Raw genomic sequence first — 102,990 nt, forward strand, 5'->3', positions numbered from 1 at the left:
CCATGTATGCACAGGGAAATAGCAATATTCCTGACCACCCGATGAATACGAAGCGATCTCTCTTTAACCAGTCGTCTACGACGTCAAACCATCCTCGACTCGCTGGTTGTCCTACTGCTATTGTCATTGAACTAAAATCCTCGCGGTTTACTAAAATTGCAACTCTTTTGAGGAATTAAATTTTTGACACTCTCTACTGCAACAGACAGCGGAGATTTATGAGAAAATACTGGCAAACAGATGTTCGCTGCTTCCTCAAAGGGTTTGCCAAATAGCCCATACCACTTTCTAGTACCCCAGTCTATGGTTTCTTAATCTTTCTTAACTTATCACATTATTCACGCTCTGTAACCACTCCAGCTATATGGAATTATGGTTTTAGCACTAGCTTCTTAATATAATAGATATCAGAATTTTTACATTTTGACACAAGTTTTCTCAGCCATTCAAACAATTTGGCAAAATCAGATAGCTTAACATTTTTTTACTTTTTAGAAACCTACGCAGGGTAATTCAATGACTGTATCAACAACAAAGAATACGGGTGACTTTGCAAATCAAGGTAGCTCTGCTTCTCAGGTTCTTCATCAGAAAATTTTAGGTTCGAGACGTTTTAGTAACTACTGGTGGGCAACTGTTGTTTCGCTGGGTGCTACTGGCTTTTTGCTTGCTGGGCTGTCGAGCTATCTCAACGTCAATTTACTTCCCTTTGCCACACCTAATGAAATTACATTTGTGCCCCAGGGTTTGGCAATGACTTTCTATGGTGTTGTAGGCTTGTTATTAGCGTTATACCTGTGGGTTGTAGTGATCTTAGACGTTGGCGGTGGTTATAACGAGTTCAATAAAGAAGCTAAAAAAGTTCATATTTTTCGCTGGGGATTTTTAGGAAAAAACCGCAGAATTGAAATTGAATTTCCAACTCAAGATGTACAAGCTGTGCGGGTGGATGTTAAAGAAGGTCTGAATCCGCGTCGGGCTTTGTATTTGCGAGTCAAAGGACGGAGAAATGTACCCCTGACACGTGTAGGACAACCGCTATCACTGCAAAAGTTGGAAACAGAAGGTGCCCAATTAGCTCAGTTTTTGGGTGTGCCGCTTGAAGGTTTATAATCAGGAATTGCAATGAGATGATGAAACACTCTGGGTGAGTGATTAGCATAATGCATCGAAAAATTCAAATCTTGTTGATTGCTGGGTTGTTTCTTGGTGGGTTGATGTTAGGAGGATGCACACCAGATCAGGCTTCTGTATCTTCACCAACTTCCCCAGCTCAAACAACATCTCCTACTACGCCTACTGCTCAAACGAGTAGTCCACGAATGAAATCACCTGTATTAGAAGGAACTGCCACTGTCGTTATGACAGTTAATGGTTCACCAATTACGATTGAAGTTGATGGCACAAATGCCCCAGTAACTGCAGGCAACTTTGTCGATCTTGTACAAAGGGGTGTTTATGATGGGCTTGTTTTCCATCGCGTCGTTCGCCAACCAGAACCTTTTGTCGTTCAAGGCGGCGATCCGCAAAGTAAAAATCCTAATTTTCCTCCACAACGACTAGGTACTGGTGGTTTTATCGATCCCAACACAGGTAGCGAACGCTTTATTCCTTTAGAAATCAAACCTGAAGGCGCAGCTGAGCCAATTTATGGTCAAACTCTTGAGAGTACTCGGCTCTCGTCGGCAGCACCACAGTTACGACATACACGTGGTGCCGTAGCCATGGCGCGATCGCAGCAGCCAGATTCAGCCTCTTCGCAGTTCTACTTTGCTTTAGCTGATCTGTCATTTTTAGACGGTAGCTATGCTGTTTTTGGTTATGTCACCGATGGCATGGATGTTGTCGATCAAATTCAGCAAGGCGATCGCATCGAATCTGCCCAAGTCACACAAGGCGCAGAAAATCTACGAGGAGGTCAATAATTGTAAAGGGGTCAGGAATCGGAGGTCAGAGGTCAGAATAAATTCAGGGGATAAAGAAAGAACATCTTCGCTTGGATTAGTAGCAGTGTGTGTTTCAAGCTATTGCTCCCATACTAACCTCATGAGTCAATACAGTTAAGGGCTAGAGTGGTAATTAGAAATCTTGCCTTGTGATGTTCTAGTATTAAATCCCTGACCTCTGACCCCTCAATAAATGGAGTTCTGATAGTGGGCTTATTTGACGATTTCAACCGCTTTTTAGAAAACCGCTTAGAAGAATTTTTGCGCAACAACCCGCACTTAGAGCTAGAAGCGCTCTTAGAACAATTGCGCGAACAAGAAGAAGACACTTTGAAGTTAATCGCGGATTTGCAGTTGCAAGAAAAACGAGCGCAAGATGAAATTTTAGCAACTGCTCAAGAAATCCAACGGTGGCACGTTCGTGTAGAAAAAGCTAAGGCTGCCAATAGACTCGATCTCGCTCAACCAGCACAAGAACGCGAAGCTGCTTTGTTACGAGAAGGTAATCAGCGTTGGGGGCATATGCAGGGTTTAAAAGAACGCATTACCCAAGCAAAAGAATTGCTGCGGCAAATTCAACAAAGACGGCAAGAAGTTCAAAGTAAAGCAACAGAAGCACAAACAAATCGTGCTAATTATCAAGCACAGCAACTTTGGGAAACTGATGGTTGGAATCGTCGGGCGCGATCGCAAGGAGCAGATGATCTTGAAGCGACTTTTCAACGTTGGGAAACTCAAGAGGAGTTAGACCAGTTAAAACGAAACATGGGAAGATAGTACTTTCGTTAAAAAACAAACTATCGGTGAGTTGGTAAAAGGTAATTGCTTTGCCTTATTAGACTACAAGCTACATTGCAGTTGATGAATTGGGCTTAAGATTAAGTAAATTTTTATTGTTCGCTGCTGAGTTAGTTTGAGATTTCGCACAGCGATCGCAATCCTTCCTAATTTCTTGGACTCGCAATTACACGCCTAATAATTACTGGTTGCTATTAGCTATTACCTTTTACCGTTTTTTACTAGTTACATAGTTGAAATTAAGCCTGACTGCTTTTCTAAAGTTTCAGGAACATTACTGTGTCCTGAGAGACAAAAGCTATAGCTTGTACAAAATAAGGGCGAACGATGGGACTCGAACCCACGAATGGAGGAACCACAATCCTCTGCCTTAACCACTTGGCTACGCTCGCCATCGCATTATTGATTATACCACTTTTTATTTGTAGCTTGATTGATCAAACAGAAAATATGAAAAATTCGCATATTATTACTTATGTTGGAGTTGCAGCCCTTGCAGGTATAGGAATCACAATGGCTGTTACTAACCCCAGCTTGCCTGCTTACGAAGTATATGCAGTACAAAGGTTGACAGAATACTTAAAAAGTGACGTATGTCCTCAAGTGCCAGAGGTTTTCGGGAATATTTTACAACGCAACTGCGCTAAGATTGTCGATTCGAGTCAAGCTCAAATGCGGTTAATTATTACACAAGCAACACAGCAGCAAAATTTTGTCTTTTTTAGTATTTACCGCACAGATTTATCATTAAATCCATTACTTCCGTCTTACCAATTTGAAACTGTGGGAGTTTTCAATAATTTTTATACTTATCGCGCCCAACAACAGTAAGCTTATTCATAAACTCGGATGAATTCTAAAGGAAGTCCATCTGCATCAGCGATAAAGGCAACTTCGTAACAGCGATCGCCAATTTGCTGTTGAGTTGGTTCTAAAAGGACTTTTAAAGCTTGATATTGTTCTGGTTGTGATTGCTGGGCTTCGGTAAAACGATGTTTCAAAGCTGTTAACCACTCAGGTAAATCGTTCGTTACAGTACCCAGATCAAACGATAAGTGGTAATACCCAACATAATGCTCATCATTGAAAGCATCAGGTGCAGGGCGTGGTTCGGGAATCTGAATGAGTTCAATTCTGCCGCCGAGTCCTTCCATCCAGCAAGCCAAGGTGTAGCCTGTTGTAAAGCGATCGCATACCGTGAATCCCAAGAGTTCGTAGAAAGCGATCGCGCGATGAATATCAGCAGTCCGAATTGAAGCGTGATGCATTGGAGGAGTGAGGAGCGAGGGGCGAGGCAAAAATAAGTTTAAAGTTCTAACGTGACAACATTCAAACTTTCAAACTTTGTATTTATTCAAATAATCGAAAATAAGGATATCGTACAGGGACACCAGGTTCTTTTTCTAAGTCAAAATTAATCACTTCCCAGCACGGTTCTTCTTTTGGATCAGGACTAAATTCTACAGGCAAACCATAAAGTCTTGGTTTAGCAGTTTCTGATTGTCCTCGCCAGGGCGTACTTCGTTCTAAGTAGCCACTAATCAATTCTTGATAGCGGCGGGCAATAATCACGCGAGTTGCTCGATATCCTTGAGTATAGAGACGATCGAGTGCTTCATGAATTTCAAACCGAATGCCATCAGGATGTGTATGTTGCCGATACCACTCACTATTCCAACGTCGCCAGTGACGCCCTGATTGAAGATGAACAAGTTCGCCTGTTTTTGGTTCTGCTTCAAAAGCGCCGTGACGCGGACACAGATATGTATCGGTCAAAGTCAGTGCCGGAATCGTCTGGCGACAATGAGGACACTGAATTTCGGGACCAAAAATTGGGTACTGTAAGCCTGGGTTGATCATTTAGAGCGAAGCAGCATTGTTCTCTGTACACCAGCGCCGGTAGTTTTATTGTGACATTTTTGCTTCAAAAAGCAGTCATACTTTTTTGCTTGCACTGTCTTTCTATCGGTTTTTACACCATGATATGCTCATAAGACAACCAAATTTTTATTCTTTTGTCACAAATGTGGCTAAATCTTGGTTGAATCTAAGAACAATATCTATTCTACTGTGTCTGTTATATCCTATTGGAGCAATCCTGACCTTTCTGCTGCTGCTTTTGTTGCTGCTAATGCTACAGTTATCGGCAAAGTCACAATTGCAGCCGGAGTAAACGTTTGGTATGGTGCTGTAATTCGTGGTGATATTGAACGAATAGAGATTGGCGAATACACAAATATTCAAGATGGGGCAATTCTGCATGGCGATCCTGGTAAGCCCACAATCTTGGAGGATCATGTCACCGTGGGGCACCGAGCAGTTATACATTCAGCATATATTGAACGAGGCAGTTTAATTGGAATCGGTGCAGTAATCTTGGATGGAGTCAGGATAGGAACTGGAAGCATTATCGGTGCTGGTGCAGTTGTTAACAAAGATGTTCCACCGCGATCGCTTGTTGTCGGAGTTCCTGGCAAATGCATTCGTGAAGTTTCACAGACAGAAGCTGCTGAATTAATTACTCACGCTCGCCGCTACGAGAAGTTAGCCCTAGTTCATGCAGGTAAAGGTACTGATTTAGGATTTACGCCATAGCGCTGAGTGCAACAATACCCTCAAATTACAACAGCAATTCCTTAAATAAACTTCATAATTTCTGAGTTACAGCTTTCTAAGATTAAAAGTTAGAGAGATCTAGAAATTTTGCCAGTTTCGGCTAACAATAAAAGATGAGAACAATTCAAAAATCTTTAATTTCTACTTTCAAGGGGTAAAGATATGGACATTGATATGCGTGTTGCTTTCGTGTTGCTTCCTGTCATTGCTGCAGCAAGTTGGGCACTTTTTAATATTGCTCCTGCAGCAATTAGACAAATTCAGGCTTTTCTAAACAAGGAAGCTTAGGTAACTGGGAGAAGCTGGGGGAGTTGGGGAGACTAGGAGTTGTGAAGTGTTGAGTTCAAGAAAATTTAATTCAAAACTCAACACTCAAAATTCAAAACTAATTACTAGCCACTCACCCCTCACCTCTCACCCCTCTCGTTACGAAGTTACTAATCTTCTACGCAGCTTTTCAGATCTGCGCTTAGCAGTGGAATTATTGGGTTCAAGTTCTAGTGCTTGCTCGTAGGTTTGTAGAGCTTGAGCTGTCAAACTCTTGCGTTCGTAAGCATGACCTAAATTATTCAGTGCAGTGATGTACTGAGGTTGATATTTTAAGGCTTCTTTGTAATTGCGAATTGCCAAGTCGTACTGTTCTTGGGCAAAGTAAGCATAACCTAACCCATTGTATATGGGAGCAACATTTTCCTCAGCTTCTAATTCCGCCGTTTTTAGGGCTTTTTGAAACAGTGAGATGGCTTGAGCATGCACTTTCTTATCTAGATAAATGCTTGCCAACTCATAATACTCTTGAGTTGTTCCTTTTTCTTTGTTGAGCTTTTTTTGAAGCCGCGAGAGTACATTTTCTGTTTTGCGGGTTTTAAAGATCTGACGGAAGATTGTCAAACCAGCTGCTGATAGTAGTACCAGCAAGATAGCAAGATAAACAATAGCTAAAGAGTTATCCATTGTCTGTAGATACAGAAATTAAGTGTTTTTGTTCTATTTTTATTATCAAAGAGATAGGAGACTAGGGCTAGAGGTAAGTCAAGATAAGCAAGACAACTGTTGAGTATAAGCAAGTTGTCTACCTCACTTCTAATATGTTTAACTTGGTTAATATGGTTAGCTGAATAATAAAGGTGAAACAGTAATAGTTTTTAACTATTTAATTTTCGGATCGAGTTTGAACTGGTAAGCCCCAATAGCGGGCACGTTGTTGTAACCATCCTTCAGATAAGTAACGGGCGATCGCAGCGTTTACTTGTTGTCGCAAAGCATTATATTGCAATCCTTTTGGCATGACGACTGCTAGTGGTTCTGCAGATAGCAACGTTGGTAAAAGCCGATATTGTGGATATTCTTGTACCCACCCACTTAGGACACTTGCATCGGCAGCAAAAGCATCGGCCGCATTTGCTTCTAAAAGAGAGTATGCTTGCATGTAAGAATTAACCCCGATTAACTGCGCTGACGGGATGAGATAACGAACTGTGGAAATGGTACTCGAACCTTGCAAAACGGCTATTCTTCTAGCAGCAAAATTGCTGAGGCTCTGTGCTGAAGAATCTTTGGTGATCATTGCAGTGCCGTCAAAGTAGTAAGGAAGACTAAAACTGATTAATCGAGCGCGAGACTCTGTCACCGTAACGTTAGCTATGGTGAAATCGACTTGATTATTTAGAACGACTGCTAGGCGATCGCGGTTGGCAACAGCTTGAAAGCGAATAGCATTATCACTACCTAGCAAGTCTTGAGCTAGACGTCTTGCTAGTTCAATCTCTAGCCCTTGCAGATTTCCTTGGGCGTCACGATAGCCAAGTGGACGTAAATTGTCTTTAACAGCAACTAGCAGATAGCCGCGTTGTTTAATTTCTGGTAAATCAGCAGCATGAGCGGCGATCGCCTGAGGCACTGCGCTACGCGCAATCACAAATGGAAAATTGCCCCAGCGATCGCTGACTATACCTGTGATATTCATGCTAGCTAGAAAAAAGGAACAAATAATCAGCAGAAGCTGACGTTTTACCTTCATCCCCGTGCTTGGTTTGCCATTTCTGCGACTTTACCAAAGCTTGCTGGATCGAGAACTGCCATTTGTGCCAACATTTTGCGATTGAGTTGAATGTTAGCTTTTTTCAAGTTTCCGATCAGTTGGCTATAGCTCATATCATGCTGTCTTGCCGCAGCATTGATGCGGGTAATCCACAACCGCCGAAAATCACGCTTACGTTTTTTGCGATCGCGATAAGCACTGCGTAATGCTTTCATCACTTGCTGATTTGCAGTGCGAAATAAAGTTGAGTGCGAACCGCGAAAACCTTTGGCTAGTTTGAGAATTTTTTTACGACGCTTGCGCGCCACATTACCGCGTTTGACTCGTGTCATCGTTTTTTCCTAGCAAATTACAAATAGGGCAACATAAAGCGAACGTTTTGTTCGTCACGTTCGTCAACAACTTCCATTTGGGACAAGCGACGCTTGCGCGCAGAAGATTTATGCTGTAAGAGGTGGTTTTTGAACGCTTTACGGCGGACTATTTTGCCACTTCCGGTAGCGCGGAATCTTTTTGCCGCTGCTTTTCGGGTTTTGAGTTTTGGCATGAGTTTTTTGTTAATTCGACACAATCTATCATCATACCATCGAGTCGCCTATCTTGCATAATGTAGACGTTCGTCATTAAGAGTTAGGGTATAAATAAAGAATTTTCAGAGAAGGCGAAACAGAGATGGACGTTAAAGCAGCAGTTGCTTGGGACGCAGGACAACCATTGACAATTGAGACTGTGCAACTAGAAGGACCACAAACAGGAGAAGTCTTAGTCGAAATCAAGGCAACTGGAGTCTGCCACACTGATGCTTTCACCCTTTCTGGTGCAGATCCCGAAGGTTTGTTTCCGGCAATTTTAGGGCATGAAGGTGCAGGTGTTGTTGTTGAAGTGGGTTCTGGAGTCAAAAGTCTCAAAGTTGGCGATCGCGTTATTCCGCTTTACACTCCAGAATGCCGCCAGTGTGAATATTGTCTTAGTCGTAAAACAAATCTTTGTCAAGCTATTCGCTCAACTCAAGGGCGTGGTGTAATGCCAGATGGTACAAGTCGTTTTTCACTTGATGGCACGATGCTCCACCACTACATGGGAACATCCACTTTCGCTAATTATACAGTATTACCTGAGATTGCTGTAGCTAAGATTCGTGAAGATGCGCCCTTCGATAAAGTGTGTTACATCGGCTGCGGGGTAACAACAGGTATTGGAGCAGTGATTTACACTGCCAAAGTTGAACCAGGGGCAAAAGTCATCGTTTTCGGATTAGGTGGTATTGGTTTAAATGTGATTCAAGGCGCTCGCATGGTAGGAGCCGAAATGATTGTCGGGGTGGATATTAATCCTAGCAAGCGAGCATTAGCTGAAAAATTTGGCATGACGCACTTTGTCAACCCTAAAGAAGTTGAAGGCGAGCTAGTGCCTCATTTAGTTGATTTAACAAAAGGTGGTGCTGATTATACCTTTGAGTGTATTGGCAACGTGAATGTGATGCGTCAGGCACTAGAATGTTGTCACAAAGGATGGGGTGTCAGTGTCATTATTGGTGTTGCTGCTGCTGGTCAAGAAATTTGCACCCGCCCCTTTCAACTCGTAACCGGACGGGTTTGGAAAGGTTCTGCGTTTGGTGGTGCTAGAGGACGCACTGATGTACCCAGAATTGTCGATTGGTATATGGAAGGCAAAATCAATATTGATGATTTGATCACTCACACTATGCCGTTAGAGCGCATTAATGATGCCTTTGATTTAATGCATAAAGGTGAATCAATACGTAGTGTCGTCACTTTTTAGCAACTATTGTGCCAAATCTAAAGAGTTAGGAGGAGTGTTTGTGATTCATCCTAACTTTATAGATAATTACTGCACTTCATTTAGTTTTTTGAGCCTGGCAAGCTAACAAATGACGCTGAATGCTAAGCACAACACCTTTAGTACTATTCTTCACTGCCTGGTTAGAGTAGCGAATGACTTGATAGCCAAGTTGATTGAGGCGAGCATCTCGCTGTTGATCGTCGGCTTTCTGCTCAGCTTTTTTGTACAAATTGCCACTGTACTTATTACTATCAACTTCAACGATCAACTTATGACCAGGAAAGGCAAAGTTAAAGTGATAACCATCAAGACAATGGTTCTGTATATGTTCTATGCCAGCGGACGTTAGTGCATCACTAAGGATGTGCTGAATATTGGTCGAGTAAGTGTCACTCAATGCTGGCATCCTTTTAATTAATTGTTTACTATTTTACATCAAAGACACTTATGGTAAACTAGGTTTTAGAGGCTGCTTAGATTTCTAAAACCGGAATCTAGTAGTAGTGTCTCTTATCAAGCTAAAACTAGCATCAACTAGAGCTTATTGGCAACCACGCCAAAAGTTTTAGTACCTGTCACTCTGCAAAGATGCTTGAATACATAGCCTGAGAAAAGCAAACTTTAATTAAATCTGTCATTTGCTCATCTTGAGTAACACAACTGCCTGACTTGTGTTAAAGTGTCAATTACAGATTACATTCGGTTGTGCAGTTTTTTGTTTTCATACTACAGAACTCTCTCCGAATCTAACTTCTACACCTACGATTCTGGAGACTTTTATGTCAATTTACGTCGGTAATTTATCCTATGAGGTAGAGCAAGATGACCTCAAACAAGTTTTCCTAGAGTATGGAGACGTTAAGAGCGTACAACTACCTACAGACCGAGAAACAGGGCGAGTAAGAGGATTCGCTTTTGTAGAAATGGGAACAGAAGCCGAAGAAACTGCGGCGATTGAAGCCCTTGATGGTGCTGAGTGGATGGGACGTAACTTAAAAGTAAATAAAGCTAAACCTAGAGAAGATAGATCTTCTGGCGGTGGAAGACGAGGAAACGGTGGTGGCGGATACTCTCGCCGCTACTAAGCTTCGCGACAAAGAACTTAACTCTAAAGTCTTAGGGGCAGATAAAGAGTCTGCCTTTTTTAATTTTTGTTATTCAACAGTCACTTCACTGTCAATTAAATTCGGAGAGAGAATGACCCAAATAATTCTGGGCGAAAATGAAGGAATTGAGTCAGCCTTGCGCCGCTTTAAACGACAAGTCTCCAAAGCTGGGATTTTTCCAGATATGCGGAAACACCGCCACTTTGAAACACCGATTGAAAAACGCAAGCGCAAAGAACTTGCCAAGCACAAACAGCGCAAGCGGGGAGGACGTCGCTATTAAAATTACTAAAAAGAAGGAATTTTAATAGAACGAGATTTTGCTAGATAAAAGAGGAAGGCGATCGTTCTCAGTCTAAAATCAGAACGGCTGCGATATAAAGACTATTCGACTTCCTTGGCTCACGATAACATCTGCCGCTACTTAACAACTGAATATGCCTCAACCTTCACAAGCTGGTTATTAAATATTAATACACCTAGTATTTCACTTCTACCAACGGAACTAAAACTCGATTCTATCCGTTCAGACGCTTTACATTTCTTGCTAGATTACCAACGAATTCTCCATCTAGAGTTGCAAACCATACCTCTGCGAATGCTCGATTATTAGGTAAGACTATACCGTCAGTACGAGTATCCCATAGAACAAGTTGTTATCTTGTTGAAACAGACAAACTCTGATCCTGATTTATATTAGAGCAATTTGTAGCCGATAATACAGTTCATCGCTACCGAGTTATCAGCATTTGGGAGCAAGACCCACTTTTTTACTAGCAACTCCAGGATTACTTCCTCTAGCAGCTTTAGCACAGACAAATACTCCTGAGGCTTTATTACAGCAAATTGCTGCTCAGGTCGATATGATTGAAGAAATAGAAGAACAGCGTAATATTTCAGTTTGTGTTGAGGTTTTAGCAAGCTTGAAGTTTGATCGAAACTTGCTTAAACAGTATTTGAGAGAGGATCTGATGCGAGAGTCTCCAATATATCAGGAAATTCTTCAAGAAGGAGTACACAGAGGGTTGCAACAAGGGTTACAACAAGGAAAGTGTGAAACTGTTATCCGCCTACTCACTCGTCGGATTGGGATAGTCAAACCTGAGTTACGAAGTGAGATTCAACTCAGTTAGATGAATTAAATGAAGCGCTGCTAGATTTCTCTAGCGAAGCCGACTTAGTATCTTGGTTGCAGTCTCATCAGTAGAATCTCTGCTGTAATGAGTTAAGCCGTTAGTTGCATCGTACCAATTTTATTTATGCCTGCATTGCTCAAATCAACTGAATATCGCTGTTTTGATGGAACTGTTGGTTTTTATAGCCATCAATCAGAAACTTGTCACATTGAAATGCGTTTTGCTGTGTACCAACCGCCGCAAGTAAAATCACAGCGAGTTCCAGTGTTGTATTTTCTTTCAGGTTTAACTTGTAGTGAAGAAAATTTTATCACAAAAGCAGGGGCACAGCGCTATGCAGCTGAGTATGGATTAATGTTAGTTGTGCCAGATACTAGCCCCAGAAATACAGGAATTGCAGAAGAAGATGAAGACTGGGACTTGGGTACGGGTGCAGGTTTTTATGTGGATGCGACAGAAGTACCGTGGCGATCGCATTATCAAATGTACAGTTACGTAGTGCGCGAGTTACCTGCAATCATTGCCGAGAACTTCTCAATCCAATCAGAAAAACAAGGAATTTTTGGTCACTCAATGGGTGGACATGGGGCGCTAGTGTGTGCGTTACGCAACCCGAATCAATACAAATCTGTTTCTGCGTTTGCGCCAATTGTTGCACCGATGCGTTGTCCGTGGGGTGAAAAAGCTTTTTCGCATTATTTGGGTACAGATCGAGAAAGCTGGCGGAGTTATGATGCTAGTGAATTAGTACTGAATGCAAACTATCAACATCCAATACTGATCGATCAAGGAACTGCTGATAAATTTTTAGTCGAGCAACTCAAACCGGAGTTATTTGAGCAAGCGTGTACCAAGGCTAATCAACCGCTAAACTTAAGGATGCAAGCTGGTTACGACCATAGTTACTACTTTATTGCTACTTTTATAGAAGACCATATCCGTCATCACGCTGCTGCACTGTTAGATTAATTCTTCCTACATTAGTGGAAGTGAGTGTTATGTCACAGCCTACCATGTCCTCTACAGAAGATGAAATTAAAAAGGCGATTGTCACAAAGCGGGGTAAACTACCATCAAAGTGGATCGTTTGGTTAGGAAAATTTGTTTGGACAAGTCTTTGGCAGATCATGATGTCAAAGCTAGCACCACGCAATCAATCAGGTGCATACATTCGTCCTAGCAGTGAGTTTCGCAACGTTGTCAGTACTACAGAAGGAAATTTTTATCAACCTTTCTCAGGGCGCTATCAACTCTATGTTGGGCTAAGTTGTCCTTGGGCACATCGAACGCTTGTTGTACGGGCGTTGAAAGGACTTGAAGAGACCATATCAGTATCTACTGTGTCTCCTTCGCCACTTGAAGGTGGTTGGGTTCTAGACCAAGAAGAAAATGGCTGTCGAACACTTGCACAAGTATATCAGCTAGCAAAACCTGGATACAGTGGGCGTTCTACTGTACCTGTGTTATGGGATAAACAGACAAATACGATAGTTAATAATGAGAGTTCTGAGATTATTGTGATGCTGAACTCAGAATTTAATCAGTTTGCGAAACACTCTACTCTCGATCTTTACCCCGAAAAACTCCGCGAGAAAATCGATTGGTGGAATGAGAAGATTTATCACACGGTCAATAACGGTGTCTATCGTTGTGGTTTTGCACAGACGCAAAAAGCATACGAACAAGCTTGTAATGAGTTGTTTGTCACCCTAGATGAGATTGATACCGTATTAAGCTCAAGTCGATATCTTTGTGGTAGCATGACACTTGCAGATATACGCTTATTTACAACCTTGTTTCGCTTTGATGTCGTTTACTACGGTTTATTTAAGTGTAACCGTCGCCAAATTCAAGATTATCAAAATTTAGGAGCTTACTTGCGCGACTTGTATCAGCTACCAGGTGTTGCTGAAACTTGTAATTTAGATGCAGTTAAACACGACTACTATGGTAATTTATTTCCCCTTAATCCAGGTGGGATTATTCCCTGCGGTCCTGATATCAATCTTCTAGAACCACACAAGCGCGAACAAGTTGGTCAAGGAGTGATGATGTAGTCAAGGAGAAGCGATCGCCTTGTCTCATTAATAGATAATTAGTATTGTCTCGTTTACCAGCTAATCACTACTGACAATCAGATGAGTAAGTAGCCGATGATATAACATTTTGCTTCCTGCTCGGCTTAGACTTTTATTTATCGCTTAAATTAATTGCAGTATAGCGTGATACCAAATAATGACTTCAACCATTTCAATCAATGATAAGCAGCGCCTGCAACTCACACCATTAGAAATACCCAATCGCTTGCTGCTAGGACCAGGACCATCAAACGCGCATCCTGATGTATTACAAGCGATGAATAGACTGCCAGTAGGACATCTCGATCCCACTTTTCTGACACTGATGGATGAAATTCAGTCGCTACTGCGCTATGTGTGGCAAACAGAAAACTCAATGACAATTGCAGTTAGTGGAACAGGAACTGCTGCAATGGAGGCGACAATTGCAAATTCAGTAGAACCTGGTGATGTCGTTTTAGTGGGTGTCAGTGGTTATTTCGGCAATCGTTTGGTAGATATGGCTGGGCGCTATGGTGCAGAAGTTCGCACTATAACCAAACCTTGGGGGCAAGTTTTCTCTCTAGAAGAATTGCAAATTGCACTAGAAACCCATCGTCCAGCGATTCTAGCACTGGTTCATGCAGAAACGTCTACTGGCGCGAGGCAACCTCTAGAAGAAGTAGGCGAGTTGTGTCGAGAGTTTGACTGTTTATTGCTTGTAGATACAGTAACTAGCCTTGGTGGTGTTCCTATATTCTTAGACGCTTGGGGCGTTGACCTTGCCTATAGCTGTAGTCAGAAAGGTTTAGGATGTCCGCCAGGGGCGTCACCTTTTACAATGAGTGCTAGGGCAATGGAGAAGTTACAGCAGCGCCAGAGTAAGGTAGCAAACTGGTATCTAGATATGACCTTGTTGGGTAAATATTGGGGTCAAGAACGCGTTTATCATCATACAGCACCGATTAATTTGTACTATGCGCTGCGAGAAGCTTTGCGTTTAGTTGCAGAAGAAGGATTAGCAAACTGTTGGCAGCGTCATCAAAAAAATGTTGAGTACCTCTGGGAAGGATTAGAAGATCTGGGACTGAAACTACACGTTGAACGCGAGTTTCGGCTACCAACTCTGACGACTGTGTGTATTCCTGAAGGTGTTGACGGTAAGGCAGTTGCTCGACAGTTACTCAATGACTACAATATCGAAATTGGCGGTGGTTTGGGCGAATTAGCTGGTAAAGTCTGGCGCGTGGGGCTGATGGGCTTTAATAGCCGCAAAGAGAGTGTCGATCCACTTTTAAGTGCTTTACGGCAAGTTCTACCGAACTAAGATTGCTAGGTTAAATACAGGCGTAAAACACTCGTCGCCTGTATCTCATTTGTCGGTTTCAAATTTCTACAAGGTTATTGGGAGAAAAAACCAACAAGCAAAAGGGGCACAAAAATTAATGCACACACAACAACCAGGAGAGTTCCCGCGTCAACATCAACTTCATTAATTTCATCATCATTTCTCTTTGGTATCGGCATCACGCACCTCCTAAGAGTGAGTATATTAACTTAAGGTAAAGGATGCGTGCTTGTTTCTTAAACCCTAAATAGGTAGAGAATTGTGAAGGTAAAGTGCGATTGGGCGATCGCGCAGCGTCTCGTAGAGAAGCCCAGCGCCAAAGGCGATCGCTACAGATTAGCTTAATGTAAAACTTTCAAGACTTTACCTGTGATGTCTCCTGATCTTGCCCTCGAACATGAGCTTCTACAAATCAATATTGATGATATGTTATCTCAGCGAATAGGGTAGGTCTATCTACCCTATTCGTAATTGTAAAAGCGAGAAGTCTTAAACTCTAAATTTCTCAGTAATTCGCTTCATTGCTACTTCAACATTTTCGCGACTATTAAAGGCAGAAATGCGAAAATAGCCTTCGCCTGCTGCACCGAAACCCGAACCAGGAGTTCCGACAACATGGCAAGTATGCAGCAATTTATCGAAGAAATCCCAACTTGAAAGATTATTCGGCGTTTGTACCCAAACATACGGTGCATTTATACCACCATATACAGCAATTCCAGCGGCGGTGAGTTGTTCGCGGATGATTTTGGCATTTTCGAGATAAAAGCTCACCAAGGCTTTAATTTGGGCTTGCCCTTCATCAGAATAGACAGCTTCCGCACCGCGTTGCACGATATAAGAAACACCGTTAAATTTTGTCGATTGGCGGCGGTTCCACAACTTCCACAATTCCACATCGGACCCATCCGCAGCTTTGGCGGTGAGAGATTTAGGTACGACAGTTAATGCACAACGAGTTCCGGTAAAACCCGCATTTTTAGAGAAAGAACGAAATTCGATCGCACAATCTCGCGCCCCTTCAATTTCGTAAATTGAATGCGGTAGTTCGGGATCGGTAATATAAGCTTCGTAAGCAGCATCAAAGAAGATAATTGAGTTATGCGCTTTGGCGTAGTCTACCCATGCTTTGAGGTGTTCTTTGGTAGCTGTTGCACCTGTCGGGTTGTTGGGAAAGCACAAATAAATTAAATCAACTTTCTTTGCGGGAATCTCGGCGGTGAAGTTATTTTTTGCGGTGATTGGGAGATAAACTAAACCTGCATATTCGCCTTTGTCGTTAATTTCACCTGTATGTCCTGCCATGACATTGGTGTCTACATACACAGGATAAACGGGGTCGGTAACGGCGATCGCATTATTATTACCAAAAATATCAAGAATATTACCTGTATCGCACTTAGAACCATCAGAGATAAAGATTTCTGAAGCATCAATATCGCATCCGCGTGCTTGAAAATCATGAGTGGCGATTTTTTCTCTTAACCAAGCATAACCTTGTTCAGGACCATAGCCTTTAAATGTTGCGCGATCGCCCATTTCTTCAACGGCTTTAATCATTGCAGTGCGACACGCTTGTGGTAATGGTTCGGTGACATCCCCAATCCCCAGGCGAATAATATTTGCCTCTGGGTTCGCGTCAGCAAAGTTATTGACTCGTCGGGCAATTTCTGGAAATAAGTATCCTGCTTTGAGTTTGAGATAGTTATCGTTAATCGTTGCCATGTAGAATCGCCTTGAATACCGTAGAATAGCTTACTGCCAATTATCTCTAATTGAGGGGTGTTAGCGCAGCGGGACGAAGTCCGGAGTGAGGGGCGAGGGAAAGATATGAGACTTTATTTTTTGGTTCCAGGAACGAGTGGTACATTTGCTTGTGGTGGACTTTGGGCAGAATTAAAAACCTTGGATCTGGCAAAGCAGATCTGTCATGCAGAAGTTGTCACCTATCGCCAGAAAGAAAAAAATACGCTGTTTTTAGATAATCTACTACACGACAAGAACTTAGATGATGTGATTTTTGTGATTAGTTGGGGGTTTGATGTTCCACAACTTGCACGTAAATTAGCGTCTTATAACGTTGTTTATCATGCTCATAGTACGGGTTACGGGTTCAAGTTACCTGCAAACATTCCGATTATTACTGTAAGCCGTAACACGATGGGATATTGGGGACAATATGCACCAAATTCCTTAATTTACTATTTACCCAATCAAATATCTGATGAATTTCAAAATTTACACCTCGAACGCGATATTGATGTTTTAGTTCAAGCACGAAAATCTTCTCATTATTTACTTCAAGAATTGATTCCAGCTTTAAAGCAGCAATGTAATGTTGTTGTTGTTGATTCTTATGTTGAAGATTTGGCAAGACTGTTTAATCGAGCTAAAGTTTATCTTTATGACTCAGCTGAGTATTGGGCAACACAAGGAGTTAGCGAAGGTTTTGGGTTACAACCACTCGAAGCAATGGCGTGTGGCTGTCAAGTTTTTTCTAGTATCAATGGCGGGCTTTCCGATTATTTAGATCCAGGATTTAATTGCTATAAAATTGCTGGGTATGCGCGAGATTATGATGTTAAACGAATTTTAAGAATAATAGAAAAACCAGAAGCAATTATACTACCCGAATCACTCTTTACAGAGTATCGAACTCAAAATATTCTTGACCGCTTGCAGGTCATCTTATCCGAGATTAACGACTTCTTTAATTGCAAGAATTTACCTGGTAATATTCAAGACTTAACAAGTAGCCGCGTAGCACAACTAAGAATACAGCGAGTATTAAATAAGCTGAAGCATAAGTTTTGATTTTTGAGTTAAATTTATACTCCCGATTACCTATTACCCATTACCCATTACCTAGTCCATTTAAATCTTTGCGCACAACTCCATCAAAATTTAAAATGAAATCTGCACCGTAAACTAACGATGGTGTTTGAAATCCAGGATGAAATTGTCCTGCAAGTACTCTCGAAACAATTTCTACGGCTGTCATTGCTGTTAATGTATAACCCTCAGGACATTGTAGGCGCGATACTGCTGTTTTGCCTGAGTCGTCTACAACTTCTCCCCAGAGGAGACTTTTGCCTTGAGTGCGTTCTATCTCTGTTGGTCCTGGTAACTGATTTTGAATCAAACGCTTTTGCAAATTTTGTACTGGGGGTAAGCTCAATAATCCACCAATATAACGCGTTGCAACCATTCCTATACGTATTGATGCGGGAAAGGCGGCGTAAACTTCAATATTAGGAATACCTGTACTGTAAAAAGCAGTAGATACATCTCCCCAGGGAATCGTTACGGCGATCGCTGAACCCTGTCCAAAATCAATTGTGCGCGTTTTCCAAGCTGCAGGAACTGAAGTGAGAACTCCGCTACGGCGTACTAAGCCGCCTTTACCTTGGGCTTCAACCATTGTAGTCGCTGTCCCGCGTGAAATTTTACCTAATGCTTGAAAGGCAAGAGTTAACTGTGTTGCGGTGGGAAGGCGGGCTTTGAGATGCGCAGCAAGACAATCGGAAGGAACAACATCAAAACCTACACCAGGAAGTAGCATGACACCTGAGGCTTGGGCAGAGGAATTTTGCGCGGCGATCGCCTCAAAGACTGCAACTTCTCCGGTAATATCTAAATAATGCGTCTTTGTGCGCAAGCATCCGGCAACTAGTAACTTTGCTGTTTGTGAAAAAGGACCTGCACAGTTTAAGACAACTGGTACGTCAGCTAATGCTTCATCAACAGCAGCGGTATTATCTAAAGTGAATATACGATACTCTAGTCCTAGTTCTGTCGCTAATGATGCTATTTTTTGGAGATTTCGTCCTACAAGGACGGGAGTTAGCCCTTTTTGTACTGCTAAGCGTGCAATGAGTTCTCCGGTGTAACCATTAGCGCCATATAGCAAGAATGATGACATTTTTAAAAAGGAGACTAGAAGGTACTGTTATTGTGAAATTGTTTGATGCTAATAAGAATCAACCATTAGCGTGATTTTTACTGTTCGTGCTCAATTTACTGAATTTATAATAAAAAATAAATTAACTTAAAATTGCATTTTGAGAGAAAGTGTTATTTCAAAACGAATTTTGGAGAAAGCTTGATGCTTACAACGACTGTGTTAGGTATGAATAATAAGGTGAATTGAGTGTCAACGCGAAAGTACAAAAATAAATATCGTCGTAAACAATACCCTCTCAACCGCTTACTTCAGTATAGTCGTCAATATCGCGGTCAAATTTGGTTGGCATCGCTGTATTCAGTGTTGAATAAAGTATTTGATTTAGCACCGCCTGCTTTAATTGGTGTTGCAGTTGATGTCGTTGTAAACCAACAAGATTCAGTTATTGCGCGTTGGGGCGTACAAGATATTTATACACAGTTTGTTATTCTTTCTATTTTAACTGTTATTGTTTGGATCTTCGAGTCAATTTTTGAATACGCTCACTCCCGACAATGGCGGAATTTAGCTCAAACAATTCAACATGATTTACGTTTAGATGCTTATCAACATTTACAAGAATTAGAATTAGCTTATTTTGAAGAACGCAGTACAGGTGGTTTGATGTCAATCTTAAGTGATGATATCAACCAGTTAGAACGATTTTTAGATATTGGTGCAAATGACTTAATTCAAGTAACAACGACGGTTGTTGTGATTGCAGGTGCTTTTTTTATTATGGCTCCGAGTGTGGCTTGGATGGCAATGCTTCCGATGCCATTTATTCTTTGGGGTTCGGTGGCGTTTCAACGATTGTTAGCACCACGTTATGCTGATGTGCGTGAAAAGGTGGGTTTTCTGAATTCGCGTTTGGCAAATAATTTGTCAGGAATGTTGACAATTAAAAGTTTTGTAGCAGAAGACTACGAAGCCCAACGGGTGCGTGAGGAAAGTGCAGCTTATCGTCAAAGTAATCGGAAGGCGATCGCACTTTCTGCGGCGTTTGTTCCACTCATTCGGATGATTATTCTTGCTGGCTTTACCGCGTTATTACTCTATGGTGGTTTAGCAGCAGTGGAAGGTAGAATTACTGTAGGAACTTACAGCGTGTTGGTGTTCCTAATTCAGCGGTTATTATGGCCTTTAACTCGATTAGGCGAAACGTTCGATCAGTATCAACGCGCTATGGCTTCAACCAGTCGCGTGATGAATTTACTTGATACTCCAGTTGCTATTCATACTGGAAACGTGGCGCTTCCTGTGGAGAAGGTACGCGGCGAAATTGAATTGCACAATGTCACTTTTGCTTACAATGGGCGCGATCCTGTCATTGAAAATTTATCGTTGTATGTTCCTGCAGGAAAAACAATCGCGATTGTCGGTTCTACAGGTTCGGGTAAGAGTACTTTAGTAAAACTGTTGTTGCGGTTGTATGAAGTGCAATCAGGTAGCATTATACTTGATGGCATTGAGTTACGCAATTTAAGATTTAACGATTTGCGTCGCGCGATTGGTTTAGTTAGCCAAGATGTCTTTTTGTTTCACGGAACAGTTGCAGAAAATATCGCCTACGGAAGTTTTGAGGCAACACCAGCAGACATTATCCATGCTGCTACTATTGCCGAAGCGCACGAGTTTATTATGCAACTTCCCCAAGACTACGATACGATAGTTGGCGAACGCGGGCAAAAGTTATCTGGGGGACAAAGACAAAGAATTGCGATCGCCCGTGCGGTATTAAAAAATCCTCCGATTTTGATTTTAGATGAAGCCACTTCTGCGGTAGATAATGAAACTGAAGCTGCAATTCAGCGATCGCTAGAGAAAATTACACTAAATCGTACAACGATTGCGATCGCGCATCGGCTATCTACTGTGCGTAATGCCGATTGTATCTATGTTATGGAATACGGCAAACTAGTCGAGAAAGGAACCCACGAACAACTTATCGCCCAACAAGGAATCTATACGAGTCTTTGGCGGGTACAATCAGGTTTAAACGTTGCTAGTGATTAGTTGCTAGTCACTAGTCACTAGTATCATCAGTAGTTGCTAGTCACTAGCCACTAGTCACTAGTCACTAGTATCATTAGTAGTTGCTAATCACTAGTCACTAGTATCATCAGTAACTAACCAGATTTGCTCTTATTACCAGTCTTTAAATTTTGCATTGCTTATGTTTTTTGGTAGCCCTCAACCTCATTCTCAAGAAAATACTTGGCAACGTCAGTTAGATCAATTTGCCAAAGTAAATCAGCAAGAACTCGCCGCCTTGTCTTGGGGATTATGGCTAGAAAATGGCGATCGTCAAGGAACTTTAGGAATTAATTTGAAGCCTCAACCGCATTTTGTGTATTGTCCAAAATCGGCAATCGAAGCTTTCAATGATAATGTGGAAAATCAAATTCAAGAGATTTTAGGTATTGTTGATAACCATCAACCCGAAAAAGAGGTTTTAATTATTGGTATTGGTAGCGAACAAATCAAAATAGTTCATTATGAACCTGACCCTACACCACCTATTTGTTATGCACAATTAGCAACTGATGTTAATACTTTATTAGAACAATTAGAACAGCATTTATCTGAACAAATATCCTAAAAAATGAGTAGCTTAAATATGAAAATCCTCAATAGCTATCATGAATGACACAGATAAAAGAAAACTCCTGTCTGGATTAAGCCACGGTTCTTTAATTCTTAATATTGTTGTATTTCCAGTTCTCGTACCAATTATTATCTTGTTGGTTACGGATGATGCAATTGTACGTAGTAATGCCAAAGAAGCAATTTTTGCAATTAATGTCATTATTTGTGCTGTTATTAGTTCGCTACTTATTTTGGTAGAAGGTCTTGGTATTTTTCTACTTTACCTACTTGCTATTATCAGCTTTATCATGCCACTTATTGCTACTATTTATGCCGTGAAAAACATACATAAGCCGTATCATTATCCTTTAATTTGGCATTTTTTATAGCGGTATATAAGTGAAGCTAATAGAACAATGTATCGCTAACTGATTTAAATTGTGAAGTTTTTAGGAACAAACTATAAAATACCTAAAAAAGAGATAATGATTTAAGATCGCTATACTATGTACCGTTTTAATCAAAAGGACAATTTGGCAGAATGCAGCCTGTCCAATCAACACAGCAAAATCAAGAAATTCAACAGGATAGTTCTGTAGCTGTAGATACAGCCATTTTCTTTGAACTTTCTACAGATTTACTGTGTGTCATTAGCTGGGATGGTACGTTGAAGAAGGTAAATTCAGCTTTTGGTAAGACATTAGGATATTTAGCTGCCCAATTACAGCAGCAGAAGTTTATAGACTTGGTTCATCCTGAAGATCAAGATAAGACACTTGCAGCGATCGCTCAAAGTCAAATAAGTGATGGCACAGCATCTTGTGAGAATCGCTACCGCTGTGATGATGGTTCGTATAAACTCTTAGAGTGGAATGTCCGTTTTGAAGTAAAGACAGGATTGATTTACGCAATCGCCCGCGAAGGTGCAAATAATTCCACTATAGATACGGCACTCTATCGCACCTTAGCACGCAATCTTCCCAAAGCTGCTGTCTTCTTATTTAACCATGATTTGCGTTACGAGCTATGCGAGGGTCAAGAAATAGCCAGCATGGGCTTTACTCAAGCTACATTGACAGGAAAAACCATTTGGGAAGCATTACCACCAGAATGTTGTGCAGAAGTTGAGTCATTGTATCGCGCAACACTCACAGGACAAGAAATTGTGACTGAAATGATTTGTTGCGGTCATGCTTACGCCGTACATACTGTACCTGTGTGTAACGAACAGCAGGAAATTGTTGCAGGGATGGCGATCCTCCAAAATATTGATGAACGCAAGCAAAATGAGGAAACGGTACGACGACAAATCGGAGAAATTGAAGCAATTTATACCTCCGCACCAATTGGATTATGTTTCTTAGATACTGACTTGCGTTATGTGCGCGTCAACGATCGCTTAGCCGAAATTAATGGTATCCCAGCAGCAGAACACATCGGTAAATCTATTGAGGAACTCTTACCTGAACTAGGCGAATTGCAAGCACAATTGTTTGCACAAGTGATTCAAACTGGAGTACCTATTTTAGATGTGGAATTACATGGTACTACTCCAGCGCAACCAGGAATTGAGCGTGATTGGTTAGTGAGTTACTACCCACTACGCGATCGCGATAACTATATTCTTGGTATCAATATTGTTGTTCAAGAAATTACACAGCCCAAGCAACAAGCTGCTGAACTCAAAGAACGAGAACGACAGCTAACAACAATTTTATCAAATACTCCCGATGTGATTTGCCGTTACAGTAAGGACTTTCGCTATCTTTATATTAGTCCTGCTGCTGAACGAATTGTCGGGATTTCAACAAACCAATTTATTGGTAAAACAAATGCAGAAATAGGGATGCCAGAAACATACACTAAGACTTGGGAGAATCTGATTAGAGAAGTTTTGACAACAGGTCATCAACAAACCTTAGAGTTTAACTTCTCCTATGCATCTAAAACGTGGCATTTCTACTCAATATTTATTCCAGAATTTGCATCTGACGGTTCAGCTGAATCAGTACTCGTTGTCAGTCGTGATGTCACCGAACGTCGTCAAGCTGAAGAATCCTTAGCGAAAAGTCAAGATTGGTTGCAACTTTCCCAACAAGCAGGACATATTGGTGCTTTTGTTTGGGACATGACGACAGGAGATATTGTTTGGACGCAACAGCTAGAAATTCTGTATGGGTTAACTCCTGGTAGCTTTGGCGGTACTTACGAACACTGGCGACAACAAGTTCACCCAGAGGACTTAGCGCAAATTGAGCAAAGTTTGCAAGAGAAAATGCAGACTCGCAGTGAAGAGTGGCAAGGAGATTTTCGGATTTTTCACGCTCAAACTGGGGAAATGCGCTGGATTGCTGCTAAAAGTCGCTTTTTCTATGATTCTGGGCAGCCAATACGGATGATTGGTGTCAATCTTGATATTAGCGATCGCAAACATACAGAAGTTGCGTTACGTGAAAGCGAACTGAATTACCGGATGTTGGCAGATACAATGCCACAGTTGTTTTGGACAACGCTACCCGATGGCTACCACGAATACTACAATCAACGCTGGTACGATTATACCGGATTGACGTTAGAGGAAACCAAAGGGACTGGCTGGAATCACGTGTTGCATCCTGAGGATCAACAACGCAGTTGGGAAGTCTGGAGTGAGTCGCTGCGTACAGGGAAGAATTATGAAATTGAATATCGCTTTCGCCGCTATGATGGGGAATACCGTTGGTTTTTAGGAAGAGCATTTCCTTTACGCGATTGCAATGGACACATTATGCGCTGGTTTGGTTCGTGTACTGATATTCACGATCAAAAAATTGCCTTAGAAGAACGCGATCGCGCCGTAGAACGCGAACGAACCGCAAGATCGCAAGCTGAAGCAGCGAACCGAATTAAAGATGAGTTTCTAGCAGTACTATCACACGAGTTGCGATCGCCACTCAATCCAATTTTAGGTTGGGCAAAACTTCTTCTCAGTCGAAAATTTGATGAAGAGACAACGCGCAAAGCTTTACAAACAATCGAGCGCAATGCACAATTACAAACACGCCTGATTGAAGACTTACTAGATATCTCGCGAATCTTACGCGGTAAGCTGAGCTTAAACATCACGCAAGTTAACTTAGTCACAATTGTAGAAGCCGCACTCGAAACTGTACGACTCGCGGCAGAAGCGAAAGCGATTAACTTACACTTCATCATTGCATCGGCACGCGATCGAGAGTTCCAGATGACTGGAGATGCAGCGCGGTTGCAGCAAATTATTTGGAATCTCCTCACGAATGCAGTCAAGTTCACCCCCAATGGTGGGCGCGTTGAAGTCAAGCTGGATTATGTGTTCTCAGGTTTGAATTATGAATTGGGGAATTCTACAACTCAAAACTCACAAAGATGTGTGCAAATTCAAATCAGCGATACTGGTAAAGGAATTGCACCTGAATTTCTCGCCCATGTATTTGATTATTTCCGTCAAGCTGATAGCAGCATTACGCGAAAATTTGGTGGACTAGGGTTAGGACTTGCTATTGTACGTCATTTAGCTGAACTGCATGGTGGTTCAGTCAAAGCTGATAGTCAAGGCGAAGGTAAAGGCGCAACATTTAGCGTCACGCTACCGCTACCAGAAACAGATATAGGAAATGCAAGCTTAAGTAATAACACGCATGACAATGACTCTGATCTCCCACTATTGGGAATACGAGCATTAATTGTAGATGACGAAGCGGATATGCGCGAATTACTTGTTGTAACTTTAGAACAATATGGCGCGCAAGTTACTGCTGCTGCATCAGCAAGTGAAGTCTTAGAACAGTTACCACAAGCCTATCAGATTCTCATTAGTGATATCGGAATGCCCAACATAGATGGCTACACACTAATGCGGCAAATTAGAACCTTACCAATTGAACAAGGAGGATCAATACTTGCGATCGCCTTAACTGCTTATGCTGGCGAAACCGATCAACAAGCAGCGATCGCCGCTGGATTTAATCGACATTTAGCAAAACCCGTTGAACCTGCTAAGTTGTTAGCAACTATTATCAATCTATTAAGCAAATCATAAATCTTGAGCTAAGATGAGTGTCATTGCTTGCTGTAGAATCTCTTCTCGATTAACTATTTTTGCTAATTCATCCGGTTGATAACGTCCTTCTTCAACTTCTAAAGCAGCGCAATCTATTGCTGCTGGATAAGCTTCTTCTAAAGCAATACGTACATTTTCTGGTGGTAAGTAATAACCACCTGCTTGGCGACGTTTATTCTTTTTCTCGATCATCCAAATTGAATTACGAATTGAAACTTCCCACGAGCGCGTAGAACGCTTTTCGGCATGTTGTTTGATAAGATGAAGCAAAAGAATGACTGCATAACTACTGATTGCACTAATTTTGTCATCGCGACTCATTTCTTCAAGTTCTTCAACAATTGCTAATGCTCCTTTAACATCACCTTGTAATAGCAATTCTTTGAGTGTAAATAATTCTTCCATAGCATTATTTCAATTCCTTTGCTCAGTTATAAAGTTTAGAATGTGTTCAGCAGTAATCTGGGGTTGTTCAAGATGCGGTACATGACCGCAGTCTTTAATCCAAATAAGTTTACTATGTGCGATCGCTTGTTGAAACTGATTAGCATCTTTGATGCCTAAAATGCGATCGTCTTCTCCCCACAAAATCAGCGTTGGTTGCTGAATTTGCGTCAATTTGTCTTTAAAAGACGTGTAACCACCACTTTTTGTAAAAGCAATTAAAGCTTGATTCCATCCAGGCACATTTAAATGCAATGCAGCACATAATTGAGCATCAACTGAAGCTAAGCTTTTATTTTTATACGCAGCACGACTAATACTATTGCGTACTCGCGGGTTGCGTAAAAACTCTGTCGCCAATCGATCCAATGGTGGAAACATGAGTTTTCCCATTGCAGAACCGGCACTAAACCCTGCACTATCTATTAATACTAATTTTTGCACAACCTCTGGATAAGTTAGTGTAAAGTCAATTGCTGCTGCACCTCCCATTGATGCACCAACTAAGATAACAGGTCGATCAATTAAAGCTTTCCAGAAACAATATAAATGATTTTTAATAGCACTTGGACTGAAAGTAAGATTGGCGCGTTCAGTAAAGCCAAAACCTAATAAATCGACCGCCCAAGTGTTATTTTTAGCTGCTAATAACGGTAGTAAACGACGAAATTCTAATACAGAACTATCAAAGCCATGCAAAAGTAAAATTGGTTGATCGCTGTTACCTTGATGAACATAAGCTGTAGTAATTGCTTGTGCAGTTAAGGGAGTGGCGATCGCCTGAAATTTAATATTTTTTGCTAGCTCAATTGATGTTGATTCAGTAAGTTGATTAATTAGCTGATTTAAATTAATTTTCATAACAATTTAGCCACCCGTTAACAACATAGCAGCAATAAATAACTACTGATAAACTTCTCTTTACCAACTCTACACGAACACTACTAAAAAATAAGGTAGTAGCTCTGAATTAATTCAGCTTACTACTACCAAGATAAAATATATAAAAACCTACAATTTAACCACAAATAGCTTGATTAATCTCCGGTGACAGCTTCTTTAATTTGCTCAGCAGCTTGTTTTGTACCAGGATCGATCGGCTCATCAAGGTTAAGTTTATCCTTGATATTTTCAAAAACTCCTTTATTCGTATCTTGTGCTTTTTCGGCTGCTGTTTTGGTTGCTGGTTTGTAGCCTTCTTTTTCTAAAAGCCTTTCTGCTTTTTCAGTTTCTTCTCTAAGTTTTTCGGCTTTAGGACGTCCCTGACTATCTACTCGGTCAACTTGGTACGCAGTAGCCTCTGGTGTAACTGGTTCAGCTTGTACTTGCACGGCTGTACTCACCATAAAAGCCAATGCTACGAGAAAAACAGTAACAATCTGCCGTAGTTTAATTCTTTGCAACCACGATCGCTTCATTTAGACCCTCCACTGTAGTTCTTGAAGTCGAAATTAAGCTTACACGGTTTAGCAGTACTCTGTTAAGAGTAGCGAGATAGAGATTTAGGCAAAAACGTAGATTGATGCTAACCATAAAGATTTGTAAAAGAAATGTCAAGTATTATTACACAGTTATTCGTTCATCCTGTTAAAGGACTAACACCGCAAGCCGAAACTCAAGTTACCTTGCAAGCAGGACATGGAGTATTAGGCGATCGCGCTTTTGCTTTGATGTACGATACTTCTGCATCATCCAACTCTCATGTTGTCCCGTGGATGCAAAAGCGCAACTTTGCAATGCAATGCGATCTACCTGGATTAGCAGCTTTGGATTGTTACTACGATTTTAAAACTGAATTATTAACGATTAAACACAAAGGTAAAGAGTTACTTATCGCCAAAACAAATTCTGAGGAACGTAACTTAATTAGTGTATTTTTTACGGGTTATCTTGCAACCGAGTTAAAATTGCCGTTACGGCTAGTTGGTGAAAACGATGGAAAAACTCGTTACCCCGATCGCCACACAGCACACGTATCACTAATTAATCAAGCAACGTTAGATCAATTAAGCGATATTGCTAGACAGCCAGTTGATATACAACGCTTTCGTCCTAATATTGTCTTTAAGGGTATACCAGCATGGGCAGAGTTTGATTGGATAGGACAAGTGTTTCAATTAGGTTCTGTACAAATCGAAATTACTGCCCCTATAAATCGCTGTTTAAATATTGATGTAAATCCTAAAACAGGAGAGCAAGATTTACCGTTACTTTCGCTATTACAACAACACTTTCATCACAGGCAGACAGGAGTTCTTGCCAAAGTCATTACAAGCGGTATAGTAACCGTTGGCGATCGCTTGCAGCCTTTAAATCTTAATTAAAAAAAACAAAACCAGCAAACAAACGCTTGCTGGATGGCATTTTTTCTTGTAGAACTTATACTTTGTCAATTGTATCCTTCATTGCATCTTTGGCATCTTCAATCGCGTGGATAGTTGCAGCTTCCTCTTGCTTTGCTTGACCTTCTGCTTTATCTTTAGTATTACCTGTAATTTCACTCACAGCTTCTTGAAGCTTTCCTTCTACATTCTTAGCAACTGCTTCTGCCCGATTTTCAATACTCATTTGCTTCTCCTTGACATTACCTCATTTTATTAGAAAAATATACTAAAGTAAATTTTAAAACTTTACATCCCTCATTAGTTAGATTTTTAACACTTCAGTAAAAAATATCTATGATCTGATACAGATTTTTCTATTTTTACGTATACGTATATAAGTAAGATAGATGTGTTCCGTAAAAGCTGAGTCAACTAACCGTTAACCAATAAGAAATAGCAAACACTATCGACTGTGCTTTTTTTATAACAAATACTTATTATTAGCTTGCGTCAGTCATTCTACGGGAACAATAAAAACAACAAATCTTTATCTTGCGAACTCATAGAATGGAAAGATTGAGGTTAGAATATGTCCTCAAGCCGCTGGCGTTCTCAGACAACAAAGGTGATCTCACCTCAACAGAACAATCGTCACAATGAAACAGAAACGCCGCGAAAAAATATCAAAAAAAGTTGGTTTGCCTCGGCTACAAGTAAATCTTGTGGCTTGCGGTGGAAAACAAGACTGTTATTTGGTGGTGCAATTACTTCTCTAGTAGCCATTTTATATACTACTGCTTCCACTGTGTTGCTCAGCAGTCTGGAAAAAGTTGAAATCGAAGAAACATACCGAAACGTTGAGGGATTTTTAGATGCTTTTGCCCAAACACAAGAAGAGTTTAGTTTACGCTTGGCAGATTGGGCAATATGGGACGATACTTATCGATTTGTACAAGATAGAAATCAAGATTACATCAATCTTAATATAACTTTAGATTCACTGCAGTATTTACAAATTAATGCAGCAGTCTTTCTAAATAACAAAAATCAAATTATTTATAGTGTGGGGTTCGATGTAGAGAAAAATCAAAAAACATCTATTCCTATATCATTAGAACATTATATCATTAACAATAAAAATTTAGTACAACACTCTAAAGCTAACAGTAGTTTAATAGGAGTCATTGCTTTACCTCAAGGTCCTATGCTCATAGCCTCGCGCCCTATTGTCAATAGTAGAGGTGAAAAACCAATTCGAGGAACATTAGTCTTTGGGCGCTATCTTGACAAAACAAAAGTTGCAACGTTAGCGACAAAAAGCCGCTTGAATATCACAATACGAAGTCTTAATCAAACATTACCACCAGATTTTCAAACAGCACTATCTGAATCTTTTAAAAATCATAGAATTTTTGTGCGTCCAATTTGCGATCGCGTCGTTGCAGGCTATGCTCTCTTAACAGATGTAGAAGCTAAACCTGTTGCACTTTTAAAAGTAGAAACTCCCAGAATTATCTACCAACAAGGCATCACTAGCCTATCTTATCTTTTGCTTTTATTAGTATCAATTGGATTAGTTTTTACTGGGGTGACGTTACCGTTACTAGAACGACTAATCTTTTTACGATTTGAGCGACAAGAACAAGAGGAACGTTATCGCGCTGTTGTTGCTCAAGCTTCTGAGGGAATATTTCTAATTGATGCGGAAACTAAAGTTTTGCTGGAGGCAAATATTGCCTTACAAAACTTACTTGGTTATTCTGATACAGAAATTTTACAACTGACACTTTATGATATTGTTGTTGGCGATCGCGACCTAATTAATGCTGATCTAGAGCACATTTCAGCAAAAGACTATAACTTCACGCGAGAATACAAATATCTATGTGAAGATACTTCTTTAATTGATGTTGAAGCAAGTGCAACTCAAATTTTATACAATGAAAAAGATACTTATTGTATTGTGGTGCGAAATATCACTGAACGCAAGAAAGTTGAGAACGCACTACGAGAAAGCGAAAAACGCTTGTCTTGGCAAGCCAGTCACGATTCTTTAACCGAACTTGTCAATCGCCGAGAATTTGAGCAACGCTTGGCACATGTATTAGAAAGTGCAAAAACTGAAGGTACGCAGCATGCATTATGCTACTTAGATTTAGATCAGTTCAAAATTATTAATGATACCTGCGGTCATTTTGCTGGCGATCGCCTATTATGCCAAGTCAGTGTTTTATTTCAAAACAGATTACGCAAAACTGATGTGTTGGCGCGTTTAGGAGGTGACGAATTTGGCATTATCTTTTATCAATGTTCTTTAGAACAAGCTACAAGAATTGCGGAAGCACTACGACAGCAAATTAGCGAATTTCCTTTTATATGGAAAGAAAGAATTTTTTCAGTTACTACAAGTATCGGAATCGTTGCCATTAATGCAGATACTCCCAATCTAGCTAGCGTGTTGAGTGCTGCAGACGCAGCTTGTTATGCTGCTAAGAATAAAGGGCGTAATCGAATCAACATCTATCAACCTAACGATCTTGAAATAGCCCAGCAACGAGGTGAAATGCAATGGGTTTCACAAATTCCCAAAGCACTAGAAGACAACCGCTTTTGTTTATACTATCAAGAGATTGCCTCCTTAACAGATACAAGTAATCAACAACACGGTGAAATTTTATTGCGCCTAAAAGATGAGAACGATCAAATTGTACTGCCAATGGCATTCATTCCAGCGGCTGAGCGCTATAACTTAATGCATCTGATTGATCGCTGGGTAATTTCTACGCTGTTTGCTTATTTGGCTCAGTTACAAGCTGACAGCGATCGCACAATTTATGCAGTCAATCTTTCAGGAGCAAGTATTAACGACGAAAGTTTTATTGATTTTGTTCAAACACAATTTACATATTATCAAATTCTCCCATCAAGGATTTGCTTTGAAATTACTGAAACACTAGCGATCGCAAATCTAAATAAAGCTGCGTCATTCATTCGCAAACTAAAAAAAACTGGCTGCTACTTTGCTTTAGATGATTTTGGTAGTGGGATGTCTTCGTTTGCATATTTGAAAAACTTACCAGTAGATTATCTCAAAATCGACGGCTCTTTGATTAAAGATATAGTCGAAGATGCGATCGCTTACAGTATGGTAGAAGCTATTAGCCGTATTGCTACTGTGATGAAACTCAAAACGATTGCTGAGTTTGTTGAAAATGAAGCAATTCAAGCAAAGTTGAGAGTACTTGCAGTTGATTATGCCCAAGGTTACGGAGTCGCTAAACCAAAACCACTAGATCTCGTACATGGCTTACAAATCTCCTCTGACTAATGTCAGGGTTACTCCACTAAAATGTAGCTGCATGCACTAAGACAATACTTTTAGTCACTATTCCACAGCGAATTTTGCTAAGCTTAAGAATTAAAAATAAACTTTTTGAGATTATTGTATAACTTACTTAACAATTCATTGATTAATTGAATACAATCTTCAATTATTTTCAAAATACATTGATAATTATTTACCGCCATCAGTTCATTTGCAGACGATAATTTAAAGAATATAGGCGTTATTGCAAATGGAGTAAGTAACGATGCCTAATCACTTTTCGATATTAGATGATGAAAACAGAGTCTATGGAGAATGGCATGGTCATCTGCATTATACGTTAATGTATCAAAGCAGAGATAGAGCCGAACAAGTCGCCAGAGACCATCATATGTTAGGGTACAAAATCGTGCCATCAGAAGCAGCAGTAAGATACTCGCAAAGTAGATACTCAGAACACAAGTAAAGATAAAAAAGAGGGGTCTTGAACCCCTTCTTTTTAATAAAGGCTACTATTTTGACTGAAAATTTTACCTTGCAGTTCAGAAATTAGCTTTCCATATCTTATAAATGCGATCGCGTCCCTAACCTCCGCCGCACGCAACGACAAATGCTGCCCCAACTAGGTTTTACTCCTGAACCCTGAGTGCTATAATCTTGCCTACCCACATTCAATGCGTTCGATTTCATAGTCTCTCTGGTTGCATTCACTATAAAATTATTCAGAAGCACTCCCTCGGGTAATGAGGACTTGCATAGATTGCTCGGTCAAGTTGAGAATAAGTTAAAGTAACGCACACCAGTACAGGAGACCTGCGGTGAGTCAGGAGTTTGATTACGATTTAGTCATTATTGGCGCTGGAGTTGGCGGACATGGTGCTGCTTTACACGCGGTTAGTTGTGGATTGAAAACCGCGATTGTGGAAGCAGCAGATATGGGTGGAACTTGTGTCAATCGGGGTTGTATTCCTTCCAAAGCACTACTTGCTGCTGCCGGTCGCGTGCGAGAATTACGCAATGCTCATCATCTGAAAGCCTTGGGAATTCAGGTTGGAAATGTTGAGTTTGACCGTGCTGCGATCGCCAATCATGCAAACAACTTAGTCAGCAAAATTCAAGGCGACTTGACAAACAGCCTCAAACGTCTAGGCGTTGATATCATTCGAGGCTGGGGTAAAGTAGCTGGACAACAGAAAGTCACGATCGCCACTGACAATGGTGAAAAAATTGTTACAGCTAAAGATATTATCCTTTCTCCTGGTTCTGTCCCTTTTGTTCCTCCAGGAATTGAAGTAGACGGCAAAACGGTCTTTACAAGCGATCAAGGTGTCAAGCTAGAATCACTTCCCGACTGGGTGGCAATTATTGGTAGCGGCTACATTGGGCTAGAGTTTTCTGATGTTTATTCTGCGCTAGGTTGTGAAATCACGATGATTGAAGCCCTAGACCAACTCATGCCAGGATTTGACCGCGATATTGCTAAACTAGCTGAACGCATCTTAATTACACCGCGCGATATTGAAACCCATGTAGGAATCTACGCGAAGCGGGTGATTCCTGGATCTCCTGTAGTAATTGAACTAGCAAACTTCAAAACAAAAGAAGATGTTGATGTCATTGAAGTAGACGCTTGCTTAGTTGCTACCGGACGCATCCCTGTTACGCAAAACCTCGGCTTAGAATCTATTGGTGTCGAACTCGATCGGCGTAACTTTATTCCTGTAGACGATCGCATGGCAGTATTATCTGCGGGTGAACCTGTACCGCATTTATGGGCGATTGGTGATGCTAACGGCAAAATGATGTTAGCTCATGCAGCTTCTGCCCAAGGTATCACAGCAGTCGAAAATATTTGCGGGCGACACCAAGAAATTGATTATCGCAGTATCCCTGCTGCCGCATTTACGCACCCTGAAATTAGCTATGTAGGAATGACAGAAACTGCAGCAAAAGATCTGGGTAAAGAACAAGGATTTGAAGTGGGTGCAGTACGAACTTATTTCAAAGGTAATTCTAAAGCCTTGGCTGAAGGTGAAGCCGACGGTATCGCCAAAGTTGTCTATCGCAAAGACACTGGTGAAGTTCTCGGAGTCCACATCATGGGAATGCACGCTTCGGACTTAATTCATGAAGCTTCTGCGGCGATCGCCAACCGTCAATCTGTCCGCTCCTTAGCCCATCTCGTCCACGCCCACCCCACACTATCTGAAGTACTGGACGAAGCCTACAAACGCGCCATTGCTTGAGTAAAATGCGAATCGGTAATGGGTAATAAGTAATGGGTGATTCTTAATTAAGTATTGTTCTAATGACCAGTTATCCCAATGACCAGTTACCAATTACCAATTACCAATTACCAATGACCTGTTACCCATTACCCAATATGCAAATTCGCCGTCGATCGCCCAATACATCGGTTGATATAAGAAGCTTACGCTATCAGGTTGCTATTCCTAATGCTGAACCACAAAATATTTTAGAAAAGATTGTCTGGCATAAAGAAACTGAAGTTGCGCAACTACGAGAAAAACTTCCTTTAGTCGAACTTCAACGCAAAGCACTTGCAGCATCACCAACTCGTGATTTTATTGGTGCATTACGTCAAGGAAAGACAACACCTGCACTCATTGCTGAAGTCAAAAAAGCTTCACCAAGTAAAGGTGTTTTTCGCGAAGATTTTGATCCTGTCGCGATTGCGCAATCTTATACTCAAGGAGGCGCAAGTTGTCTTTCGGTATTAACGGATGAAAAGTTCTTTCAAGGCAGTTTTAACAATCTTGCCTTAATTCGTAGTGCCGTAGATTTACCACTTTTGTGCAAAGATTTTATTATCTATCCGTACCAAATGTACATGGCGCGGATTCGCGGTGCAGATGCAGTACTGTTAATTGCCGCAATTCTGAGCGATCAAGATTTACAATACTTTGTCAAAATTGCAACTGCGCTTCATATGATAGCCTTAGTCGAAGTTCATACATTAGAAGAACTAGACCGCGTTTTAGCTGTTGATGGAGTACAATTAATTGGTATAAATAATCGCAATCTTGCAGATTTTTCCGTAGATTTACAAACAACTTGTACTTTACTAGAAGCACGAAAAGAGGAATTGCGATCGCGCAATATCTTAGCTGTCAGCGAGTCAGGACTGCATACGCCAGCAGACCTCAAAGTAGTATCCTCCGCAGGTGCAGCAGCAGTACTAATTGGGGAATCCCTTGTCAAACAGCCCGATCCGCAAGCAGCAATCGCCGCTTTGTTTACCACCTTGTAATTAACGGTTGCGCTCTCGACTATGAAAGTACACCTGTATACATAAAAAAGAGCGCTTCAAAATCCAAAATTAATTTTTATGCAGACAATTCCCCTTCCTTCCCCAATTCACTATGAACTTCTATTGCAGTTATTAGAGCAACAAACCATGTCCGCAGTGAGTCAAAATCCAACTTTGCGCGAACAGGTGAATCAGCTAATTATTACCCTGCGTAAAGCCGCTGCGCAACAAAAACATCTAGAAGAAAGTTGTCAACAGTCACAGATTACGATTGAATCGCGGTGGTCACTTAATCATCAGTAGCATGCCTGGTGAGCATAAAAAGCAGGCAATGATAAAGTGAGCAGTTGTATAATTTATCACTAATTAAAACAAACTAGCCAATTTCTGCGCGTGCTTTGAGTGTTTGATTCATTTTTTCAAAACCAATTTTAGTTTTGGTATCCAAACTTTTTGCTAAAAAAGGAACGAGTATTCCAGAAAATATTTCACCGTGAATAAATCGAATGCGATCGCTTCCCAATGGCTCAATTTGAAAATAATGCTCTCCGTTAAAGATTCCTGGTAAAAATAACTGTCCTAACCAACGAAATTCTCGTTCTGGTTCAGCAACCAAAACTGTAGGTCGAAACGTGATTATGTTTCCTCCTGGTGGTTGCAGTTGCACTTCTAGGCGCACCCCTTTTTTCACCTCACCACTCGCAGAACGAATAAACGGGTTCCATTGGGGATACTCATCAAAGTCAGTTAAGATATTCCACACAGTGCTAGCAGAAGCATTAATCTCAATGTTTGTAGTTAGCTGCTTCACGATCAATCTCCTCAAAACTAGGAAAAAGTTGATAGTATCTGATCGCGCGATCGCACGAGTTCTGCTAACCCAGATACACGAGAGACAATCGGTGTATAACCTAGTTCGCTACGTGCTTTGCGATCGCTCAATATTAATTCTTGACCGATCAGCCGCACCATTGTTCGCGTTAATGGTGGCGTATCCTGACGGCGAGTGACTTGCCAAAAAGTTTCCGCAATTCTAGCAAGTTTCCAAGCTAAGCGATAAGGAATACTGCGATTTCCTGGTGTTACGCCTTCAATTTGTAGCAGTGTTGTGACCCACTCGCGAAACTGCACTAGATCGTCATCTGCTAAAAAATATGCCTGTCCGCCGGAACTGCGCTCAGCTGCCAAAATTGCACCATGACATACGTTTGCTACATGAGTTGTTGTGTATGTATAATTGCCCCGATCAATCCACATAAATTGACCTGCCCGTACTGCTTGAGCCAATTGAGGGATAGCACGATCTCCAGTTCCCCAAATCCAAGCAGGGCGAACAACTGCTGTCATAAAACCTGGTTGATTAGCAGCAGTGACTTGTTGCTCTGCCAAGCTCTTGGTGGCAATATACGGAGAGAAAGTAGGCTGTTGTAGTGGAAAATCTTCATCTGCATGACCAAGAGGTTTATGGTTCATCACACTTGCACTTGCGCCTACTTGGACAAATTTCTCAACTTTGGCAGTTTTAGCAGCAGCTATCCGCTGTGTACCGACAACATTAGCTTGATAAAACGTTGCATAGCTTCCCCAAGTACTCAGCAAGCCAGCAACATGAACGACAATCTCGCAATCGCGCATTCCATCAGTCATAACTGCTTGATCGAGTAGATCGCCACGCACCACATCTGCGCCCAAATGACTTACCCGTTTTGCTGCTTGTTCTGAACGAGCTAGCGCCTTAACTTGATATCCACGTTCTCGCAACATCTGAATCATACAGTGACCGACAAACCCTGAACCACCAGTCACAAATACTTTCATTGTGGCTCCTTGTAACGTATGACAAAAATTGAAATCTGTCACTAATTAAATGAACGATAACATGATGCTATAGCTATGACAAGTGACAAAAGTTGAAATGTGTCACAAGCACCTAAATACAACCTATTTTCAAGGCAACAATGAGTAAGTCAAGAATTGTCTGAGCTTGTTCTTCGCTAGGTTCATCGATAGTATCTACGACAAGCAGCGGATGGTGAAATTTCAATGTTGCATCCCAAACTGCATTGGTGGCGCGTTCGAGATCAATAATCTGCAATTCTCCTGTCTGTACTCCGCTACGGAGAATCTCTTTGAGAATAGCGCGGATAGCTTGAATGTGTTGTGCAACAACGGTGCGATGCTCTTGAAGGATGGTAGTGAATGTTTCAAAAAGTTCTTGTTCGGTAGCACATTCTTGGCGTTTGATCCGATACAACTCCAAAACATAAGCTTTAAGCTTGGCAACAGCTGGTATTTGCTGAGTGGCGATCGCTTGTAGTGCAATTTCTGTTTGACGCAACCATTGCTCAATCACAGCATCAATAATATCGGCTTTAGCCTTAAAAAAACGGTAAACATTCGCATGAGACATTCCACAAGCACGCGCAATCTCACTAACTGTTGTCCGTGCATAGCCATAGCGTCGGAGATGAGCTTCTGCGGTTGTCAAAATTAGAGCACGGGTTTCTTGCACAGTGCGATCGTCTTGCATTTATCAGTGTTAGACCTAACACACCACAACTAACACATTTTATCTTTGTGCTGAGTACTCAAGGTCAGACTAATTTTTTTACTCAAATGTATAATCTGCACATTTCTCAAAGCGAGTACATTGACTAAAATCAAATCACCTCGCTCAATCTGCATCGATTAGCAGCCGTTAAGTCCAGCTACCTGTACAGATGCTCAATTCTAGGAACAATCCGTGTTGCAGCAAAATACTACCAGCAATTTAGAACATCAGCGCGATCGCAACTTACATGCGATCGCAACAAAAAAGACAAAATTTAGACAAAGTAATGCTGACGATCAAACTGAGCAAAAGCAACTAGAGCGCATTAGTCAACTCGAACGCGCCCTCGAACAGTCGTTAACGTACTTAGCAGAATTGAGAAGAAAGCTGAAAACGCAGGATTTACTAGAAGCGCAGCTAGCAGCCGTCGAGGAGATAGCAAATGTACAACAACAAGCAATCCTCAAATTACAACAACAACTGGTACAACAGCAGCAATCTCAAGTGCAATTACAACAAGCGCGATCGCATCAAATCATGCAACAAACAGTAGCACTTCAAGAACAAATTATCCAGCAATCGCAACAAGTTGGTGAATATGTAGCTGCTGTTCAGTATTGGAAAGAGCAATACTTAGCAAGTGTGACTCTTTCGCTCGAACTTAAAGAAGTGCTGGAAAGACTTGTCCCAGAAAGATTATTTGAACTTACTCATTTGCTAACAACAGTGCAATTAATGACACAACAAACACGAGAAGTTGTGTCAACGTTACCTGCAGCTGCAAAGCATTCATCTAAAGTAGATTTACCACCTTTTCTAAAATAGCCTTATTCTCATACAATCGCACCTCAGCACCCTTGCACCTCTGCTCTCTACAGATGTATCAGCGATCGCACTTTCCAGGTATAATCAAAAAATTTCCTAAAAATTGTACAAGCTTTTCAACTTGTGCAATCTGAGATCAACCCCTAACTCTTCACACAACAGTAGGACAACAATGCAAGACAAGCTGATGCTGATGATTCCTGGTCCCACACCGGTACCAGAGGCAGCGCTACTCGCTTTAGCCAAGCACCCAATTGGTCATCGTACCAGTGAATTTAGCAATATGCTGGCGGAAGTGACAGAAAACCTCAAGTGGCTGCACCAAACCCAAAGCGACGTAATGATGCTGACTACCAGCGGTACAGGTGCACTAGAAGCTGGAATGATTAATTTTTTAAGTCCAGGCGATCGCATTTTGGTTGGTTGTAACGGCAAGTTTGGCGAACGCTGGGCGGAAGTTGGTGAAGCTTACAACTTAAATGTTGAAAGAATTACTGCTGAGTGGGGACAACCCCTCGATCCCCAAGCATTTGCAGAAAAACTCGCAGCAGATAAAGAAAAACAAATCAAAGCTGTCGTTGTTACCCACAGCGAAACATCAACTGGCGTACTCAATGATTTAGAAACAATTAACCGTCACGTTAAAAACCACGGTGAAGCATTAATTATCGTTGATGCAGTGACAAGCCTGGGTGCAGTTAATGTACCAATGGATGCTTGGGGTTTAGATGTTGTTGGTTCTGGTTCGCAAAAAGGTTATATGATTCCTCCAGGACTAGGAATCGTTGCTGTTAGCCCTAAAGCATGGGAGGCTTATAAAACGGCGAAGTTACCCCGCTACTACCTCGATTTAGGTAAATATCGCAAAGCAACTGCAAAAAAAACAACTCCTTTTACACCGCCAGTTAATTTAATTGTGGCTTTACACGCTACACTGCGGATGATGAAACAAGAAGGATTAGAAGCCATCTTTGCGCGTCATCAAAGGCTCATGAGTGCAACCCGTGCTGGTATAAAAGGCTTGAACTTGCCTTTATTTGTGAGTGATGATTGTGGCAGTCCGGCAATTACTGCAGTCGCACCTCAAGGAATTGAAGCAGATCAGGTGCGAGCAATTATGAAAAAACGTTTTGATATTGCTTTAGCTGGTGGGCAAGATCACTTAAGTAATAAAATCTTCCGGATTGGGCATTTGGGCTTTGTGAGCGATCGCGATATTCTCAGTGCTATTTCATCGCTAGAAGTTGCTTTGCACGAACTTGGTTATGAAAACTTTACTCCTGGGGCTGGTGTTGCAGCAGCTGCGAAGATTTTTGCTCATTCGTAGAGTTAGGAGCCAGGAGCGAGGGATTGGTTTTGAATGCGCGTTAGCGTAGCGGTGCCTTAGCACGTTTTGAATTAAATTTTCCTAAACTCAACACTCAAAACTGAGAACTCATAACTCTCTTGAACTCAACACTTCATGACTCATCCAGCTTTTACCAATTCGCGTACGCAGTCTTAATAGTGTAAGTTATGAAATCAAAAGAGCGGGTTATTACCCGCTCCATTTTTGTTGCCAATACATTGTTGATCTCCTTTGACTATTGCCTACACACAATTTATGTGTCTTGACATAGACGAGCTAACTTTTGGCATGTCATCTATCTGTAGGCTTATACTATTGCACTTTCCAACCAGTCGTAGATTTGATTGAGTTGATCTAATGTCACTAAGCCATATTGCCAAAGAATCATCGGCAGTGGACCTGGGTTTTGTTCGCGATGGCGCAAAGCTACATCAATAGAAGCAGCAGATATCGATAAATCCTTTTGGAGAAAGTCAATAAATTTAGAGTAGTTTGTGGGTGACATCGGTTTTTCACTTTCTATTGTCAATAAATTTAAGTTTGAGCTATTTGACATATGAGGAACTAGTATTTGCTAGCCAGTTTTTTCGCTGTCCCAAAGTCATTATTGGATTGCTGACTCTAGTTGAGTGTGAAACTGAATTTTGCGAGTTTCCTTCACTTGTTATGAGTGCAACACTATGCGGACTAGAATTTTAGCGCAACTTGCCAATATACATCAGTTTGTTGCCAAAAAAGTAAAATTTATTAAAACTATTTTTACTCTAGTGCAGTAATATTATTCACCTACAACAAGGAAGAGTTATTGGTTGAATTTTGCTCTTCCAAAAGACTGATCCCAGCTTTGAGTCATACAAATTTATTTTTTTTAAGCTGTAACCTTTTACTATAGAAAAGCGATCGCGCAAATAATTCTGTTTTTCTATCAAATTTATCAAATGTTACCCTAACCAAGATAAAAACACCACAACTTTTATAGGGAATTTTCCCCGTTGTTGCCAACGATGTGCTAAAGAAAATTCCTAAAGTAGGTTTTATGAGTCTAAAAATTGAATATCTAGGCGATCGCCTACGCGAATTCCTAGTTCAGCAGCGCGTCCCCCTCGCAGTTCAATGACTTGATTAACGGGTGTTTCAGGACCATAAGTCGGACATGGTTCTGATTGACAAGGAGGAACAGCAGGTGCGATCGCTTTAACTTGTCCATTTTCCAGGAAAATCATATCCAGCGGAAACCGGACATTTTTCATCCAAAAGCCTACAGGTCGGGCAGGTTCAAAAACAAATAGCATTCCGCGATCGTCGGCTATTGTATCACGGTGCATTAATCCTGTTGCTTGTTCTGTTGGTGTCCGCGCTACTTCCAGACTAATTTTACGCCCAGCGATTGTCGTTACAGCAGCAATGGGCAGGTTTTGAGCAGCATTCACTGATTGTTGTGCCACAGGTGTAACTGTTGGCGATACAGCTGGTGTTGGTGTTGAACATCCCAGCATGAAAGTTCCTAAAACAATTCCGATAACAGCAGAACCACAACTCACTATTTATCGACTCCAATCTTTACTTTTATAGCTTTTGAGTGGCTCTGTCTGCTCAGAGTTCCCTAACACAGCTAGCCTTTCACATTTTACTAGCAACTCACTACTTTCTATGATTCTCGCAAAACGTAGCCTACACCCCGCACAGTTTGAATCAAGCGTTTTTGACTTTCGTCTTCTATCTTGAGGCGTAAATAACGAATATAAACTTCAATGACATTTGATTCGCCCATGAAATCATAACCCCAAACATTTTCGAGAATTTGTTCGCGGGTTAAGACCTCACGCGGATGTTCCATCAGGAACTTGAGCAGTTCAAACTCCTTCATTGTCAAATCAAGCGCTTTGCCGTGGCGAATTGCTCGGCGCGTTGCTAAATCCAAAACGAGATCGCCAAAACGTAATTGTTCAGCTACTCCTGTTTCGGGTTGTAAATACAGACGCACTCTTTGGAGAAATTCTTCGGAACGGTAGGGCTTGAGAAAATAATCATCAGCTCCTGCTTCTAAACAAGCTATGCGATCGTCAACTGTATCTCTTGCCATTAAGACTAAAACTGGTACCCGCGCTCCAGCTTTACGCAAATGAATGCATAACTCTAGCCCCGACTCTCCGGCAAGCATGCGATCAACAACAATCAAAGCAGGCTGTATTTCCTGCGAGTATTGCATACCGCTGTAAACGTCAGGCGCGATCACTGCTTCATAGCCTGATTCTTGTAAGTCAAGGCTCACTTGTCCTGCTAAAGTCTCGTCAGTTTCGACAACTAAAACACAAGGGTTGCGTTCAGCCTCTGCTATACTCATAAGCCGCTATCCGCTAATGAAGGATTGCATTTACTCATAACTTGGTTATCACATAGTGATAAGCATGAATACTTAATTATATTCATAACCTGATGAGGATTGCCTACTCCTAGGGCAATTCTACCGAAGTCGGTTTAGCAATATGAGGCAGTCCCCAACCCAGCTTTTCACGTAAAATGCGGAAGAACTCTGGTGATTGCAGCCTGATAAATCGTGCTGAGTATTGCGATCGCACTAAATGCACCTGATCTTCTGGGAAAACGTAGCATCCAGCGTTACCATCTACCACCATGACTAACCGATCTGTACTGGCACTCGAAATTGTGACCATTTCAGTGTCGGCAAAGACAAGCGCCCGCGAAGCTAGCGAATGTGGACAAATTGGGACAAGCTGTAACACAGGAACTCCTGGCGTGACCACAGGTCCTCCTGCACTCAATGAGTACGCAGTTGAGCCTGTCGGAGTTGAAACAATGACGCCATCCGCTGCAATGTCTACTGGAGCGTGACGTCCTACAGCAATTTCAAAATGACACATACACGTCAATGGTTCGCGGTGCAAAACCATCTCATTCAAACATAAAGCTTCCCACAAAACTGAATCTCCACGACGCAAAACCTTAACGGCTAACATCGCTCGTTCTTCAATCTCATATTTACCTGCCATGACTTGTTCCATGACTAACGGTAATTGATTGACATAGGCTTCAGTTAAAAATCCCATATGTCCTGTATTTACCGTCAATAAGGGAATGCCACAAGGTGCTGCTTGGCGGGAAGCCGCTAAGACTGTGCCATCGCCTCCTAAGACTATGGCAAACTTCATGTCCCTATCAAAACCAGGTGGTGTGAGACCATCGATCGGTGTATGACACACCGGACTTTCTGGGTTCGAGTAACCCAAAATTCCTCCGATACCAGTTGTGACACAAACTTCCCAACCCGCTGCCATCAGCTTGTCTTTGAGTTCGTTAGCAACACGACTGGCGATCGGCTTAACGTCATTGTAAATAATGCCTGCTTTCGGCACGCTACAAGTCCAGATTTCCGCAATGCTTACTATTAGCTAGATCGTTGCACATTTTTGCTCAACAGGCGAGTGTTTTTTGGAGAGAGTTTTGAGTTTTGTTAGCGTAGCGGTGCGTTAGCACGTTTTGAGTTTTGAGTTTAAGAGAGTTATGAATGTTAACTAGTGAAGTGTTGAGCTAAGAAAATACTTCAATTCAAAATTCACGCACTAGCTACTATTCACTCGCCCCACGCCCCACGCTCCTCGCCCCTCTCTAACTCCTAACTCTTGAACGGAGTTTTTTTGGGAGTTTGCTTCTTTTTTGTTTTTGTTTTTTCGTAATCGAGTTCCCGTAACTTCTTCAAAATTCTCCCGAAATACTCTTGCATATAGCTTTCTAAGGTTGTGGTTTCAGTCGGGTCTAATCCAAAAACTTGATAAACTTCATCCATTGGAGCGTCCAAAGGTTTACCATTTGCCAAAACTTCGGTAAAAGCTAGGCGATCGGCAACATTCCAACCCCATTGAAAAAAGCGGAGAACGCGGCGCATAGTTCTCAACAGGTTGATTGGCATGCGCGTAATGCGAGCTTCTTTGTCAGACAATCGTTCACACAAACTAATAATTTCTTCTGCACTCCAAGCACGAGTACCGACTACAGGAAAAATTTGTTTTTCTGTTTCTGGAACTGATAAGGCACGAACTGCAAATTTGGCAATATCTTGTGTATCCATGTAAGCAACAGGAGAAGATTCACCTGTAATCCACACGGCTTGTCCCTCAAGAATGGGAATTGCGTATTGCCCGATCAACCCTTGCATAAAGCCGCAAAGTTGCAAAATGGTGTAATTTAAATCAGCTTCTGCTAAAAATAGCTCAGTGCATCGCTTGATTTCCATCAGTGGGACATCAGGATGTTTGTCAGCGTCTAGCAGTGAGAAGAATACATAGCGGTCTACACCAGCTGCTTTTGCTGCTTGAATGAGTGCTACTTTGCCTTCCCAGTCAACTTGTTTAATACTAAGAGAATCTGTAGGACGAGCTGTGGCTGCGTCTACGATCGCTGTTACACCTTCGAGCGCCGGAGGTAATGTTTCTGGATAACACAGATTACCAGCTACAAGTTCAGCGCCCCATTCTTTTAAAAAAGTGGCTTTCTTAGGATTTCTTACAAGACAGCGTACCTTATACCCCTCATCGAGAGCACGGCGAACTACTTGTCTTCCCAAGGTGCCAGTAGCACCGACAACTAATATAGTCATGAGGGATTAGTAATGAATCTTAAACTTTTATTAATAAAATCCTATCAGAGTTCATTATATTAACAAAACTTCACAGGAGATTGAGGATGTTTAGGCTAGGGAAGAACTAGTTACTAGTTGTTAGCCACTCTTGACACTAACCACTAGCCACTAGCCACTAACCACTAACCACTCATAACTCGCTTTCTTCGCCCCCCTGAATTTTAAGCAAGAGAAAGCCCATAGCAATCCCGATGGGGATTAATGTGAGGCATAAAATAGCTGCTGTAAACATCTCGCCGCCCATGATGACAATCCTCCCTTTGCTAAATCAAGGTTCAGTAAACTAGTATAAGGATGCTGACACTCAGCGATCGCTGAGTGCCTCCCTGAGAAAAATTCAGCCTAGTGTAAAGTATTTTAAACCAGTTCGGTAATATAACTCTGCTTATTCATTAACTAGTGGTTAAACATCCAGAAGCTTTTTTCCTAAAATTTTTATATGACTTTGTTACAGCCAAATTCGCTTTGTATAGAAAAACAGCGTCCGCGTTTAGCTTTGACTTTGGGCGATCCAGCAGGGGTAGGACCTGAGGTTATTTTAAAGGCTTTAGGACAAATAGAATTTGCTCAAAACTATGACGTCACAGTAGTCGGAAGTAAAACTCAACTGATGACAACCTACGAAAAGTTATCTCAGCACTGTAGTGAGAACTTCGCCAATCCAGAAGAGTTAAAAATTTTAGACATTGAGATTAAAGACACAATTACTATAGGTATTGGTGATGCAGCAAGCGGTGCAGCGAGTTTTGCGTACATGCAAGCCGCGATCGCCCGCACGAAAATGGGCGAATTTGATGCTATTGTTACAGGTCCTATTGCTAAGTCTGCCTGGAAAGCCGCAGGCTATAATTACCCTGGGCAAACTGAGTTACTCGCTAAGCTTGCTGGTGTTACTCGATATGGAATGTTATTTGTTGCGCGATCGCCTCATACAAATTGGACACTACGAACATTATTAGCCACCACACACATTCCCTTACGTCAAGTTGCATATGCACTAACACCCGAACTTCTTGCAAGTAAATTAGACTTGCTTGTGGAATGTTTACAGCAAGATTTTGGGTTAGAAAGACCAAGAATTGCGATCGCCGGACTAAATCCGCACAGTGGAGAATCAGGACAACTCGGACGCGAAGAACAAGACTGGCTGATTCCCTGGTTGGAGAAGGAAAGATGCGATCGCCCTCATGTTCAGTTAGATGGTCCTATTCCACCAGATACAATGTGGGTGAAACCAAGTCAAGCTTGGTACGGTACAATTGACTCGAAAAGAGCTGCAGACGGCTATTTAGCGCTATATCACGACCAAGGTTTAATTCCTGTCAAACAACTTGCCTTTGATCGTGCGGTAAACACCTCAATTGGTCTTCCTTTTGTGCGAACTTCACCAGATCATGGCACAGCGTTTGACATTGCTGGTAAAGGCATTGCGGATGCTACTAGCATGATAGCCGCAATACAACTCGCTGTTGAACTTGTGTGTAAAAGAATATCGTCAGGAGTTCTCAGAGGATCTAACCCCCAATCCCTAACCTTGGATTCTTAATTAATCACCGCCCACTAGTTGCTAAAACCTGTTCTTCAAAAATGGTTAAATTTGTTGGTTGACATCGCTTAACTTGAACGCGAATCTCTTGACAGCCTTCTTGTTCTATATCTTCGATATAGCCAGGTAAAAACCATTGTGCTTCTTGTTTGCTGATAAAAGGACCAAAGTAATAAATTACATGGGGTTGAGTAGTTGTAATTTCTGCCCACCAATTTAGTTCAATCTGGTTGCTATGAGCGTCATCTGTTGATTTCATATATTCGCTCTCTAATATTCGGGCGAGCATGCGCTAAAGTTTTAGTTTGATAATACTGAGCGAGTAGCTTGCGATCGTGGAGTTAGGTACGTGAGTTTAATTTTTCGTCAATGTAAAAATCTTGAAAGAAGCAGTCTGGGTTAACCTCTAGAGGCATATAGTCGTTAACCCAGTTGCATCATAAAGAAGGGCAATGAGGAGATTTTAGCTTTGATGAACAGCCAATCACCTGACTTAAGTATCCAAGGTACAGGCTATGCGTGAAGAAAAGGTAGAAGAAATCGTGAAGAAATCGGGTAATTTAAAAAAAAGTTCCCTGATCTCAAAAAAATCAATTTAGTATAAAATTAACACTCTATAAGTTAGCTTTGTCGTTTTAATGCTCTTATGGGTTTCATTGAGCATGAACGTGAGTGCGAATGAATTCGCTGCTGCAGCAACTAAATCCACCAATTCAAAGTTCTGAGTGTTGAGTTAAAAAACTCTTTGCTTGGGTAGCCTTGAAGAGAGTCGGAGGGCACTTTTCAAGCAGCTATTGATGTAGTGAGGGTTGTCTGAGACGATAGCCTACACCATGAACGGTTTCAATAAAATCGCTCGCAGCACCTATGGATTTGAGTTTCTGGCGGAGAGTCTTGATATGAGCTTTGACAGTATCTTCTTCTGGAGGATCTTCTAAAGACCAAACATGTTCAATAATGGCACTGCGACTAATGACTCGTCTTCCGTTGCGTAATAGAACTTCTAGAAGACTATATTCTTTCGGTGTCAAGTACAAAGGCTTTTCTTCGTAAGTTACTTCATACGTACTGGGATCTAGCTGCAACCCATCCCACTCTAAAATTGGCGACGTCTGTGCACTTCCTCTTCGGAGTAAGGCGCGAATCCGCGCAAATAGTTCTTGTAAGTCTACTGGTTTAATAACATAATCATCAGCTCCCGCGTCTAGCCCTGTGACTTTATCTGCAATATTATTTAAGGCAGTTAACATCAGGACTGGTATCCCATAGCTTTGAGAACGTAGTCGCTTACATAGGTTAATACCATCAAGTTTGGGAAGCATCATATCCATGACAATAAGATCGTATGTAACAGTTTGGACTTGTTGCCAAGCGGCTTCCCCATCACTTACAGTATCTACTACATACCGCTGCTCAATCAGTGCTGTTGCTAAAATTTCGGCAAGGCTAATATCGTCTTCGACTATCAGAATCCTCATGGAGCAAGATCGTTGTTATTATCCATTGTTAACCAGCTTAAAAAGCAATTAATTTATTAAGTTACTACTGTCGAATAGTGTGCTGCAAGTCGCATTTACTTGAGCTGTAATTTGTATATGCTACAACTAGCCACAGGTTTTATTATTAATATTGCGACATATTTAACTCAATCATATTAGGGGCAATTTTCAGATCATTTATCTGAATTACTGAGAAAAACAATATAGAATCAATAAAATAATTTTTAGAAACCTGTTCTTCTCAAAAAAGATATAATCCAACTTGATTTTTGCGAATTTTTCATATTAGATATGAAGTATTAAATCAAACGACTTTGAGAAACTTAGGTTTTAACAGTCAATTAGAAAATCAAACTGGACTTTATATAAAACATAAAGACACAGTTAATCATCAGTTATTACTTGTTACTAACCTGTATGTGTATGATAGTTTTTTTAGTTGAGCCTACTTTCAGCGATCGCTTTAACTAATGACATGAGTTGAGAAAATACATTGAGTTTTATACAAACGCACCTAGATGACTACTTAGTATCATAAATTAATCACTGTCTCTTTGACAAAGCCCCATTGAGATATCGCATCCTACTAAGTAATTGAGGATGCGATCGCTTCTAGCGATATGCCATTATAGTCTCTAATTAACTATAGGTTCTGCTAGCACAGGTGCTTCAGGTTGAAGTAATCCATGTAACAATGAAGTTGGAGGTTGTTGACCATAAGGCCAAGCAAATGCGTGACGAAAAGCGGCATTTTGACAAGCCCTCAGCTGCTGAAAATCAATAATGTCTTGCGTCAGTAGATTTTCGTACTCAAAAGGTAAGCGGACATTATGTAACCCAGCATTATCAGTACAAATAGCGATATCTACTCCCGCATCAAAACATCTATCAAACACAATCTTAAGCTGCCGCAGGTCTTCTAAAGTTCCAGTTTTGAGATATGTTGTTGGGCAGACTTCCAAACACTGATTGCGTTGTGCTAATTCACGAAGTAATTCGGGATGGCGTAAGGGAATTTGAATACCGTGTCCAATACGCATTAAGTATGGCAGTAACTCAGGGTAACAACCATCAGTCGTTTCGTAAAGATGTCCAGTTGTGTTTAGATTAAGCGATCGCGCATAGTCGTATAATTCGATAAACTCATCAAGCCGTTCTTTGTAGTGACCATCACCACCAGCGACATCAATCGCACAAACATAATCTCTACTTTGAGCCGCTAAATCAACAATAGCCTTGTTTACCTCATAAGGAAGTCGCGAGTGCATACACAAAATTTGACTTGTCACAATCGGATACTCAGGCACTCGGCTTGCTTTACCAACAACTGCTACAATCTCTGTCATCTGGTCAATCCGTTCTGATTGGCTCAAATGGTCGGGCGTGCGTAAATAAGGCGTGTAGCGTAATTCTAGGTACGCAAGGTTCTCAAAGATATAAGCGCCACGCATCAAGCGATAAATAAAATATGGCAAAGTATCTGTGCTTTGAACGCTTTCTACCAGCGTGTGGAGTTCTAGGTACTCATCAAGCGTGTTCCGTGCTTTTGTATAAAACTCCTCAAACTCTTTATACTCAGGAAATTTTTGCCCCAAGTTGGATGAATGGCGTTGAAAGTATCTCCACAATACGCGCGGTACTACCGAACCACCCAAATGCCGATGCAATTCTGCATATAATGCCATAACTCACCTTTTATTAAGATTAACAATACAAGTTATTAATTAATCTTAACAATACTTTGATCGGCAATTGTAAAAATGGTTAGTTAGAGGTGAGGTTTGAAGTTGACGAAGTAGATTTTTTCTTGCCAATCCTTACTACACCGTTATTTATCCGTCTCAAAATTGCTGCAAAGCTGCGACTGCTTTTTGTGCTAATATCTGCGCAGATAAAGGACCACCAAAAACCCAAGTATCTTCCCCTAACGCATGAAGTCGCTGTTCGCGCACAAATTCTAAACTCTGCCAAACAGGGTTACGTTGTAAGCTTTGTACTGATGCTTGTGTTTCTGCAATATAGAAAAAGTGAGCGTGTTCAATAGTAGGTAAAGCCTCTAATCCTACAGTGTTAAAACCAAAGCGTTCTAACTCACCTTGCCAAATATTTCTCAATCCAATTTGTGTCAAGATTTGTACTGCCATAGAATTATTATTAAATAAACGAAACTCAGGCACAAATTGACATAAAACAAAAGAACTATCTGTTAGTTTAATCGCACCGAGTTTTTCTGCATTTGTTGCAAAAGAAGTTTGCATAGTTTGCAATACTGATTCACCTAGCAAGGTTTTATGACACACGCGGGCAATTTCTAAAAAATTTTGCTGCATCCGTGTAAGTTGATTTCCTGCGTTGAGTTCTGGGTAAGGATCAAAAAGAAGTGTTTTGGCGATAGAAGATAGAGTTGGATAAATTGCTTGGTGGCGCTGCTTCACACCTATAATTAAGTCTGGTTTAATTTTAGCGATCGCCTCCAGATTAGGTTCTTGGCGTGTCCCTACTTCAATAACTGAATCTACTAATTTTGGTGCAATATTTACATATTTGTTGTAGCCTGCAATATCGGCTACTCCTATGGGTTGAATTCCCAAAGCTAGCAAATTTTCGACATACACCCACTCCAATGCAACAACTTTCGGATTGGGAGGTATCGCAGAAGTTCTTACTAGCGTTTGCTGGTTACAAGCAACAGAAATTGCCGATATGATTGATAGATTTAGAAAACTTCTTCTTGTAATTGGCATTGCTGAGTAACACTATTTTGCACTTTAGTTTTAATTACCAATCAACAGCATACTTAATACTCAAAGTAGTTCCTCTAGCAGCTGCATAACTCGAATTAATTCCCTGCACTTGCGACACAACTGGAAAATACTGCGCATTAAATAAGTTTTCTACACCAATATTGAGCGTTCCTGTGCCAATTTGAATGCTACTGATGTAGTCTACAGTTAAGTAATTTTCTACTTCATTAAAACCAAAGCCATCGCCAGCAGGATTGCGACTTCCAGAAAAAAGCAACTGGAGTCGATTACTCCAACTCGGAGTTGTCTGGTTTTGCACGTAGGCAGATAATTTCAGTGGTGGAATACGAAAGCCATCAAGATCTGTATATTCGCCGCTATCTACTAAATCAATTTCACCTTCTACCCAACCGAGTGTTCCGCCCAAAAGCCAGTTAGTGCTAAGTTGAGTATCTACCGCTGCCTCAATACCATACACCCGTTCAGGGGCACGAATGACATTTAAATCGGCATCAAAGGTCGTACCCAGATCAGATTGATTGTAGAATGCTGAAAGTGAAGCTTGCACAGCCTCCCATTGACCGCGAATTCCAATTTCGTAGTTGTTGACTCTTTGCGGTTCTGGGCTAAGTTGTTCGACACTAAACCCTAGTGGCGCATTGCGCAGTACTCGTCCAATATCCGCTAGCGAAAAACCTTGTGAGAAGTTGGTAAATAAACTGATTTCTTGAGTAGCAAAAAAGACAGCCCCAAGATTAAATAGAGTCGCATTAAAATCAAGGTTCCCGCCAGTAATATCGTTCCCAGCTAAAGTTGTAAAGTCATCAATATCAACTCCGGCGCGTTCGTGACGAATTCCACCGTTGACTAACAACCGAGCGCTAATATCCCAATTTAACTGTGCAAATAGACCTAAACTACTCAGTTGAAGTGGTGGAGTCCACGAGCGATCGCCAACCTTAGCAAATACTAACCCACCACTCGCATCAAATGTAGCCCCGTCATAGATTGAAACAGGTTGTGCGGTGTCTTCATGAAAGTAGTCTAATCCCCACAGTAAGCGGGCTGCACCTTCATTAAACAGAGGACTTTCTACTTGTAAACGTCCGCCCAATTTTTCGGATTCTACTCGCGATTGAATAATTTCGTTGCCAAAGCTAGCAAAATCTCGTGCATCAAAAGGGAAAAACCGCGTTAGGTAGTTGCGGTAATAAAGTTGTCCGCGTAGTTGACTGCCAAGAAAGTTATCGTTGCGGTAATCTAAGTTGATTAAAGTATTTTCTGTAGCTTGGTTTTCATCAAGGACTAATCCGCCTAAAGCACGGGCTTTTTCTCTTTCAGGAAGTGTATTAACATTCGGATCGCTGGTGAAATTGGTATCTTGTCTATCGTTGAAATGATTGAATGAAAGTTGTAGGCGTTGTTCGCCAAAGTTTGTCCCAACTTTACCTAAAATATTGATTGTTTCGGTATCCGCGATTCCGCCTTGTGCATTAGGATCGGGTGGAATGCGATCGCCTTGTGCATCAAAAAATCCGCCATTTCCCCCAAAAGCCGCAGAAACGAGATAATCAAAATCACCTTCGGTTCCTGAAATCGAGTGTTGAAGATTGTACCCCACACTGTCTTCAAATCGAGTTAAAGAGTTACTGATTCCCAATTCTGAAGTGGAAACGAGTCTTTGTTCTGTAGCAGTTCTAGTAATAATATTAATAACACCACCTGAAGCTCCATCACCGTAAATTGCTGTAGGTCCGCGTAAAACTTCAATGCGCTCAATTGCTGATGGATCGATAGTTCTAAAATCACGCTGTACGTTGCGACTTGTCGATTGAGGTATTCCATCAATTAAAACCAAAACATTACGTCCGCGTAAGGATTGTCCGAAATTGCTTGCACTTTGTGTTGGCGGTGCTAACCCTGGAACCAGCTTTCCTAAAATTTCTCCTAAATCGCGTGTAACGCGGCGCTGTTGTTCAAGTTGTTCGCGGTTAATTACCGTTACCGATCGCGGTACATCTGTGACATTTTCTTCTGTGCGCGTTGCTGTTACTGTAATCTCAATTGCTGGTTCTGCTGTGGGAAGTTCTGGTGTTATTGCTTGCGTAGTAGGATCAGGCGTTACGCTGACAACTAATCCTCGCTCAATTGCATTTACTTGTGCGGTGGGAAGTGCTGTTTCTCCTACAATACTGATACGTACGCTGTTGGGTTCTAAAGAAATGATCTCAATTGTGCTAATTCCGACAATTGGGTTTTCTTGACGAAACTGATTGCCTTGAGGTAAACGAAATTGAGCGTTACTAATATCAATAAATAAAGTTTGATTGTCGCGCGAGGTAAAAGTTTGTGGGGTTGTGTTATCCGCAGTTTCTATGACAATTTCTACACCAGCATCCGTCGGATTTAGCTGTATCCCAGTCACTTGCACAATATCTGCGCGTGCGGGTTGGATGAGTGCGATCGCAACTCCAGTGGCTATCAAAATCGAATTTAAGGGGTTCATGGCGTCTCCTCACACGCAGGGTAAATTGTCAGTTTTGGCTCTTAGCTTTGATAAAAATATTTGCTACTAAGAAGTGCAAAAGACTTGCAGAATACAAAGAAGCTTGTTGCAGCTTAAAACGTCATCCTAGACACCTTTTTAAAATTGGTATCAAAGACTCTTTGAGTTTTTATAGACCTCTTGCGCGAATAGCGAAAAGCCCTCTTTCATCCTCCTATTCTGGCGAGAATATTAGGAAAAAGGTTTATTCACAGGAGTTAGGTAGGTAGCATTTGATTTATGCAGGAGGTTGAGTCAAATTAAAGTGACAAAAGGTGCTTTCAGAGCATAATTGCAAATTAGTCTCAAAAGCTTCTAAGAATTAGAAGATTAGGATATAAAGAGAATAGGTGTCAATAGGTCTAGCACTAAAAATCTTCATAACTCATCAGAGTTAAAATAATTGTGACTTTGTAGCAATACAGAGTTGACACAATGCTATTAATATGCTAAAAATTAAAGTTTGTGTGAAAACCTTAGCTGATTCAATAAACTCTTGGCTAACGTCATAGTAATCGGCGCTCAGTGGGGCGACGAAGGAAAAGGAAAAATCACGGATCTGCTCAGCAAGTCAGCTGACGTCGTTGTACGCTACCAAGGGGGTGTCAATGCTGGACACACACTTGTAGTTCAGGGTCAAACATTCAAGTTGCATCTCATCCCTTCGGGAATTTTATATCCTGATACTGAATGCATCATTGGCTGTGGAACTGTAATTGACCCACAGGTGTTGATTAGAGAACTCGACCAGCTAGAAAAGCTCAACATCTCCACTCAAAATCTGCTAATTTCGGAAACCGCCCATGTAACAATGCCGTATCATCGGTTAATTGATCAGGCATCAGAAGAACGCAGAGGCGATCATAGAATTGGTACAACTGGGCGGGGAATTGGTCCAACATATGCAGACAAATCTGAGCGTACAGGGATTCGCGTAATTGACTTGATGAACCCTACAGTCTTGGGCAAACAACTGCATTGGGCAATTAACTACAAAAACGCAATTTTAGAAAAGCTTTACAACTTACCGCCTTTGGATGCAGAGGAAGTCATCGATCAGTATCTAGAATATGCAGAGCGTTTACGTCCTCATGTAGTAGATACATCGCTTAAGATCTACGATGCGATTCAGCGACGTCGCAATATCTTATTTGAAGGCGCACAAGGCACATTGCTGGATCTCGATCATGGTACTTATCCTTACGTCACTTCCTCAAATCCTGTAGCTGGGGGCGCTTGCGTTGGGACTGGTGTGGGACCAACAATGATAGACCGCGTGATTGGGGTAGCAAAAGCTTATACAACCCGTGTTGGTGAAGGACCATTTCCCACAGAACTCAATGAGGAAATTGGTGAGTTGTTGTGCGATCGCGGTGCAGAATTTGGTACGACTACAGGGCGGCGTCGTCGTTGTGGCTGGTTTGATGCTGTTATCGGACGCTATGCAGTTCGTGTCAACGGTATGGATTGCCTAGCAATTACAAAGTTAGATGTGCTTGATGAGTTAGAAGAAATCAAAGTTTGTGTTGCCTACGAAGTTGATGGGGAAAAGTGCAATGATTTCCCTCACAATGCCCGTCGTTTTGCGCGGTGTCGTCCGATTTACAAAACAATGCCAGGCTGGAAACAGTCAACCGTAGATTGCCGCTCCTTAGAAGACTTACCACAGCAAGCGCTAGATTACTTGAAATTCTTAGCCGAGTTGATGGAAGTTCCGATTGCGATCGTTTCTCTGGGGGCTAGCCGCGAACAAACTATCATTGTGGAAGACCCAATTCACGGTCCTAAACGTGCTTTACTTCACGCTAATGGCACTCCTGTCGTTACTGAAGTGTAAGACATTCAAGCCTGAAAAGATAGAAGAAAGCTTTTAAGATTCAAAATTTACCGTTTATCGCTTGTCACTTTTAGCAGTATGGAAATCACAGTCGAAGGAAAAAAAAGAGCCGAAGGTACTAAGCCAAACGCTCTACGCCGTTCAGGGTTAATTCCCGCCAATTTGTATGGTCACAATGGTACAGAGTCAGTTCATCTTACCTTAGAAGCTAAAACAGTAGAAACCCTGTTAAAAAAAGCTTCAGTCAATAACACATTGATTCAGTTAAATATTACCGATCTTCCCTGGCGTGGAAAAGCGCTACTGCGAGAAGTTCAATTGCATCCTACCAAACGGTTCCCTTATCATCTCAGCTTTTTCTCAATTGCTGCTCAAGATACCGTAGAAGTAGAAGCACCATTACACTTTGTGGGTGAAGCACCAGGCGTGAAGATGGAAGGTGGTGCGTTAGATACAGTCTTGACTCATATTCAAGTACGTTGCGCTCCCGATCGCATTCCTGAATCAATTGAAATTGACGTTTCCAAGATGAATATGGGAGATGTTTTGTATCTTCAGGATTTAGTCTTACCTGAAGGTGTTTCTTTGGTAAGTGAAACAAACGATGCTGTTGTTTCTGTGCTAGCACCACAAATCACACCGGAAATTATTGAAGCTCAAGAAGCCGCAGCGGATGAAGAAATTGCCACTGCACAAGTATCTGAAGCAGAACAAAAAGAGCCACAAACCGATGCTGAAACGGGTGGTTAATTCTTACTAGAATTACAGTTTGCTCTTGTGTAAGACCAGAGGAATATTCTGGTCTTTTATTTATAATTAGCCAGGTAACTTTGGTCGCAGCCTGACAAATAAAGTCTGCCTTTGTGGACTAATACAAAAATAATAGTTTTATAAACCTCTGCTTCACCTATCTATCTGCGGTTTCATCTGCTAAGCTCAAACCAAAAATTAACATCTAAAATTCAAGATGGCATCAAATACTTTGCTTCCTACTTTAATTCAACAAATGATGCAACCGGAGTTTTATCCGCATCCGGTAAAAGAACCGATTGAACTGATTCAAACCCATGTTTCGTATGTGCTGCTTGCAGGTGATTATGCATATAAACTCAAAAAACCTGTGAATTTTGGTTTTTTGAACTACTCAACCTTAGAACTGCGACAGCATTTTTGTGAGGAAGAGTTGCGGCTGAATCAAAGAGGTGCAGGAGAAATTTATCTAGAGGTTTTGCCGATTACGCATGAGGAACGGTATTATCTTGGTGGTACAGGAGAACCTGTAGAGTACGTGCTAAAAATGCGGCAGTTTCCCCAAGAAGCATTGTTTCTCTCCATGTTTGAACGGGGAGAACTCGATGAAGCATATATGGAAGAATTGGGGCGTATTGTCGCTCAGTACCACGCGCAAGCGGCGACGAATGATTATATTCGTAAGTTCGGCGAAGTTGAGCAAGTACGCCAATCGATTGATGAAAATTATGACCAAACAATGAAGTATATTGGTGGTCTACAAACACAATCACAGTTTGAGGAAACAAAAAAATATACAGATAACTTTTTTGCCCAGCGTCAGCAACTATTTACTAGCAGAATTGAAAACGACTGGATTCGTGAGTGTCATGGCGATTTACACTTACGCAATATTTGTTTATGGCATGACAAGATTTTACTCTTTGACTGCATTGAGTTTAATGAGCCGTTTCGCTTTGTTGATGTCATGTTTGACATTGCCTATGCAGTCATGGAACTAGAGATGTTACAGCGTCCAGATTTAGGTAATGCATATTTAAATACTTATATTGAACAAACAGGGGATTGGGAAGGTTTGCAGGTATTACCTTTGTATCTCAGCCGTCAATCTTATGTCCGTGCTAAGGTTAATTCTTTCTTACTTGACGATCCTGGTGTACCAGAAGCAGTTAAACAAGAAGCGACAAAAACTGCTGCGGCTTACTATAAGTTGGCGTGGGAATATACAAAACCACGTCAAGGGAAATTGCTATTAATGTCGGGGTTATCGGGTTCGGGGAAAAGTACTGTAGCACGACAGTTAGCGCGAAAAATCGGAGCGATTCATGTTCGTTCTGATGCAGTACGCAAGCATTTAGCAGGAATTCCTCTGTTAGAACGAGGTGGAGATGAAATTTATACAGCCGAGATGACGCAGAAAACCTATGCGCGGTTGTTAGATTTGAGTTTAATGTTAGCGACTCAAGGTTACACAGTAATTTTAGATGCAAAGTACGATCGCACTTCACTACGACATGAGGCGATCGCGGCTGCACAATCTCAGCAATTACCTTTAGAGATTATCCATTGTACAGCTCCTACGGAAGTGTTACGCGATCGCTTGTCTTCACGCACGGGTGACATTGCAGATGCAACCGTAGAGTTACTAGAAGCGCAGCAAGCAGCATTTGAGCCTTTCACTACCGAGGAACAGGGTTTAGTGCAAGAGGTGAATACAACTCAAGAGTTAGAATCACAATTAATGCTAGGGTAAAATTTCGATTTATTTCCTTTAATTAAATAGCTGTTTGTAGCAGTTCCTGCATCAATTAGTCAAATTCTCGACCTCAATTTTCTCCTTGGCAATAACGAGAAAGTATCTTGCTAGCCTTGTGTACACGCAAGGATTTTAGTTTGTTAACTTGATGGTGGAAAAAGTGAGAAGATTTTCAACTTTCTTGGATGCATTCAACTTCAATTTAGTCCCTTCAAATCAAGGGATTTCTACGTGGAGATAGTTTTCTAAAATATCACCCATTAAAGTTTCAATTTCGTCCCTTCAATAAAAGGGATTTCTACCTTAAATCCTGCCTAAAGGTTTCCAAGCTAGCATGTTTCAATTTAGTCCCTTCAATAAAAGGGATTTCTACGCGCCAATAGAAGTCTTAAAGCAATACATCAGAGGTTTCAATTTAGTCCCTTCAATAAAAGGGATTTCTACTCTAATTCCAAGCTTGTAATGCTCAATCATTTCTAAAGAAAGTTTCAATTTAGTCCCTTCAATAAAAGGGATTTCTACGCTTGATCTCCCCAGTACGGGAGTCAGTGACAACGTTTCAATTTAGTCCCTTCAATAAAAGGGATTTCTACCTAGAACTGGCGTAACTACCACGCCATCGACAGGAATGTTTCAATTTAGTCCCTTCAATAAAAGGGATTTCTACTTAATGCTCTACTAATTTTTATCTTTTAATTCTGCGTTTCAATTTAGTCCCTTCAATAAAAGGGATTTCTACATTTCACCTTAAACTTAATATACTGTACCACGTGTTTCAATTTAGTCCCTTCAATAAAAGGGATTTCTACTTTAGCTTCAATTCTGTTTACAGTGTAATTTAAAAGTTTCAATTTAGTCCCTTCAATAAAAGGGATTTCTACTCAAGATCTCAGGGGATACTAGTACAAGCTTTAAGTTTCAATTTAGTCCCTTCAATAAAAGGGATTTCTACCTCAAGCGCGGGCTGGAAGTATGGCGAGATTACATTTAGTTTCAATTTAGTCCCTTCAATAAAAGGGATTTCTACTGCTGGGTCGCGACTATGGTGTGATTACAAATAAAATGTTTCAATTTAGTCCCTTCAATAAAAGGGATTTCTACACAAGAAGATAGCATGAACGAATCTATCCGGCGGGTTTCAATTTAGTCCCTTCAATAAAAGGGATTTCTACTCTACGTGCAAGATCGCCCTTGACGTTGTCTTGTTGTTTCAATTTAGTCCCTTCAATAAAAGGGATTTCTACGGATGTGAGCTTATGCGATCGCTGAATCCGCGATAAGTTTCAATTTAGTCCCTTCAATAAAAGGGATTTCTACGTCGATATATCCATATTATGGGATACACTCTTTATGTTTCAATTTAGTCCCTTCAATAAAAGGGATTTCTACCTTTATTATTCTCAGCAATCTTCTTGGCTTCCCCCCAAAGTTTCAATTTAGTCCCTTCAATAAAAGGGATTTCTACTCAATCAATTTCAATTGAAGATAGCTTTGATTCATTAGTGTTTCAATTTAGTCCCTTCAATAAAAGGGATTTCTACCCGATGTTGCAATATCGTTTACCCGCTTGGGACTGTTTCAATTTAGTCCCTTCAATAAAAGGGATTTCTACTCAAGAGTTTCGAGCAGTTAATTCGGTATTGCAGCCGTTTCAATTTAGTCCCTTCAATAAAAGGGATTTCTACAGTCTAAATTCAGTTCGCCACCGCTAACAAGAGTTGTTTCAATTTAGTCCCTTCAATAAAAGGGATTTCTACAATATTTTCTAAGTCAATGCTTACTGCTGCGGGAGTTTCAATTTAGTCCCTTCAATAAAAGGGATTTCTACTGCACTCACAGCAGCAGGATTAGATACAAATCCGTTTCAATTTAGTCCCTTCAATAAAAGGGATTTCTACTGCAAAATATCTCTGCGGTTGCTGATCGTGTTTGCGTTTCAATTTAGTCCCTTCAATAAAAGGGATTTCTACCCAATCCGCGATGATTCGCGTTCCCCGACCGATGCACTCGCAAGTACATGGTTTCAATTTAGTCCCTTCAATAAAAGGGATTTCTACTTGATTCAGTGGTAGTATTTAGTGCGCTATCAGCAGGTTTCAATTTAGTCCCTTCAATAAAAGGGATTTCTACACTGGATACGATCGATCAGAAAATAAATAATTTGTTTCAATTTAGTCCCTTCAATAAAAGGGATTTCTACACCGCCCTTTCTCCCTCTAGCACGCGCCGCCGTCGTTTCAATTTAGTCCCTTCAATAAAAGGGATTTCTACCCCCCGTTTTTGGGTCAACACCAGTTACCGCCGTTTCAATTTAGTCCCTTCAATAAAAGGGATTTCTACTTGAGCGTGAGTAGTCCAGTAATGTTCCTCAAAAAGTTTGATGTTTCAATTTAGTCCCTTCAATAAAAGGGATTTCTACTCAAAGTAGCATAATTATTTTGTTGATGAGTTTTAAGTTTCAATTTAGTCCCTTCAATAAAAGGGATTTCTACCACGGCAAAATCGGTACAATCACTCGATCAAAGCAAGGTTTCAATTTAGTCCCTTCAATAAAAGGGATTTCTACGTAATGGCAAGGATGCCTTGAGAGAAGCTGTTTCCCGTTTCAATTTAGTCCCTTCAATAAAAGGGATTTCTACATAGCAGAACTTTTACCACAGCACCTTGCGCTGCGTTTCAATTTAGTCCCTTCAATAAAAGGGATTTCTACGTGAGTGCAGATCTAGCAAGTAACAGAAGCGCTACAGTTTCAATTTAGTCCCTTCAATAAAAGGGATTTCTACCTGCTTCAGCTGCGCTCCCAGAAAGCAATTCAGCTTCGTTTCAATTTAGTCCCTTCAATAAAAGGGATTTCTACTCTGAAGTAGATGCCTTAGCAATTAATTGGGGAAATGTTTCAATTTAGTCCCTTCAATAAAAGGGATTTCTACGACTAGAATCATCAGAACTAGATGCGGCTAAAGAGTTTCAATTTAGTCCCTTCAATAAAAGGGATTTCTACTCACTATCAAGGTGTTGTAAATCAGTCTCTAACTGTTTCAATTTAGTCCCTTCAATAAAAGGGATTTCTACAACATTGTTCTTTACCTCCCTTTTGTCTTAGTCTGTTTCAATTTAGTCCCTTCAATAAAAGGGATTTCTACACCCGTCTTACAAAGGCGTTGTTGTAAGATTCTTTGTTTCAATTTAGTCCCTTCAATAAAAGGGATTTCTACTTTGATTACCATCGTTGAGCAGTGTTGAAATCGGGTTTCAATTTAGTCCCTTCAATAAAAGGGATTTCTACATTGGGGACTCGAAACTATACAGGAGGAACTGTTGGTTTCAATTTAGTCCCTTCAATAAAAGGGATTTCTACCCAGGCAATCTATCACTTAATTTCTCTAATCCTGTTTCAATTTAGTCCCTTCAATAAAAGGGATTTCTACTGGATTTTTGATGACGTGATTCCTTCGATCCGCAAGTTTCAATTTAGTCCCTTCAATAAAAGGGATTTCTACAAACTAAGCAAGCCTCAGCAGCACAGTTCCTAGGAAAGTTTCAATTTAGTCCCTTCAATAAAAGGGATTTCTACTTAACCTCTATAAATTCCGTTACGCTAATCTGCGTGTTTCAATTTAGTCCCTTCAATAAAAGGGATTTCTACAAGTATTAGTTCTTCTAGAGTTGTAGCGATTCAAGTTTCAATTTAGTCCCTTCAATAAAAGGGATTTCTACTAATTGGAGCCGTGTGTGTAAATGTGAAAGGAGTAGTTTCAATTTAGTCCCTTCAATAAAAGGGATTTCTACGGAGGCTCTTTCAAATTTGTTCTGTATGAGGTTTTCGAGGTTCGGGTGCGCGAGTTCTTTCGCATTTGCCAATAACATTATACTAATCATAGTTTTACAAGTACAAGAAAATACCTAAATTACTTGATATATAACCATTTCAGCAAATGCGCGAATCCAAAACAACTTAATCCGCTGAAGTCATTAGCATACCGTTATTCTGGGCAATGCCCTGATATACACCCACCCACTCGCGCATAGGAACCATTGCCCCTAAGCCATAATGAGCAGCATACCCTAGGATAATAGGTCCAGTTACCACAGTTGTAAACTTTAACTTTACTTGATAACCAACTTGCCCTACTTTCTTACCCTGTCGGCACTCAGATTCCCATTTCCAAAAGTTTGGAAATACTTGGCAAGAAGCAATAACAGCCACCTGATTATCTAGACAGAGTGCTAAACCGTCTTCATGCTCTTGGTAAGTAGGAGTTCCTTTGAGATTGAGCCAAGGAAGATATTGTAGATATTGCAGCACTTGATGTTCTGGACCATCTTTTTGATAATGCTCTGATAGCATTCGCGGTTTACCACGACGTACAGCGGGAAATCGGGAAAGAAAAAATGGTGTAGATGATATCCAATCTTCAGAAGCTGGCTCAAGACTTTCTATATCAGCGATCGCAAGCTTAAGATCGCAACTACGGGTAACTCCTGATAACTCAGAACAACTGGCGATCGCAGCTAATGCTTCTGAACTATAGCCACTATAGCTATAAAGTCTGATTTGCTCTACGTAACGCCCTGTACGATCTGAAACACATTGAATAATTGTATGGTCGTGGTTTTTGCTGGGTTCTCCCATTTCCTGTCCTGTAAAAACAGACGCAGGACAACGACTAACTAAAGCCTGATGCAACCGATGTGTTAGCTTGAGAGCCGCATTAAATGGTAGTTTAGGAGAACTTGAAACTGCTAATGTGATGCTATGTGTATGTTGCCAAGCAGAGTATTGTTTTTGGACTTGCTGTTGGTTAATACGATAAGTAGCCCAGCGGATACCAGGAAATATTGCCGAACGATTGACTCCATAATTTTCATAGGTAGACAAGTTCAAAGCATTCCATAAAGCATCTGCATCCAAATCAGAATCGGCGATCGCAACAATTCTTGTTCCTTGAATATCCGGTTCAGCATTCGGTTCTGGCGCAGTTTCTACTAATGATAGCGTTGCCACCGACTCCTTGCGACCAAAATAAGTTAACCCAGACAAACACAGACTCAACACTAATTCTTCAATCTCAGCAAGCATCACTGACCAATGAATATACAAATCGTGCTGATGACTAGACATCAACAAACCTGCGGAATAAAGTGTTTTCCCAGGACCTACCTTAGCCGTTTTTAAGTTGACCTGCGGGCGCGGACTACGATGCTGAATATAGGTTGTAGGTGGTAGAGTGTAACTTGGCTGTACCAAAGCTAACTTGTGTAGTAACGCCTTTAATGTTGGCTGGTACTTGTCTAGGAGATTAACATGATAAGCTCCGGCAACGAGCGATCGCAAAATCCGCCAGGGAGCAGGAGGCCAATCAATCACTCCTTCTGCGTGCAGATTTCCCCAAGCACAAGCTTGATATTGGTTGGTGTGGAATTGAACCTTGATGTGGATCATGCTTCAACAGCTTCCTCTTCTTCAGCAAATTGCACTTGGTCATCTGGTACAACAACTCGTACTTTTTCAAATAAATCTTGACAATTATTAATTGCAGCTTTAAGTTGTTGTTCTAATTCCTCAAAAGCAGGTAATTTCTGCATACTTGTTTCTGATTTAGGAATTAAGTAACATTCAGTGCGTAATGTCACAGGTTCAGATAGTAAGCGACGAATGAGATATTCACTGAGTACCTGAATAAGATGTTTAGCTCGACTATCTAAGTTAGATTTATCAACGAGGCGAGTATCAATCACAAATCGTCCTAAATAGCGTTGCGCCTTGAAACTTTCGCGTACATAAACAATGTTTCCCAAACCGGCTTCACTCGGTTTTTTTACCGCCTGATCTTTGTCATTCTTGACAGCAAACATATGCTTGAGGTTGACTCCTTTACCACGTGCAGAAACCGGATCGTGAACCGCCCCACCAGTCGGCATAGAAATTGCATTTTCTGCAACAAACTCACCAGATAAAACCCTGGGAATGCGGTATACTCCTGCAATGTGGGTATAAAAGCTACCTAGCACAATACTCATAGGACACAGTGCAAATGCAGCTTGATAAACTCCGCTGTGTCTAATCCGCTGGCGCAAGCCTTCACGAAACCTTTGTCCATCGAGTTGGGCGTGTTTGTTCTTGAGTAGATAGCCAGTTCCCAAACGGTGTGGTAAATCTAAAGTACTAGCGACGTACTGCCCAGATTTTGTATAAATTTCAACAAAGGGTAATCCAGCAAGTTCAGGAATGAGAGTATGATTCACACTATCCCAAATGCTATCTTCAATTAAATTAGCTGTTGCTTGTGGTGTGTGTAATAAAACATCAAGCCGTTGTTCCCAAGGGAGATAAGCTTGAGAAACACCGACATCTAAAAAAGTAGGAGGTTTAACAGTTGGCAGGGCAGAATCAAATTCTACAGTAATTACGTTAAGCATGGGTTTCTCCTAATTGATGAAAAGGTTGACAGGGAAAAACAAGCGCCAGCGCACAGCGTTTACCAGCAGCAATTGAATTTGGTAAGACTACTGGTTGGATTGCAGCAAGTTGCCGACAAAGTGGGACAGTAGAGCCAATTAATAAAGCATTTACCGATTGCATACTCAAGGAGGTATTGCAAGTCCATTGAAGTGAAGCAGCATATTTGTAAGCCTCTGGTAAAGGTTGAGTATGAGAAAAAGGGGTAAATTTTTTAGGAATTCGACAAAGTGCAAATCCTATAGCTAGCTCTAGAATGAGTTGATCGTTAGTACGCCCAGCAATGAAAGCTGCGATCGCATCTGGACTAGCGCGATATGTCCAACCGTGGGCGGGATGGTATCTATCTTTTTCCCAAAGCTCATTCCATAATTTGAGTAAAGACACACATAAAACTTCTAAAGAAGAAGTCTTCAGTTTGTGGTGATGATTATCTGACCAAAACCAAGCGTCTTTATCTTTGCTATATCTTGCTGAGGACAGCAATGGTCGAAACGAATGCGAATGTCTCGAATCTATGTGTGTTGTTGCAGTGCTAGCAAGTGCAGCGGCTAATTCAACTTCAGCAATGGGATATTCCTGATAAACTGCCTCAATCCATTTCTCCCCTAATTTGGGAACTGGAGGTAGTTTAGTTTTAATTCGACTATGCAACACCTCTAGTTGTCCTAAAAGACAAATTGCCGTAGTTGCTTCAGAATTACCTTGTTGCAGTCGATACAGCGTTTTCTGAATTGCTATTAAGAGATTGTATTGCGCTTGCGATTGTTTGTCGCTAGGACGTGCTTGCAGTCGCCATTTTCTTAATTCAGCGGCAAAATCTGTCTTTCCAGGGGTTGCAAGTCCGACATATATTAGGTATTTGCCCTGTCCTTTCCGTGTCCATAAACCAAATCGAGCAAATCGATTTAATCCTTGATATTCACTCCTTTGAGTAATGACATCGAGCATATCAATCGTATCGACAACTTGATTTTTGAGCCGAAACGCCAAGTCGGTTGTGACTAAATCTTGAAAGTCTTCCCAGTCCATTGGTTGCTCCCACAAAGGTAGCCAAACTTCATACGCTTTTCCTGTGCGATCGCTCGTATCTGCACTGCCAGAATTGACTTCTAGTAGCAGTGGGTAAGCAGCTATAGTGTATTCGGGAGCGCCTTCTGCGACTTCATTACGCGGAATTGCTTTGCCTGTAAATGTGGTGGCGCCTTCGAGATAAAGAATTAAATCAATAGGATTGGCAAGTTGCGACGATCTACCGCCATTGTCTAAATAATCGGCTTGAGACGCACTTGTAGGTGCTAAATCATCGAAATAGTCAGCAGCAGGGTAGGTATGACCTAACAAAGCTTGTGCAAGAAGTGTTTTGGGCTGCGATTCACCTAATATTGAAGCTCGAATAAAAGCTTCTGTTTCCGGCGCTGGTTCTCCCGTATCTAAATCCCAAAGTTGCTGACAAACTTGGAAGTAAGTTGTACAAAATTCCGTCTTCCCGACATTACCACCAGTTCCGAGTAAGTCGTTACAAAGAAACCTTGATCCTGTTTGCGTGTTGGTCATTAGCCCGACTGCATTAATCCATTCCAACCAGTGATGATTACTCACTCGACTAGGAAGATCAGCCATGAGCGTTAGCTTCTTTTGTGCTGCTGATTGTCCTGCGGTATCCAACGATCGCATTGCATCTTGTAGTTCTTGGTATCCCTCGCGCATTAATCTGTAGCGTTCAGATTGAGATACTAAAACTTGCTGAAATTCCTTTTTGTTAATGAGGCTGTCATTATTCCAGGGGCTAAGAAAAGGCTTAGGTTGATAGTTTTTGAGAATCTTCTCAACTAAATCTTCTGCTGATGCTTCCAAATAAAAACACTCATCCCAGTAACCTGTAGCTCCAGACAAGCGCAATAATCCGACAGCTTTTAACCACGCGATCGCAGTTGTCGGCGTTAGATGTGGAAAGGGAAATGCTTTAGTTGCTGTTACCATTTTTTGCTTTCTCCTGACGATATTGAGATGCTTTAACATCGGCGTTGCGAATCAAGGCTTCGAGGTAAATGAGTCTGAATGATCCATACTCGCGCAGCAAATTCTTGACTTGTCGATCCCAGTTACCTGCATTACCAGAAATCGTCAATTCCACCACAGGTAGCACCTCAACACCTGGAATCTCAACTTTAGGTAAATGCGTTCCTAACTCAACACCTCTTAAAACCTTGGCGTTAAATCGTTCTTTAGGGTTATTTGGTAGCAAGCTGTCGCGAACTTTGCCATGATGCGCCGCAATTAAGTATTGCGACAAAAACGCAGCACCTTGATGAGCAGCCGCGATCGCACTTGCTAACTCATGGCGATACCCTTTCATTTGCATTGGGGAACCATAAACTGTAGATTTAGCTAAGAGTTCTCTTTGAGACTGGGCGTATTTTTGCCAAACTTGATGTGCTTTACCCCAGTCGTGCCATCTAGCACAACGACAAAGTTCCTCAATTAGCCATTCGGGAATTTGTAGCCTTTGGAGATAGGGAATCACTTCTCGCAATGCTGCTTCGGTATCTTGTAAGTGAATTCCTAGCGGTAGAGCATAAGGAAAAGGCGGATCGTTGTACTCTGGTTCTATTTCTAGGCTGTAGGCTTGAGTATCTTCAGGGTTAGCTGTCCATCCTCTGGCTTGTGAATAGCCACCTGCTGTAATTGGTAGCCAGACAACATCACCGTGTTCTGGTTGCTTTTCCTCCCAAGCATCCTCACCCCAAATTAGTGGGATAACATCACAAGACTTGCAGAAATTGATTAGTTCTTTAGTCGGAACTGGACAAGTAAATTTTTGATGTGGTAGACGTTTTGGCGGTTTAATTGACCACACCACTGATACTGTAAAAGCAGTTGGATCGCGAACATACTGAGAAACTGTATATGTCGGATCGCGGTTTTTGTAGTGGGTACAGAAGAACGTTTCAACATCGCGCTTTGTGAGTTGATAACTTAGTAAATTCAACTTTGGTGAAGGAATTTGAGCAAGGTTATGAAGACTAGCATCTGGTAGTTGCACTAAGCGATCGCGAGTCGCTTCGCATTCTGTGGCATCATAAGGCAGCGGTTTCCATTGTTGATAGTCAAGCCAATGAATCTCTACTGTGTTATCTGTGCGCTTGCGCCCACACCGCCCACAGCGTTGCACAAACGAAGACCAAGGACATAATTCTGTAATTAATAGATCCGCATCTAAATCTACCCCAGCTTCCACAACTTGAGTTGCAACAATGACTCCTTGATAAGCTTTGAGTTTCTGCTGTAACTTCTCGCGGTCAATGCCTAAAAATCGACTGTGGATGATGAGTGGTGATAAATTTGGTAGTAATCTGCCGATTTCTCTAGCTCGATCTACTGTATTAACAACCACAAGAGATAAACTTTTTGGTACGTGTTTTGTTTCTACTAACGCTGCAACATCTGTCATTTCTTGCACAACAGCTCTAAAGACAGGTTTCGGGCGAGTAACTTTTGCAGCTAATATAGGATGAGCCAAATCTGCTGTATCTAACTCAAATCGCTCTACTTTTAAGTTTTCTAATGGTCTGTCATCAAAGGTTGCAGACATCAAGCATAGTTGAGTTTGCCCAAAAGTTCCCAACTTCTGCCAGTGTTTATAAAGTTGTACTAGGGTGCTATAAGCAACTCCTGTAAGTTGAATTTCATCTAAAATCCAACGACAATCGTTAGTTAAGGCTGCACAATGTAGCGGGCGTTGTCCCCACGACACGCCAAATCCTCTATTTAAACCACGTGATAATAATTGATCTTGTGTACCAATTAAAATTGCAGGCTGAGTTAAATCTTGTTCAAAACCATGTTCAACTAAACCACCTTTGAGGCAATACACTTTAATCGGTAAACAGTCAGATGCAGTGACTACCTGACAAGTATTTTCATAAACTTGTTCGACTAGCGATCGCGTCGGTAATGCATAAATCAATCGGGCTGTTATGGGAATACCTATTTTATGAGAGTACAGCCAAGGAATAATTGCCCCAAATTCTTTACCCGCCCCTGTCGGTGCAGCAACAACAGCAATTGATTGACCACTCCAACTCACAAAACGCTCTTGCCAAGGATACGGGTAAAATCCCGTACAGTGCTTGAAAAATTCGCGATAGCTCATGTCTCATTACAAGGCTGTTGTAGAGTAAAAGTTGCTACTCGTTATATTGCCCGTGGCAAGACAAAATCGCTCAATATCAGAAATCTCTATGAGGTAAACCATCCTGGAAGACAAGTAATTTTCCTGGATGAATTTGTATCCACACTTCGTTGTCAGTTAAAGGAGTTGTGGCGATGACTGCAACGCGATCGCTTGGTGTGGTTAACTTTTGAAAGTCTACTGTAATATCTTCATCGATTAAATGTGCAGCCGCAAATGGTGCTTGCCGGACGATGTAGCATAGCTTAGTTGAGCAGTATGTGAAAAAGTGTTCTCCATCAGAAAGTAAATAGTTAAATATACCTTTTGTGGCTATGGTTGCAGTCACTTCTTGCAACACAGGATATAGTTGTTCTAACGCAGGCTTACCTTGAGGAAAACTTTGGCGTAGAGTTTCCAAGATCAGGCAAAATGCTGTTTCACTATCCGTTTGACCTACAGGTTGATAAAAATTCGTCTGTGCCTGAAAATCTATAAGATTGCCATTGTGGGCAAATACCCAATATCGTCCCCACAGTTCGCGTCGAAACGGATGACAATTAACTAAAGCAATTCCACCTTGAGTTGCTTTGCGGATATGGGCAATGACATGAGTTGAGTGAATGGGGTAGCGTCGTACTAAGTCTGCAACAGGAGATGCGATCGCCGGTTTAGCATCTAAAAACATGCGACAACCTAAACCCTCAAAAAAGGCAATACCCCAACCATCTTGATGTTCATCGGTTCTTCCTCCCCGCGCCGAAAAGCCCTCAAACGAGAAACAAATATCTGTTGGAACATTACAATTCATTCCCAGCAGTTGACACATGAGAGCTTGTTTGTGTTGCAATTCAGTGCAATTTTAACCAAAATTGTGGTGCAACGGACTCGCGATCGCTTCATCGTGACGTAGCACTTGGCAAAATGAATGTATACTCAAGTTCCGTAAACTCGACAACTTAGCGACTGCAAGGCTAACGCAAACCGCCACGTGCTCAAAGCTACACTTTAGTAGAACAAGCGATCACTTTTTTACAGCATTAATCCGAGGATTTGATGTGATATGAGCATAACTTTACAACTTCCTTTGGTTCTCAGACTCACTGACGAACAGTTTGAACAACTCGCCGCTGCTAATCGCGAGTTGCAATTAGAATTAACGACCAAGGGAGATCTGATTATTATGCCGCCTACGGGAGGAGAAACAGGCGATCGCAACTTTGAGTTAGCTGGACAATTTTGGTTGTGGAATCGCCAAAATCTCTTAGGAAAAGCTTTTGACTCCTCGACAGGCTTTCGCTTACCGAATGGCGCGACTCGTTCTCCTGATGTTTCTTGGGTAAAAATGGAGCGATGGAATAGTTTGACTCAAGCGCAAAGAAAGAAGTTTCTACCTTTATGTCCAGATTTTGTGATTGAACTGCTTTCAGAAACAGATGAGTTAGCAGACACTCAAGTCAAAATGCAAGAATATCTAGATAACGGTTTGCAGCTAGGTTGGTTAATTAATCCTAGTACTCAACAAGTAGAAATTTATCGTGCTGGGCAAGAAGTTGAAGTTTTAGCTTCGCCTCCAACTTTATCCGGTGAAGATGTTCTTCCTGGGTTTGTTTTAGATTTACAGCCAATTTTTGCTTAGCTACTTACAGGTTGAGAGTTTATTGTTGTTACTGAACCTAACGCAATCAGCTAATAAGAATGTTTTTATATTTATCAAAGTTATTACCTTTATTTTTCTATCCGCTAGGATTGGCGTGTGTTTTAATCTTATTTGCATTAGTAACGTTGTGGAAAAAACCACGTCAAGCATCAACTGCATTAACAATCGCTCTCGTTGTTTTGTTATTAGCGAGTAATGGTTGGACTTCTCGTGCTTTGGTGCGATCGCTAGAATTTCAAAATATTCCCTCAACTGAATTACCCAATGCAGAAGCAATTGTCGTTTTAGGCGGTGCGACTAAACCTGCGTTTTTTCCACGCCCTGCAGTAGACTTATCTGAAGAAAGCGATCGCATGTTTTATGCTGCGCAGTTGTATCACCAAAAAAAAGCCCCTTTCGTGATTCTCAGCGGTGGGCGTATAGATTGGAGTGGTGCTGGTTCTTCTGAATCCGCAGATATGGCAATGATTATGCAGCAGTTAGGCGTACCAAATTCAGCAATTATTCAAGAACCAAACTCGCTCAATACTTACGAAAATGCAGTCAATGTCAAAAAAATTCTGCAAGCACGTCAAATCAACCAAGTGCTACTTGTCACTTCAGCAATGCATATGCCGCGATCGCTTGCCATTTTCAAAAAACTTAAAATTGCTGCAATACCTGCACCTACTGATTTTATAGCAAGTAGCGATTTTCAGTATTTAAGCAATACTCCTCAAGCCACACTGTTAAACTTGTTACCAGAAGCAGAGCGATTACATCAGTTTACTCGTGCTTTGAAAGAGTATGTCGGTTTAGTGGTTTATCGTTTACGTGGTTGGTTGTAAAACAATTAGCTACTTCTGGTTAAATTATGCATTTAGGCACAAATCTCTCTCAGTTGCGATCGCTATAATTGCAGCAAGAGACTGACTTCTTTTGCTTAACTCATGGCTAACCAGTTCCACTACATTATTCCGCTGCCGCCACCAGAAACACAAGATATTTTTGCCGCTTACCAAGCAACACGCCAATTTTATCGGGAAGTACAATCGCGCACTGATCTACAGCAACACTGTGACTGGTATTATACCATAGCAGAGCGCCATAGACAAGAATTAGAGCAAATGCGTAATGAACTGAATATTCTAAGTTGGTTTCGTCGGGCAAGGAGTTAGATCGCTAATCATCTCCATCGCCCTTAAGATGAACATCCCCGACTAAGATAGATCCTCAATTTCAGTTTCGCGCAGGTGAGCTTTAAACTTTTTACTGAACTGCACTTGAATTGGCAGATTAGCACTGATTGGTTTGCCTTGCCATTCGTTAGCAAAACTAACAATCTCGCCTTCTAAGCCTTTGATATCAAAAGGTTCACCGCGATGTTCGGGATGATGGTAAACAATGACTGATTCTTTAACGCGGATGCGATCGCCAACTTTCATAGACTTGTAATTAGAGTGTTTCCCTCTCAAGAAGCAATGCAAAATTATTATTCAATACAATTGCTTATTCCAGACAACCTCTTTATCTTTGCATAAGATTGTCCCTTGTTATACACTCTAAGCGATAAATGAGGAGCGAGGGAGTAGGAGCGCGGGGCGAGGAAACGAGTTATAAGCCTTGTAGCAGTCTTTAGTCTTTACCTCATTTAGTTTAATGCTGCGTATTGCTGAAAAAAACTTTTAAATTCAATTAAACGTAGTCCTGATTTAGGAAAGCTTAAGCTAGATTGGTAGTAATGATTATAGTTTGCTGTCACATTGTTGCTAGCTCATTAAATAACTGTAGCTCAAGCGAACTCGTAAATTACTGTGCATTTAGCTATTAAAACACCACAATGCCGATAAACGTCACGCTGTTATGGTTAATAGCAGGGGCAATTCTTTGTTTGATGGAACTAGTGCTACCAACGGCGTTTGTCGCTTTTATGATGGGACTGAGTGCTTTTGTTGTAGCAGTAATATCTCTAGTCATTCCTCAGTTAAGCATACAAGCTGTGCTCTGGCTAGGACTATCGACAGCATTTATTTTAATGTCGCGTCGCCTACTGTCACCTAAACGGAAACAACTACAAGAAGCTTTTGTGGCAGAAACATTAACTGAAATCCCCGCCGGAAGAGAAGGAAGAGTGATCTATGAAGGTAATTCATGGCGGGCGCGGTGCGAAGATCGATATTTAGAGATCGCGCCTTCTCAAAAAGTCTATGTGGTTCGCCGTGAAGGTACAACTTTAATCGTTATGCCGGAAGATTTGTTGCACTAAGAGGGGTGAGAGGTGAGTGAATGGCAGAAATTAGAGCTTTTGCTATGTTAGAACAGATTTTACACTCATTCTTCTTACTTACTGTCTCATTGCAAGCCATTTAAAAACTGCCTCAGTACTACACATTTAGTAACTTAATACTCATAAACAGGAAATCACATGAATGAACTATTTTTGCTAGTTGCACTAGCACTTGGAGGTTCAGCCTTAGCAGGTTCAGTAAAAGTCACGAATCAGGGTAATGAAGCCTTAGTAGAGAGACTGGGTAGTTATAATAAAAAGCTTGAACCAGGGTTGAGTTTTGTTTTCCCCTTTATTGATAAAGTTGTTTTCCGCGAAACTATTCGGGAAAAAGTGCTAGACATTCCGCCGCAAAAATGTATTACCCGCGATAACGTTTCGATTGAGGTAGATGCAGTTGTATACTGGCGCATTGTTGATATGGAAAAAGCCTGGTACAAGGTAGAAAATCTCCAATCAGCAATGGTAAATTTGGTTTTAACGCAAATCCGTTCGGAAATGGGCAGACTAGAGCTAGATGAAACATTTACTGCCCGCGCCCAAATCAATGAAATATTATTGCGCGATTTAGATATTGCGACAGATCCTTGGGGAGTAAAAGTCACGCGGGTAGAACTACGCGATATTATTCCTTCGCTGGCAGTTCAAGAATCAATGGAGTTGCAAATGTCTGCTGAACGGCGTAAACGAGCAGCAATTTTGACATCCGAAGGCGATCGCGAATCTGCAGTGAACAGCGCCAAAGGTAGAGCCGAAGCCCAAATTCTCGAAGCTGAAGCGCAACAAAAAGCCACTATTCTGCAAGCTGAAGCACATCAGAAAACGATTGTCTTGCACGCACAAGCCGAACGCCAGGAACAAGTTCTCAAAGCTCAAGCAACCGCAGAAGCATTGCAAATTATTACGAAAACTCTACAAACAAATCCTGAAGCCCGTGAAGCACTGCAATTTTTAATTGCACAAAACTATCTTGACATGGGAACAAAAATTGGTAGTAGCGATAGTAGTAAAGTAATGTTTATGGACCCGCGTAGTATTCCGGCAACTATCGAAGGTATGCGTTCAATTGTATCTGATGCTCAAAATATGCCACATGTCAATGGCGATCGCGCTAATTAGGAGCGAGCAATAGGAGTTGCCAGTGATTAGTTTTGGAAAGCGAAGAAAGGTGCCGAAAGCATTAGAATTTTCTCAGCTCATAACTCAACACTCTCAACGAGTAACTTTCTTAAACTCAAAACTCAAAACTCAAAACTCTCTTATCACTCCGCACCAACACCAGCAGCTTGCGCCATTTGACATTGGTTACATAATCCAAAAAATTCTAAGGTGTGATAGAAAATCTTGAAATGATGCGCTTGATGCAACTGAGTTTCTAGCTCGTGAACAGGGCATTGATTGATAGCAATTGATCTGCCACACTGTAAACAAGTCAAATGGTGTTTATCTTGCTGCACTGAACTATAAAGTGATTCGCCAGAAGCCAAAGTTCGCACTTGAACTGCACCTTCAAGTTTTAAGGCTTCCAATGCTCGATATACTGTAGCAAGTCCCACACTTTGGTTGCGGTTGCGTAACTCTACATAGATATCTTGAGCAGAAATTGCTTTATTAAGGCTTTTAAGCAATTTCAGAATGCGTTCCTGACTGCGAGTGCGTTCGGCTTTCATAGACACTTATGGCATTTTCCTACATATAAAAATCAACTAAGTTGTTCATAAGCTAGCTCAAACCGATACGCGAGTCATAACTATACTTTACTAGAAGTATAGAGGCAGTGTGGCGGCTTGGTAATGCAGTAGCGAGTAGCTAACTGTTGACACTAGAGGTATCAGGAAAAGGGTAGGATCATCTTTTGTTTCATTGATGAAATTGAAGAAAGGCGATGCGAAAATATCAAGCTCATATCTATGTTACTCTGCGACCCTCAGTTCTTGATCCTGCTGGCACAGCTGTGATGTCGGGTTTGCAGCATATGGGTTACGATACTGTTGAGCAGGTACGAATTGGCAAGTATATTGAACTGAGTTTAAGCGCTCAGAATGAGGAGATCGCACGGCAGCAGTTGGATCTCATTTGCGATCAGTTATTAGCTAACCCAGTCATTGAGAACTATCGCTTTGATTTAGTTGAACAACGAGATGGAGTGACAGCGTGAAATTTGGAATTGTCGTATTTCCAGGATCGAACTGCGATCGCGATGTTGCCTATGTCACGCGATTACTGCAGCAGCCAACGCGCATGGTATGGCATGAAGATACAGATATTAGCGATCTTGATGTCGTTATTATTCCTGGCGGCTTTAGTTATGGCGATTATCTCCGCTGTGGAGCGATCGCGCGTTTTTCTCCCGTGATGCAACAAGTTGTCACACACGCTGAGCAAGGTAAGTTTGTTCTGGGAATTTGCAACGGTTTTCAAGTCTTAACTGAAGCAGGATTATTACCTGGTGCGCTGATCCGCAATCGCGACTTGCATTTTATTTGCGATCGCGTTCCCTTAAAAGTAGGACGTACAGATCTGCCGTGGACGCAAAACTACACACAAGGAGAAATCATTACTTTACCTATCGCGCACGGAGAAGGTCAATTTTATGCTGATGAGGACACAATAAAACAAATAGAAGATAACGGTCAAGTACTATTTCGCTATCACGGTGAAAATCCCAATGGTTCTGTTAACAACATTGCAGGTATTTGCAACGTTACGGGCAACGTAATCGGCATGATGCCGCACCCTGAACGTGCCTCCGATCCAGTACTAGGTAGCACGGATGGTTTAGGACTATTTAAGGGCATAGGAGCGAGGAGTTAGTTTTGAGTTTTGAGTTTTGAATTAAAAGAATTGTCTCAACACTTCACGACTCAACGAACCACAGAGGCACAGCGAAAAGTTTGAGCGGAGGTTTCCTCCGAGCAAAGCTTTTAAAGACAGAGATCGCAGAGAGAAGAATAAAGAGAGGTTTTCATGAATGATTTAGGACTGCTATAACTTTCTTAAACTCAAAACTCAAAACTCAAAACTTTCTTAAGCAGGAGTATCTCCAACCTGAGTAAAATCAGAACTGCCGAAAACTGCTTCAGGGTAGCGGTAATATTTGTATTCCATCAAGTTGTAAAACGGATCTTCTAAAAAGAATGTGCGATGTTCTAAAGGAGAGTCGGGAAACCGATGTTTAGCTTCTTCACGGAAGACTAAATTTTTCTGTTGTGCGCGTTCTAACAAATCTTTCCAATCGTTTTCTGACGTAAAAATGATACCAAAATGCCTTGGATAAATACCTCGCTGCGGTTCCAGTTTCTCTTTAGTCAAGTGCGCAACTAACTGATGACCGTATAAATTTAGGATCAAGGCGTGCTTGTTTTCACGACCAGGGGTACACCCCAATCCATCGACGTAATATGCTTTTGCTTGCACAATATCGGTGATGGGAAAGGCAAGATGAAATAAAGTTTGGTTCATGGCTTGCATATTGGAGATTGACAAAAGTAGATGCTATATACTTATTCGCTTAATCCTTGGCTCATTGCAGTGGGTTTAAACACAGTTTTATTAGCAATTGCTTGGATTGTACCGAAAAAGCTGTTAACGCCTGCTGGTTTCTTTCACGCTTGGGGATTGGGTGTTTTAATTTGGGGAACTTTGGGATGGCAAGGCTATTTGGTTGTCATGTTCTACTTTTTAGTTGGTTCGGTGGTGACTCGAATTAAACTGAAGGAAAAGGAAACTGAGGGTATTGCCGAAAAGCGATCGGGTGCTAGAGGTCCTGAAAATGTTTGGGGTTCAGCGCTAACTGGGGCATTATGTGCGCTGGGAACATTGCTAGTCTCTGAGTGGGGAGGCAATTGGTTAATTGCATCGCTATTGTTACTCGGATATGTTGCCAGTTTCAGTACTAAACTTTCTGACACTTGTGCGAGTGAAGTTGGTAAAGCTTACGGTAAACGGACATTTTTGATTACGAATTTTCAACCCGTACCGCGTGGTACTGAAGGCGCAGTATCTTTAGAAGGAACGTTAGCTGGGGTCGTCGCTTCCGGTGCGATCGCTTTTGTTGGTTGGGGTGTTGGTTTAATCGACTTACTCGGAGTCGTATTTTGTATTATTGCCGCATTTATTGCTACAAATTTAGAAAGTGTAATTGGAGCGACATTACAAACAAAGTTTGATTGGCTCACAAATGAACTTGTCAATGTTTTGAATACTTTAATTGGTGCGATCGCAGCTATTTTATTAGCATTATTGTGGTATCAGATATAGATGGTTTCAACTAACAGCCATTTACCTGCATAATTTATTTTTCCAGAAACTCTTATTGGTGCAGCATTCGGATAATTTTCTAGCTGATGGTTAATGTGCGATCGCAATGTTACCAATATCCAATCACCGCGAAATTGCTTAGGAGTATTCATTGTAATAGTATAGTTTTGTATATCATATTTATAGAAAATGCCAGAAAATGTCGCGAGACTTGATGGCATATCTTGATGCAAAGTGCAAGCACAATTGCCATCAACTGGGTATTTCTCTGGATGATCTAAGTAGTGTGTTTGCCAAAATATCCAATCAGGATGTTGTGGTGGTAGATTGAACAAAGGTATAATCGCGACCTGATCTTGTAACAATGCTTGCTGTAAAATCTTCACAGGTAGATTGCGAGGTTGACACGTCAATTCCACACACAAAGCAGCCGCCATACCCGCTGCTTGTCCAATTCCCATGACAATGGGTTGCAAGCGAGTCGCCCCATTGGCGATATGCGATACCGAAATATTCTTTTCACACACTAGTAACCCATCAACTGTCGCTGAAATCAAACAACCGTAAGGAATTGTGAACGGTGTTCCTGTCCAGCGTCCGCCCCAGCGTAGTGATTTTGGCGCAAGCGGAAACTCAAAGCCTGGATAATGATGATCGTTAGGGTAGTTACCAAACGCAATGCTATCAGGTTGTAAAGCTGCGACTTGTCCTGTTGATACTGGTAAAATATCCTGTTCGCATACGGTATTTAACCCGACTAAACGGCGACTTTCTCGGTAGTAAGGATGCATCGCAAAACCTGTGCCAAAAACATCCGCTAAACCGTAACGGCGACCAATTTGAGATTGAATAAAGTAAGCAAAATTTTGACTATGCCAAAGACATTCTTGTAGAAACTCGTTTTGTGCTGTCTTCGAGGTAATTAAACGTTCTACTTTTACGCCATAGTCATTACCAGATATAGGCCAATTCATCATAAATCGATTATCTGGTAAGCGCCCGTAATTTAAAAATTGCTCTACACCGTAGTTTTTCCACGCCTCAGTGAACTTTGATGCATCGTAATCGGGTGCGGATGATATTTCTGGCGCAACGTCTGCACCAAAATCTTGCATGACAACAACCCATGTAGGTGCTTGTACAGCGTATTGTGCAGTTAACGTGTTATGTTCTACAGGTGCACTTGGTTCTTGCCACTCAGACTGAAATTCCCAGCCCCAGCGATAGGGAACATCTGCTAAGGCAAGAATATCTCCCAATTCGGTAGCATCAAGAGTGATTTTTGCTGTCACTGTGAAGTTGCTAAATCGAACGCCAGTGATGCAACTATCTTGACAGTAAACTTCGAGTGGTACTTCACCACTTATCCAATGCAGATTTGGTAATTCTTGCACCCATTCTGCAAATATTTGCGCTCCTACACGCGGATCGTAACTGAAAAAGCTTACCCAACTATTGTCTAATCCTCCAGCTTGTCGCTGCTGTAGTTCTTGTAAAAACTTACCCCAAAGCCCTGTTTGAAACGCTTCTAACTCATTACCATCTGGCGCAGACACCCCAGCTGATGTTAGCATTCCGCCTAACCAAGAAAATTCACTCACCAAAATAGTATTCGCACCGCGACGCGCTGAAGAAATAGCCGCAGCAGTTCCACCAGTACCACCCCCTACTACCAACACATCGGCTGTTAATGTCTGCATCACTAATTTGGAGATTGCGTGTATAGATGACGATATGCGATCGCACTCAAATTATTATGTTAAGCCACAACGCTCAAACAGATAAAAGCAATTATGGAAGTACCTGATTAACTAGTTGCAGTAATGACACATCCATACAAAGTATTGATTGATTGGTTGTACGCTGCTCAATAGTGTTAAATCTAAGATCGTTGAGTGGTAAAGTGGCATGAAAGCACAGGTATATCGCGGCGTTAAACAGCTAAGTTATGAGGAATTGCCAGTACCTACTCTAGAAGCTGATGAGGTGTTGGTACAAGTGCATGTTGTGGGCTTGTGTCAGTCGGATATCAAAAAGATTCTTTATCCTTTATATGAACCGCCACGGATTTATGGACATGAAACAGCAGGAGTGATTGCTGCAGTTGGAGAAGACGTGAAAAACTGGCAAGTGGGGACGCGCGTGGTTGTGATGCACCACATTCCTTGTATGCGCTGCGCTTACTGTCTCAACGACAATTTCTCCATGTGTGATATGTATAAAAATATTTGCACAACGGCTGGATTTGCCCCTAGTGGCGGTGGCTTCGCAGAGTATGTTAAGGTTCCTAGTCATATTGTCCGTAATGGTGGGTTAATTCCGATTCCAGACGATGTGAGTTTTGAAATTGCCAGTTTTGTTGAACCGACAAATTGTTGTCTTAAAGCCGTAAAAAAAGCTCAAATTGCACCAGGACAAACTGTCTTAGTGACAGGCGCAGGACCAATTGGGTTAATGTTTATTATGTTGGTGAAGTATTTCGGTGCTAGAGCGATCGCTACTGATTTACTTCCTTCTAGAATTGCGAAAGCTTTGAGTGTTGGTGCAGAAGCTGCGTTTGATGCGCGCGATGCAGAATTAGTAGCAAAAATTCACGCCCTTACAAATGGCATGGGTGTTGATACGACACTACTTGCAGTTCCTAGCGATAAAGCCTTTTTTCAAGCTTTAGACTGTACGCGCAAAGGTGGTAAAATTTTGTTTTTTGCAGAATTTCCCGATGAAGTCGAAATCCCACTTAATCCTAATATTCTTTACCGTCGCGAAATTGACTTGATTGGTAGCTACAGTTCTTCGTTTCGGTTGCAAAGTCTCGCTGTGGATATTGTATTTAACTCTCGGATCGACGTTGCTGCATTGATTAGCGATCGCTACCCTCTACATGAATTATCTCTAGCAGTGGAACGCGCGATCGCTCCTACTCAAGAAACTTACAAGATCTTGATTTATCCCTCACCTGAATGCTGAATGCCACACTGATTTTTCACCCAAAGCTCTTCTATTAGGAGTATAGTTGAATTTGTGTGATTATCTCGTTAGGTAATTCAACCCCCTGAAGGTAGATTTTTTCATCTAATTAACTTACTTATCTTCATCTAATAATTATGGATTCTTCTATTCCTACGCGTGGGCAAATTGAACGTACTTTATCCCAGCGAATTCAAGCTTTATACCGTCATCAATTAGAACATCAACCAAGCCGCATCACTTGTCAGATTTTTGATGAAAAAGTCGCGATTATTTTGGAAGACTCAATTACGCAACCTGAGCAACTTCTAGTAAGTAGTGGTCAAGAAGAGTTAGCCCAAGAAGTCCGTTCTGAGATTGATGAGGCATTAAAACCGCAAATCAAGTCAATTATAGAGGAGATTGTTGGAGTTAGTGTGATAGATTTGTTGAGTAATGCAAAACTTGATACAGGTCGTACTGCAACTGTAGCTATTTTGGCTGAAACACCCAAGCTCCGAAACATGGTTTGAATAGCTTATCTCTACGCTCTTGCTTTTGTTTTTAAATCAGTTATTGTGAATTTATTATTTAACATTAAAACTTTAACTTTCGTATGATTGAATTGTTTGTGACTAGCCAATAATTACTAGGTATTATAATTGCCAATCATTAATAGACTCTTGATCTTAATAAAGATTACCTAAGCAAGACAACGACGAATTGTTGCTTCTAACTCTTCAATAATGTATGGTTTTTTGATATATTCCTTGCATCCTGCTAGCAAAAATCGTTGCTGATCCTCTACTCTTGCCATTGCAGTGACAGCAACAATAGGAATATCCATCGTTTCTGGATCTTGTTTTAAGCGATAGACAACCTCAATTCCATCTAAATCTGGCAGCATCATATCCAGTAAAATTAAATTTGGTTGATAATTTTGCGCCATAAGTACCGCTGTGTGACCATCGGTTGCAGTGATGTGAGAACATTCAATCAACATCAATAGTTGAGTCAATAGCTGCAAGTTGTCTTCATTATCGTCCACAGCTAAGACTAAAGGTTGTCTAAGCTTATCTTGCTGAGGACTACTAGAATGCAAATTCATATTCATAGCTTAGAAAAAGTCGCAAAAGCGTATAACCAATTTATGTGACCGCTTGAATGAGGCTTTCCCCAAGTGGTGTAGACGACAGCACTTGTAGTGGACTGGCTCGTAAATCCACCAATTTATTAATTTGTGTTCATCGTTGGCGGAGAACATGCAATCTAGCAAAGAAACGCTAACTTTCTCAATCTTACAATACTCTTGTCAATAAATACATCTTTAGATATAAAAAAACACTACTACGGTAGGATTGACATTAATTGATAGTTTTATTTCAGTCTTTTGCTAGAAATAGGAGCGGAGTTTCTCAACCTACAGAGAAATTCTGAAATTAACTATCTGTCTTTAGGGTGTTTGAAGAGGATAAAAGAATCTGATAGTTTATTTACGCATTGTGCATATAAACACCCCTTAATCTACTGATAAGTTTATGGAGGAAAAAATACTGGCTAGTTTTACTTCTTTAGAGGAGACTTTGTCACAACAAATTCATGCACTATATATTAGTCAGTTGGGTCACTCTCCACAAAAAGTTATTTGCAATTTGTTAGACAAGAGTTTAACAATTGTAGTTGAACATCCAACTACTCCACCTGAACGACTTTTGATTGAAAGTCATAAAAATGATCTAGCAGAAGAAGTCAGCTGGAACTTGTACAAAGCTATTGAGCCATACATGAAAGCAATCATTGAGGCTGTAGTGAGAGTTCCTGTGGTAGATTTAATCGGAACCTCAAGTATTGACTCAGACCGCACTAGCATAGTTGCAGTCTTAGCTGATAAACCCCAGTAATTTTAGTAATAGCAGAAATAGATAGTCTTATGCCAAGCTACGCTGTAGCTACTGTGTGGTACAAATGACTAAACATGATGTCTTCTAGATCGTCCAACATATAAGGTTTTGTGATGTAACCGTCACATCCAGCCCCCACAATCCGACGGTAATCTTCTTCTTTCGCTAATGCTGTTACTGCGACAATAGAAATTAACTGCGTTTGAGGACTTTTTCTCAAGTGATGTACAACTTCTATGCCATTTAAATCAGGTAACAGTATATCCAGTAAAATTAAATCTGGCTGATACCGTTGCGCTAAGGATAAAGCGTCTTTACCGTTTTTCGCTGTGATACATGCGAAATTGTTTCCTCTAACTACTTCTGTCAGCAAAAATAAGCTATCTTCATCATCATCTACTGCGAGGATAAGCGGCTGATTAATTGCCTGCTTGTTACTTGCTAAGAGTGCTTCCAACTTTCTACTCCATCCAGGAAGGTCTTCAATCTGTGAGAGAATCCTCACAGGAAATTAAGATCGAGGCACTCCCCAAGCGGCGATTAACAGCGCTTACAGCGGACTGGCTCGTAGATAACTAATCTCATTAGGTTATTTTCTGCGCTATGAGTTGAGGAAAAGCGGGATAAGTCAATACGACTTTGGAATTTTGTCTTCTTAAGCTCAGTTTAAATCAAATTGGTGGCTAGAATGAGAACATTGTAAACTAACTCAACACATCCTACTGAGACATCAAAACTTGTGTAAATCGTATACTCGAACACTTTTTACTAAATTATATAAGTTTTTTTCTTTACATCTTGTTACTGTATTTAATAATTATTTAATATCTTACATTCTACCTAGTCTTTTTGCAACCGCACAAGCACATATAAAAAATATGTTATGCGTCAGCCGCGATCGCCAAAGCATCAAAGTTGTACTCAATTTCGTAAGCAAAATTACTTATAAGTGCTCAGTAGTCCTTTACAAAATCTTTTTATAATTCAAACTGTAAAAAGAAGCGATAATTGAAGTAAGAAAAGTAATAATTTCGGGAGCAAAATTTAAAAAACATCCCGCGATTGAATTGATTAAAGAGGTCAGGTAATGGGTATCGCTACAATTAATCCCGCAACAGGGGAAACGCTCGAAACGTTTCAGCCGCTGACCGATGCCGAAATTGCAGCTAAACTGGAACAAGCACAAACAACATTTGAAAAATATCGTTGGTTGTCAATTGCAGAACGATCGCATTTTATGCAAACTGCAGCAGATATTTTAGAAAAACAAAAAGCAAAATATGCTGAATTGATGACCCTAGAAATGGGGAAACCATTACAAAGCGCGATCGCTGAAGTTGAAAAGTGTGCGCTAGTATGTCGCTATTACGCAGAACACGCGGCAGAGTTTCTTGCAGATGTAGGAGTTAAAACTGACGCGAGTCAGAGTTTCATCCGCTATCAACCCTTAGGAATTATCTTAGCAGTGATGCCGTGGAATTTTCCCTTCTGGCAAGTTTTCCGGTTTGCTGCACCAGCGTTGATGGCAGGAAATGTCGGTTTACTCAAACATGCTTCTAACGTACCGCAATGCGCGTTAGCAATTCAAGAAATTATCCAAAGTGCGGGTTTTCCCACAGGAGTCTTTCAAACTTTGTTAGTGGGTGCTGACAAAGTCCCCGCATTAATTGCCGATGAACGAATCAAAGCAGCAACTTTAACAGGAAGCGAACCCGCAGGCGCAAGTTTAGCAGCCGCGGCTGGGAAGCAGATCAAAAAAACGGTACTTGAATTAGGCGGAAGCGATCCATTCATTGTGTTAGCAAGTGCTGACATTGAGATAGCTGCTAAAACAGCAACAACAGCCCGAATGCTAAACAACGGTCAATCGTGTATTGCCGCCAAACGCTTTATTGTAGAAGAAGCGATCGCTAACCAATTTGAGAAACTGCTGATAGAAAACTTCCAAGCATTAAAAGTAGGCGACCCGATGGATCTCAATACAAATATTGGACCATTAGCAACGCCACAGATTCTGCAAGATTTAGATCAGCAAGTCCAAAATTGTATTGTCAGTGGAGCAAAAGTTTTGGTGGGTGGAAAACCATTATCACGTCCTGGAAACTACTATCCACCAACGATTTTGAGTGAAATTCCTGCAGGTTCAGCAGCGTATAACGAAGAATTTTTTGGTCCTGTAGCACTGTTATTTCGCGTTCCTCATATCGATGCGGCAATTAAACTAGCCAACAGCACACCTTTTGGCTTGGGTGCAAGTGCATGGACTACAGACGAACAACAACGCGATCGCTTAATTTCAGAATTAGAAGCTGGAGCCGTCTTTATTAACGGTTTAGTTAAATCTGATCCGCGTATGCCTTTTGGGGGAATTAAGCGCTCTGGTTATGGCAGAGAATTGGGAATTCAAGGCATACATGAGTTCGTCAATGTTAAAACAGTGTGGGTGAAGTAGGGGCGAGGAGCGTTAGAGGAGCGAGTTAAGTCAACTCGGTTCTTCATAGCTTTCAATCTGCGCCTGATTTAGGAGGAAATTTCAATGAATACAGCAGAATTATTAGTGCAATGCCTAGAAAACGAAGGCGTGCGCTACGTTTTTGGCTTGCCAGGAGAAGAGAATTTACATGTCTTAGAAGCACTTAAAAATTCTTCTATCCAATTTATCACCACGCGGCACGAACAAGGTGCAGCGTTCATGGCAGACGTATACGGACGCCTAACCGGAAAAGCAGGGGTATGTCTTTCGACATTAGGTCCTGGTGCAACAAATTTGATGACAGGAGTCGCTGATGCCAACTTAGACGGTGCGCCATTGGTAGCAATTACCGGACAAGTGGGAACGGATCAAATGCACATCGAAGCCCACCAATATTTAGACTTGGTAGCAATGTTTGCTCCTGTTACTAAGTGGAATACTCAAATTGTTCGTCCTAGTAATACACCAGAAATTATTAGAAAAGCTTTTAAGCGATCGCAAAGTGAAAAACCTGGTGCAGTTCACATTGATCTACCCGAAAATATTGCTGCAATGCCCGCTACAGGTAATCCTTTAAGAACCGATAAATTAGAAAGAACCTATGCGGCATTTCACAGCATCACTGAAGCAGCAACCGTGATTTCACAAGCTACTAACCCGATTATTCTTGTCGGTAATGGAGCAATTCGTGCTGATGCAAGCGAAGCAGTAACTGAGTTTGCAACACAGCTTAACCTTCCTGTTGCTAATACATTTATGGGGAAAGGTGTGATTCCTTATCAACACCCATTGGCATTATGGTCAGTTGGATTGCAACAACGCGATTATATTAATTGTGGTTTTGATAATACCGATTTAGTGATTGCAATTGGCTATGATTTAATTGAGTATTCCCCGAAAAAATGGAATCCCGATGGCAAAATTCCTATTATTCATATTGGGGAAACTCCTGCAGAAATTGATAGTAGTTACATTCCTACTGTTGAAGTTGTTGGTGATATTTCGGATTCATTATACGAAATTTTAAAACGAGCAGACCGCGACGACAAAGCCGATCCTTATGCTTTGGAATTACGCTCAGAAATTCGCGCAGACTATGAGCAATATGCTACTGATGATGGATTTCCTATTAAGCCACAAAAACTGATTTATGACTTACGACAGGTGATGGGACCTGAAGATATTGTGATTTCTGATGTTGGAGCGCATAAAATGTGGATTGCTCGACATTATCATTGCGATCGCCCAAATACTTGTCTCATCTCTAATGGGTTTGCCGCAATGGGAATTGCTATTCCTGGGGCAGTAGCAGCTAAATTAGTTTATCCTAATCGGAAAGTTGTTGCTGCAACTGGTGATGGTGGTTTTATGATGAATTGCCAGGAATTAGAAACAGCTTTGCGAGTTGGTACGCCATTCGTTACGTTGATTTTTAATGATGGCGGTTATGGGTTAATTGAGTGGAAGCAACGGAACCAATTTGGTAGATCTTCTTATGTCCATTTTGGTAATCCAGATTTCGTTAAATTAGCTGAAAGTATGGGACTAAAAGGCTATCGTGTAGAAGCAACAACTGATTTCATTCCTATTTTGAAAACAGCTTTAGCTCAGGATGTACCTGCAGTCATTGATTGTCCGGTTGACTATCAGGAAAACTATCGGTTTACACAACGATCTGGTGATTTGAATTGTATTGTGTAGGAATTTAGCGGAGGGTGAACAGACTAGTTCAGATGCAGAGAACACAGAGGAATAAAGAGAGTCTTCTGGTATTGGCTATATGTTTTTGCTGTAGTTAACGAGCATTAATTAAGCAAAAGTATTTTTTAATACATTTTCTCGGATAAGTTTGTATCAAAAATAAAGCCGATAAGTAAAAATGTAGGCAACAAAATTGTGCAATTTGTTGTTTAGGAAGGCTTTGTGGATGGTGTGGGCAAATGAGAAATAATGTAGGGTTGCGGTTTGAGATCAAAAGAGTCCTAGAAAGATTAGTTCATAAATGGCAGGTAGTAGGAGTTGTCGCAGGAATAGGGTTACTTTTGTGTAGTTTGAGTGGGATAGCTTGGTCTTCACCTACAGCTACACCCTTACGAACGCATCGCATTATGTCTACTCCGGAAAATGTAATCTGGGGAGAATTATTTAAGCCTGACTCTCGTCCGATCGCGCGGGTGCGTTCAGGCGATCGCATCATCATGCAAACGGTGTCGCATGAAGGAATATTACCCGATCAAGGAGATACTGCTGCCTTTTTTAATCAAGGTGGAATTCCGCAAAGTACCAAAAGTAGAGTGACTCAAAATAAGATTTTACCAGACCAACTTAAAGTCAAATCTGCAGTCAAGAAAACAGGTCCTGGTCCTCACGTCATTACAGGTCCAATTTATGTAGAAGGTGCGCAACCAGGAGATACTTTAGAAATCAAAACGCTGGCAATTGACTACCGCGTTCCTTACGGTGTCATTTCTAACCGTCACAGTAGAGGCGCACTACCTGGAGAATATCCCCTAAATAATGCTCCGATTTATTCGCGAGTAATCCCTTTAGATATTAAGCGTGAAATAGGGATTTTTCAGCCAGAAAACAACTTGCCTCCAATTCAACTCCCCCTAGATCCTTTTATGGGTATTATGGGCGTCGTTCCTGCTGATCGAGAAGAAGCTGTAAACTCTGTACCCCCAGGTAACTACGGTGGCAATATTGACATCAAGTTGCTTGGTCGTGGTTCGAGTTTATATTTACCAGTTCAAGTACCTGGAGCTTTATTTTATGCAGGAGATCCCCACTGCGTGCAAGCTAATGGGGAAGTCGCTTTAACTGCAATTGAATGTTCTTTAACTCCCACATTTGAACTTGTCTTACATAAAAACATGAAATTGAATGCACCAATGGGAGAAACTAAAGATGCTTGGATTGCAGTTGGATTGGATGAAGATTTAAATGAGGCAATGAAAAAATCTGTCCGCGAATATTTAGACATTGCTAATAGTAAGTATGGTATAACAAAGCAAGATGCTTTATTAATTGGTAGTGCAGCAATTGACTTTGAAGTTTCACAAGTTGTTGATATTGTGAAGGGTATTCATGGCGTCGTTCCTAAAGAACTATTTCGCGATGTTAAACCTAAATAGTTAACTAAGGTATATCTTGTCTCCTTTTTAAGGCAAGGGCTGTATTTGAATAATCGTTTATGTTCTCATGTATAGTAGAATACGACTTGGTTAAATGGCATCAAGTAAAAGCCTACTCAACAACAGCAGTATTATCTTGGCTTAAGCGTTATTAATTTCCATCACACCTTTCTTAGTTCATAGACTAGAGGTGTGATTTCTTGTATTGTTTGTTTAGTATTTATACTGTTGTAAAGAGAATAAGATGCCTAATGACACGGAAATAAACATTGTCGAAGCAGCTTCTCCAACAAATGATAGTGCTAAAGAAGTATTAGTCGAAATTTTGCTCAATGGGGGATTTCGGTATCAAATTAAAGTCAAATCGGATAATCCATTACTTCGTAGCTTGATTGCAGCTTTCCTAGCGCGAACCCAAGGAAAACAAGACAGCTTTTTATTTCAAATTCCAATTGAAGAAAATAAATCGAGTCTTTGCTTCACTAGCGATCATCTTGTAGGATTGATCACACAGCCGCCAATTCTACTACGCAGAAAGCAGGAATTAGAAATTGAATAATCTGTAATCTAGTCCCAATGGTGTGGCAGACTAATAGGCTAAAGATAGCTCGTGCTTATTGCAAATTACTTGATGCAAATTGCCACTTGGAACGTTAACTCAATCCGGACTCGTCAAGAACACGTTGTTGCTTGGTTGCAGCAAAACCCCCTTGATGTACTGTGTTTGCAAGAAACTAAAGTTGTTGATGCAGATTTTCCGCGATCGCCTTTTGAGCAACTCAACTATCACGTTTATGTCTCAGGGCAAAAATCTTATAATGGTGTGGCGATTCTCAGTCGTTCCCCTTTAACTGATGTCAGTACAGGTTTTACACCAATTTTAGGCGAGGCGATTGAGCAAAGCCCAGCGTCGGAGGCGATCGCCACTTCACTTTCAGAAATTGATACGCAAAAACGCCTGATTACTGGTGTCATTGCAGGTATTCGCATTATTAACCTCTACGTACCAAATGGTGCAGCGGTAGGTAGTGAAAAATATGAATACAAATTGCGCTGGTTGCAAGTGTTGCGCGAATACTTGCAGTCACTTTTAGTTGGATCGGCTAATATTTGTATTTGTGGTGACTTCAATATTGCACTCGAAGACTGCGATCTGCACGACCCTGTTAATCTTACAGGAAATATTATGGCATCAGAACTAGAGCGGCAAGCACTGCGTGAAATCTTAGCACTAGGCTTTAGTGATGCTTTTCGTAAGTTTACTTCTGAAGCAGGACACTATAGTTGGTGGGACTATCGCGGTGGAGCTTTTCGGCGTAACTTAGGTTGGAGAATCGACCATCATTATCTCACTGCTGATCTATACAAACAAGCAAAAAGCTGCTTTATTGATATCACGCCACGAAAGTTATCCAAACCGAGCGATCATGCTCCCGTAGTTGTTGAAGTTTAAATTTTAGCTTTTAAATTTGAGATTAAGCTTGCAGGTGAGTATCTATTATCCAAAATCTTCAGGGAAAATGCGGCTATGTTTCTAGTCACAGGAGCAACAGGACAAATTGGTCGAAGAGTGGTACGATTGCTGCGACAACAAGAACTACCCGTACGTGCTTTTGTCCGCCTCAATTCTCGCTACGGTGAGTTAGAACACCGAGGTGCAGAAATTTTTATTGGTGACTTGCGCCAAGAAAAAGATATTCAAAAAGCTTGTCAAGGAGTGCAGTACATCATCAGCACTCATGGTTCAGATGGCGATCCTCTGGCGCTTGATTATCGTGCCAATATTGAGTTGATTGATCATGCCCTAGCACAACAAGGAAGGCATTTTGTGTTTATTTCGGTGTTAGGTGCAGATCGCGGCTACGAAGATGCTCCTACATTTAAAGCAAAACGAGCAGTAGAACAATATCTTCAAAGCAGTGGTTTAAATTATACAATTTTTCGCCCTGCTGGATTGTCCTCAAATCTGCTCTCGCTTGCAGAACGATTTCGCCAAACAAGAATGTATTTATTAATTGGCGATCCCAAAAACCGCACATCAATTGTTAGTACAGACGATTTAGCCCAAATGGTAGTAAATTCGATTTCAGTTTTTGGAGCAAAAAACCAAGTTTTATCAGTAGGAGGACCAGAAATTTTACACAGGGAAGACATTCCCCGCATTTTTGGTCGCGTTTTTAATCAAGAGCCTATTATTATTAATTCACCTTTATTAGTTGTTGATGGTTTGCGGACAGTATTAGGATTGTTAAATCCTTCAGTGCAAAAAACTCTGGGTACTTTCCGTACTTTACTTGCTAACGAGTTTTTCTGTACGCATGATGAAATTGCACACTTGGAGTCAGTATTTAATTTAAAACTAGAAACTTTGGAAAGTTTCTTAAGGCGCTATTTAGCAGTTTAAAATAATCCATTAAATCGATGACGGATAATGTCGATGCCAACTTAAAATCATCGAAGCTAAGTGCAATTGTCTTAGCTGGCGGAAAAAGTTCGCGCATGGGTAAAGATAAAGCCTTGATCCTCGTTCAGGGTGTCCCGTTGTTGCAATTAATCTGTGATATTGCTGGTACTTTATGCAACGTAGTCTATGTGGTGACACCAACACCAGAAAACTATCAGCATTTATTCAAACATTACCAATTTGTTCGTGAAGTACCGCTGCTTCAAGAAACTGTAGGTAACTCGTCTTCAACCAAAATAACTTTACCGTTACCGCATGGTCCATTAGTTGGGTTTGCTCAAGGGCTTGCTGTCGTGCAAACTGAGTGGGTTTTGTTACTGGCTTGCGATTTACCAAAATTGCAAGTCGAAGTGTTACAAGACTGGGCAAGAGAACTAGAAAATATTCCTCAAAATGCGATCGCTGCTTTACCTCGTCATGCAAAAGGCTGGGAACCTTTATGTGGCTTCTACCGCCGTAGTTGTTTACCTCTGTTAAATGATTTTATTGCCCAAGGAGGGCGATCGTTTCAAGCTTGGTTAGCGCAACACTACGTCCATATCTTACCTGTACCATCAGTAGAAATGCTTTTTAACTGCAATACACCCGATGATTTAGCTTTTGTCATCGACGATAAACAGTCATAGGAGTAGAAGCATGAATGAAGTATTTAAGGCGCCTTGGGCGATATCGCTTATTGCTATCACCACGGTAATTTCTGCACTGCTACTGGGAGTTATTTTAGTTGGGCTGTTGACTGGTCCTCGTAGTGATATTGCATGGATAGTGGCGATGGTTGTGATTCCTTTGGTGATTCTGTTGACGTCTGTGTTCTTTAGTATTCGTGGCTATGCGATCGCCGACGATACGCTTTATATTCAGCGCATTGGTTGGAACACCAAAATTGATTTAAGGAACTTAACTTCTGCTGATGTAGATCCACAAGCAATGCGAAACTCACTACGTAAGTGGGGAAATGGTGGGTTATTTAGTTACTCTGGAAAGTTTTACAACCGGAAATTGGGCAATTACCAAGCTTATGCGACAGACCCGAGTAAAGCAGTAGTTCTGAAGTTGCGCGATCGCACAATTGTTGTTACTCCAGAACATCCAGAAAGATTTGTATCTCAGGTTTTAGCGATATCTAGTAAATAGTGTTGTTCTAAACTCTCGTCATTTAGTACATATTCACTATCAAACTCAAGCATTGAAGAACAAAGGAAAAGCAACATGTATAGATCTAATTTAGCTATACATAATATTCCATTTACAGATTAATAATTAGCTGTCTATAAACCTAAATGAATTCCTCCTCGTTTTGCGAATACTCTATTCAAAATAGAGTAGGGAAAACGCGCTATAAATATGTGTAAAAACCGCTCTAGTTATCGTTTCAAAGTAAAGTTTTATTGAAGGATAATAGATGTATGTGAAAAAAAGATTATTTGATTAAATTAAATGAGAATACAATCATCAGTATTAGTACATCTTGGCTTTGGAAAATACGTGCGATCAGATCAAGTAACAGCAGTTATTCCTATTGAAGAAGAACGCGGACCAGGACGACGTACGTTTATACATCTCCAAGGACAAACAGATCCTATTGTTGCTTCTCGTGCTGAAGACTCAATCGTCCGCGACTTAGTACAAGAACCGCGTGAAGTCACTCAATCACGTCAACAGCAAGAGATTTTACACGATTTACTTATGGATTTAAGTAATGTCAATCCAACAGTACGTAGAATTGCTCGTGACGAGGGTGGACTTGACTTAGAACGCTTAGAACAGCGAATTCGCGAGGTTGTAGAAGAGTAGTCATACTAGGGATGCTAGTTATAGCATCCCTGTTTAGTTTAAACTTTAAATTAATTGATTTAGCTAGCTGGGGCTATGAATCATAGATGCTCAGCGATTGAAGTTGGTGCTACTTAAACAAAGTGTTAAGAGTTTTGAATTTTGAGTTTTGAGTTCTAAATTGTGTTTGCGCAGCGTGCCGGAGGCAATTATTTTGAGTTTTGTTCGCGTCAGCGTGCCGGAGGCAATCATTAAAAGAATTTTCTTAACTCAACACTTCACGACTCTAAATTGGTGGATGAGGTTTGTTTAGCTGCGAATTTATGCGCCAAGCACTCAAATTTCCAAGAAATTGTCAATCATTACCCTGATAATGAATAGAGTTTAGTATCAGAGTAAATTATTATGAGTAGTGCCACTGTTCTCCAAAACTACATTAATGGCGAATGGTGTGAGTCTAGTGCTACTACGTATTTGGATGTAACTAACCCTGCAACAGCGGAAATACTGGCTAAGGTTCCCATAGGAATAGTAGCAGACGTAGAACAAGCAGCAACAGCAGCAGCCGCAGCATTTAACACCTGGCGTCGCACTCCACCTGGAGAACGAGTGCAGTATTTATTTAAACTTAAAGCACTGTTAGAAGAGAACTTTGAGGACTTAGCTACAACAATTACGCAAGAGTGCGGTAAAACTTTAGCAGAATCAAAAGGGGAACTGCAACGAGCAATTGAAAATGTAGAAGTTGCCTGCGGAATTCCAATTTTGATGCAAGGCTACAACTCGGAAGATATCGCGAAAGGCATTGATGAAATTTTAATTCGACAACCCGTAGGAGTCGCAGCAGTTATTGCACCGTTTAACTTTCCAGGGATGATTCCCTTTTGGTTTATGCCGTATGCGATCGCCTGCGGTAACACTTACATTATCAAGCCCTCGGAGAAAGTGCCACTAACAATGCAAAAAGTGATGCAGCTTTTGGCACAAACAGGATTACCAAAAGGCGTCGTTAATCTCGTTAATGGTGCTAAAGAAGTTGTCGATGCAATTCTCGATCATCCTGCGATTCGTGCAATTAGCTTTGTCGGTTCAACTCCGGTAGCGCGTTATGTTTACAGTCGAGCAACAGCAAATGGTAAACGCGCTCAATGTCAAGGTGGGGCTAAAAATCCGGTGATTGTATTACCTGATGCGGATATGGCAATGACAACTCGTATTGTTGCTGATAGTGCCTTTGGCTGTGCTGGACAGCGTTGTCTAGCGGCTTCTCTTGCAGTGACAGTTGGAGAAGCACGTCAAACCTTTACCGAAGCGATCGCTAATGTTGCTACGACTCGCGTTGTTGGTTACGGTTTAGATGACGGCGTACAAATGGGACCTGTAATTACAGCAGAAAGTCAAGCTAGAATAGAGCAATTGATTCAGCAGGGAATTGCCGAAGGTGCCAAGCCACTAGTTGATGGTCGGCAGACAAAAATTGCTGACTACCCTGAAGGTTATTTTATTCGCCCAACGCTACTCCAGAATATCGAGCCTACAAGTACAATCGCCCAAACTGAGGTTTTTGGTCCTGTATTAGGGTTAATTCATCTTGATACAGTTGATAATGCGATCGCCTTTGTAAACAGCGGTCAATACGGCAATATGGCGTGTTTGTTTACCTCAAGTGGCGCTGCTGCACGCAAATTTCGCTACGAAGCTGAAGTTGGCAATATTGGTATTAACATTGGCGTTGCTGCACCGATGGCTTTCTTTCCCTTTAGTGGTTGGAAGGAAAGTTTCTTTGGCGATTTGCACGGACAAGGACACCACGCCGTTGAATTTTTTACCCAAACGAAAGTTATTGTTGAGCGCTGGTTTCAAGATTGGTCAAGACAATTTTAGCTCGTTTTCTCTAAAGCTTATATATAAGTGCCTGGCAAATGAATTCGTGGCTAATAAACAAAGTCCACCTGCGTGGACTACACATAAACCTTAAACTCTTGAGAATGCCTGGCGAATGAATTCGCGGCTAATAAACAAAGTCCACCTGCGTGGACTACACATAAACCTTAAACTCTTGAGTGTGCGTAGGCACACTTAACTTATGTAGCCCCGACGACTTCAGTCAGAAGCATCCACCATAGCAGATTCATTGAATTTAGTTCTGATACTTTCAACTCGACGCCGATTGACTCCTAAATCACCCTCTCCTAAACGCGAAGCTGAACGAACGTGAATCACTTTGGCATTTTTGTCAAGCAAAAATTCGACATCATCAACAAATCCGACAACGGGAATTGTAAATTCGCTATAAATGTAATTTTCACTTTGGGCGATCGCTTTGGCGCGGTGAAAAGATTGTAGTACTGTTTTGAGGTGAGCCATTGCTGCTTGCTCAGTTGAGTTGTAAGTTAAAGGTGCAATTTGATGTGCTGCATCCTGACTTTGACTATTGACACAATTAGGAGTACTAGGGCAGGGTGCTAATTGACCAGCACGAACACCAATATTATCAGGGCGCGTTCCGGCAAACAACTGCGGTTCTCCAGAAAAGGCAATTTTTGTGCCTAATGCACAGATAGTGACGAAAAGTAATGCAATGAAGGTAAAAAGAACTCGTTGGAATACAGAACTTGATTTCGTCTCAACTGTTGACATGATTTCAAACCTTATTGCACTTGGCATTAACCAAAGACGATTGTACTGTTCTTTGCTAGTGTAGTCCCCCTGATCTCTACATATAGACAATATGCCTTTAACTCACTTGATCTTTTTAGTATTTGGTATAGGACTCGTCTGGGTAAGTTTAAAATTTAAAGACGATGTTTACCGCCTAGCAACAGCAATATCTGGTGCAATCTTTATCGTGTGGGGGTTTGCCCTCACCCCCTTGCAGTTTCAACTGCCAATAGAAGCACTTGTGCTAATCTTAGTATTTCCTCTTTGCTTACGTTGTCTTAGAGAATAAATTAAGCAGATAACGGTGCATCAGTAACGCTAACACTCTTGTGCTGTTGTGCTTTAGTAGAAGACCACGGTGCAGAATTTAAACTAATAGCTTCTGTAGTCCGAGGATGTCGTGTGGGCATTGTCTGCCGAAACATTTGGTAGTAATCCTTACGCGATTCTTCAAATAAATAGCGCAGTTCGGCAATAGGATTATTGTGATGATCGACACGCAAATCAAGATAAGGATAAACATCTTGATTGACAACATAAATAGCTGCCGATTGACGACCTCGTTTATCACCACCCGCAGCTTCCCCAGCTTCTAAAGCTTGCAGTAACCGTTCGGAAAACTCCATACCTTCTTTTGCTTGATATGCTTCTGCCATTGCCAGCAAGGTTTGTTCGCCGACAAGCATGTTACCAGCTACAGAGAAGTAGGGAAACGTAAAATGTCCTGCCCAATCGATGCACTCTTTCCCCGTCCAAGCCGCAGTGTGACCGTTGTGATCGACTAAATGTAATTGGCGATGGTCGCGGTCTTTGTCGTCTTTGAGCAACAGATAAATAATATCTTCGACAGAAATTTCGTCTAAGGTACCTTCGCTGATTGCCCGTTGTTCTAGTAATTGAATACCCCAAATTCCCAACAGCGGGTTGGTTTGTGCTTGAGTTGCGATCGCCCCAATTGTTGCTTTGGCATGAGGCACTAATGCCCCTACTGCTAGATGCTTTGTTGCGACTGCAACCCCTGTCATTTGCGTTGTTGGATCCCAAGCCACAATTGAGAATGTCATGATTCCCTGTATTTACTACCTAACGAGTTCTGTATAGAAACATTATTTTTCTATATCATTTATTTACAGATGTGTACTGTCGTGTATTTAACTATTCCCCAGAATCTTGCATTGCTAACATCAGCTGCTATGGCAGAGGTCAGAGGTCAGGGATCAGGGGTCAGGTTTTTGAAGAGTTACTGAAATTAACCACTGCTATATCTAACAAAACAGTTGTGGTTGAATGACTGAACGGTTATCTCATGTTGTAAGCCAAGGTATTGTTATGTGCGGTATTGGTGGCGTCATGCACCACGATCCGGCTCGTCCCGTGAATCCAGATGTTCTAGTGGCGATGGCGGCAATTCAGTATCATCGCGGTCCAGATGGATTCGGTGTCAAAATTATGAGCGATCGCGGTGTTGGTTTCACCCATGCGCGATTATCAATTATTGACCTCAACCCCGAACGCGGACGACAGCCGTTTGTTTCCGCCGATGGGCAGTACATGATTGCCCACAATGGTGAGTTTTACGACTATAAGCGCATCCGTGCTGAACTGACTTCAATAGGTTATCGCTTTCGCAGCAAGAGCGATACGGAACTGACAATGCACTTAACAGATCGCTACGGGTTAGAAGGTGCGTTACCACATCTACGCGGCGAGTTTGCTTTTGCGCTTTACGAACGTTCCAAAGATCGACTGACGCTAGTGCGCGATCGCTTTGGTGTCAAACCTTTGTATTGGACAATGACGCCTGAAGGTTTAGTCTTTGGTTCGGAAATTAAAGTACTACTTGCACATCCAGCAGTTGAGCGCCGCTTTTCCTCTGAAGGACTGTATCATCAACTGATGCAACTAATTGTACCAGGAACATCGGCATTTGAGGGAATTTACGCAGTTGAACCTGGGCAAATGGTGATTGTTGAGCGTCATGATGGACAACTACAGGTTAAAACTAAACAGTACTGGGATTTGAACTTCCCGCGTCAATCTGAACGCAAAGCAAGATTAGCTGATGAAGAGTACATCGAAGAACTACGCAGCCGTTTTATTGAAGCTGTCCAATTGCGACTTGAAGCTGATGTTCCTGTAGCGTGTTACTTATCTGGCGGTATCGACTCGTGTACGATTATGGGTATTGCCGCCGCAAGTCAACAATCACCCGTTAAAGCCTTTACGATTGGCTTTGACGATCGCGACTACGACGAAACGGCGATCGCCCGCGAAATGGCACAAGCCACAGGTGCCGATCAAGATGTCTTGATGGTCGATGGCAATCAGCTTTACGATCACTTTGCTCGTACCATCTGGCACACAGAACGCAGTATTTACAACACTTTTACCGTTGCCAAGTTGTTGATGAGCGAACACGTCAACAAAGCTGGTTACAAAGTGGTTGTTACGGGGGAAGGATCGGACGAACTTTTCGCAGGGTATCCGCAACTGCGACTTGATATGATTTTGCACGGTATGGATGATGCCTCACCGCAAGAACGCGCCGATTTGGAAGATTGGCTAGCAGAAAGTAATCGCCTGTTTAAAGGCAATCTTTTAGCGGAAAAAGCTTTAGACGATCCAGCATTGACAAACTTAGTAGGCTTTACACCCAGTTGCTTGCAATCGTGGTTATCCTCGTCTACCCACGTTCCAGGATTACTTCATCCCGATCGCCGTGCTGCACTGCAAAATTACTCGCCAGGGGAAGCTGTTGCCAATGCCCTTAATGCTGACCAAATTGATGGACGCCACCCCCTTGACAAAGTGCAATATATATGGATAAAAACTCAGTTCGAGTCACAAGTTCTCGGCTGGGCAGGCGATCGCGTGGATATGGCAAATTCAATGGAAGCACGCCCGCCATTTCTCGATCATCCCTTAGTAGAATTTGCTGTAACTCTACCGCAAAATATGCGCTTGCGGGGACGTAAAGATAAATATATCCTGCGCGAGACAATGCGCGAGCTTTTACCAAAATCACTATACGAACGACAAAAGTTTGCTTTTATGGCTCCACCATCGCACACCGATCCGATTAAACAACGCGCGATGCAGGCATTATCTGCAACTTATTTATCAAAACAAGCAATTGCCGACGCAGGCTTACTCGACACTGCAGGCGTACAACAGATTCTCCAACGTCACGGCGATGCAAATACCCCAGTTTCAGACCGCGTACAACTCGATGCGATTATTAATCATATGCTCAGCGTGCAAATGCTCCACAAGCATTTTGTCGGCAACGATGTCCCTGCAGTCGCCCGCGATCGTGCTAAAGAACGCGGTTGGTACGCTAAAGATCAACTTGTTGTGGTAGCTTAGCGGTTGAAACCGCCGCTACACTGACAAAACCTGCCTTCACAGGTTTCTATTTGTCTTATTAGTCCACGAAGGTGGACTTAGTTTATATAGCTGCGACTTCAGTCGCCAAGCTTCATTCGCCCAGCGCCGGATCGAATTTCCCTGATGCATCAACGAGGTGACACGCAACATAATGTCCATTACCTACATCTCGGAATTCTGGTTCTACTTGATGACAGTGTTCAATTGCCCAAGGACAGCGCGTGTGAAAGCGACATCCACTCGGAGGATTTGTCGGACTAGGAACATCGCCTTCTAAAACAATACGCTGGCGCTTTGCTTCAATTGTCGGATCAGGAATAGGGATAGCAGAGAGTAAAGCTTGTGTATAAGGATGTAGCGGATTTTCGTACAGCGATACGCGATCTGCAAGTTCGACGATTTTACCAAGGTACATTACAGCAATGCGATCTGAGATATGGCGCACAACACTTAAATCATGGGCAATAAATAGATAAGTCAGTTGAAACTCACGCTGTAGCGATTGAACTAAGTTAATCACTTGCGCTTGCACAGAAACATCTAATGCGGCGATTGGTTCGTCACATACTAGAAAGTCTGGGTTAACGGCTAACGCTCGTGCGATTGCCACCCGTTGGCGTTGTCCCCCAGAAAATTCGTGAGGATAACGATAAATAAACTCTGGACTTAAGCCTACGACGTCTAAAAGATGATGAACTCGTGCTTGTTTTTCACGTCCTGTGGCTAAACCAAAAATTTCTAATGGTTCGCTAATGACATTACCAATCGTCATGCGAGGATTAAGCGATGCATAAGGATCTTGAAAAATCATCTGCATTCGTTGGCGCATTTGTCGTAACGGTTCGCCTGATAATGCCGTTAGTTCAGTTTCCTCAAAATAAACTTGCCCTGCGGTTGATTGTTCTATTTGCAGAATCGCGCGTCCTGTCGTACTTTTGCCACATCCAGATTCCCCTACTAAGCCTAAGGTTTCGCCGCGTTTAATATCAAAAGTTAGCCCATCAACAGCTTTTACTGCCCCTACTTGTCTCTGGAGAATTATGCCGCGCAGAATCGGAAAGTGAACTTGGAGATCGCGCACGCGCAGCAACGTTTCGTTTTGCTGTTGCGCTTGAAATGTGCTGGTTTGAGGTTGCACCATGATTTTTATTGATCGACACTAGGCAGTTGCTGATTGAGATTCTTGCACAACTTCTGCACCTTCAGGTTTTACCCAACAGGCGACTTGATGGTTAACTCCCACAGGTTCTAGGGGTGGATCTTCGTTATGGCATCTGGCGATCGCAAACTCGCAACGCGGTGCAAAAGGACATCCTTGCGGATAGTTCACTAAACTAGGGGGAAGTCCATCAATTGATTTGAGGCGTTCTTGTCGCTGTTCGTCTAAACGAGGAATGCTTTGAAGTAGTCCAATTGTATAAGGGTGACGCGGATGATGATATAGTGCGTGTAGTGGGGCTTGTTCAACAATTTGTCCTGCATACATTACCAATATGCGATCGGCTATACCTGCAAGCAGTGATAAATCGTGCGTAATCCAAATGACCGCCATGCCACGTTCTTCTTTCAGTTGCTTGACAAGTTCAACTATCTGTGCCTGAATTGTGACATCAAGCGCCGTCGTTGGTTCATCAGCAATGAGTAAATCAGGATTACACGCCAGTCCCATCGCAATCATGACACGTTGGCGCATACCTCCAGAAAATTGGTGTGGATAGTTGCGAATGCGATCGCGTGCCCCAGGAATTCCAACTTGTTCTAAAAGTTCAACTGCTCTTGCTTTTGCCTCTGATCTTGCCATACCTAAATGCAGTTGAATGGCTTCCGTCATCTGCTTTTCTACCCGCAAAACAGGATTCAGCGATGTCATCGGGTCTTGAAAAATCATTGCCAAACGATTTCCTCGTAGAGATCGCATTTCCCGTACACTCAACTTCAGCAAATCGCGTTCTTGAAATATTACTTCACCACCCACAACTTTACCTGGAGGTGATGGAATTAACCGCATTGCCGATAGCATAGTGATACTTTTACCCGAACCCGACTCGCCAACAATACCCACAGTTTCCTGCGCATTGACATGAAACGAGACATCATTAACCGCATGAACGACACCATTTTGAGTAAAAAAGCGCGTTTTCAGGTTGCGGACATCAAGCAATCGAGCCATAGTGAGTGAGTTTTGAGTTTTGAATTTTGAGTTAACCTCATTCATAATTCACCCTTGCACCTCTGCTTCCTCTGCACCCCGTCACCTCATCAAGATCGTCGTTGTTGTGGGTCGAGGGCTTCGCGCAACCCATCACCCAGGAGATTAAATCCCAAAACAGTAACAGCGATCGCTAAACCAGGAAAGGTTGTTACCCAAGGCGCACGGCGAAAGTAATCGCGCCCCGCAGCTAAGATTGCGCCCCATTCGGGTGAGGGTGGTTGTGCACCTAGTCCGAGAAATGATAGTGCGGATGCAGAAAGAACAGCTACTGAGACTCCCACAGTTGCCACGACAATAATCGGCGAAAGGATATTTGGCAATATGTGACGGAAAATTAAGCGAAAATGCTTTGCTCCCACAGCTTGGGCGGCTTTGAAATACTCTTTATTTTTTTCTACTAATACAGCTCCATAGGTGACACGCGCATAGAAAGGAATTGAACTAATTCCTACAGCAATTGTTGCATTAGTTAAGCTAGGACCAAGTACGGCAACTGCTGCAAGTGCAATCAATGTTTCTGTAAAGGAGAATAAAACATCAACTCCTCGCATCAAAATTGCTTCCACCCAACCTCCGGCGTATCCTGCAACCATACCTAGCAAAACGCCAGCCGTCATGGAGATAAACACAGCAATCAATCCAATTCGCAATGTTAGACGGCTACCGTAAACAATTCTGCTAAACAAATCGCGTCCAAAATCATCTGTACCAAACCAGTGTTCAGCACTCGGAGGTTGCAGCGTAGAACCGACTCCCATTTCCAGAGGATCAAAAGGCGCGATCGCCGGAGCAAAAATAGCGACAATAATTGTTACCAATAAAATAATGCCGCCAATCTTAGCACCAGGGCTGCGAAACAGAACCTGTATGAACCGACGAAATTCCCTATTCCTCGACGGAAACGGCGTAATGGGAGGTGGTGGTGTGGTAATTTGCTGAGTCATCAGTGGTATGTAATGCGAGGATCGATCCAGGCGTAGAGTAAATCCAAGACGATAGAAACAATAACAACAACAGTAGCGAAAATCAGAATAAAGCCCTGAATTGTGGGATAGTCGCGCTGAAAAATCGACTGAATTGCCAAGCGTCCAATACCATTCCAGGCAAACACATTTTCTACAACGATCGCACCACCCATCATGTAGGTAAACTGTAGTCCTAACATATTCACGACATTAATCATGCCATTACGAAAAGCATGACGCGACAGCACCAGCGTTTCTGCTAATCCTTTCGCCCGTGCAGTCCGCATATAGTCTTGCGACAGCACATCCAGCATTGAAGATCTCGTTAGACGCGATACTGATGCCGCATTAGCAAGTCCTAAAGTAAGTGCAGGTAAAACGAGATTATTCAAATTTGTCCCTGAAACAGGAAACCATCCTAAACGGACAGAAAAAATAGAGATCAGCATCAACCCAAGCCAAAAATTAGGAACAGAAATTCCTAAAATTGCTCCCGTCATCAAGGTACTATCAATCCAAGTTCCCCGTTTATACGCCGCAAAAAAGCCAGCCGTCACCCCAACAACCATAGTAATAATCAAACTAGTAACAGCAAGCAATAGCGTATTCGGTAGCCGAACAAGCAGTAAATCTAAAACTGGCTGATTACCCCGAATCGTTGTTCCTAAATCGCCTTGCAACACTCGCCCCATATACATGATGTACTGTTCGTAAATTGGGCGATCAAGTCCGAGATTGCGGCGAATTTGTTCTATCTGTTCTGGTGTTGTCGATTGCGATTGCGCGTACATAATTTGCACCGGATCGCCAGGCACAAGATGAATCAGAAGAGTTACCGCGATCGTCGTAATCCAAATTGTAAACAAACCACCCAGTAACCGTTTGATAAAATAACGTGTCATTAGTCTGTGCTACAAAACACCTCAAAATTGCAACCTTCTCTCCCAACCTCTTCTCTTTGCGACCTTTGCGTACTTTGTGGTAGCCTACGGCAAGCCGCTATGCGTCTACGTTTCAAACAAGATCTGACACTACTACAAAGCCCCCACCAAAAAAGTATCTATTGCAGCCTCACATCATTAAACACAGGTCGATTAAAAGGACCAATCTTAAAGCCTTGCACCTGTGTCCGAGTTGCATAAACCCACAGTGACCCTGGTGTATACAGTGGAATGTGTACAGCATTCATCAGCAAATATTCCATGACATCATTAACAGCTTCTCTCCGCTGCGTTGCATCAACCGTCGTGCGGGTTCTCTCTAATAGCGCATCTAATTCGGGTGATTGGTAGCCACTGTAAGCCCCAGGAGAATGCCAAAGTTGATAGAGAATGTCGGGATCAAACCATGCCCAATCCATCATGTCAAATGTACTGATACCCGTATTTCTTTCATTTTCTTGTTTAACGCGAGCATTGAGCGTACCAATATCCATCGTTTCGATTTTGGCATTGATACCTACTTGCGCCAATTGACTTTGAAAGACTTGTACCATGCGTTCGCGGTTGTCACCTGTAGAAGTCATCAGAATCACTTCCATCGGTCGATTTGCACCATAACCCATTTCCGCTAATAGTTGTCTAGCGCGATCGGGATTATGTTCGTAGCTATATTGTCCACAAAACTCTTGGTCATTACCAAAGACGCCACGGCTAATCGGACAGCGTTCGCGTTCTACTAACCCTTCATCAAAAGCGACTCGCAATGCAGCATCAACATCGATTGCATGTGCAACGGCTTGACGCGCGCGGATATCATTAAATGGCGGACGAGAAACGGTAAATTCAAAGAAAAAGTTCTGTCCGGTATTTTCTGCAACGTGTAATTCTAAGTTAGAGTCGCCGCGTATCGCATCTAAGTCATCGAGTGGTGGGTTAACAATAAGCTGTACTTCCCCTGTTTGTAAACCGGCAAGTCGGGTTTGTGCTTCCGGAATTTGCCGCACCACAAGTCTATCTAAATAAGCTGCACCTTCATTTTGTACTGGACGACCATAGCGAACGTAGTCAGGATTCTTATCTAATACAATTTCGTCGCCGCGCGTCCAACTGACAAGTTGCCATGTACCTGTACCAACTGCTTGCGACACACCAAACTGATTACCCAATTCCTGATTGCTATCGCAAATCATACTGGCAAAAGGATCTGCCATAAAAGAGACAAAAGCAGCAAATGGCGATTGAAACCTAAACCTGACAGTTTGTGGGTCAACAACATCCACAGTTTCAATTGGTCCCCACGCCCCGCGCGTTACGCTAGGATTCTGACTATCAATAGCGCGATCGGCAGTATACTTTACGTCATTCGCATCAAACGGCGTACCATCGTGACAGGTAATTCCTTCATTAAGAACAAAAGTGACTTCTGTGCCATCATCACTGACTTGCCACTCGCGAGCAAGATTAGGAACAATCTCACCATTATCATCAAATGCTAGGAGCGTGTCGTAAATCTGATCAAAAATTTGCCACGATAGCGTTGTTGTCGTGCGATGCGGGTCAAGGGAATCTGCATCTCCATATCTTGCCCAGATTAGTGTTCCGCCCTCTGTTGCTGTTGTACCTGGCGATGGGCTAGTGGTAGTAGTCTGCTGATTATTACCACAAGCACTGACTAAAAGTGCTGTTAATGCTGCGCCTAATAGCGATCGCGCTGTTTTCTTTCTCAATTTAAATTGCCAAAACATTAATTACCTTCGGTTTCAACAGTGCCCTAAATGTTATGAAAGCAAGATATTCATTACTATGAAATAGCTCTGATGATGTTTTATGAAAAGTTGATTATTCCTCACAAATTAAGTGTTTGGCGTACAGCTTGTCATTGAGAGAAAGTCAAACTAAAACACCTTTAGCTAAATAGAAGCTTGCTGAAAACGCTTTCGATACCTTACTTTCGGGCATTATTTACTTACAGTCATGATGAAAAACGGGAGCTAATAAAATTTGCTCATAAAGTAGAGAACACTATTATGACGTATCTCACATAGCTCATATTAAAGGACGATTGTGATTTGAAACACAAAAAATTTAGGAAAGTTTAGGTAAACCGTCGCTTTGCGATCGCCTAAAGTATCTTCCTAGTGAATTTTAGATACCTATTAATTTTAAATGGCTTGCTGTTTGTAATTAGTGTATGAGTTTGTGGCAAATTGAGGAAGCAAAAATCTGTCTTGCCGAATACTGTTTTTGAAAAATTACATAGCTATCGAGCGAGCGCTCGGATTCATAAATGCTCGGAAATCTACTTAACCTGAGTTCGGGATAAGAAAAGGGACAGGTAGTAAGCTGAAAATAACGTTAAATTCAGCACCTGTCCTATGTTTAGTTTAGAATCTTTGTTCTGCCATGTAGATGATTTCTGTAAAGCGTTTG

Annotated in this window: 99 protein-coding genes, 1 tRNA gene, 2 pseudogenes and 1 CRISPR repeat array; of the genes and pseudogenes, 53 read left to right on the top strand and 49 right to left on the bottom strand. The window is 41.5% G+C overall.

Annotated features, from left to right (window positions below; all coding sequences use genetic code 11):
• A pseudogene (locus tag CSQ79_RS23930) lies at nt 1-127 on the bottom strand (photosystem II D2 protein (photosystem q(a) protein)); the annotation flags it as partial.
• A 389-nt stretch (nt 128-516) separates the two neighbouring features.
• On the opposite strand from CSQ79_RS23930, the gene CSQ79_RS23935 reads away from it, so the two are divergent.
• The 3 genes from CSQ79_RS23935 (at nt 517) to CSQ79_RS23945 (ending at nt 2,723) form a co-directional block, all read left to right on the top strand.
• The gene (locus CSQ79_RS23935) at nt 517-1,113 is read left to right on the top strand and encodes a photosystem I assembly protein Ycf4 (protein WP_099703626.1); all 597 of its coding nucleotides are present in this window, start codon (nt 517-519) and stop codon (nt 1,111-1,113) included.
• A 50-nt stretch (nt 1,114-1,163) separates the two neighbouring features.
• Complete coding sequence (locus CSQ79_RS23940; RefSeq protein ID WP_099703627.1) at nt 1,164-1,925, top strand: peptidylprolyl isomerase; 762 nt, start codon at nt 1,164-1,166, stop codon at nt 1,923-1,925.
• A gap of 228 nt (nt 1,926-2,153) precedes the next feature.
• Nucleotides 2,154-2,723: a TIGR04376 family protein gene (locus CSQ79_RS23945; RefSeq protein ID WP_099703628.1), complete on the top strand. Its 570-nt coding sequence runs from the start codon at nt 2,154-2,156 to the stop codon at nt 2,721-2,723.
• Between the two features lie 340 nt (nt 2,724-3,063).
• Here CSQ79_RS23945 and CSQ79_RS23950 read toward each other — a convergent pair.
• Nucleotides 3,064-3,136: transfer RNA gene (locus CSQ79_RS23950), tRNA-His, on the bottom strand.
• A 58-nt stretch (nt 3,137-3,194) separates the two neighbouring features.
• Between CSQ79_RS23950 and CSQ79_RS23955 the strand changes: the two genes are divergently transcribed.
• Nucleotides 3,195-3,575, top strand: a complete 381-nt coding sequence (locus CSQ79_RS23955; protein ID WP_099703715.1) for a DUF4359 domain-containing protein — start codon at nt 3,195-3,197, stop codon at nt 3,573-3,575.
• A gap of 2 nt (nt 3,576-3,577) precedes the next feature.
• On the opposite strand, the gene CSQ79_RS23960 is transcribed toward CSQ79_RS23955, so the two are convergent.
• Together CSQ79_RS23960 and CSQ79_RS23965 are read right to left on the bottom strand one after the other, a co-directional pair.
• Complete coding sequence (locus CSQ79_RS23960; RefSeq protein WP_099703629.1) at nt 3,578-4,012, bottom strand: VOC family protein; 435 nt, start codon at nt 4,010-4,012, stop codon at nt 3,578-3,580.
• 82 nt (nt 4,013-4,094) lie between these two features.
• Nucleotides 4,095-4,604, bottom strand: a complete 510-nt coding sequence (locus CSQ79_RS23965; RefSeq protein WP_099703630.1) for a TIGR02652 family protein — start codon at nt 4,602-4,604, stop codon at nt 4,095-4,097.
• Between the two features lie 210 nt (nt 4,605-4,814).
• On the opposite strand from CSQ79_RS23965, the gene CSQ79_RS23970 reads away from it, so the two are divergent.
• Nucleotides 4,815-5,339, top strand: coding sequence for a gamma carbonic anhydrase family protein (locus tag CSQ79_RS23970; protein WP_099703631.1), 525 nt, complete (start codon nt 4,815-4,817; stop codon nt 5,337-5,339).
• Nucleotides 5,340-5,522: 183 nt separating this feature from the next.
• Nucleotides 5,523-5,648 (top strand): photosystem II protein Y, encoded by a 126-nt coding sequence (locus tag CSQ79_RS23975; protein WP_099703632.1) that lies wholly within the window; start codon nt 5,523-5,525, stop codon nt 5,646-5,648.
• A gap of 138 nt (nt 5,649-5,786) precedes the next feature.
• On the opposite strand, the gene CSQ79_RS23980 is transcribed toward CSQ79_RS23975, so the two are convergent.
• From CSQ79_RS23980 to rpmI, 4 genes are all read right to left on the bottom strand, one after another.
• Nucleotides 5,787-6,314, bottom strand: a complete 528-nt coding sequence (locus CSQ79_RS23980) for a tetratricopeptide repeat protein (protein ID WP_099703633.1) — start codon at nt 6,312-6,314, stop codon at nt 5,787-5,789.
• Nucleotides 6,315-6,513: 199 nt separating this feature from the next.
• Nucleotides 6,514-7,326 (bottom strand): transporter substrate-binding domain-containing protein, encoded by an 813-nt coding sequence (locus CSQ79_RS23985; protein ID WP_099703716.1) that lies wholly within the window; start codon nt 7,324-7,326, stop codon nt 6,514-6,516.
• Nucleotides 7,327-7,376: 50 nt separating this feature from the next.
• Nucleotides 7,377-7,733, bottom strand: coding sequence for a 50S ribosomal protein L20 (gene rplT, locus CSQ79_RS23990; protein WP_099703634.1), 357 nt, complete (start codon nt 7,731-7,733; stop codon nt 7,377-7,379).
• A gap of 17 nt (nt 7,734-7,750) precedes the next feature.
• The gene (gene rpmI, locus CSQ79_RS23995) at nt 7,751-7,948 is read right to left on the bottom strand and encodes a 50S ribosomal protein L35 (protein ID WP_099703635.1); all 198 of its coding nucleotides are present in this window, start codon (nt 7,946-7,948) and stop codon (nt 7,751-7,753) included.
• Between the two features lie 125 nt (nt 7,949-8,073).
• On the opposite strand from rpmI, the gene CSQ79_RS24000 reads away from it, so the two are divergent.
• Nucleotides 8,074-9,183, top strand: a complete 1,110-nt coding sequence (locus CSQ79_RS24000; RefSeq protein WP_099703636.1) for an S-(hydroxymethyl)glutathione dehydrogenase/class III alcohol dehydrogenase — start codon at nt 8,074-8,076, stop codon at nt 9,181-9,183.
• A 76-nt stretch (nt 9,184-9,259) separates the two neighbouring features.
• Here the strand turns inward: CSQ79_RS24000 and CSQ79_RS24005 are convergent, their stop codons facing one another.
• Nucleotides 9,260-9,610 carry an endonuclease domain-containing protein gene (locus CSQ79_RS24005; protein ID WP_099703637.1) on the bottom strand — a complete coding sequence of 117 codons (351 nt, stop codon included), beginning with the start codon at nt 9,608-9,610 and terminating at the stop codon, nt 9,260-9,262.
• A gap of 373 nt (nt 9,611-9,983) precedes the next feature.
• Here CSQ79_RS24005 and rbp point away from each other — a divergent pair, with 373 nt between their 5' ends.
• The 6 genes and pseudogenes from rbp (at nt 9,984) to CSQ79_RS24035 (ending at nt 14,830) form a co-directional block, all read left to right on the top strand.
• Nucleotides 9,984-10,289, top strand: a complete 306-nt coding sequence (gene rbp, locus CSQ79_RS24010) for an RNA-binding regulator (RefSeq protein ID WP_099703638.1) — start codon at nt 9,984-9,986, stop codon at nt 10,287-10,289.
• A gap of 112 nt (nt 10,290-10,401) precedes the next feature.
• Nucleotides 10,402-10,593 (top strand): 30S ribosomal protein S21, encoded by a 192-nt coding sequence (rpsU, locus tag CSQ79_RS24015; protein WP_099703639.1) that lies wholly within the window; start codon nt 10,402-10,404, stop codon nt 10,591-10,593.
• A 688-nt stretch (nt 10,594-11,281) separates the two neighbouring features.
• Nucleotides 11,282-11,517, top strand: a pseudogene (locus tag CSQ79_RS28720) (DUF4351 domain-containing protein).
• Between the two features lie 52 nt (nt 11,518-11,569).
• On the top strand, nt 11,570-12,415 hold the full coding sequence (gene fghA / locus CSQ79_RS24025) for an S-formylglutathione hydrolase (RefSeq protein ID WP_099703640.1): 846 nt from the start codon (nt 11,570-11,572) through the stop codon (nt 12,413-12,415).
• 29 nt (nt 12,416-12,444) lie between these two features.
• Nucleotides 12,445-13,503 carry a glutathione S-transferase family protein gene (locus CSQ79_RS24030; RefSeq protein ID WP_502693964.1) on the top strand — a complete coding sequence of 353 codons (1,059 nt, stop codon included), beginning with the start codon at nt 12,445-12,447 and terminating at the stop codon, nt 13,501-13,503.
• A 178-nt stretch (nt 13,504-13,681) separates the two neighbouring features.
• On the top strand, nt 13,682-14,830 hold the full coding sequence (locus tag CSQ79_RS24035) for an alanine--glyoxylate aminotransferase family protein (protein ID WP_099703642.1): 1,149 nt from the start codon (nt 13,682-13,684) through the stop codon (nt 14,828-14,830).
• 74 nt (nt 14,831-14,904) lie between these two features.
• Here CSQ79_RS24035 and CSQ79_RS28460 read toward each other — a convergent pair whose 3' ends face one another.
• Together CSQ79_RS28460 and CSQ79_RS24040 are read right to left on the bottom strand one after the other, a co-directional pair.
• Nucleotides 14,905-15,030, bottom strand: a complete 126-nt coding sequence (locus CSQ79_RS28460) for a hypothetical protein (RefSeq protein WP_265576209.1) — start codon at nt 15,028-15,030, stop codon at nt 14,905-14,907.
• Between the two features lie 310 nt (nt 15,031-15,340).
• Nucleotides 15,341-16,576 carry an LL-diaminopimelate aminotransferase gene (locus CSQ79_RS24040; protein WP_099703643.1) on the bottom strand — a complete coding sequence of 412 codons (1,236 nt, stop codon included), beginning with the start codon at nt 16,574-16,576 and terminating at the stop codon, nt 15,341-15,343.
• 105 nt (nt 16,577-16,681) lie between these two features.
• Between CSQ79_RS24040 and CSQ79_RS24045 the strand changes: the two genes are divergently transcribed.
• Nucleotides 16,682-17,665: a glycosyltransferase gene (locus CSQ79_RS24045; RefSeq protein ID WP_099703644.1), complete on the top strand. Its 984-nt coding sequence runs from the start codon at nt 16,682-16,684 to the stop codon at nt 17,663-17,665.
• 40 nt (nt 17,666-17,705) lie between these two features.
• Here the strand turns inward: CSQ79_RS24045 and CSQ79_RS24050 are convergent, their stop codons facing one another.
• The gene (locus tag CSQ79_RS24050; RefSeq protein ID WP_099703645.1) at nt 17,706-18,773 is read right to left on the bottom strand and encodes a saccharopine dehydrogenase family protein; all 1,068 of its coding nucleotides are present in this window, start codon (nt 18,771-18,773) and stop codon (nt 17,706-17,708) included.
• Nucleotides 18,774-19,001: 228 nt separating this feature from the next.
• Between CSQ79_RS24050 and CSQ79_RS24055 the strand changes: the two genes are divergently transcribed.
• From CSQ79_RS24055 to CSQ79_RS24070, 4 genes are all read left to right on the top strand, one after another.
• A complete protein-coding gene (locus tag CSQ79_RS24055) occupies nt 19,002-20,810 on the top strand; it encodes an ABC transporter ATP-binding protein (protein ID WP_099703646.1) in 1,809 nt (602 codons plus the stop codon).
• Nucleotides 20,811-20,970: 160 nt separating this feature from the next.
• The gene (ccmS, locus tag CSQ79_RS24060; RefSeq protein WP_099703647.1) at nt 20,971-21,396 is read left to right on the top strand and encodes a beta-carboxysome assembly chaperone CcmS; all 426 of its coding nucleotides are present in this window, start codon (nt 20,971-20,973) and stop codon (nt 21,394-21,396) included.
• Between the two features lie 40 nt (nt 21,397-21,436).
• Entirely contained in the window at nt 21,437-21,772 is a 336-nt protein-coding gene (locus CSQ79_RS24065) for a DUF4870 domain-containing protein (protein ID WP_099703648.1), read from the top strand.
• A gap of 152 nt (nt 21,773-21,924) precedes the next feature.
• Entirely contained in the window at nt 21,925-25,440 is a 3,516-nt protein-coding gene (locus CSQ79_RS24070; RefSeq protein ID WP_099703649.1) for a PAS domain S-box protein, read from the top strand.
• Here CSQ79_RS24070 and CSQ79_RS24075 read toward each other — a convergent pair.
• The 3 genes from CSQ79_RS24075 to CSQ79_RS24085 all read right to left on the bottom strand — a co-directional run bounded on the left by CSQ79_RS24075 (nt 25,435) and on the right by CSQ79_RS24085 (nt 27,323).
• On the bottom strand, nt 25,435-25,866 hold the full coding sequence (locus CSQ79_RS24075) for a DUF29 family protein (protein WP_099703650.1): 432 nt from the start codon (nt 25,864-25,866) through the stop codon (nt 25,435-25,437). The genes CSQ79_RS24070 and CSQ79_RS24075 overlap by 6 nt on opposite strands.
• 9 nt (nt 25,867-25,875) lie before the next feature.
• Nucleotides 25,876-26,766 (bottom strand): alpha/beta fold hydrolase, encoded by an 891-nt coding sequence (locus tag CSQ79_RS24080; RefSeq protein ID WP_099703651.1) that lies wholly within the window; start codon nt 26,764-26,766, stop codon nt 25,876-25,878.
• A gap of 176 nt (nt 26,767-26,942) precedes the next feature.
• A complete protein-coding gene (locus tag CSQ79_RS24085; RefSeq protein ID WP_099703652.1) occupies nt 26,943-27,323 on the bottom strand; it encodes a hypothetical protein in 381 nt (126 codons plus the stop codon).
• Between the two features lie 132 nt (nt 27,324-27,455).
• Here CSQ79_RS24085 and CSQ79_RS24090 point away from each other — a divergent pair, with 132 nt between their 5' ends.
• A complete protein-coding gene (locus tag CSQ79_RS24090; protein WP_099703653.1) occupies nt 27,456-28,229 on the top strand; it encodes an MOSC domain-containing protein in 774 nt (257 codons plus the stop codon).
• 55 nt (nt 28,230-28,284) lie between these two features.
• Here the strand turns inward: CSQ79_RS24090 and CSQ79_RS24095 are convergent, their stop codons facing one another.
• On the bottom strand, nt 28,285-28,473 hold the full coding sequence (locus tag CSQ79_RS24095) for a CsbD family protein (protein ID WP_099703654.1): 189 nt from the start codon (nt 28,471-28,473) through the stop codon (nt 28,285-28,287).
• 345 nt (nt 28,474-28,818) lie between these two features.
• On the opposite strand from CSQ79_RS24095, the gene CSQ79_RS24100 reads away from it, so the two are divergent.
• Both CSQ79_RS24100 and CSQ79_RS27175 read left to right on the top strand, forming a co-directional pair.
• Entirely contained in the window at nt 28,819-31,557 is a 2,739-nt protein-coding gene (locus CSQ79_RS24100) for an EAL domain-containing protein (RefSeq protein ID WP_099703655.1), read from the top strand.
• Between the two features lie 262 nt (nt 31,558-31,819).
• Complete coding sequence (locus tag CSQ79_RS27175) at nt 31,820-32,020, top strand: hypothetical protein (RefSeq protein WP_143755498.1); 201 nt, start codon at nt 31,820-31,822, stop codon at nt 32,018-32,020.
• A 98-nt stretch (nt 32,021-32,118) separates the two neighbouring features.
• On the opposite strand, the gene CSQ79_RS28465 is transcribed toward CSQ79_RS27175, so the two are convergent.
• Complete coding sequence (locus CSQ79_RS28465; RefSeq protein ID WP_289501512.1) at nt 32,119-32,244, bottom strand: hypothetical protein; 126 nt, start codon at nt 32,242-32,244, stop codon at nt 32,119-32,121.
• Nucleotides 32,245-32,372: 128 nt separating this feature from the next.
• On the opposite strand from CSQ79_RS28465, the gene lpdA reads away from it, so the two are divergent.
• The 3 genes from lpdA (at nt 32,373) to CSQ79_RS24115 (ending at nt 35,128) form a co-directional block, all read left to right on the top strand.
• Entirely contained in the window at nt 32,373-33,800 is a 1,428-nt protein-coding gene (gene lpdA, locus CSQ79_RS24105) for a dihydrolipoyl dehydrogenase (RefSeq protein WP_099703656.1), read from the top strand.
• A gap of 137 nt (nt 33,801-33,937) precedes the next feature.
• Nucleotides 33,938-34,825 (top strand): indole-3-glycerol phosphate synthase TrpC, encoded by an 888-nt coding sequence (gene trpC, locus CSQ79_RS24110; protein WP_099703717.1) that lies wholly within the window; start codon nt 33,938-33,940, stop codon nt 34,823-34,825.
• Between the two features lie 78 nt (nt 34,826-34,903).
• Nucleotides 34,904-35,128, top strand: a complete 225-nt coding sequence (locus CSQ79_RS24115) for a DUF5340 domain-containing protein (protein ID WP_099703657.1) — start codon at nt 34,904-34,906, stop codon at nt 35,126-35,128.
• A gap of 73 nt (nt 35,129-35,201) precedes the next feature.
• Here the strand turns inward: CSQ79_RS24115 and CSQ79_RS24120 are convergent, their stop codons facing one another.
• The 3 genes from CSQ79_RS24120 to CSQ79_RS24130 all read right to left on the bottom strand — a co-directional run bounded on the left by CSQ79_RS24120 (nt 35,202) and on the right by CSQ79_RS24130 (nt 37,355).
• A complete protein-coding gene (locus tag CSQ79_RS24120) occupies nt 35,202-35,636 on the bottom strand; it encodes an SRPBCC domain-containing protein (protein ID WP_099703658.1) in 435 nt (144 codons plus the stop codon).
• A gap of 17 nt (nt 35,637-35,653) precedes the next feature.
• A complete protein-coding gene (locus CSQ79_RS24125; RefSeq protein ID WP_099703659.1) occupies nt 35,654-36,643 on the bottom strand; it encodes an NAD-dependent epimerase/dehydratase family protein in 990 nt (329 codons plus the stop codon).
• Nucleotides 36,644-36,755: 112 nt separating this feature from the next.
• The gene (locus tag CSQ79_RS24130) at nt 36,756-37,355 is read right to left on the bottom strand and encodes a TetR/AcrR family transcriptional regulator (RefSeq protein ID WP_099703660.1); all 600 of its coding nucleotides are present in this window, start codon (nt 37,353-37,355) and stop codon (nt 36,756-36,758) included.
• 213 nt (nt 37,356-37,568) lie between these two features.
• Here CSQ79_RS24130 and CSQ79_RS24135 point away from each other — a divergent pair, with 213 nt between their 5' ends.
• Together CSQ79_RS24135 and CSQ79_RS24140 are read left to right on the top strand one after the other, a co-directional pair.
• Nucleotides 37,569-38,201 (top strand): hypothetical protein, encoded by a 633-nt coding sequence (locus CSQ79_RS24135; protein ID WP_099703661.1) that lies wholly within the window; start codon nt 37,569-37,571, stop codon nt 38,199-38,201.
• A 172-nt stretch (nt 38,202-38,373) separates the two neighbouring features.
• Nucleotides 38,374-39,528, top strand: coding sequence for a pyridoxal-phosphate-dependent aminotransferase family protein (locus CSQ79_RS24140; protein ID WP_099703662.1), 1,155 nt, complete (start codon nt 38,374-38,376; stop codon nt 39,526-39,528).
• Nucleotides 39,529-39,856: 328 nt separating this feature from the next.
• Here the strand turns inward: CSQ79_RS24140 and CSQ79_RS24145 are convergent, their stop codons facing one another.
• The 6 genes from CSQ79_RS24145 to petM form a co-directional block, all read right to left on the bottom strand.
• Nucleotides 39,857-40,054, bottom strand: a complete 198-nt coding sequence (locus CSQ79_RS24145) for a DUF2949 domain-containing protein (RefSeq protein WP_099703718.1) — start codon at nt 40,052-40,054, stop codon at nt 39,857-39,859.
• 529 nt (nt 40,055-40,583) lie between these two features.
• Nucleotides 40,584-41,090, bottom strand: coding sequence for a DUF192 domain-containing protein (locus CSQ79_RS24150; protein ID WP_099703663.1), 507 nt, complete (start codon nt 41,088-41,090; stop codon nt 40,584-40,586).
• A gap of 107 nt (nt 41,091-41,197) precedes the next feature.
• A complete protein-coding gene (gene nblR / locus CSQ79_RS24155) occupies nt 41,198-41,893 on the bottom strand; it encodes a response regulator transcription factor NblR (protein ID WP_099703664.1) in 696 nt (231 codons plus the stop codon).
• A 109-nt stretch (nt 41,894-42,002) separates the two neighbouring features.
• Complete coding sequence (locus CSQ79_RS24160; RefSeq protein ID WP_099703665.1) at nt 42,003-42,923, bottom strand: NAD(+) kinase; 921 nt, start codon at nt 42,921-42,923, stop codon at nt 42,003-42,005.
• 260 nt (nt 42,924-43,183) lie between these two features.
• Nucleotides 43,184-44,164, bottom strand: a complete 981-nt coding sequence (locus CSQ79_RS24165) for an SDR family oxidoreductase (protein WP_099703666.1) — start codon at nt 44,162-44,164, stop codon at nt 43,184-43,186.
• A 172-nt stretch (nt 44,165-44,336) separates the two neighbouring features.
• Entirely contained in the window at nt 44,337-44,450 is a 114-nt protein-coding gene (petM, locus tag CSQ79_RS24170; RefSeq protein ID WP_099703667.1) for a cytochrome b6-f complex subunit PetM, read from the bottom strand.
• A 195-nt stretch (nt 44,451-44,645) separates the two neighbouring features.
• Between petM and pdxA the strand changes: the two genes are divergently transcribed.
• Nucleotides 44,646-45,752, top strand: a complete 1,107-nt coding sequence (pdxA, locus tag CSQ79_RS24175; protein ID WP_099703668.1) for a 4-hydroxythreonine-4-phosphate dehydrogenase PdxA — start codon at nt 44,646-44,648, stop codon at nt 45,750-45,752.
• Between the two features lie 4 nt (nt 45,753-45,756).
• Here pdxA and CSQ79_RS24180 read toward each other — a convergent pair whose 3' ends face one another.
• From CSQ79_RS24180 to CSQ79_RS24200, 5 genes are all read right to left on the bottom strand, one after another.
• Nucleotides 45,757-46,011, bottom strand: coding sequence for a DUF1816 domain-containing protein (locus CSQ79_RS24180; protein ID WP_099703669.1), 255 nt, complete (start codon nt 46,009-46,011; stop codon nt 45,757-45,759).
• 532 nt (nt 46,012-46,543) lie between these two features.
• Nucleotides 46,544-47,230 (bottom strand): response regulator transcription factor, encoded by a 687-nt coding sequence (locus CSQ79_RS24185; protein WP_099703670.1) that lies wholly within the window; start codon nt 47,228-47,230, stop codon nt 46,544-46,546.
• Nucleotides 47,231-47,886: 656 nt separating this feature from the next.
• Complete coding sequence (locus CSQ79_RS24190; protein WP_099703671.1) at nt 47,887-48,936, bottom strand: adenosine deaminase; 1,050 nt, start codon at nt 48,934-48,936, stop codon at nt 47,887-47,889.
• 156 nt (nt 48,937-49,092) lie between these two features.
• A complete protein-coding gene (locus CSQ79_RS24195; protein ID WP_099703672.1) occupies nt 49,093-49,995 on the bottom strand; it encodes an ABC transporter substrate-binding protein in 903 nt (300 codons plus the stop codon).
• Between the two features lie 34 nt (nt 49,996-50,029).
• Nucleotides 50,030-52,501 (bottom strand): TonB-dependent receptor domain-containing protein, encoded by a 2,472-nt coding sequence (locus CSQ79_RS24200; protein WP_099703673.1) that lies wholly within the window; start codon nt 52,499-52,501, stop codon nt 50,030-50,032.
• Between the two features lie 535 nt (nt 52,502-53,036).
• Here CSQ79_RS24200 and CSQ79_RS24205 point away from each other — a divergent pair.
• The 3 genes from CSQ79_RS24205 (at nt 53,037) to CSQ79_RS24215 (ending at nt 56,880) form a co-directional block, all read left to right on the top strand.
• The gene (locus CSQ79_RS24205; RefSeq protein WP_099703674.1) at nt 53,037-54,377 is read left to right on the top strand and encodes an adenylosuccinate synthase; all 1,341 of its coding nucleotides are present in this window, start codon (nt 53,037-53,039) and stop codon (nt 54,375-54,377) included.
• A gap of 78 nt (nt 54,378-54,455) precedes the next feature.
• Nucleotides 54,456-55,127, top strand: coding sequence for a 50S ribosomal protein L25/general stress protein Ctc (locus CSQ79_RS24210; protein WP_099703675.1), 672 nt, complete (start codon nt 54,456-54,458; stop codon nt 55,125-55,127).
• Between the two features lie 217 nt (nt 55,128-55,344).
• Entirely contained in the window at nt 55,345-56,880 is a 1,536-nt protein-coding gene (locus tag CSQ79_RS24215; protein WP_099703676.1) for a bifunctional aminoglycoside phosphotransferase/ATP-binding protein, read from the top strand.
• Nucleotides 56,881-57,077: 197 nt separating this feature from the next.
• A CRISPR array of direct repeats spans nt 57,078-60,672; the repeat unit is 37 nt; unit sequence GTTTCAATTTAGTCCCTTCAATAAAAGGGATTTCTAC.
• Nucleotides 60,673-60,838: 166 nt separating this feature from the next.
• On the opposite strand, the gene csb2 is transcribed toward CSQ79_RS24215, so the two are convergent.
• The 5 genes from csb2 to CSQ79_RS24240 form a co-directional block, all read right to left on the bottom strand.
• Nucleotides 60,839-62,326, bottom strand: coding sequence for a type I-G CRISPR-associated protein Csb2 (gene csb2, locus CSQ79_RS24220; RefSeq protein ID WP_099703677.1), 1,488 nt, complete (start codon nt 62,324-62,326; stop codon nt 60,839-60,841).
• Nucleotides 62,323-63,303 carry a type I-G CRISPR-associated RAMP protein Csb1/Cas7g gene (gene cas7g / locus CSQ79_RS24225; protein ID WP_099703678.1) on the bottom strand — a complete coding sequence of 327 codons (981 nt, stop codon included), beginning with the start codon at nt 63,301-63,303 and terminating at the stop codon, nt 62,323-62,325. The genes csb2 and cas7g overlap by 4 nt, the downstream gene beginning before the upstream one ends.
• Nucleotides 63,296-65,326: a type I-G CRISPR-associated protein Cas8g1/Csx17 gene (gene cas8g1, locus CSQ79_RS24230; RefSeq protein ID WP_289501513.1), complete on the bottom strand. Its 2,031-nt coding sequence runs from the start codon at nt 65,324-65,326 to the stop codon at nt 63,296-63,298. Before cas8g1 ends, cas7g begins: the two co-directional genes overlap by 8 nt.
• Nucleotides 65,310-67,499: a CRISPR-associated helicase Cas3' gene (gene cas3, locus CSQ79_RS24235; protein WP_099703680.1), complete on the bottom strand. Its 2,190-nt coding sequence runs from the start codon at nt 67,497-67,499 to the stop codon at nt 65,310-65,312. The genes cas8g1 and cas3 overlap by 17 nt, the downstream gene beginning before the upstream one ends.
• A 76-nt stretch (nt 67,500-67,575) precedes the next feature.
• Nucleotides 67,576-68,346, bottom strand: coding sequence for a class II glutamine amidotransferase (locus tag CSQ79_RS24240; protein WP_099703681.1), 771 nt, complete (start codon nt 68,344-68,346; stop codon nt 67,576-67,578).
• Between the two features lie 234 nt (nt 68,347-68,580).
• Between CSQ79_RS24240 and CSQ79_RS24245 the strand changes: the two genes are divergently transcribed.
• The 3 genes from CSQ79_RS24245 (at nt 68,581) to CSQ79_RS24255 (ending at nt 70,334) form a co-directional block, all read left to right on the top strand.
• Nucleotides 68,581-69,156, top strand: coding sequence for a Uma2 family endonuclease (locus CSQ79_RS24245; protein WP_099703682.1), 576 nt, complete (start codon nt 68,581-68,583; stop codon nt 69,154-69,156).
• A 59-nt stretch (nt 69,157-69,215) separates the two neighbouring features.
• Nucleotides 69,216-70,004, top strand: a complete 789-nt coding sequence (locus CSQ79_RS24250) for a YdcF family protein (RefSeq protein ID WP_099703683.1) — start codon at nt 69,216-69,218, stop codon at nt 70,002-70,004.
• Between the two features lie 102 nt (nt 70,005-70,106).
• Nucleotides 70,107-70,334 carry a hypothetical protein gene (locus tag CSQ79_RS24255; protein WP_099703684.1) on the top strand — a complete coding sequence of 76 codons (228 nt, stop codon included), beginning with the start codon at nt 70,107-70,109 and terminating at the stop codon, nt 70,332-70,334.
• Between the two features lie 42 nt (nt 70,335-70,376).
• Here the strand turns inward: CSQ79_RS24255 and CSQ79_RS24260 are convergent, their stop codons facing one another.
• On the bottom strand, nt 70,377-70,601 hold the full coding sequence (locus CSQ79_RS24260) for a ferredoxin-thioredoxin reductase variable chain (RefSeq protein WP_099703685.1): 225 nt from the start codon (nt 70,599-70,601) through the stop codon (nt 70,377-70,379).
• A 395-nt stretch (nt 70,602-70,996) separates the two neighbouring features.
• Here CSQ79_RS24260 and CSQ79_RS24265 point away from each other — a divergent pair, with 395 nt between their 5' ends.
• On the top strand, nt 70,997-71,422 hold the full coding sequence (locus tag CSQ79_RS24265; RefSeq protein WP_099703686.1) for an NfeD family protein: 426 nt from the start codon (nt 70,997-70,999) through the stop codon (nt 71,420-71,422).
• A 159-nt stretch (nt 71,423-71,581) separates the two neighbouring features.
• Nucleotides 71,582-72,562 carry an SPFH domain-containing protein gene (locus CSQ79_RS24270; RefSeq protein ID WP_099703687.1) on the top strand — a complete coding sequence of 327 codons (981 nt, stop codon included), beginning with the start codon at nt 71,582-71,584 and terminating at the stop codon, nt 72,560-72,562.
• Between the two features lie 143 nt (nt 72,563-72,705).
• On the opposite strand, the gene CSQ79_RS24275 is transcribed toward CSQ79_RS24270, so the two are convergent.
• Nucleotides 72,706-73,113 carry a Fur family transcriptional regulator gene (locus tag CSQ79_RS24275; RefSeq protein WP_099703688.1) on the bottom strand — a complete coding sequence of 136 codons (408 nt, stop codon included), beginning with the start codon at nt 73,111-73,113 and terminating at the stop codon, nt 72,706-72,708.
• A gap of 215 nt (nt 73,114-73,328) precedes the next feature.
• Between CSQ79_RS24275 and purS the strand changes: the two genes are divergently transcribed.
• Nucleotides 73,329-73,601: a phosphoribosylformylglycinamidine synthase subunit PurS gene (gene purS / locus CSQ79_RS24280; RefSeq protein ID WP_099703689.1), complete on the top strand. Its 273-nt coding sequence runs from the start codon at nt 73,329-73,331 to the stop codon at nt 73,599-73,601.
• Nucleotides 73,598-74,257: a phosphoribosylformylglycinamidine synthase subunit PurQ gene (gene purQ, locus CSQ79_RS24285; RefSeq protein ID WP_099703690.1), complete on the top strand. Its 660-nt coding sequence runs from the start codon at nt 73,598-73,600 to the stop codon at nt 74,255-74,257. Before purS ends, purQ begins: the two co-directional genes overlap by 4 nt.
• A 213-nt stretch (nt 74,258-74,470) precedes the next feature.
• Here purQ and CSQ79_RS24290 read toward each other — a convergent pair whose 3' ends face one another.
• Entirely contained in the window at nt 74,471-74,905 is a 435-nt protein-coding gene (locus CSQ79_RS24290; protein ID WP_099703691.1) for a VOC family protein, read from the bottom strand.
• 30 nt (nt 74,906-74,935) lie between these two features.
• Between CSQ79_RS24290 and CSQ79_RS24295 the strand changes: the two genes are divergently transcribed.
• The gene (locus CSQ79_RS24295; protein WP_099703692.1) at nt 74,936-75,703 is read left to right on the top strand and encodes a TIGR00297 family protein; all 768 of its coding nucleotides are present in this window, start codon (nt 74,936-74,938) and stop codon (nt 75,701-75,703) included.
• Here CSQ79_RS24295 and CSQ79_RS24300 read toward each other — a convergent pair.
• The gene (locus tag CSQ79_RS24300) at nt 75,694-77,403 is read right to left on the bottom strand and encodes an FAD-dependent oxidoreductase (RefSeq protein ID WP_099703693.1); all 1,710 of its coding nucleotides are present in this window, start codon (nt 77,401-77,403) and stop codon (nt 75,694-75,696) included. The genes CSQ79_RS24295 and CSQ79_RS24300 overlap by 10 nt on opposite strands.
• A 208-nt stretch (nt 77,404-77,611) precedes the next feature.
• On the opposite strand from CSQ79_RS24300, the gene CSQ79_RS24305 reads away from it, so the two are divergent.
• Nucleotides 77,612-78,670 (top strand): zinc-dependent dehydrogenase, encoded by a 1,059-nt coding sequence (locus CSQ79_RS24305; RefSeq protein ID WP_099703694.1) that lies wholly within the window; start codon nt 77,612-77,614, stop codon nt 78,668-78,670.
• Between the two features lie 137 nt (nt 78,671-78,807).
• On the top strand, nt 78,808-79,182 hold the full coding sequence (locus tag CSQ79_RS24310) for a Na-translocating system protein MpsC family protein (RefSeq protein ID WP_099703695.1): 375 nt from the start codon (nt 78,808-78,810) through the stop codon (nt 79,180-79,182).
• A gap of 170 nt (nt 79,183-79,352) precedes the next feature.
• Here CSQ79_RS24310 and CSQ79_RS24315 read toward each other — a convergent pair whose 3' ends face one another.
• Nucleotides 79,353-79,757 (bottom strand): response regulator, encoded by a 405-nt coding sequence (locus CSQ79_RS24315; RefSeq protein ID WP_289501514.1) that lies wholly within the window; start codon nt 79,755-79,757, stop codon nt 79,353-79,355.
• Between the two features lie 430 nt (nt 79,758-80,187).
• Here CSQ79_RS24315 and CSQ79_RS24320 point away from each other — a divergent pair, with 430 nt between their 5' ends.
• Nucleotides 80,188-80,550 carry a Na-translocating system protein MpsC family protein gene (locus CSQ79_RS24320; protein WP_099703697.1) on the top strand — a complete coding sequence of 121 codons (363 nt, stop codon included), beginning with the start codon at nt 80,188-80,190 and terminating at the stop codon, nt 80,548-80,550.
• Between the two features lie 37 nt (nt 80,551-80,587).
• On the opposite strand, the gene CSQ79_RS24325 is transcribed toward CSQ79_RS24320, so the two are convergent.
• Nucleotides 80,588-81,055 (bottom strand): response regulator, encoded by a 468-nt coding sequence (locus CSQ79_RS24325; RefSeq protein ID WP_289501515.1) that lies wholly within the window; start codon nt 81,053-81,055, stop codon nt 80,588-80,590.
• Nucleotides 81,056-81,637: 582 nt separating this feature from the next.
• On the opposite strand from CSQ79_RS24325, the gene CSQ79_RS24330 reads away from it, so the two are divergent.
• From CSQ79_RS24330 to CSQ79_RS24375, 10 genes are all read left to right on the top strand, one after another.
• A complete protein-coding gene (locus CSQ79_RS24330; RefSeq protein ID WP_099703699.1) occupies nt 81,638-83,002 on the top strand; it encodes an NAD-dependent succinate-semialdehyde dehydrogenase in 1,365 nt (454 codons plus the stop codon).
• A gap of 84 nt (nt 83,003-83,086) precedes the next feature.
• Complete coding sequence (locus CSQ79_RS24335; protein WP_099703700.1) at nt 83,087-84,724, top strand: acetolactate synthase large subunit; 1,638 nt, start codon at nt 83,087-83,089, stop codon at nt 84,722-84,724.
• 239 nt (nt 84,725-84,963) lie between these two features.
• Complete coding sequence (locus CSQ79_RS24340; protein WP_099703701.1) at nt 84,964-86,157, top strand: acetamidase/formamidase family protein; 1,194 nt, start codon at nt 84,964-84,966, stop codon at nt 86,155-86,157.
• Nucleotides 86,158-86,401: 244 nt separating this feature from the next.
• Nucleotides 86,402-86,716: a hypothetical protein gene (locus CSQ79_RS24345; protein WP_099703702.1), complete on the top strand. Its 315-nt coding sequence runs from the start codon at nt 86,402-86,404 to the stop codon at nt 86,714-86,716.
• A 72-nt stretch (nt 86,717-86,788) separates the two neighbouring features.
• Entirely contained in the window at nt 86,789-87,610 is an 822-nt protein-coding gene (gene xth / locus CSQ79_RS24350) for an exodeoxyribonuclease III (protein WP_099703719.1), read from the top strand.
• A gap of 75 nt (nt 87,611-87,685) precedes the next feature.
• Entirely contained in the window at nt 87,686-88,561 is an 876-nt protein-coding gene (locus CSQ79_RS24355) for an SDR family oxidoreductase (protein WP_099703703.1), read from the top strand.
• Nucleotides 88,562-88,578: 17 nt separating this feature from the next.
• Complete coding sequence (locus tag CSQ79_RS24360) at nt 88,579-89,247, top strand: molybdenum cofactor guanylyltransferase (protein WP_099703704.1); 669 nt, start codon at nt 88,579-88,581, stop codon at nt 89,245-89,247.
• A gap of 10 nt (nt 89,248-89,257) precedes the next feature.
• Nucleotides 89,258-89,755 carry a PH domain-containing protein gene (locus CSQ79_RS24365; protein ID WP_099703705.1) on the top strand — a complete coding sequence of 166 codons (498 nt, stop codon included), beginning with the start codon at nt 89,258-89,260 and terminating at the stop codon, nt 89,753-89,755.
• A gap of 303 nt (nt 89,756-90,058) precedes the next feature.
• Nucleotides 90,059-90,415, top strand: a complete 357-nt coding sequence (locus CSQ79_RS24370) for a hypothetical protein (RefSeq protein ID WP_099703706.1) — start codon at nt 90,059-90,061, stop codon at nt 90,413-90,415.
• 384 nt (nt 90,416-90,799) lie between these two features.
• On the top strand, nt 90,800-92,278 hold the full coding sequence (locus tag CSQ79_RS24375) for a CoA-acylating methylmalonate-semialdehyde dehydrogenase (RefSeq protein ID WP_099703707.1): 1,479 nt from the start codon (nt 90,800-90,802) through the stop codon (nt 92,276-92,278).
• Nucleotides 92,279-92,497: 219 nt separating this feature from the next.
• On the opposite strand, the gene CSQ79_RS24380 is transcribed toward CSQ79_RS24375, so the two are convergent.
• On the bottom strand, nt 92,498-93,034 hold the full coding sequence (locus CSQ79_RS24380) for a DUF1499 domain-containing protein (RefSeq protein WP_099703708.1): 537 nt from the start codon (nt 93,032-93,034) through the stop codon (nt 92,498-92,500).
• 91 nt (nt 93,035-93,125) lie between these two features.
• On the opposite strand from CSQ79_RS24380, the gene CSQ79_RS24385 reads away from it, so the two are divergent.
• Nucleotides 93,126-93,344, top strand: a complete 219-nt coding sequence (locus CSQ79_RS24385) for a hypothetical protein (RefSeq protein ID WP_099703709.1) — start codon at nt 93,126-93,128, stop codon at nt 93,342-93,344.
• A gap of 1 nt (nt 93,345) precedes the next feature.
• Here the strand turns inward: CSQ79_RS24385 and CSQ79_RS24390 are convergent, their stop codons facing one another.
• Nucleotides 93,346-94,119: a DUF1028 domain-containing protein gene (locus tag CSQ79_RS24390; RefSeq protein WP_099703710.1), complete on the bottom strand. Its 774-nt coding sequence runs from the start codon at nt 94,117-94,119 to the stop codon at nt 93,346-93,348.
• A 265-nt stretch (nt 94,120-94,384) separates the two neighbouring features.
• On the opposite strand from CSQ79_RS24390, the gene asnB reads away from it, so the two are divergent.
• A complete protein-coding gene (gene asnB / locus CSQ79_RS24395) occupies nt 94,385-96,421 on the top strand; it encodes an asparagine synthase (glutamine-hydrolyzing) (RefSeq protein ID WP_099703720.1) in 2,037 nt (678 codons plus the stop codon).
• 112 nt (nt 96,422-96,533) lie between these two features.
• Here the strand turns inward: asnB and CSQ79_RS24400 are convergent, their stop codons facing one another.
• From CSQ79_RS24400 to CSQ79_RS24420, 5 genes are all read right to left on the bottom strand, one after another.
• Complete coding sequence (locus tag CSQ79_RS24400; protein WP_099703711.1) at nt 96,534-97,583, bottom strand: ABC transporter ATP-binding protein; 1,050 nt, start codon at nt 97,581-97,583, stop codon at nt 96,534-96,536.
• Between the two features lie 18 nt (nt 97,584-97,601).
• Complete coding sequence (locus tag CSQ79_RS24405; protein WP_099703721.1) at nt 97,602-98,612, bottom strand: ABC transporter ATP-binding protein; 1,011 nt, start codon at nt 98,610-98,612, stop codon at nt 97,602-97,604.
• Between the two features lie 89 nt (nt 98,613-98,701).
• On the bottom strand, nt 98,702-99,598 hold the full coding sequence (gene nikC, locus CSQ79_RS24410) for a nickel transporter permease (RefSeq protein ID WP_099703712.1): 897 nt from the start codon (nt 99,596-99,598) through the stop codon (nt 98,702-98,704).
• Nucleotides 99,598-100,521 (bottom strand): ABC transporter permease, encoded by a 924-nt coding sequence (locus tag CSQ79_RS24415; protein ID WP_099703713.1) that lies wholly within the window; start codon nt 100,519-100,521, stop codon nt 99,598-99,600. The genes nikC and CSQ79_RS24415 overlap by 1 nt, the downstream gene beginning before the upstream one ends.
• Before the next feature lie 158 nt (nt 100,522-100,679).
• Complete coding sequence (locus tag CSQ79_RS24420) at nt 100,680-102,305, bottom strand: ABC transporter substrate-binding protein (RefSeq protein WP_099703714.1); 1,626 nt, start codon at nt 102,303-102,305, stop codon at nt 100,680-100,682.
• Nucleotides 102,306-102,990: the final 685 nt, after the last annotated feature.

The sequence above is a fragment of the Gloeocapsopsis sp. IPPAS B-1203 genome (genome assembly GCF_002749975.1).
Lineage (GTDB): Bacteria > Cyanobacteriota > Cyanobacteriia > Cyanobacteriales > Chroococcidiopsidaceae > Gloeocapsopsis.

Excerpts from the sequence above, each read along its gene's own strand:
- CSQ79_RS24330 (WP_099703699.1), top strand. The coding sequence starts at position 81,638 with ATGGGTATCGCTACAATTAATCCCGCAACAGGGGAAACGCTCGAAACG.
- CSQ79_RS24030 (WP_502693964.1), top strand. The coding sequence starts at position 12,445 with ATGTCACAGCCTACCATGTCCTCTACAGAAGATGAAATTAAAAAGGCG.
- CSQ79_RS24375 (WP_099703707.1), top strand. The coding sequence starts at position 90,800 with ATGAGTAGTGCCACTGTTCTCCAAAACTACATTAATGGCGAATGGTGT.
- CSQ79_RS24355 (WP_099703703.1), top strand. The coding sequence starts at position 87,686 with ATGTTTCTAGTCACAGGAGCAACAGGACAAATTGGTCGAAGAGTGGTA.
- CSQ79_RS24165 (WP_099703666.1), bottom strand. The coding sequence starts at position 44,164 with ATGACTATATTAGTTGTCGGTGCTACTGGCACCTTGGGAAGACAAGTA.
- petM (WP_099703667.1), bottom strand. The coding sequence starts at position 44,450 with ATGGGCGGCGAGATGTTTACAGCAGCTATTTTATGCCTCACATTAATC.
- CSQ79_RS24040 (WP_099703643.1), bottom strand. The coding sequence starts at position 16,576 with ATGGCAACGATTAACGATAACTATCTCAAACTCAAAGCAGGATACTTA.
- CSQ79_RS24065 (WP_099703648.1), top strand. The coding sequence starts at position 21,437 with ATGAATGACACAGATAAAAGAAAACTCCTGTCTGGATTAAGCCACGGT.
- CSQ79_RS24415 (WP_099703713.1), bottom strand. The coding sequence starts at position 100,521 with ATGACACGTTATTTTATCAAACGGTTACTGGGTGGTTTGTTTACAATT.
- CSQ79_RS23940 (WP_099703627.1), top strand. The coding sequence starts at position 1,164 with ATGCATCGAAAAATTCAAATCTTGTTGATTGCTGGGTTGTTTCTTGGT.
- ccmS (WP_099703647.1), top strand. The coding sequence starts at position 20,971 with ATGTTTTTTGGTAGCCCTCAACCTCATTCTCAAGAAAATACTTGGCAA.
- CSQ79_RS24095 (WP_099703654.1), bottom strand. The coding sequence starts at position 28,473 with ATGAGTATTGAAAATCGGGCAGAAGCAGTTGCTAAGAATGTAGAAGGA.
- cas7g (WP_099703678.1), bottom strand. The coding sequence starts at position 63,303 with ATGCTTAACGTAATTACTGTAGAATTTGATTCTGCCCTGCCAACTGTT.
- CSQ79_RS24315 (WP_289501514.1), bottom strand. The coding sequence starts at position 79,757 with ATGAATTTGCATTCTAGTAGTCCTCAGCAAGATAAGCTTAGACAACCT.
- CSQ79_RS24255 (WP_099703684.1), top strand. The coding sequence starts at position 70,107 with ATGGCTAACCAGTTCCACTACATTATTCCGCTGCCGCCACCAGAAACA.
- CSQ79_RS23965 (WP_099703630.1), bottom strand. The coding sequence starts at position 4,604 with ATGATCAACCCAGGCTTACAGTACCCAATTTTTGGTCCCGAAATTCAG.
- rplT (WP_099703634.1), bottom strand. The coding sequence starts at position 7,733 with ATGACACGAGTCAAACGCGGTAATGTGGCGCGCAAGCGTCGTAAAAAA.
- CSQ79_RS24385 (WP_099703709.1), top strand. The coding sequence starts at position 93,126 with ATGCCTTTAACTCACTTGATCTTTTTAGTATTTGGTATAGGACTCGTC.
- CSQ79_RS24180 (WP_099703669.1), bottom strand. The coding sequence starts at position 46,011 with ATGAAATCAACAGATGACGCTCATAGCAACCAGATTGAACTAAATTGG.
- CSQ79_RS24250 (WP_099703683.1), top strand. The coding sequence starts at position 69,216 with ATGTTTTTATATTTATCAAAGTTATTACCTTTATTTTTCTATCCGCTA.
- CSQ79_RS24005 (WP_099703637.1), bottom strand. The coding sequence starts at position 9,610 with ATGCCAGCATTGAGTGACACTTACTCGACCAATATTCAGCACATCCTT.
- CSQ79_RS24300 (WP_099703693.1), bottom strand. The coding sequence starts at position 77,403 with ATGCAGACATTAACAGCCGATGTGTTGGTAGTAGGGGGTGGTACTGGT.
- CSQ79_RS24405 (WP_099703721.1), bottom strand. The coding sequence starts at position 98,612 with ATGGCTCGATTGCTTGATGTCCGCAACCTGAAAACGCGCTTTTTTACT.
- CSQ79_RS24200 (WP_099703673.1), bottom strand. The coding sequence starts at position 52,501 with ATGAACCCCTTAAATTCGATTTTGATAGCCACTGGAGTTGCGATCGCA.
- CSQ79_RS24045 (WP_099703644.1), top strand. The coding sequence starts at position 16,682 with ATGAGACTTTATTTTTTGGTTCCAGGAACGAGTGGTACATTTGCTTGT.
- fghA (WP_099703640.1), top strand. The coding sequence starts at position 11,570 with ATGCCTGCATTGCTCAAATCAACTGAATATCGCTGTTTTGATGGAACT.
- rbp (WP_099703638.1), top strand. The coding sequence starts at position 9,984 with ATGTCAATTTACGTCGGTAATTTATCCTATGAGGTAGAGCAAGATGAC.
- CSQ79_RS24270 (WP_099703687.1), top strand. The coding sequence starts at position 71,582 with ATGAATGAACTATTTTTGCTAGTTGCACTAGCACTTGGAGGTTCAGCC.
- CSQ79_RS27175 (WP_143755498.1), top strand. The coding sequence starts at position 31,820 with ATGCCTAATCACTTTTCGATATTAGATGATGAAAACAGAGTCTATGGA.
- CSQ79_RS24075 (WP_099703650.1), bottom strand. The coding sequence starts at position 25,866 with ATGGAAGAATTATTTACACTCAAAGAATTGCTATTACAAGGTGATGTT.
- rpsU (WP_099703639.1), top strand. The coding sequence starts at position 10,402 with ATGACCCAAATAATTCTGGGCGAAAATGAAGGAATTGAGTCAGCCTTG.
- CSQ79_RS23955 (WP_099703715.1), top strand. The coding sequence starts at position 3,195 with ATGAAAAATTCGCATATTATTACTTATGTTGGAGTTGCAGCCCTTGCA.
- CSQ79_RS24145 (WP_099703718.1), bottom strand. The coding sequence starts at position 40,054 with ATGTCACCCACAAACTACTCTAAATTTATTGACTTTCTCCAAAAGGAT.
- CSQ79_RS24260 (WP_099703685.1), bottom strand. The coding sequence starts at position 70,601 with ATGAAAGTTGGCGATCGCATCCGCGTTAAAGAATCAGTCATTGTTTAC.
- rpmI (WP_099703635.1), bottom strand. The coding sequence starts at position 7,948 with ATGCCAAAACTCAAAACCCGAAAAGCAGCGGCAAAAAGATTCCGCGCT.
- cas3 (WP_099703680.1), bottom strand. The coding sequence starts at position 67,499 with ATGAGCTATCGCGAATTTTTCAAGCACTGTACGGGATTTTACCCGTAT.
- CSQ79_RS24360 (WP_099703704.1), top strand. The coding sequence starts at position 88,579 with ATGACGGATAATGTCGATGCCAACTTAAAATCATCGAAGCTAAGTGCA.
- CSQ79_RS24290 (WP_099703691.1), bottom strand. The coding sequence starts at position 74,905 with ATGAACCAAACTTTATTTCATCTTGCCTTTCCCATCACCGATATTGTG.
- CSQ79_RS24190 (WP_099703671.1), bottom strand. The coding sequence starts at position 48,936 with ATGGCATTATATGCAGAATTGCATCGGCATTTGGGTGGTTCGGTAGTA.
- nikC (WP_099703712.1), bottom strand. The coding sequence starts at position 99,598 with ATGACTCAGCAAATTACCACACCACCACCTCCCATTACGCCGTTTCCG.
- CSQ79_RS24380 (WP_099703708.1), bottom strand. The coding sequence starts at position 93,034 with ATGTCAACAGTTGAGACGAAATCAAGTTCTGTATTCCAACGAGTTCTT.
- CSQ79_RS24185 (WP_099703670.1), bottom strand. The coding sequence starts at position 47,230 with ATGAGGATTCTGATAGTCGAAGACGATATTAGCCTTGCCGAAATTTTA.
- CSQ79_RS24295 (WP_099703692.1), top strand. The coding sequence starts at position 74,936 with ATGCTATATACTTATTCGCTTAATCCTTGGCTCATTGCAGTGGGTTTA.
- CSQ79_RS24320 (WP_099703697.1), top strand. The coding sequence starts at position 80,188 with ATGGAGGAAAAAATACTGGCTAGTTTTACTTCTTTAGAGGAGACTTTG.
- trpC (WP_099703717.1), top strand. The coding sequence starts at position 33,938 with ATGCAAATTCGCCGTCGATCGCCCAATACATCGGTTGATATAAGAAGC.
- CSQ79_RS24305 (WP_099703694.1), top strand. The coding sequence starts at position 77,612 with ATGAAAGCACAGGTATATCGCGGCGTTAAACAGCTAAGTTATGAGGAA.
- pdxA (WP_099703668.1), top strand. The coding sequence starts at position 44,646 with ATGACTTTGTTACAGCCAAATTCGCTTTGTATAGAAAAACAGCGTCCG.
- purS (WP_099703689.1), top strand. The coding sequence starts at position 73,329 with ATGCGAAAATATCAAGCTCATATCTATGTTACTCTGCGACCCTCAGTT.
- CSQ79_RS24215 (WP_099703676.1), top strand. The coding sequence starts at position 55,345 with ATGGCATCAAATACTTTGCTTCCTACTTTAATTCAACAAATGATGCAA.
- CSQ79_RS24125 (WP_099703659.1), bottom strand. The coding sequence starts at position 36,643 with ATGAAAGTATTTGTGACTGGTGGTTCAGGGTTTGTCGGTCACTGTATG.
- CSQ79_RS24070 (WP_099703649.1), top strand. The coding sequence starts at position 21,925 with ATGCAGCCTGTCCAATCAACACAGCAAAATCAAGAAATTCAACAGGAT.
- CSQ79_RS24265 (WP_099703686.1), top strand. The coding sequence starts at position 70,997 with ATGCCGATAAACGTCACGCTGTTATGGTTAATAGCAGGGGCAATTCTT.
- CSQ79_RS24310 (WP_099703695.1), top strand. The coding sequence starts at position 78,808 with ATGGATTCTTCTATTCCTACGCGTGGGCAAATTGAACGTACTTTATCC.
- CSQ79_RS24050 (WP_099703645.1), bottom strand. The coding sequence starts at position 18,773 with ATGTCATCATTCTTGCTATATGGCGCTAATGGTTACACCGGAGAACTC.
- CSQ79_RS24100 (WP_099703655.1), top strand. The coding sequence starts at position 28,819 with ATGTCCTCAAGCCGCTGGCGTTCTCAGACAACAAAGGTGATCTCACCT.
- CSQ79_RS28465 (WP_289501512.1), bottom strand. The coding sequence starts at position 32,244 with ATGAAATCGAACGCATTGAATGTGGGTAGGCAAGATTATAGCACTCAG.
- CSQ79_RS24130 (WP_099703660.1), bottom strand. The coding sequence starts at position 37,355 with ATGCAAGACGATCGCACTGTGCAAGAAACCCGTGCTCTAATTTTGACA.
- CSQ79_RS24335 (WP_099703700.1), top strand. The coding sequence starts at position 83,087 with ATGAATACAGCAGAATTATTAGTGCAATGCCTAGAAAACGAAGGCGTG.
- CSQ79_RS24400 (WP_099703711.1), bottom strand. The coding sequence starts at position 97,583 with ATGGTGCAACCTCAAACCAGCACATTTCAAGCGCAACAGCAAAACGAA.
- CSQ79_RS24240 (WP_099703681.1), bottom strand. The coding sequence starts at position 68,346 with ATGTGTCAACTGCTGGGAATGAATTGTAATGTTCCAACAGATATTTGT.
- cas8g1 (WP_289501513.1), bottom strand. The coding sequence starts at position 65,326 with ATGGTAACAGCAACTAAAGCATTTCCCTTTCCACATCTAACGCCGACA.
- asnB (WP_099703720.1), top strand. The coding sequence starts at position 94,385 with ATGTGCGGTATTGGTGGCGTCATGCACCACGATCCGGCTCGTCCCGTG.
- csb2 (WP_099703677.1), bottom strand. The coding sequence starts at position 62,326 with ATGATCCACATCAAGGTTCAATTCCACACCAACCAATATCAAGCTTGT.
- CSQ79_RS24195 (WP_099703672.1), bottom strand. The coding sequence starts at position 49,995 with ATGCCAATTACAAGAAGAAGTTTTCTAAATCTATCAATCATATCGGCA.
- CSQ79_RS23960 (WP_099703629.1), bottom strand. The coding sequence starts at position 4,012 with ATGCATCACGCTTCAATTCGGACTGCTGATATTCATCGCGCGATCGCT.
- CSQ79_RS24140 (WP_099703662.1), top strand. The coding sequence starts at position 38,374 with ATGCAAGACAAGCTGATGCTGATGATTCCTGGTCCCACACCGGTACCA.
- CSQ79_RS24085 (WP_099703652.1), bottom strand. The coding sequence starts at position 27,323 with ATGAAGCGATCGTGGTTGCAAAGAATTAAACTACGGCAGATTGTTACT.
- CSQ79_RS24275 (WP_099703688.1), bottom strand. The coding sequence starts at position 73,113 with ATGAAAGCCGAACGCACTCGCAGTCAGGAACGCATTCTGAAATTGCTT.
- CSQ79_RS24000 (WP_099703636.1), top strand. The coding sequence starts at position 8,074 with ATGGACGTTAAAGCAGCAGTTGCTTGGGACGCAGGACAACCATTGACA.
- CSQ79_RS28460 (WP_265576209.1), bottom strand. The coding sequence starts at position 15,030 with ATGCCGATACCAAAGAGAAATGATGATGAAATTAATGAAGTTGATGTT.
- CSQ79_RS24210 (WP_099703675.1), top strand. The coding sequence starts at position 54,456 with ATGGAAATCACAGTCGAAGGAAAAAAAAGAGCCGAAGGTACTAAGCCA.
- CSQ79_RS24370 (WP_099703706.1), top strand. The coding sequence starts at position 90,059 with ATGAGAATACAATCATCAGTATTAGTACATCTTGGCTTTGGAAAATAC.
- CSQ79_RS24090 (WP_099703653.1), top strand. The coding sequence starts at position 27,456 with ATGTCAAGTATTATTACACAGTTATTCGTTCATCCTGTTAAAGGACTA.
- CSQ79_RS24080 (WP_099703651.1), bottom strand. The coding sequence starts at position 26,766 with ATGAAAATTAATTTAAATCAGCTAATTAATCAACTTACTGAATCAACA.
- CSQ79_RS23975 (WP_099703632.1), top strand. The coding sequence starts at position 5,523 with ATGGACATTGATATGCGTGTTGCTTTCGTGTTGCTTCCTGTCATTGCT.
- CSQ79_RS23985 (WP_099703716.1), bottom strand. The coding sequence starts at position 7,326 with ATGAATATCACAGGTATAGTCAGCGATCGCTGGGGCAATTTTCCATTT.
- CSQ79_RS24115 (WP_099703657.1), top strand. The coding sequence starts at position 34,904 with ATGCAGACAATTCCCCTTCCTTCCCCAATTCACTATGAACTTCTATTG.
- CSQ79_RS23935 (WP_099703626.1), top strand. The coding sequence starts at position 517 with ATGACTGTATCAACAACAAAGAATACGGGTGACTTTGCAAATCAAGGT.
- CSQ79_RS24245 (WP_099703682.1), top strand. The coding sequence starts at position 68,581 with ATGAGCATAACTTTACAACTTCCTTTGGTTCTCAGACTCACTGACGAA.
- xth (WP_099703719.1), top strand. The coding sequence starts at position 86,789 with ATGCAAATTGCCACTTGGAACGTTAACTCAATCCGGACTCGTCAAGAA.
- CSQ79_RS24340 (WP_099703701.1), top strand. The coding sequence starts at position 84,964 with ATGAGAAATAATGTAGGGTTGCGGTTTGAGATCAAAAGAGTCCTAGAA.
- CSQ79_RS24035 (WP_099703642.1), top strand. The coding sequence starts at position 13,682 with ATGACTTCAACCATTTCAATCAATGATAAGCAGCGCCTGCAACTCACA.
- nblR (WP_099703664.1), bottom strand. The coding sequence starts at position 41,893 with ATGAGTATAGCAGAGGCTGAACGCAACCCTTGTGTTTTAGTTGTCGAA.
- CSQ79_RS23980 (WP_099703633.1), bottom strand. The coding sequence starts at position 6,314 with ATGGATAACTCTTTAGCTATTGTTTATCTTGCTATCTTGCTGGTACTA.
- CSQ79_RS24390 (WP_099703710.1), bottom strand. The coding sequence starts at position 94,119 with ATGACATTCTCAATTGTGGCTTGGGATCCAACAACGCAAATGACAGGG.
- CSQ79_RS24365 (WP_099703705.1), top strand. The coding sequence starts at position 89,258 with ATGAATGAAGTATTTAAGGCGCCTTGGGCGATATCGCTTATTGCTATC.
- CSQ79_RS24345 (WP_099703702.1), top strand. The coding sequence starts at position 86,402 with ATGCCTAATGACACGGAAATAAACATTGTCGAAGCAGCTTCTCCAACA.
- CSQ79_RS24420 (WP_099703714.1), bottom strand. The coding sequence starts at position 102,305 with ATGTTTTGGCAATTTAAATTGAGAAAGAAAACAGCGCGATCGCTATTA.